Annotated in this window: 89 protein-coding genes, 13 tRNA genes and 3 pseudogenes; 41 read left to right on the forward strand and 64 right to left on the reverse strand. The window is 34.1% G+C overall.

The window, feature by feature from the left end:
• A partial coding sequence (locus CIGNP103_RS02155; RefSeq protein ID WP_180381784.1) for a TFIIB-type zinc ribbon-containing protein occupies nt 1–178 on the reverse strand: 178 nt, incomplete at its 3' end.
• A 175-nt stretch (nt 179–353) separates the two neighbouring features.
• Here CIGNP103_RS02155 and CIGNP103_RS02160 point away from each other — a divergent pair.
• From CIGNP103_RS02160 to CIGNP103_RS02240, 17 genes are all read left to right on the forward strand, one after another.
• A complete protein-coding gene (locus CIGNP103_RS02160; protein WP_086268509.1) occupies nt 354–1,727 on the forward strand; it encodes a sodium-dependent transporter in 1,374 nt (457 codons plus the stop codon).
• A 13-nt stretch (nt 1,728–1,740) separates the two neighbouring features.
• Nucleotides 1,741–3,540, forward strand: a complete 1,800-nt coding sequence (locus CIGNP103_RS02165) for a biotin/lipoyl-containing protein (RefSeq protein ID WP_086268510.1) — start codon at nt 1,741–1,743, stop codon at nt 3,538–3,540.
• A gap of 150 nt (nt 3,541–3,690) precedes the next feature.
• Nucleotides 3,691–5,265, forward strand: coding sequence for a phosphoenolpyruvate carboxykinase (ATP) (gene pckA, locus CIGNP103_RS02170; protein ID WP_086235867.1), 1,575 nt, complete (start codon nt 3,691–3,693; stop codon nt 5,263–5,265).
• Between the two features lie 65 nt (nt 5,266–5,330).
• Nucleotides 5,331–6,722 (forward strand): argininosuccinate lyase, encoded by a 1,392-nt coding sequence (gene argH / locus CIGNP103_RS02175; RefSeq protein ID WP_086243018.1) that lies wholly within the window; start codon nt 5,331–5,333, stop codon nt 6,720–6,722.
• Nucleotides 6,723–6,999: 277 nt separating this feature from the next.
• On the forward strand, nt 7,000–7,341 hold the full coding sequence (locus CIGNP103_RS02180; RefSeq protein WP_179187316.1) for a helix-hairpin-helix domain-containing protein: 342 nt from the start codon (nt 7,000–7,002) through the stop codon (nt 7,339–7,341).
• A gap of 149 nt (nt 7,342–7,490) precedes the next feature.
• Nucleotides 7,491–7,566, forward strand: a tRNA-Lys gene (locus CIGNP103_RS02185).
• A gap of 4 nt (nt 7,567–7,570) precedes the next feature.
• Nucleotides 7,571–7,646: transfer RNA gene (locus CIGNP103_RS02190), tRNA-Val, on the forward strand.
• Nucleotides 7,647–7,665: 19 nt separating this feature from the next.
• Nucleotides 7,666–7,742, forward strand: a tRNA-Asp gene (locus CIGNP103_RS02195).
• A gap of 5 nt (nt 7,743–7,747) precedes the next feature.
• Nucleotides 7,748–7,823 (forward strand) — tRNA-Lys (locus tag CIGNP103_RS02200).
• 10 nt (nt 7,824–7,833) lie between these two features.
• A tRNA-Glu gene (locus CIGNP103_RS02205) sits at nt 7,834–7,910 on the forward strand.
• A gap of 6 nt (nt 7,911–7,916) precedes the next feature.
• Nucleotides 7,917–7,992: transfer RNA gene (locus tag CIGNP103_RS02210), tRNA-Val, on the forward strand.
• A gap of 19 nt (nt 7,993–8,011) precedes the next feature.
• A tRNA-Asp gene (locus tag CIGNP103_RS02215) sits at nt 8,012–8,088 on the forward strand.
• A 469-nt stretch (nt 8,089–8,557) separates the two neighbouring features.
• Complete coding sequence (gene der, locus CIGNP103_RS02220) at nt 8,558–9,943, forward strand: ribosome biogenesis GTPase Der (protein ID WP_086226508.1); 1,386 nt, start codon at nt 8,558–8,560, stop codon at nt 9,941–9,943.
• On the forward strand, nt 9,927–10,463 hold the full coding sequence (locus CIGNP103_RS02225; RefSeq protein ID WP_086251366.1) for a shikimate kinase: 537 nt from the start codon (nt 9,927–9,929) through the stop codon (nt 10,461–10,463). The genes der and CIGNP103_RS02225 overlap by 17 nt, the downstream gene beginning before the upstream one ends.
• Nucleotides 10,464–10,467: 4 nt before the next feature.
• The gene (gene trpS, locus CIGNP103_RS02230; RefSeq protein WP_086224083.1) at nt 10,468–11,436 is read left to right on the forward strand and encodes a tryptophan--tRNA ligase; all 969 of its coding nucleotides are present in this window, start codon (nt 10,468–10,470) and stop codon (nt 11,434–11,436) included.
• Between the two features lie 9 nt (nt 11,437–11,445).
• The gene (gene serS, locus CIGNP103_RS02235) at nt 11,446–12,690 is read left to right on the forward strand and encodes a serine--tRNA ligase (RefSeq protein ID WP_086268511.1); all 1,245 of its coding nucleotides are present in this window, start codon (nt 11,446–11,448) and stop codon (nt 12,688–12,690) included.
• An 11-nt stretch (nt 12,691–12,701) separates the two neighbouring features.
• Complete coding sequence (locus tag CIGNP103_RS02240) at nt 12,702–15,068, forward strand: tetratricopeptide repeat protein (RefSeq protein ID WP_086268512.1); 2,367 nt, start codon at nt 12,702–12,704, stop codon at nt 15,066–15,068.
• Here CIGNP103_RS02240 and CIGNP103_RS02245 read toward each other — a convergent pair whose 3' ends face one another.
• The 12 genes from CIGNP103_RS02245 to CIGNP103_RS02300 all read right to left on the reverse strand — a co-directional run bounded on the left by CIGNP103_RS02245 (nt 15,069) and on the right by CIGNP103_RS02300 (nt 25,816).
• Nucleotides 15,069–16,283 (reverse strand): glutamate-5-semialdehyde dehydrogenase, encoded by a 1,215-nt coding sequence (locus CIGNP103_RS02245; RefSeq protein ID WP_086226512.1) that lies wholly within the window; start codon nt 16,281–16,283, stop codon nt 15,069–15,071. It lies immediately after the preceding gene.
• A gap of 50 nt (nt 16,284–16,333) precedes the next feature.
• Entirely contained in the window at nt 16,334–17,107 is a 774-nt protein-coding gene (locus CIGNP103_RS02250; protein ID WP_086252559.1) for a TIGR02757 family protein, read from the reverse strand.
• Complete coding sequence (gene flgK, locus CIGNP103_RS02255) at nt 17,107–18,963, reverse strand: flagellar hook-associated protein FlgK (RefSeq protein ID WP_086224078.1); 1,857 nt, start codon at nt 18,961–18,963, stop codon at nt 17,107–17,109. The genes CIGNP103_RS02250 and flgK overlap by 1 nt, the downstream gene beginning before the upstream one ends.
• Before the next feature lies 1 nt (nt 18,964).
• Nucleotides 18,965–19,408, reverse strand: coding sequence for a flagellar export chaperone FlgN (gene flgN, locus CIGNP103_RS02260; RefSeq protein ID WP_086233937.1), 444 nt, complete (start codon nt 19,406–19,408; stop codon nt 18,965–18,967).
• Between the two features lie 37 nt (nt 19,409–19,445).
• Nucleotides 19,446–19,646, reverse strand: coding sequence for a flagellar biosynthesis anti-sigma factor FlgM (locus tag CIGNP103_RS02265; RefSeq protein ID WP_086226514.1), 201 nt, complete (start codon nt 19,644–19,646; stop codon nt 19,446–19,448).
• Nucleotides 19,647–19,706: 60 nt separating this feature from the next.
• Complete coding sequence (locus CIGNP103_RS02270) at nt 19,707–20,000, reverse strand: rod-binding protein (RefSeq protein ID WP_179186957.1); 294 nt, start codon at nt 19,998–20,000, stop codon at nt 19,707–19,709.
• Nucleotides 20,000–21,049, reverse strand: a complete 1,050-nt coding sequence (locus CIGNP103_RS02275; RefSeq protein ID WP_086224074.1) for a flagellar basal body P-ring protein FlgI — start codon at nt 21,047–21,049, stop codon at nt 20,000–20,002. Before CIGNP103_RS02275 ends, CIGNP103_RS02270 begins: the two co-directional genes overlap by 1 nt.
• Before the next feature lie 196 nt (nt 21,050–21,245).
• On the reverse strand, nt 21,246–22,364 hold the full coding sequence (locus tag CIGNP103_RS02280; RefSeq protein ID WP_086268513.1) for an ABC transporter substrate-binding protein: 1,119 nt from the start codon (nt 22,362–22,364) through the stop codon (nt 21,246–21,248).
• Nucleotides 22,365–22,415: 51 nt separating this feature from the next.
• Entirely contained in the window at nt 22,416–22,631 is a 216-nt protein-coding gene (locus CIGNP103_RS08355) for a major outer membrane protein (protein ID WP_086235869.1), read from the reverse strand.
• Nucleotides 22,632–22,650: 19 nt separating this feature from the next.
• Nucleotides 22,651–23,223: a c-type cytochrome gene (locus CIGNP103_RS02290; RefSeq protein ID WP_086224072.1), complete on the reverse strand. Its 573-nt coding sequence runs from the start codon at nt 23,221–23,223 to the stop codon at nt 22,651–22,653.
• 211 nt (nt 23,224–23,434) lie between these two features.
• The gene (locus tag CIGNP103_RS02295; protein ID WP_086252558.1) at nt 23,435–24,691 is read right to left on the reverse strand and encodes a major outer membrane protein; all 1,257 of its coding nucleotides are present in this window, start codon (nt 24,689–24,691) and stop codon (nt 23,435–23,437) included.
• Nucleotides 24,692–24,892: 201 nt separating this feature from the next.
• The gene (locus CIGNP103_RS02300; RefSeq protein ID WP_086234290.1) at nt 24,893–25,816 is read right to left on the reverse strand and encodes a hypothetical protein; all 924 of its coding nucleotides are present in this window, start codon (nt 25,814–25,816) and stop codon (nt 24,893–24,895) included.
• Nucleotides 25,817–26,058: 242 nt separating this feature from the next.
• Here CIGNP103_RS02300 and CIGNP103_RS02305 point away from each other — a divergent pair.
• The 13 genes and pseudogenes from CIGNP103_RS02305 to CIGNP103_RS02365 all read left to right on the forward strand — a co-directional run.
• Nucleotides 26,059–27,965: pseudogene (locus CIGNP103_RS02305) on the forward strand (propionyl-CoA synthetase); the annotation flags it as partial.
• Complete coding sequence (gene prpB, locus CIGNP103_RS02310) at nt 27,966–28,850, forward strand: methylisocitrate lyase (RefSeq protein ID WP_086227768.1); 885 nt, start codon at nt 27,966–27,968, stop codon at nt 28,848–28,850.
• Nucleotides 28,847–29,974 carry a citrate/2-methylcitrate synthase gene (locus CIGNP103_RS02315; protein ID WP_086226519.1) on the forward strand — a complete coding sequence of 376 codons (1,128 nt, stop codon included), beginning with the start codon at nt 28,847–28,849 and terminating at the stop codon, nt 29,972–29,974. The genes prpB and CIGNP103_RS02315 overlap by 4 nt, the downstream gene beginning before the upstream one ends.
• Nucleotides 29,975–29,983: 9 nt before the next feature.
• Entirely contained in the window at nt 29,984–31,438 is a 1,455-nt protein-coding gene (prpD, locus tag CIGNP103_RS02320; RefSeq protein WP_086226520.1) for a 2-methylcitrate dehydratase, read from the forward strand.
• Nucleotides 31,439–31,596: 158 nt separating this feature from the next.
• On the forward strand, nt 31,597–33,459 hold the full coding sequence (gene rpoD, locus CIGNP103_RS02325) for an RNA polymerase sigma factor RpoD (protein WP_086229523.1): 1,863 nt from the start codon (nt 31,597–31,599) through the stop codon (nt 33,457–33,459).
• A gap of 101 nt (nt 33,460–33,560) precedes the next feature.
• Nucleotides 33,561–35,032: pseudogene (locus CIGNP103_RS08435) on the forward strand (amino acid adenylation domain-containing protein).
• The gene (locus tag CIGNP103_RS02335) at nt 35,025–35,252 is read left to right on the forward strand and encodes a phosphopantetheine-binding protein (protein ID WP_086224063.1); all 228 of its coding nucleotides are present in this window, start codon (nt 35,025–35,027) and stop codon (nt 35,250–35,252) included. The pseudogene CIGNP103_RS08435 and the gene CIGNP103_RS02335 overlap by 8 nt, the downstream one beginning before the upstream one ends.
• Nucleotides 35,242–35,979: a hypothetical protein gene (locus tag CIGNP103_RS02340; RefSeq protein ID WP_086241116.1), complete on the forward strand. Its 738-nt coding sequence runs from the start codon at nt 35,242–35,244 to the stop codon at nt 35,977–35,979. The genes CIGNP103_RS02335 and CIGNP103_RS02340 overlap by 11 nt, the downstream gene beginning before the upstream one ends.
• Entirely contained in the window at nt 35,976–36,653 is a 678-nt protein-coding gene (locus CIGNP103_RS02345; RefSeq protein WP_086252555.1) for a CDP-alcohol phosphatidyltransferase family protein, read from the forward strand. Before CIGNP103_RS02340 ends, CIGNP103_RS02345 begins: the two co-directional genes overlap by 4 nt.
• A gap of 11 nt (nt 36,654–36,664) precedes the next feature.
• The gene (locus CIGNP103_RS02350; RefSeq protein WP_086252554.1) at nt 36,665–37,453 is read left to right on the forward strand and encodes an SDR family NAD(P)-dependent oxidoreductase; all 789 of its coding nucleotides are present in this window, start codon (nt 36,665–36,667) and stop codon (nt 37,451–37,453) included.
• 15 nt (nt 37,454–37,468) lie between these two features.
• Nucleotides 37,469–38,434 carry a ketoacyl-ACP synthase III gene (locus CIGNP103_RS02355; protein ID WP_086240191.1) on the forward strand — a complete coding sequence of 322 codons (966 nt, stop codon included), beginning with the start codon at nt 37,469–37,471 and terminating at the stop codon, nt 38,432–38,434.
• Nucleotides 38,435–38,444: 10 nt separating this feature from the next.
• Nucleotides 38,445–38,657: a hypothetical protein gene (locus tag CIGNP103_RS02360; protein WP_086232378.1), complete on the forward strand. Its 213-nt coding sequence runs from the start codon at nt 38,445–38,447 to the stop codon at nt 38,655–38,657.
• Nucleotides 38,650–39,183, forward strand: coding sequence for a GNAT family N-acetyltransferase (locus tag CIGNP103_RS02365; RefSeq protein ID WP_086241113.1), 534 nt, complete (start codon nt 38,650–38,652; stop codon nt 39,181–39,183). Before CIGNP103_RS02360 ends, CIGNP103_RS02365 begins: the two co-directional genes overlap by 8 nt.
• A gap of 419 nt (nt 39,184–39,602) precedes the next feature.
• On the opposite strand, the gene CIGNP103_RS02370 is transcribed toward CIGNP103_RS02365, so the two are convergent.
• From CIGNP103_RS02370 to groES, 4 genes are all read right to left on the reverse strand, one after another.
• Nucleotides 39,603–40,502 carry a HipA domain-containing protein gene (locus CIGNP103_RS02370; protein WP_086241112.1) on the reverse strand — a complete coding sequence of 300 codons (900 nt, stop codon included), beginning with the start codon at nt 40,500–40,502 and terminating at the stop codon, nt 39,603–39,605.
• A gap of 1 nt (nt 40,503) precedes the next feature.
• A complete protein-coding gene (locus CIGNP103_RS02375; RefSeq protein ID WP_086241111.1) occupies nt 40,504–40,857 on the reverse strand; it encodes a hypothetical protein in 354 nt (117 codons plus the stop codon).
• An 883-nt stretch (nt 40,858–41,740) separates the two neighbouring features.
• On the reverse strand, nt 41,741–43,378 hold the full coding sequence (gene groL, locus CIGNP103_RS02385) for a chaperonin GroEL (RefSeq protein ID WP_086226528.1): 1,638 nt from the start codon (nt 43,376–43,378) through the stop codon (nt 41,741–41,743).
• 15 nt (nt 43,379–43,393) lie between these two features.
• The gene (groES, locus tag CIGNP103_RS02390) at nt 43,394–43,657 is read right to left on the reverse strand and encodes a co-chaperone GroES (protein ID WP_086224054.1); all 264 of its coding nucleotides are present in this window, start codon (nt 43,655–43,657) and stop codon (nt 43,394–43,396) included.
• A 239-nt stretch (nt 43,658–43,896) separates the two neighbouring features.
• Between groES and CIGNP103_RS02395 the strand changes: the two genes are divergently transcribed.
• A complete protein-coding gene (locus CIGNP103_RS02395; RefSeq protein ID WP_086268515.1) occupies nt 43,897–46,461 on the forward strand; it encodes a hypothetical protein in 2,565 nt (854 codons plus the stop codon).
• A gap of 48 nt (nt 46,462–46,509) precedes the next feature.
• On the opposite strand, the gene CIGNP103_RS02400 is transcribed toward CIGNP103_RS02395, so the two are convergent.
• From CIGNP103_RS02400 to CIGNP103_RS02435, 8 genes are all read right to left on the reverse strand, one after another.
• Nucleotides 46,510–47,784 carry an aminotransferase class V-fold PLP-dependent enzyme gene (locus tag CIGNP103_RS02400; RefSeq protein ID WP_086268516.1) on the reverse strand — a complete coding sequence of 425 codons (1,275 nt, stop codon included), beginning with the start codon at nt 47,782–47,784 and terminating at the stop codon, nt 46,510–46,512.
• A gap of 55 nt (nt 47,785–47,839) precedes the next feature.
• Complete coding sequence (gene recG, locus CIGNP103_RS02405) at nt 47,840–49,639, reverse strand: ATP-dependent DNA helicase RecG (RefSeq protein WP_236846975.1); 1,800 nt, start codon at nt 49,637–49,639, stop codon at nt 47,840–47,842.
• A complete protein-coding gene (locus CIGNP103_RS02410; protein WP_086224050.1) occupies nt 49,639–50,877 on the reverse strand; it encodes a M16 family metallopeptidase in 1,239 nt (412 codons plus the stop codon). Before CIGNP103_RS02410 ends, recG begins: the two co-directional genes overlap by 1 nt.
• A complete protein-coding gene (gene pyk / locus CIGNP103_RS02415) occupies nt 50,877–52,319 on the reverse strand; it encodes a pyruvate kinase (protein WP_086268518.1) in 1,443 nt (480 codons plus the stop codon). Before pyk ends, CIGNP103_RS02410 begins: the two co-directional genes overlap by 1 nt.
• Before the next feature lie 89 nt (nt 52,320–52,408).
• The gene (locus CIGNP103_RS02420; RefSeq protein WP_086234277.1) at nt 52,409–53,755 is read right to left on the reverse strand and encodes an FAD-dependent oxidoreductase; all 1,347 of its coding nucleotides are present in this window, start codon (nt 53,753–53,755) and stop codon (nt 52,409–52,411) included.
• 123 nt (nt 53,756–53,878) lie between these two features.
• On the reverse strand, nt 53,879–54,880 hold the full coding sequence (locus CIGNP103_RS02425) for an asparaginase (RefSeq protein ID WP_086268519.1): 1,002 nt from the start codon (nt 54,878–54,880) through the stop codon (nt 53,879–53,881).
• A complete protein-coding gene (gene rmuC / locus CIGNP103_RS02430; RefSeq protein ID WP_180381785.1) occupies nt 54,877–56,175 on the reverse strand; it encodes a DNA recombination protein RmuC in 1,299 nt (432 codons plus the stop codon). The genes CIGNP103_RS02425 and rmuC overlap by 4 nt, the downstream gene beginning before the upstream one ends.
• Before the next feature lie 45 nt (nt 56,176–56,220).
• On the reverse strand, nt 56,221–56,430 hold the full coding sequence (locus tag CIGNP103_RS02435) for an alkylphosphonate utilization protein (protein ID WP_086224045.1): 210 nt from the start codon (nt 56,428–56,430) through the stop codon (nt 56,221–56,223).
• 160 nt (nt 56,431–56,590) lie between these two features.
• On the opposite strand from CIGNP103_RS02435, the gene alaS reads away from it, so the two are divergent.
• The 4 genes from alaS to CIGNP103_RS02455 are packed head-to-tail and all read left to right on the forward strand — an operon-like array spanning nt 56,591 to nt 62,098.
• A complete protein-coding gene (gene alaS, locus CIGNP103_RS02440) occupies nt 56,591–59,125 on the forward strand; it encodes an alanine--tRNA ligase (protein WP_086268521.1) in 2,535 nt (844 codons plus the stop codon).
• Entirely contained in the window at nt 59,122–59,619 is a 498-nt protein-coding gene (locus CIGNP103_RS02445; protein WP_086224043.1) for a hypothetical protein, read from the forward strand. The genes alaS and CIGNP103_RS02445 overlap by 4 nt, the downstream gene beginning before the upstream one ends.
• Nucleotides 59,616–60,161, forward strand: a complete 546-nt coding sequence (gene maf / locus CIGNP103_RS02450) for a septum formation inhibitor Maf (protein WP_086234274.1) — start codon at nt 59,616–59,618, stop codon at nt 60,159–60,161. Before CIGNP103_RS02445 ends, maf begins: the two co-directional genes overlap by 4 nt.
• Nucleotides 60,158–62,098 carry a transglycosylase domain-containing protein gene (locus CIGNP103_RS02455; RefSeq protein WP_086268522.1) on the forward strand — a complete coding sequence of 647 codons (1,941 nt, stop codon included), beginning with the start codon at nt 60,158–60,160 and terminating at the stop codon, nt 62,096–62,098. The genes maf and CIGNP103_RS02455 overlap by 4 nt, the downstream gene beginning before the upstream one ends.
• Before the next feature lie 121 nt (nt 62,099–62,219).
• Here CIGNP103_RS02455 and CIGNP103_RS02460 read toward each other — a convergent pair whose 3' ends face one another.
• From CIGNP103_RS02460 to CIGNP103_RS02620, 33 genes and pseudogenes are all read right to left on the reverse strand, one after another.
• The gene (locus tag CIGNP103_RS02460; protein WP_086268535.1) at nt 62,220–62,507 is read right to left on the reverse strand and encodes a hypothetical protein; all 288 of its coding nucleotides are present in this window, start codon (nt 62,505–62,507) and stop codon (nt 62,220–62,222) included.
• 126 nt (nt 62,508–62,633) lie between these two features.
• On the reverse strand, nt 62,634–62,990 hold the full coding sequence (rplS, locus tag CIGNP103_RS02465; RefSeq protein ID WP_086224039.1) for a 50S ribosomal protein L19: 357 nt from the start codon (nt 62,988–62,990) through the stop codon (nt 62,634–62,636).
• The gene (trmD, locus tag CIGNP103_RS02470) at nt 62,987–63,682 is read right to left on the reverse strand and encodes a tRNA (guanosine(37)-N1)-methyltransferase TrmD (RefSeq protein WP_086268523.1); all 696 of its coding nucleotides are present in this window, start codon (nt 63,680–63,682) and stop codon (nt 62,987–62,989) included. The genes rplS and trmD overlap by 4 nt, the downstream gene beginning before the upstream one ends.
• Nucleotides 63,683–63,685: 3 nt before the next feature.
• Nucleotides 63,686–64,216: a ribosome maturation factor RimM gene (rimM, locus tag CIGNP103_RS02475; protein ID WP_086268524.1), complete on the reverse strand. Its 531-nt coding sequence runs from the start codon at nt 64,214–64,216 to the stop codon at nt 63,686–63,688.
• Nucleotides 64,206–64,451 (reverse strand): KH domain-containing protein, encoded by a 246-nt coding sequence (locus CIGNP103_RS02480; RefSeq protein ID WP_086226545.1) that lies wholly within the window; start codon nt 64,449–64,451, stop codon nt 64,206–64,208. The genes rimM and CIGNP103_RS02480 overlap by 11 nt, the downstream gene beginning before the upstream one ends.
• A complete protein-coding gene (gene rpsP / locus CIGNP103_RS02485; protein ID WP_063998335.1) occupies nt 64,451–64,678 on the reverse strand; it encodes a 30S ribosomal protein S16 in 228 nt (75 codons plus the stop codon). The genes CIGNP103_RS02480 and rpsP overlap by 1 nt, the downstream gene beginning before the upstream one ends.
• Nucleotides 64,679–64,748: 70 nt before the next feature.
• On the reverse strand, nt 64,749–66,095 hold the full coding sequence (ffh, locus tag CIGNP103_RS02490) for a signal recognition particle protein (RefSeq protein ID WP_086268525.1): 1,347 nt from the start codon (nt 66,093–66,095) through the stop codon (nt 64,749–64,751).
• A gap of 326 nt (nt 66,096–66,421) precedes the next feature.
• Nucleotides 66,422–67,435: a peptide-methionine (R)-S-oxide reductase MsrB gene (gene msrB, locus CIGNP103_RS02495; RefSeq protein WP_086268526.1), complete on the reverse strand. Its 1,014-nt coding sequence runs from the start codon at nt 67,433–67,435 to the stop codon at nt 66,422–66,424.
• A gap of 114 nt (nt 67,436–67,549) precedes the next feature.
• On the reverse strand, nt 67,550–69,661 hold the full coding sequence (gene feoB / locus CIGNP103_RS02500) for a ferrous iron transport protein B (protein WP_086268527.1): 2,112 nt from the start codon (nt 69,659–69,661) through the stop codon (nt 67,550–67,552).
• Nucleotides 69,661–69,885 (reverse strand): FeoA family protein, encoded by a 225-nt coding sequence (locus tag CIGNP103_RS02505; protein WP_086226548.1) that lies wholly within the window; start codon nt 69,883–69,885, stop codon nt 69,661–69,663. The genes feoB and CIGNP103_RS02505 overlap by 1 nt, the downstream gene beginning before the upstream one ends.
• 483 nt (nt 69,886–70,368) lie before the next feature.
• Nucleotides 70,369–70,445, reverse strand: a tRNA-Arg gene (locus tag CIGNP103_RS02510).
• A 34-nt stretch (nt 70,446–70,479) separates the two neighbouring features.
• Nucleotides 70,480–72,555 carry an elongation factor G gene (gene fusA, locus CIGNP103_RS02515; protein WP_086226549.1) on the reverse strand — a complete coding sequence of 692 codons (2,076 nt, stop codon included), beginning with the start codon at nt 72,553–72,555 and terminating at the stop codon, nt 70,480–70,482.
• Between the two features lie 12 nt (nt 72,556–72,567).
• Entirely contained in the window at nt 72,568–73,038 is a 471-nt protein-coding gene (rpsG, locus tag CIGNP103_RS02520; RefSeq protein ID WP_086232363.1) for a 30S ribosomal protein S7, read from the reverse strand.
• Between the two features lie 69 nt (nt 73,039–73,107).
• On the reverse strand, nt 73,108–73,491 hold the full coding sequence (gene rpsL, locus CIGNP103_RS02525; protein WP_063998572.1) for a 30S ribosomal protein S12: 384 nt from the start codon (nt 73,489–73,491) through the stop codon (nt 73,108–73,110).
• 77 nt (nt 73,492–73,568) lie between these two features.
• A complete protein-coding gene (locus CIGNP103_RS02530) occupies nt 73,569–74,219 on the reverse strand; it encodes a GmrSD restriction endonuclease domain-containing protein (RefSeq protein WP_236847406.1) in 651 nt (216 codons plus the stop codon).
• A gap of 158 nt (nt 74,220–74,377) precedes the next feature.
• Nucleotides 74,378–78,901 carry a DNA-directed RNA polymerase subunit beta' gene (gene rpoC, locus CIGNP103_RS02535; protein WP_086268528.1) on the reverse strand — a complete coding sequence of 1,508 codons (4,524 nt, stop codon included), beginning with the start codon at nt 78,899–78,901 and terminating at the stop codon, nt 74,378–74,380.
• The gene (rpoB, locus tag CIGNP103_RS02540; protein ID WP_086252543.1) at nt 78,894–83,033 is read right to left on the reverse strand and encodes a DNA-directed RNA polymerase subunit beta; all 4,140 of its coding nucleotides are present in this window, start codon (nt 83,031–83,033) and stop codon (nt 78,894–78,896) included. The genes rpoC and rpoB overlap by 8 nt, the downstream gene beginning before the upstream one ends.
• 94 nt (nt 83,034–83,127) lie before the next feature.
• Entirely contained in the window at nt 83,128–83,502 is a 375-nt protein-coding gene (gene rplL / locus CIGNP103_RS02545) for a 50S ribosomal protein L7/L12 (protein WP_086224027.1), read from the reverse strand.
• A 29-nt stretch (nt 83,503–83,531) separates the two neighbouring features.
• Complete coding sequence (rplJ, locus tag CIGNP103_RS02550) at nt 83,532–84,017, reverse strand: 50S ribosomal protein L10 (protein WP_086241091.1); 486 nt, start codon at nt 84,015–84,017, stop codon at nt 83,532–83,534.
• A 102-nt stretch (nt 84,018–84,119) separates the two neighbouring features.
• Nucleotides 84,120–84,824 (reverse strand): 50S ribosomal protein L1, encoded by a 705-nt coding sequence (gene rplA, locus CIGNP103_RS02555; RefSeq protein WP_086252542.1) that lies wholly within the window; start codon nt 84,822–84,824, stop codon nt 84,120–84,122.
• Nucleotides 84,825–84,880: 56 nt separating this feature from the next.
• On the reverse strand, nt 84,881–85,306 hold the full coding sequence (gene rplK / locus CIGNP103_RS02560; RefSeq protein WP_086224024.1) for a 50S ribosomal protein L11: 426 nt from the start codon (nt 85,304–85,306) through the stop codon (nt 84,881–84,883).
• A gap of 11 nt (nt 85,307–85,317) precedes the next feature.
• Nucleotides 85,318–85,851 carry a transcription termination/antitermination protein NusG gene (gene nusG, locus CIGNP103_RS02565; protein WP_180381787.1) on the reverse strand — a complete coding sequence of 178 codons (534 nt, stop codon included), beginning with the start codon at nt 85,849–85,851 and terminating at the stop codon, nt 85,318–85,320.
• A 6-nt stretch (nt 85,852–85,857) separates the two neighbouring features.
• Entirely contained in the window at nt 85,858–86,037 is a 180-nt protein-coding gene (gene secE, locus CIGNP103_RS02570; RefSeq protein ID WP_086224022.1) for a preprotein translocase subunit SecE, read from the reverse strand.
• A gap of 13 nt (nt 86,038–86,050) precedes the next feature.
• Nucleotides 86,051–86,126: transfer RNA gene (locus CIGNP103_RS02575), tRNA-Trp, on the reverse strand.
• A gap of 25 nt (nt 86,127–86,151) precedes the next feature.
• Entirely contained in the window at nt 86,152–86,319 is a 168-nt protein-coding gene (rpmG, locus tag CIGNP103_RS02580) for a 50S ribosomal protein L33 (protein ID WP_086226555.1), read from the reverse strand.
• A gap of 49 nt (nt 86,320–86,368) precedes the next feature.
• On the reverse strand, nt 86,369–87,568 hold the full coding sequence (gene tuf, locus CIGNP103_RS02585; protein WP_086224020.1) for an elongation factor Tu: 1,200 nt from the start codon (nt 87,566–87,568) through the stop codon (nt 86,369–86,371).
• A 73-nt stretch (nt 87,569–87,641) separates the two neighbouring features.
• Nucleotides 87,642–87,716, reverse strand: a tRNA-Thr gene (locus CIGNP103_RS02590).
• A 139-nt stretch (nt 87,717–87,855) separates the two neighbouring features.
• Nucleotides 87,856–87,932: transfer RNA gene (locus CIGNP103_RS02595), tRNA-Gly, on the reverse strand.
• Between the two features lie 9 nt (nt 87,933–87,941).
• Nucleotides 87,942–88,026: transfer RNA gene (locus CIGNP103_RS02600), tRNA-Tyr, on the reverse strand.
• Between the two features lie 57 nt (nt 88,027–88,083).
• Nucleotides 88,084–88,159 (reverse strand) — tRNA-Thr (locus CIGNP103_RS02605).
• 113 nt (nt 88,160–88,272) lie between these two features.
• Nucleotides 88,273–88,659 (reverse strand): annotated as a pseudogene (locus CIGNP103_RS08440) (methyl-accepting chemotaxis protein); the annotation flags it as partial.
• Nucleotides 88,660–90,215: 1,556 nt separating this feature from the next.
• On the reverse strand, nt 90,216–90,704 hold the full coding sequence (locus CIGNP103_RS02615) for a peptidylprolyl isomerase (RefSeq protein WP_086241088.1): 489 nt from the start codon (nt 90,702–90,704) through the stop codon (nt 90,216–90,218).
• Between the two features lie 9 nt (nt 90,705–90,713).
• Nucleotides 90,714–91,421 carry a YebC/PmpR family DNA-binding transcriptional regulator gene (locus CIGNP103_RS02620; protein WP_086224017.1) on the reverse strand — a complete coding sequence of 236 codons (708 nt, stop codon included), beginning with the start codon at nt 91,419–91,421 and terminating at the stop codon, nt 90,714–90,716.
• A gap of 111 nt (nt 91,422–91,532) precedes the next feature.
• Between CIGNP103_RS02620 and CIGNP103_RS02625 the strand changes: the two genes are divergently transcribed.
• The 5 genes from CIGNP103_RS02625 to lgt are packed head-to-tail and all read left to right on the forward strand — an operon-like array spanning nt 91,533 to nt 96,430.
• On the forward strand, nt 91,533–91,736 hold the full coding sequence (locus tag CIGNP103_RS02625) for a heavy metal transport/detoxification protein (protein ID WP_086226559.1): 204 nt from the start codon (nt 91,533–91,535) through the stop codon (nt 91,734–91,736).
• 8 nt (nt 91,737–91,744) lie between these two features.
• Nucleotides 91,745–93,889, forward strand: coding sequence for a heavy metal translocating P-type ATPase (locus CIGNP103_RS02630; RefSeq protein WP_236847407.1), 2,145 nt, complete (start codon nt 91,745–91,747; stop codon nt 93,887–93,889).
• A 3-nt stretch (nt 93,890–93,892) separates the two neighbouring features.
• Nucleotides 93,893–95,035 carry a Y-family DNA polymerase gene (locus CIGNP103_RS02635; RefSeq protein ID WP_086268530.1) on the forward strand — a complete coding sequence of 381 codons (1,143 nt, stop codon included), beginning with the start codon at nt 93,893–93,895 and terminating at the stop codon, nt 95,033–95,035.
• 41 nt (nt 95,036–95,076) lie between these two features.
• On the forward strand, nt 95,077–95,628 hold the full coding sequence (locus CIGNP103_RS02640; RefSeq protein ID WP_086224014.1) for a hypothetical protein: 552 nt from the start codon (nt 95,077–95,079) through the stop codon (nt 95,626–95,628).
• 22 nt (nt 95,629–95,650) lie between these two features.
• On the forward strand, nt 95,651–96,430 hold the full coding sequence (lgt, locus tag CIGNP103_RS02645; RefSeq protein WP_086252606.1) for a prolipoprotein diacylglyceryl transferase: 780 nt from the start codon (nt 95,651–95,653) through the stop codon (nt 96,428–96,430).
• Nucleotides 96,431–96,552: 122 nt separating this feature from the next.
• Here the strand turns inward: lgt and CIGNP103_RS08370 are convergent, their stop codons facing one another.
• The 5 genes from CIGNP103_RS08370 to CIGNP103_RS02665 all read right to left on the reverse strand — a co-directional run bounded on the left by CIGNP103_RS08370 (nt 96,553) and on the right by CIGNP103_RS02665 (nt 99,641).
• Nucleotides 96,553–96,681 (reverse strand): hypothetical protein, encoded by a 129-nt coding sequence (locus CIGNP103_RS08370; protein WP_272888202.1) that lies wholly within the window; start codon nt 96,679–96,681, stop codon nt 96,553–96,555.
• Nucleotides 96,682–96,999: 318 nt separating this feature from the next.
• Nucleotides 97,000–98,832, reverse strand: coding sequence for a primosomal protein N' (locus CIGNP103_RS02650; protein ID WP_086252538.1), 1,833 nt, complete (start codon nt 98,830–98,832; stop codon nt 97,000–97,002).
• On the reverse strand, nt 98,829–99,188 hold the full coding sequence (locus tag CIGNP103_RS02655; protein ID WP_086224012.1) for a type II secretion system protein: 360 nt from the start codon (nt 99,186–99,188) through the stop codon (nt 98,829–98,831). Before CIGNP103_RS02655 ends, CIGNP103_RS02650 begins: the two co-directional genes overlap by 4 nt.
• The gene (locus CIGNP103_RS02660) at nt 99,172–99,411 is read right to left on the reverse strand and encodes a hypothetical protein (RefSeq protein ID WP_086224011.1); all 240 of its coding nucleotides are present in this window, start codon (nt 99,409–99,411) and stop codon (nt 99,172–99,174) included. The genes CIGNP103_RS02655 and CIGNP103_RS02660 overlap by 17 nt, the downstream gene beginning before the upstream one ends.
• The gene (locus tag CIGNP103_RS02665) at nt 99,408–99,641 is read right to left on the reverse strand and encodes a hypothetical protein (protein WP_086224010.1); all 234 of its coding nucleotides are present in this window, start codon (nt 99,639–99,641) and stop codon (nt 99,408–99,410) included. Before CIGNP103_RS02665 ends, CIGNP103_RS02660 begins: the two co-directional genes overlap by 4 nt.
• Before the next feature lie 159 nt (nt 99,642–99,800).
• Between CIGNP103_RS02665 and uvrB the strand changes: the two genes are divergently transcribed.
• Nucleotides 99,801–101,777 carry an excinuclease ABC subunit UvrB gene (uvrB, locus tag CIGNP103_RS02670; RefSeq protein ID WP_086268531.1) on the forward strand — a complete coding sequence of 659 codons (1,977 nt, stop codon included), beginning with the start codon at nt 99,801–99,803 and terminating at the stop codon, nt 101,775–101,777.
• 108 nt (nt 101,778–101,885) lie between these two features.
• Here the strand turns inward: uvrB and CIGNP103_RS02675 are convergent.
• The coding region (locus tag CIGNP103_RS02675) for a flagellin (protein ID WP_272888203.1) at nt 101,886–102,521 on the reverse strand (636 nt) is incomplete at its 5' end.

Raw genomic sequence — 102,521 nt, forward strand, 5'->3', positions numbered from 1 at the left:
ACTCTCTTTTGCTACCAAAATACTCATTTTGTCTTGAATTTGATGCCGATCTTTCTATAATTTTATCAAGCTCTCCACGATCTAGCCAAACACCACGACAACTAGGACAGTAATCTATCTCAACTCCGCTTCTTTCACTCATTACCAAATCTACATCTTTACACACTGGACATCTCATATTGCACCTCTTTTTAATTAAATTTGACAAAATTCTAACCAAAAAAAATTAATACTAAATTTCAAAAAGTTACACAAACTAAAAAAAATCTAAGTTATTAAAAAAAATTATAAAATAAAAGTATAGAAAAAGAAAAAATTTGATAAACTTAGCGTATTTTGTATTTAGGTGGAATATGGTAGAAAAATTTTCAAAAATTGGATTTATTCTAGCAATGGCTGGATGTGCTGTAGGTCTAGGCAATGCATGGAAATTTCCTACAATGGTCGGCAATAACGGCGGTTCAGCCTTTATCTTATTATATATTATACTTACTCTTGGAGTAGCTGTAGTGGTCTTTTTAGCAGAGCTTGCAATTGGTAGGCTTGGCGGAACTGACATTGTAAATTCACTCAAAAATCTAGCACCAAAAAATAAACGCGCTTGGGGATTTGCTGGATTTTTTATGCTTACAGCAATTTTAATAGTCTCATTTTATATGATTGTTATTGGTTGGATTTTAAAATATATATTCCTATCATTTGGCACCCTACCAAGCACGGCACAAGAAGCTGGAGCTATGTTTGGCGGTCTTGTTGAAGGGGATTTTTCAAGTGTATTTATCTGTTTTAGTATAGTCTTTTTAACTGTGTTTTATGTAGTTTCTAAAGGAATTAAAAGTGGAATTGAAAGACTAAATATATGGATGATGCCATCGCTTTTTATCTTGCTTATAGGGCTTTTAGTATATGCCATTTTGGCTAGTGGTAACTTTACTCAAGCTTTAAGCTTTATATTTATCCCTGATTTTAGCAAACTTTTAAATGCTGAGCTAATATTACAAGCCCTAGGCTTGGCATTTTTCTCTATGTCAATGGGTGTTGGGAATGTAGCTACTTATGCTGCTAGTTTATCAGATGATACAAATTTGGTTAAATCTACACTATCAATTGTCTTTATCAATGTATTAATAGGCATTATGATGGGACTTGTGGTATTCTCATTTATACCTATAATTGATAATCAACCCGTTAGTGATGGGCCTGGGCTTATATTTGTATCACTTACATCTTTATTTGCTCAAATGGGAGCAGCTGGAAATATTCTTGCAATTGCATTTTTTACTTCACTGCTTTTTGCGGGGATTACCTCAGCTGTTTCAATGATAGAACCTTTTACTTTATATTTGATAAATAAATTTAAATTAAGTAGAAATAAAGCTATATTTATAATTGGAATATTTGTATATATTTTAGGTATATTTTGTATTTTATCACACTATGAGGTTACAAGTAGCTATTTTAGCATTCCAGCATTAGCTATAAGCAATGAAAAGCCAATAGCGTTTTTTGATATATTAGACTTGCTAACTTCAAATATCTTAATGCCACTTGGTGCTTTGACATTTAGCATTTTTGCTGGATATATTATTAAAAAGGAAGGATTATTCACTATATTTTCAAGTTTTATGTCTAGGAGATGGTTTGAAATTTGGTATTTTACACTCCGTTATGTTGCCCCGTTCGCAATTTTGTCTACTGGGGCTTATAAAATTATAAGTAAAATTTAATAAAAGGAAAAATATGGCAAAGAAATTTATAGATATAATGGATACCACTTTTAGAGATGGTTTCCAGTCTGTATTTGGTGCAAGAGTTTTGATGAATGATTTTTTACCTGCTGTAAGTGCAGCTAAAGAAGCTGGAATTAATCACTTTGAATTTGGCGGTGGGGCAAGATTTCAAAGCTTATACTTCTACTTAAACGAAGATGCATTTACAATGATGGATAAATTCAGAGAAGCTGCTGGTAAAGATGCAAACTTACAAACTCTATCTCGTGGCGTAAATACTGTAACTTTAGATACTGGTAGTAGAGAATTAATAGATATGCACGCAAAGTTATTTGCAAAACATGGAACTACAACAATTCGCAACTTTGATGCTTTAAATGATGTTAAAAATTTAGAATATAGCGCCCAAAGAATCAAACATCACGGATTAAAACATGAAGTAGTAGTAACTATGATGGATTTACCGCCAAACTGCGTTGGCGCTCACGATGCTGAATTTTATGAAAAATGTTTAAGAGAAATTCTAGATAGTGGAATTGAATTTGATAGCGTTTGTTTTAAAGATGCAAGCGGTACAAGTAGCCCAGAAAAAGTCTATCAAACAATCAAAATGGCAAGACGCTTACTAGGTGATAATGTGCATCTAAGACTACATACTCACGAAACAGCTGGTGTTAGCATAGCTTGTTATTTAGCGGCTCTTGAAGCGGGCGTTGATGGTATAGATCTAGCTGCTAGTCCAGTAAGTGGTGGAACTAGTCAGCCAGATATTCTTACAATGCTTCACGCTGTAAAAGGTAAAGATTACGATCTAGGTGGATTAGAAGTTGATAAAATTTTAAAATATGAAGATGTATTGCACGATTGCTTAAAAGACTATTTTATGCCACCTGAAGCTACTCAAGTAAGCCCATTAATTCCATTTTCACCAATGCCAGGTGGTGCATTAACAGCTAATACACAAATGATGAGAGATAATAATATCTTAGATAAATTCCCAGCCGTTATCAAAGCTATGAGAGAAGTAGTAGAAAAAGGTGGATATGGAACAAGTGTAACTCCAGTTAGTCAATTCTACTTCCAACAAGCATTTAATAATGTAATGTTTGGCCCATGGAAAAAGATAGCTGAAGGTTATGGTAAAATGGTTTTGGGCTACTTTGGCAAAACTCCTGTAACTCCAAGTGCTGATATTGTAGAACTTGCTGCTAAACAGCTAAATTTAGAGCCTACTACTGCACCAGCTATAGATATTGCAGACCAAGATGAGACAAAATCAATCGCCTATACTAAAGCTATATTAGAAAAAGAAGGTATTGAAGCAACAGAAGAAAATATCTTTATCGCAGCAGCTTGTAAAGAAAAAGGTATCGCATATCTAAAAGGCGAAGGTAAAGTAATGGTACGCAAAAATAGCGATATTATAAAACCAGCTACAAAATCTGGTTCAAATCAATTTAGTGTTACAGTAAATGGCCATAATTATAATGTTGAAGTTGCAGATGGATTTGATAATTTTACTTTAAAATCTATTACTCCTGCTAAAGAATCTAGTCAACCAAAAGATGAGCCAAAAGCAGTAAGCTCTACTGGAGCATCAAATGAAATTACAGCTACAATGTCAGCTGGAGTATTTAAAATCCTAGTAAATATTGGCGATAGCGTAAAAGCAGGTCAAACAGTTGTAATTTTAGAAGCAATGAAAATGGAAATTCCAATTGAGGCTGGATGCGATGGAGAGGTTGAGGAAATTCTAATTTCACAAGGCCAAACCGTAGAAGATGGCCAGCTATTAGTCAAGCTAAAATAATCCAAAAGTCGCCAAAATTTGGCGACTTTTACTAAATTATAAAATTTATTATTAAAATTTACAAATCTTTTACAAAATCAAACCAAAGATTAAGCTAAAAAATACTAAAATTGAACATCAAATTTAATTCTATAAAAAGGTAAAAATATGATAAAGGATTTAGATAAGCTAGGCTTAAGTGATATCAAAGAGATTTATCATAATCTAAGCTATGATGAGCTTTTTGCTCATGAGAAAGCAAACAATGAAGGTTATGTCACAGATAATGGAACCTTTAGTGTGGATACTGGAATTTTCACAGGTCGCAGTCCTAAAGATAAGTATTTTGTAAATCAAGATCCAAGTAATAAATATCTAGCATGGGGTAAAGTTAATCAACCTATGACAAAAGAGACATTTGATAAACTCCTTGCTAAAGCAAAATCCCAACTAAGTGGTAAAAATATCTATATCCAAGATGCATATTGTGGCTCTAGCCTAGCAAGTCGCAAAAGCGTAAGATTTGTAACTGAAGTTGCGTGGCAGGCGCACTTTGTCAAAAATATGTTTATCCGTCCAACTCAAACTGAACTAGCTGACTTTACTCCTGATTTTGTGGTATATAACGCTTGCAAATGCGTAAATGATGAGTATAAAAAAGATGGATTAAATTCAGAAGTTTTCGTAATATTTAATATAGAAGATAATATCGCAGTAATAGGTGGCACATGGTATGGTGGCGAGATGAAAAAGGGTATATTTTCTATGATGAATTACTGGCTACCACTAGAAAATAAACTATCTATGCACTGTAGTGCAAATGTAGGCAAAGATGGTGATACTGCTCTATTTTTTGGATTAAGCGGAACAGGTAAAACAACTCTATCAACTGACCCAAATAGAGCCTTAATAGGCGATGATGAGCATGGCTGGGATGATGAAGGGGTATTTAACTTTGAAGGTGGTTGCTACGCTAAATGTATCAACCTAGATCCTAAAAGCGAACCTGAAATTTATGCTGCTATCAAACGCAATGCACTATTAGAAAATGTATGTATAGATGAAAATGGCATAGTAGATTATAGTGATGACTCAAAAACAGAAAATACTCGTGTAAGCTATCCAATAGAACACATTCCAAATCACGAACCAAGCCTAAAAGCTGGTCATCCAAGAAATATTATATTCCTTACAGCTGATGCTTTTGGGATACTTCCTCCAGTATCAAAACTCACAAAAGAACAAGCAATGTATTATTTCTTAAGTGGTTATACAGCAAAAGTTGCTGGTACTGAACGTGGAATTACTGAACCTCAAGCAACATTTTCAGCATGCTTTGGAGAACCATTTATGCCTCTTCATCCAACCGTTTATGCAAGACTATTGGGCGAAAAAATTGACAAACACGAAGTAAATGTATATCTAGTAAATACTGGCTGGAGTGGCGGTGCGTATGGCGTAGGCAAAAGAATGAGTATAAAAGCCACTAGGGCTTGTATCAACGCAATTTTAGATGGTAGCATACAAAAATGCGAATTTGAAAACTTTGAAAAATTCAATCTAGCTATACCAAAATCACTTGATGGTGTTGAAACTAATCTGCTAAATCCTATCAACACATGGGCTGATAAAAATGAATATATCGCTGCAAGGGATAATCTAGCTAATATGTTTATTAGTAACTTTAAACGTTATGAGGATGTAGCTGAAGGTGTACAATTTGCTAAGGCTGGCCCTATAAACTAACCTACTCCGCCCTATTTTGGGCGGATTCTTCTACTATTTTTATTATTTTATTAAGGATTCTTTTCATGCAAAAAATGTGGCAAGGTAGATTTAGCGAGGCTAGTAGTGAGCTATTAGAAGCTTTTAACGCATCGATTGAATTTGATAAAGAGCTGTATGCTCAAGATATTGCTGGTTCAAAAGCTCACGCAAAGATGCTAGGTAAATGCAAAATCATTGAAGATGAGGCTGTAAATAAAATCTTAGAAGGATTAGATCAAGTAAAATCTGAGATAGAAAATGGAGAATTTAAATTCAACATAGCCGATGAAGATATACATATGGCAGTTGAAAAAAGACTTAGCCAAATTATTGGAGCTGAATTTGGCGGTAAATTACATACTGCAAGAAGTAGAAACGATCAAGTAGCTCTTGATTTTAGACTCTTTGTTTTAGAAGCAAATTTAGATCTAGCTAAACTACTTTTAAATCTTATTAAAGCTATAAATAGTATCGCTAAAGAACACAAATCTACCCTAATGCCAGGCTTTACGCATCTCCAACACGCTCAACCCGTTAGTCTAGCATATCATTTACTAGCCTATGCGTTTATGTTTAGTAGGGATTATGATAGGCTTATTAGTAGCCACAAACGCAACAATCTAAGCCCACTTGGATCATGTGCAATGGCTGGAACACCACACCCAATTGACCGTGAGATGGTTGCTAATGAATTAGGCTTTAATGGTATTACGCCAAATGCGATGGATAGTGTAAGTGATAGAGATTTTGCATTAGAGTTATTATTTAATCTTAGCGTAGTATTTACTCACACCTCTAGATTGTGCGAAGAATTAATCTTATGGAGTAGCAGTGAGTTTGGATATATTACAATTAGCGATAAATTTAGCACTGGATCAAGCATAATGCCACAGAAAAAAAACCCAGATGTGGCTGAGTTAATTAGAGGTAAGACTGGTAGAATTTATGGTAATTTAATATCTTTACTCACTACTATGAAATCTCTACCACTAGCTTATAATAAAGATATGCAAGAGGATAAAGAGTGTGTATTTGATAGCGTAAAAAATGCCAAGAACTCACTAATTATACTAAATGCGATGATAGAAGAAATTAAATTTAATAAAGAAAATATGTTAAAAGCAACTAAAATTGGACACCTAAGCGCTACTGATTTAGCTGATTATTTGGTCAAGAAAAAGTTTATTCCATTCCGTCAAGCACACTTTATAACTGGTAAATGTGTTGCCTTAGCTGAAAGTCTTGGCAAAGATTTAAGTGAGTTAAGTCTAAATGAGTTACAAAGTATAGAGCCTAATATTAGTACCGATGTTTTAGAACTTTTAACGCTAGAGAGTTCTAAAGAGGCTAGAAAAAGCCTTGGAGGAACAAGTGATTATAGTGTAGATATCCAGCTTGAGCTAATTGATAAATTTATAAAATCACAAGAAATATAACAACTTTGCTACGCCCTATTTTGCTACAAAATATCTTTTTATCAAATTTTATCATCATGGGCGTAGCATAATAATCTTTTAATTTGCAATATTATGACGTTAAATTATAATTTCAACTAAAGCTTTTTATTAAAAATTTAATAATTTAAAATATAAACTTAAACCAAAAAATAAATATGGTAAAAAATTAGTTAAATTTTATCTAATTTTAATTAATTTTTCAACAAAAATACTAAAAATTTGATATAATAAAGTTATTTTACTTTAAGGAGAGTTAATGAAAGCGTTAGCTATAGTTGCAATTAGTGCAAGTATGATGTGGGCAGCCATAAATATTAATACAGCTAGTAAAAATGAGCTAATGGAGCTTCCAGGTATTGGCGAAAGCAAGGCCGAAGCGATTATATTATACAGACAAAAAAGCAAATTTAATAGTATTGATGAGATTAAAAATGTCTCTGGAATAGGTGATAAAATTTACGAAAATATCAAAATAGATCTAATTACAAGTGGTGCAACTGATACAACAAATCTAAAAAGTCTAAACAAAGAAAATAAAAAACCAACTAAAAAAGACAACAACAAAGTCAACAAAGATAATAATTTAACAAAAAAATAGTTAAATTTAACATAGTTGTAGTGATTTTGACTACTTTTGTATCCAAATTTTAGCTAAAATAAAAAAATTAACAAATTTTAGCTAAAATTTGCTTTTATGCCTTGACAAATAGAAATATTTTTTGTATAATTCAACTTCATTTTTTAAGTGTCTTGTTAGCTCAGCCGGTAGAGCATCTCCCTTTTAAGGAGGTGGCCGTTGGTTCGAATCCAACACAGGACACCACTTTGGTCGCTTAGCTCAGTTGGTAGAGCGCCACCCTTACAAGGTGGATGTCATAAGTTCGAGTCTTATAGCGACCACCATTTATTCTTAAATTTAGGTGCGGCGGTAGTTCAGCTGGTTAGAATATCGGCCTGTCACGCCGGAGGTCGCGGGTTCGAGCCCCGTCCGCCGCGCCATTCGTGTCTTGTTAGCTCAGCCGGTAGAGCATCTCCCTTTTAAGGAGGTGGCCGTTGGTTCGAATCCAACACAGGACACCACTTTTTATTAGACCCTTTCGTCTAGTCGGCCCAGGACATTGCATTCTCTGTGCAAAAACGCCAGTTCAAATCTTGCAAGGGTCGCCATTGCAAGGTCGCTTAGCTCAGTTGGTAGAGCGCCACCCTTACAAGGTGGATGTCATAAGTTCGAGTCTTATAGCGACCACCATTTATTCTTAAATTTAGGTGCGGCGGTAGTTCAGCTGGTTAGAATATCGGCCTGTCACGCCGGAGGTCGCGGGTTCGAGCCCCGTCCGCCGCGCCATCTTTTTCATTCAAAATTTAAAATGTCTTGGTTGTTTTAGTAAGTTAGTTGTTATATAAATTTTAAATAATAATCTTTTTTAATCTATCAAATTAATCATTACTACAAAAAATATTATTGATTTAACAATTATAGTGATCTTTAATAAATATTAATTTACAAAATTTAAGCTCTATTCATTTAATCAGTATTTTATAGTATTAAATTTGCAATTACTGTTGATTTAAAAAGTAAATTAATATAAATTGCCATACTTATTACAGTTACTAATAATACTTATATAAAGCCTATTTTGTAACAACTAAATTTGTTATAATGTACAATATTTTAAAATCTATTATATGAAATTTATAAAAATCATTTTAATTTTCTGCATAAATGTCTAAAAATTGCATTCTCAAATTCCAATTTTATAAATGCTTAATACGCTTTTAGATATAATCTATCCCAATAATTTTCAAGGAAACTCATGAAGGAAGTGATACTAGTAGGCCGTCCAAATGTCGGCAAAAGCTCGCTTTTTAATCGTCTAGCAAAGCAAAGAATTGCCATAACTAGCGATGTTAGCGGCACTACCAGAGATACAAATAAAACTCAAATTCAAATCGATGATAAAAGCTGTATACTCATAGATAGCGGTGGAATAGATGATAGTAATGAGCTTTTTATCAATGTCAAAAACAATACTCTAAATGCTGCAAAATGTGCTGATATAATAATATTTATGGTAGATGGAAAGATGCTACCAGATGATGCAGATAAAAAATTATTTTATAGTTTATTAAAGCTAAATAAGCCAATAGCGCTAGTAATAAATAAAGTAGATAGCAAAAAAGATGAAGAGCGTAGTTGGGAATTTAATGAATTTGGTGCTAGTGTAGTATTTAATATCTCTGTAAGCCACGCTAGTGGAGTTGATGAGCTGTGCGAGTGGATTTACAAGCAGCTACCACAAGCAAATTTAAAATCCGATACTGATGATTTTGATGAGTTTTTAGAAGATTTTAATGAACAAGGTGAACTAGACCTTGATAATAAAGCCATAGATTATGAAAATAAAAACATCAAAGTCGGTATCGTAGGTCGTGTAAATGTAGGCAAATCAAGCCTATTAAACGCACTTGTCAAAGATGATCGCTCAGTAGTTAGTAGTATTGCTGGCACAACAATTGATCCAGTAAATGAGAGCTTTGTGTATAATGATAGAGTTTTTGAGTTTGTCGATACTGCTGGCATTAGAAAGCGCGGAAAGATAGAAGGTATAGAAAAATACGCTCTAAATCGTACTCAAAATATTTTAGAAGTAGCAGATATAGCGCTATTAGTTTTAGATGCTAGTGAGCCATTTACTGAGCTTGATGAGAGAATAGCTGGATTAGTTGGCAAATTTGAGCTTGGCGTAATCATTGTACTAAATAAATGGGATAAGGATCATGGTGAGTTTGATAAGGTAGCCTTTGAGATTAGAGATAGATTTAAATTCCTAGCTTACGCTCCAATTATAAGCGTTTCAGCCCTTGGTGGCAAAAGAATCCACAAGCTCTACCCTTTAATCCAAGAGATATATCAAAACTACACACAAAGGATTAAAACCTCTGAACTAAACGCATTAATAGAAGAGGCTGTGCGAACTCACCCGATTCCTAGAGATCATGGTAAGATTGTCAAGATTTTTTATGCGGCTCAATTTGGGTTTGCGCCTCCTAAAATTGCATTGGTAATGAATAAACCAAGATCTTTACACTTTAGTTATAAGCGATACTTGTTAAATAAGCTTAGAGAGAGATTTAATCTAAATGGGACTCCAGTAGTTCTAATACCAAAAAACAAGGGTAAAAGTGAGACAGACATATAAAAATATAATATTAATAGGATTTATGGGTGTTGGCAAAGGTAGCGTAGCTAGAGTTTTAGCACGCAAAATGGGAGTTTTTGCTATTGATGGAGATGATTTAATAGAGAGCTTTGCTAATAAAAAAATTAAAAAAATTTTTGAAGAAGATGGTGAGGCTGAGTTTAGAAAGATAGAGAAAAATTTAGCTAAATTTCTAGAAAAATCGGTAAATGGAGTAGTAATTTCTACTGGTGGTGGATTTTATAAGGTTAAAAATTTAAACAAAATAGGCACGGTAATCTACCTAAAATCAAGTTTTGATAAGATAATGGAGCGTATTTTAAATGCTCCAAATGCAGATAAAAAACTAGCCAAAAGACCACTTCTAAGCGACTTAAATAGAGCCAAAGCCTTGCATAAAGAGCGCGATGAAGCATATGCTAAAAAAGCTGATCTTATCATAAATGTAGAGGATAAAACTCCACAGCAAGTAGCTGCTAAAATCGTTAAACTACTAAATCGCAAACATCTAAAAGGATAAAAATTTGAGAACTCTAACAGGACTTCAGCCCTCTGGCAAACTTCATCTAGGCAACTACTTTGCTAGCATTAAACCTATGATTGAAAAACAAAATAATAGCGATGATGAGATGTTTATATTTGTAGCTAATTACCACGCAATGACATCTCTAAGCGATGCAAAAAGCCTAAAAGCCAATACATTAGAAGCTGCGGCTGCCTTTTTATCTTTAGGGATAGATCCGCAGCGTTCTACATTTTGGGTGCAAAGTGATATCAAAGATGTATTAGAGCTTTACTGGATACTATCTCAGCTTACTCCAATGGGATTATTAGAGAGAGCACACGCATATAAAGATAAGGTTGCCAAAGGATTAGAGGCTCATCACGGGCTGTTTAGTTATCCAGTGTTAATGGCTGCTGATATATTATTATTTAATGCTCAAAAAGTTCCAGTAGGCAAAGATCAAATTCAGCATGTAGAGATAGCTAGAGATTTAGCACTTAAATTCAATAACGCTTATGGGGAAATTTTTACTCTACCTGAAGCACAAGTTGCTCAAAATGTAGCTACCGTACCAGGTACAGATGGAGCTAAAATGAGTAAAAGCTATAAAAATACAATTGATATATTTAGCGATGCTAAAACGCTTAAAAAACAGTGTAGCTCAATTGTAACTGATAGTACTCCTTTAGAAGAACCAAAAGATTGGCAAAACTGCAATATTTACGCAATTGCCAAACTATTTTTAAATGAACAAGAACAAGCAAATTTACAAGATAGATATAGTAAAGGCGGCGAAGGTTATGGCCATTTTAAAATGTATTTAAATGAGCTTACATGGAACTATTTTGCCCCTGCTAGAGAGAAATTTCAATACTATATGAATAATCAAAATGAGATTATAGATATACTACATCACGGTGCTAAAAAGGCCAAAAAAACCTCTGATGAGATTATGGCAAAAGTTAGAGATGCTGTGGGAATTTACTAAGGGAAAAATATGATAAATTTAAGATTAATCGAGACAAATTATGATGAATTAAATGCCAAATTAAAAGCCAAAAAAGTAGATGATGGGGTGCTAGCTAAGCTTTTAGAAGCTTACAATAACCTTAAATCCAAAAGGCTTGAGCTAGAAAATATCCAAGCCATACAAAACGCAAAAAGCAAGGAACTTGGCATAAAAGCTAAAAATAAAGAGGATATAAGCGAGTTAAAATCAGAGCTAGATGCTAACAAAAAAGAGCTTCAATCGCTCTTAGGCATAGTAAGTGAGCTAGAATTAAATTTAGAAAAAATAGCCAAAAGTGTGCCAAATATCATTGATGATGATGTCCCATTAGGTAAGGATGAAGATGATAATGTCTGTATATTGAGCGTTTTGAGTCCTAGGGAATTTGACTTTAAGCCAAAAGAGCATCATGAGCTAGGCGAAGCGCTTGGTTGGCTAGATTTTGCTACTGGGGCTAAGATATCAGGGAGTAGATTTACAATTCTTAGGGGTGATGGAGCTAGGTTATCAAGGGCTCTTGTGAATTTCATGATTGATTTTAATATGAGTCGTGGATTTGAGCTTGTTAATGTGCCATTTTTGGTGAGTTCTAATACCCTTTATGGCACAGGTCAACTACCTAAATTTGCTGATGATCTATATAAGGTAGATGGAGAGGATCTATATCTTATCCCTACTAGTGAGGTACCAGTAACTAATATATATAATGATGAGATTATCCCTGCTGAAAAATTGCCTATTAAAATGACTTGCTACTCATCTTGCTTTAGACAAGAGGCCGGAAGTGCGGGTCGTGATACTAGGGGGATGATAAGACAGCATCAATTTGAAAAAGTAGAACTAGTAGCAATCACCAAAGCTGATAGTAGCGAAGCTATGCTAGATGAGATGGTAAGTTGTGCTAGCGATATGCTAAGTGCTCTTGGTTTGCCACACCGTCATATGATGTTGTGTAGCGGGGATTTGGGATTTAGTGCGGCTAAGACAATTGATTTAGAAGTTTGGCTACCAGGTCAGGGCAAATATAGAGAGATTAGTTCTATTTCAAATACTCGTGATTTTCAAGCTAGACGAGCCAAAATCAGATACAAAGATGATAAGAAAAATATCTTAGCACATACGCTAAATGGCTCTAGCCTAGCAGTTGGTAGGACGCTAATTGCTATAATGGAGAATTATCAAAATAGCGATGGTAGCATAACAATTCCAGAAGTGCTCAAAAAATATTTCTAATAGGAATTTAAATGGCAGATGAGTTAAAAGAACAACAAGAAGTAGTAATCCAAGAAAAAGACCCAAATGAAGATATAATTCCAATAGAGTCTTCTGATGAGAGAGCCAAGGAGCAAAAGCAAGAGACAAAGGAGGAGACATCTCAAGAGTCTGAGGGGGCTAAATCTAAATTTAAACCAACTAAAAAGCTTTTAATGCTAATTGGCGCTAGCATTTTAATTTTTATTCTACTCATTACTGCTTTAATTGCGGCATTTTCTGGCTCAGATGAACCAGAATCGCAAGTTATAAAGTTAGAAGAGCCAAAACTTATCACACCGCCAACCATAACTCAAAAATTCCAAAGCTCAAAAATAGATAGTATGTTAATTAAAGCTAACAAACTCTACGAGAGCGGGAACAAAGCCGAAGCTCTAAAAATATATGAAAATATTGCTGTTTATAACGAATCTCTATCAAACTACAACTTAGGCGTATCAAAGATGAATCAAGGGCTATTTAAAGATGCGATTAATTCATTTAAAGATGCTATTGCTAATAATGAAAATATAGCCGTAAGTGCTATAAATTTAGCCGTTTGCGCACTAGAAATTAATGATGAAAGGCTTTTTGAATACTATATTGATTTAGCTAATGCCTTTATAAATAGAGATAGTGATGTCAATTTATATGAGTTTTATAATGCCCTTGTAAACTACTATAGAGGCTACTATATAGAAGCTTTACATGCTTTAGATTTATCAAATTCAAAATACTATACCAGCCAAAAAGAGTATCTTAGATCAAAAATCCTAAGCTACCTTCACGAAGATCAAGAGGCTATTCAAGCTATTAAAGCAGTTGAAGATTATGATATTAGCCTGCCTCTTGGACTTCTTCATGCACGACTTGGAGAGTATAAAGAGGCTAAAAAGTATCTAAATAAAGCGCTAGTTGATGAAAAAAATGCTCCATCAACATATCTAGCCATATCGCTAATTGATCTAAAAACAGGAGAATTTGGCTCAGCAGCTAAAACTTTAAAAATGTTAAATGATTTTAACTCCACTTTTGTACGTGATACATATCCTATTAAGACAGTTTTAAATCCAGAGCTTTTTGATATAAATTTAGCCCAAAATAACTATGATTTAACTAAATTTTTTGACCGAAATAGCCTTTATCAAATTCTATTTTATTTCACTCCATACAAGGCCTTTAATCCTAAGCAAACAATCGAATATATAAGAAAAGGTGGCTTGAGCCTATTTGTTGATGAAAGTAGTATAGCTGATGAGTATCTAGAGACTAGTGGTATAGTATCTAAAGCTAATGTAATGCTATCTCAAGCAATTTTTAAAGCGCTAAATAATAAACTAAGAGAAGCTAATAGCGACTTTTTAGAGATTACAAAACTATATCCAAATCACTCAATTGTTCAGTTTAATCTAGCTCTTACATTTGCTCAGTTAGGTGATTTTGCCCAAGCATATAAGCACTTTGTAACTAGCTATCACCTAGATCCATCTAACTACATAGCTGGCGCATACGCTATAATGGCTGCTAAAATGATAGGCAGAGATGCTAAGCGCCTTACAAAAGAAGTAATGGATACAATGGATACAGATACAAATCTAGACCAAGATAATATCTATAAAGCAATGATTCAGCTAACCCAAGGAAATCAAGGCGCACTAAATGATTGGCTAGATAAAAACTATAATGAAAGCGTGTTAAATATCGTATTTAATATTATATGTGCCTATATTACAGATAGAAATGATATCGTAATCTTAGCTACTGATAAGTTAAACCAAAAGCTACCAAACGATGTACTAACTAATATAATCTACTCAGTTACTCGTTTTGATGTAAAAAATATCAAAAACTACGCTAAAGATATCCAGGTTAAATTTCTAACAACCAAACTAGATAAAGGTACTCTCTATGGCGGTGCAACCATTATCAAAACTGAATATATTAAACTTTTACAAATCGCAGGATTGCTAAATATAGAGCGTGAAAGTATTATTAAAGACTTAAAAATCTCATCTGATAATACTAAGGATATTTTACACACATTAGCATATTTAAGCCTATTTACAGGACACTATGAAGAGGCCTATACTATCTATAATGAGCTAGTAAATACTGAAAAAGAAGATGATGCAAACACGCTATTTTTAGCCAGTGTTGCAAGTATTGGGGCAAATCATCCTGATAGTGCCATCGCTTATCTTGAACTTGCTAAACTTACTAACCCAACCTATAGCGAGGCTAGGCTAGCACTTGGATTTTTATATCAAGAAGTTGGAAATATTGATGCAGCCATCACACAGTATAGTGGATTAGGTGATAGCAAATATCACAGCCAATTTTTCACCTTTAGGCTAGAGTAGTTATCTAATCTGGCCTTGACCTCTAATAATATATTTGTAAGTTGTTAGTTCATCTACGCCTACAGGACCACGAGCATGCATTTTACAAGTGCTAATACCAACCTCTGCGCCAAAGCCAAACTCTCCCCCATCGCTAAATCTAGTTGAGGCATTTGCATAGACGCACGCACTATCAACACGACTTAAAAATTCCTCACAAGCAGCATAATCATCGCTTATAATCGCTTCACTATGTCCGCTACTATATTCATCAATATGATCTAGCGCCTCATACAAACTACCTACAATTTTTAAATTCAGCTCAAAATCTAAATACTCATTATAATAGCTTTTGTCTGTAGCTTCAAAGCAATTTATTATATTAACACTCTTTTGACAGCCGTGAATTTTTACACTAAATTTATCAAGTCTAGCTTTTAATAGTGGCAAGAAATCAGCAGCAATACTCTCATCAACTAGCACACACTCAGCAGCATTGCAAACACCTGGACGAGAGCATTTGGCATTTACGCAGATATCTAATGCTTTTTGAATATTTGCAGCCTTATGAACATAGATATGACAGACTCCCTTATCATGCTTTAATACAGGTATAGAGGAGTTAGCACTTACAAATTTTACCAGCCCCTCCCCTCCTCTAGGAACTACTAAATCTATATATCTATCCATTCTAATAAACTCTAGCACCTCATCTCTGCTAATATCAAAATACTCTATACAGCCACCATACTCACCTAGGCTATTTTTGATTATACTTGCAAGGGCTAAATTTGAGTTTATAGCCTCTTTGCCACCCTTTAATGCACAGCCATTAGCACTTTTAATAGCAAGAGCAGCTACTTCGGCTGTGACATTTGGTCTAGATTCGTATATCATAGCAATCACGCCAAGTGGAACGCTAATCTTTTCTATCTTTAATCCGCTTTTAGCACTCCAGCCATCGTGAATTTTACCAATTGGATCTTTTAACATTGCTATATCTCTAATCCCATCTGCAAGAGACTTTATACGCACTTCATCTAGTTTTAATCTATCTTGCAAAGCTGGACTTAAATCCTTAGCATTTTGTAAATCTATTGCGTTAGCCTCTATAATTTTAGCTATATTATTCTCTATTGCATCAGCTATTTTTTGTATTAAATTTGCTCTTTGGTTTTGATTTAAAATTTGTAATTTTTTAGTAGCTTTTTTTAACTCTTTTAGTCTATTTTCCATATTTTACTCGCTTAATTTTTAGCTATTATATTAGCAAGTTTTTATTAAATTTACCCTTTTATGCGTTCTAAAAATTTTTGTAAATTACCGCTTTGACCTATGCGATATAAAGCAAAATCATATTTAATTGGATCATTTGGATCAAATAGAGTTAAATTATCAGTAATCTGCTTAGCTGCTTTATAATCATAGCTTTTGCGGCTACATAGACCAATTGCTTGAGCTACTTTGTGAGTGTGTGTATCAAGCGGTAAGATTAAATTTGATTTACTAATATTTTTAAATAATCCAAGATCAATATCACTATCTCTTACCATCCATCTAAGCCACATATTATAGCGTTTATATGGGCTTTTAGGTTCAGTTTTAAACTCTTTACCAAAGAAAAACTCATACCCACTTGAGCGGTACTCATTAAGCCTATAAATTTCATTAATAAGCATATTTATACCATAAATAATAGCACTATCTTGAGAACCTTTTTGTATTATATTTTCTAAATCTAACTCCCTTTTAGCTTTTGCCATCGTTACAAAAATTTGCGCCACATCTAAGCTATTTTGAAATCTATAGATATATTTTTTCTCCAAAGTAATATCTAAAATATCCTTATCGCTTAAGCTTAAAATATTAAAATCCAATCCACTTAAAAACTTCACAATTGCTCTAGCATTACCATAAGCAAAAAGCGCACAAATAAGCGTTATTACTGGATCGGTTTTAAATTTAGTAGCGATTTGAAGTGGATCAGCAGCACTATAAAGGCCATTTGTAGTATTTGCCCTAGAGAGTTCATCATCTAGGGCGAGTTTTAGTCTATTCATTATTGTTTTGTAGATAGGAGCGTATTTAACATCTGATCGACTGTAGTTATAATCTTTGCTGCTGCGCCATAGCTACTTTGAAAACGAATTAAATTTGATAACTCTTCATCAATATTTACCCCGCTAATGCTTTGATGCTCGGCATATACACTAGCATATAGAGATTGATTAGTTGAGTTTAGTGCTATTACTGATTCAGTTCTACCAGCGATATCTGATGTTAAGTAACGATAATATCCGCTGATTGTTTCATTTTTTATACTGCCATCTTTATTGATAAAATCTACTTGTTTAGTTTGTAGCAATACCATCTCATTTGCCATAGTATTATCGCCATCTATTGGAGCTTTGCTACCTTGTATTTTAGAACTATCAGCTCTTAGACTTTGTTCAACTTGCATATTTGATGCTTTAGTTCCTTCAAAAAACTGACTCATACCAAAAACACCAGCAAAATTTGTCCCATTATCTTCAATTGAGATTGTATATTCGCCCTCAGCACCTTTTGGAATAAAGCCTAGTTTTCCCATTCCTATTTTTGGGTCAAATGTATAAATTGCCTCAAAATAATCATCTAAATCATCATTTGTATTATTATTGCCATTACCATCGACATTTGAATTAAACTGCGAAACGATTGATGTTCCTTGTGTTGTATCATTCATAGTAGTTGATGCATCGATATTTATAGATTTTCTAGCGACCTCTTTCCCTGAAGCATTATAGACAACTACATCAAAGCTCCCACTTTGTATATATGAGCTATAGTTTTGTAGCGTCATATCCTTATCCATATCTTTTAAATCTATACTATGCATCTTATCTTGAGCTGATAACGCATAGATATTGTTAGTATGAACAATCATAGTTTGAGCAAATGTATCAAGGTTATTTCTAAAATCAGTAATAGTTCCATCCATAAATTCACCATGCTCATCTACATTTCTACCACGCAAATCAAGCATAGCACCTAGTTTGCCATTAGTGATTTTATTACTCATTTCTACTCTAGTTTCATCATTTAACTCATAGTATATAGTAGCAAATCCATCTTTAGAAGCCTGCGTATCTAGCTTTAATGGGTGAAAATTTACCCCTTCAACAAGCGTTATACCATCAATTGCTAGAGTATAATCTTTGCCTTGGTCAGTCATTGCACCACCATATCTACTATCAGACATAATATCATTTTTAAATGTTGAGATATTAACTAAATTTGCCATTGTAGATTCTAGCTGGTCTCTTTTATCTCTTAGATCATTAGCATTAACTGAGCCACTTTTACCCTCAACTGATTGAATTTGCCTATTTATATCTGCTATTTGCTGACCTAAGCGATTTATCTCCTCTACTGCTATTACGATATCATCATTTATACTTTTATGTATAGTCTGTAGCTGAAGCGCAGTATCATTTACTCTATGAGTTAGCGTATTTGTAATATTTAACAAATTTTCTTTTTGACTAGATTCATATGAGTGGGAAGCAAAATTATTCCACGCTTGATAGTAGTTTTGGATATCATTTAGCAACCCTGTATCTTGCAAATCTGGAAATCTTTGAGTAATCTCTTTTAAAATATCCTCTTTATAAGATGTACACTCTTTATTTGATGATGCAGTTTTTAGTTTAGTAAAGGTAAATTCATCATGAATCCTTACAATCGTATCAACTCTAGTTCCAAGCCCAATATCGCCAGGAGTTGCATGAAGCGGATTAGCAGCTGATTGGACCACCCTTTGGCGAGTATAGTAATCACTATTTACATTGGTGATATTTTGCCCTGTTACTTGAATTTGAATTTGAGCTGCATTTAGACCGCTCACGCCTGTGTATAAAGAATCAAAAATTCCCATATCAAATCCTTAATTTTAGTAGTTTTTCAGCATCTGCTAGGCTAGATTTTGTCCCATCTCCATATGAGCTTGGATTTTGTGCGCCTAGCATTGTCTTTAGTAGTGAGTCATAGAATTCTTTGACCACAACTACTGATTTAGCATACTCTTTATTAAATTTTTGGAGAGTTTCTAATGAGTCTCTTAATTGAGCTAATCTATCTTTTATCTCATCAGATAATATACTAGCTAAATCTGTGCCAACATTAGCTTGAGCTAGTTTGACTAATTCATTATCAAGCTGAGATTTAGTTTTTTCAAATTTTCGGACTAATTCGGTTTTTTTCTTGCTGTGGTCATCTACATGTGAGTGGTCAGCTTTTTGAATATTTTCTATATCTTGCTTAGTGATTGCTATTAATTCACCAAGCTCCGATATAGCCTCGTCTAGATAGTGTTTTACCATATTTTGCTCCTTTGATTACTCAAAGAAGCAGTTAAATTTAGATCAAAGAATCTGCGATTTTTTTAGAAAGGGCGTCTATATCTACTTTATACTCGCCTTTTTGTATCATCGCAGTTAGCTCTTTTATCTTAGAGTTACCACTACTTTGAGTTTGTGTTAATTGTTCGTTTTTTTTCTCTTCGTTTTTTGGTGTTACAATGCTATTATAGATAGCACCTGCTTTTATAGAACCTATCATTATAAATCCTTTTTAGCTAATTATTTTATTTAAGCTAAATCGGAAAAATTCAACTTTTATTTAGGCTCTCTCTTTTAAAAAATTATATAACAACTCAGAAAATCCAAATCCACCACTTAGCGCCTTACTCATTGCATCATTATACATAGAGTTATAAATCTTATCGCCTGGATCTTCTGGAAATAGCGGATTTTCATTTTTTAATGCAATATCTAAAACCTCCTTAACCAAAAATGCCTCAAAAGCATCAGTTTGCTCTCTAAGCGCTACATCATCAACAGGTTTTGTATTGCCTATATTTTGCGTACTTGCAGCATTATACGCACTAAGTGCTGCGCTAGTATCTACTCTCATCATATCACCTCCACGCCAGCTTGGATCGCTCCAGCTCGTTTTAAATTCTCAATAATTGCTATAATCTCTTTTGGTGTTGCACCTAGCTTATTTAAAGCCCTTGTGATATTAGCTACTGTGACATTTCCTTGATTCATTTTAATTGTGTTTGTATTAGTATTAATCGCTACATTACCGATATCTACATCACCAGCAGCAGGTGCAGCCGGATCAAATCCGCTTCCATCAATCTGAATTGTAATAGCGCCATGAGAGATTATAACAGGCTCAACCTTGATATTTATGCCGCTTATTACCGTACCTGTACGCTCATCGATTATAATCTTATCTTCAGCCTTATAGTTCATATCAGTCTCTAGCACACTAGCTAAAAACTCCACCATACTAATACCAGATGGCTTAGTTAAAGTAATGGTTCTAGGATCAAGCGCCATTGCCGAACCAGCACCAAATTTAGATATGATAGTATTTTGCATATCTATTGCAGTTTGAAAGCTTGAGTTTTTTAGACTTAAATTTGCATTTGGTTTATTATAGATATCATATACTACCTCTTTTTCAACCAAAGCACCATCCATTATAGTTGCAACCGTTGGATGATTTCCGCCTTTTGCAGTTGAGCCACCAAGCGTTAAAGCGCCTTGAGCTAGAGCGTAAATATCACCATCAACACCCTTAAGTGCTGTAAGCAAAAGCGTTCCGCCAATTAAATTTTTAGCATCACCAATGGAACTAACTGTAACATCTAGATTATCACCTTGACGAGCAAAAGGAGGAAGCTTTGCTGTAACCATAACAGCAGCTGTATTTTTAGATTTGATATCATTTGGATCGACTTTGACATTGACCGTTTGAAGCATATTTGATAGCGATTGAATGGTAAATTCGCTACTACTACCATCGCCTGTGCCATTTAAACCAACAACCAATCCATAACCGATTAGTTGGTTATCACGAACACCTACAACACTAGCTAACTCTTTAATCATAGCAGCCTGTGCGCTAAGTGCCATAAATAATGCTAGAAGCAATATTTTAATCGCTTTCATACAAGTCCTTTATTTGTAAATTCAAATAATTTCTTGTATGTAAAGCAATTTTTATTCCAAATTTAATAAGGTTGATTATCTTATATAAAAATTTATTTTAATGTTCTTTTAGCGTGGCAACAAAGTCGCCACTAAAGAACCAAACACTAAAGCCCCACTGGCGTGGGGTACCCCTGTTATGTAAAAGTTCAAAGTATTACTTAGGATTTACAGTATCTTTATACATCGCTTTACCGCCAGCAATCTCTTTGATTACTATTGAGCGTTCTGCGTTGCCTTTTTTATCTATATTGATTATACCTGATACGCCTTCAAAGTTTTTGCTATTTTTGATCTCTTTATTTACGCACTCTCTATCAGCCCCATCAGCACATCTATTCATCGCATCTATCATTAAATAGTATGAGTCAGCACCAAGTGCTGTAAATCCAGGGACATTGTTATCTCCATTTTCTTTTGCATATGCTTCTACAAAGGCTTTTGATTTAGCTGTTGGTGGGTTTGAGCTATCAAATGCATCTGTATATAGATATCCATTTGATGCATCACTAGCAAGCTCGATAAATGTGTCATTTGATACACCATCACCACTAGCAAATTGCGATTTTACCCCTATTTGTCTAGCTTGGCGTACTAGCAGTGCAGCTTCTGGATGATAAAATGGCATATACACTAGATCAGGATTTAAGCTATTTATTTGTGATACTATCGCTTTAAAATCCTTATCACCACTACTAATTTTTAACTCTTTTAGTAGCTTGCCACCTTGTTTTTCAAACTCTTTTTTAAAGGCTCCTGCTAGACCGATTGAATATGATGTAGATTGATCTACTACTAACACAGCTGTTTTCATATTTTGACTTACTGCCCATGAAGCAAAACTAGTCCCTTGGAATGAATCCATAAATGTAACTCTAGCACCGTATTTAGCACGATCTAGTAGCTTATCAGCTGTGGCGGCTGGAGCTATCATAGGCACCTTTTTTTCATCTGCGATTTGTAATACTTGTTGAGTGTTACCAGTAACCATTGCACCGATTAGACCGCTTACTTTATCTTCGCTTACTAATCTTGTAGTAGCTGTAGCTGTCTCTACTTTATCGCCTTTATTATCTACTAATACTAGAGTGATAGTATCTCCATTTTTTAGTGTTGGTTCTAGCTTGTTAGCTAATTTAATACCAGCCCATGCTGTTTGACCATATGCTGCTACAGCACCAGTAATAGGTAAAACTACACCGATTTTAATCTCTTTAGCAGCAGCTGAGCTAATAGCCACCGCAGCAGCCAAAGCAATTAATGAAAGCTTTTTCATTTGTATCCTTTATATATTTTACTACAAAATTTCGATTTATGAAGCAAGATTTTATCTAAATTTGACTTTAATAGATTTGAATTTATGATTAGGTTTATCTATATCTTCAAAAGATGCTAGTTTTGCATTTTGACTATCAAATCTATATCTTGCATAACCCGATACATCTACATTTTTAATAGCTTCTTCAAGTGATGTAGCGTTTGCTACGCTTGTTAAAGCACCTGCAGCTACAATAGCAGCTAAGCTTAGTTTAACTAATTTTATTTTATTACCTTTGTGTTATTTACTCTAAATAGCTACCTTGAGTAGTTGGGGTAGTTTTGATATCATCATTTTCATCCTCATCTACGGCAAAGGCATTATCACCTTTTAAATATGCTATTATATGGCCTAAATCTTTTAGACTCATCCTAATTGCAATAGGTCTCATTATATACTTTAATCTACCGCCATACTGAGCATCACCTCTATATCCAGCCATTGAGTCAGCTATATCATCTCCGCTCATATCGCTTAATCTTTCTGAAACTGACATAGCCCTTTTAGTGCCTTTTTCGCCGTGGCAGGATTTGCAGTTTTTCTCATATAGCTCTTTACCTTTATCGCTGTTATAATTAGCATTTTTATTTATACCGATATTTATAAATCTATCATCTTCATCATCATCAAATTTAGATGATTGCTTATTGCTATTTTCATATACTTTTACGCTTAGATTATTATCTTTGGCGTGTTTTTCTACTAGGGCTTTTAACTCCTTGCCAAACTCTCCATCAGCTTCTATTATATAGCTATCATTTGCAGCTATTAGGTTTGAGGCTATTAGTAATGGTATCGCCCATTTTGTTATTTTCATTTTTTTCCTTTTGTTTTAATATGCTATTATCAATTTACTATTACTACAATTATAAGACATTGCAAAATTTTAATTAGCAACTATAAGGTATGATTTTATCTAAATTTGACTTTAAGAAATTTGAATTTGTGATTGAACTTAATGGATAAAAAGTATAAAAAAGGGGAGCCTAGCTATATAGGCTCCCCAAGAGATTTAAACCCTAATTATATTAGAAGTTATATCTAGCTTCAAATCTTAGGTGTTTAGCATCAGCTTCATTGTTGTCTCTATCAATGTATGAATACCAAGTTTTGAAGTTAAGTTTTTTGCTGTATTTATAATCTACTCTAGCTACTGCTTCGTATGCATCTACATAATTACCTCTTTCCTCAGCTCTAGAACCTACATAGTCAGCACCTACTCTTACTTTATCAGCAAATGTATAGCCAGCAGTTACGAAGTAGATACTTTGATCAGCACCGATCAATGTATAGTCTAGTAGATCCTCACCAGCTGTGATGAAGGCACCTTGGTCTTCAAGTGAGATTAGAGAAGCACCACTGCCTTGAGTATTGATATTTACATATCCTACGCTACCATCAAAGCCAAATGCTTTAGCACCAGCTTTAACAGCTAAGAATTGAGCATCATCTAGTTCTACTACAGCGCCTGGTGTCAATGATGGTGTCAAACCTGGTACAGCTTGTGAAGTTCTAACATTATTACTCCATACGCTTGAGCCAGCATATTGAGCTTGTAGGCTTAGGTCAGCGCCACCTAGGTTAGCTCCTAGTGTTACATCAAGAGCGTATAGTTGAGCTACGCTATCTAGAGCTGCATACCATGCTTGGAAGCTTACTGGATCATATGAGCCGATAGCAGCTACACCATATAGGTTTCTATCATATACATGCTCATTAGAGCCATTTGAACCGATAAATAAATTTCTTGTACCCATATCACCATCATTGCCTTGTAGGTTATCAAATGCTATAGCAGCTAGAGTCAGACCGCTGATATCGCTATTAAGAACTTTGATACCAGTACCTATCATATCATCAGTGAAGAATGTACCTAGGACTTGGCGACCAGCTTGGACAGTTGTGTTGCCCGCTGTATATCCTAGGTAGAATTGGCGAACATTGAATGTTTGACCATATTCACCAAAACCATTATCATTAACACCTACATTGGTTTGAGCGCCAGCTCTCTCACCAGACACATCAACGCTATCATATCTAAATCCGATAACACCAAAGAAGTTATCATCTAGTGCAGCTTTGAAATCTATATCAGATGTAAATCTGTGAGCGTTTGCAGTATTTTGTCCTGCAACAGTTGTAGTGTTTCTGCTATCAAATCTATATCTTGCATAACCTGATACATCTACATTTTTAATAGCTTCTTCAAGTGATGCAGCACTCGCTACGCTTGTTAAAGCACCTGCAGCTACGATTGCAGCTAAGCTTAGTTTAAATAATTTCATTTTATCTCCTTATTAAAATATTGGATTGAGAATTGTAATGATTTTTTACTTAATGTTTACTGAATTTTTGCCAAATTATTACCGACTATTTACCAAATTTTACTCTTTTATAGCGATTTAAGCAGTAAGTAGGCTGATTATAAAATATGGGTGTTAGCATATCCCCATAACGCAATTATACTATATATAATCTACTAATTTTTAAACTTTTCTACTAATTGCCTTTTTAAAAATCGCTCCATAAGGGCTAAATTTATCTATCTTATCGCAGGTTTGTTCTAAACTCTCATCATCTTTTAAAGAATTTAAAATCAACTCCATAATCATAACTGCATCTTTTGGATCGATATGAGTGGGGCATTTTTTAGCGTGTGTGTAGTGAGTGTGTATTTTAGTAACAAGATCGCTATTTTTAATCTCAACAATTGCAGTCTCAAGAGGAAGCTTTAAAAACATTCGTTTTTCTTTAGGATTTACCGATAGATAAAACATATCAAGACCATAAATTTTCTTATCATATGAATCAAAAAAATATATAGATTTATTAAGATTGTCACGAAAAGTAACAATCATCAACTCTAGAATTTGAATTTTCTGCTCTTTTGTATAGAAATTTCCAATATTTGCAAAGCAAAATTCCAACAAAGACTTAATACTATACCACTCAGCCGCTCCAAAACTATATGCACGCATCTTTAGGCCACGCTTTTTGCGATATTGTGCAGCTTCATCGCTATCAAAATCTTTATAAACACTACTAGTTACAAAATCTCTATATGCTGGATTTGGAAATGTAGGGTGTAAAATCAGCGAACCTTCATTTTCATTTTCATAAATATACTTTAGTAAATTCTCATAACCATCATCAATAAGGCGTAAATCTCCATCATCAATCCCATCAATATAGCGATAAAATTCGCTCTCATCGCACTCCCAAATATCTTTACTATAACGAAAATGGCTACAAATAAGCGACTTTACCTCATCGCTTGGGGATTTTTTATCGCTATTTTCTATCCATGAGAGTAAAGTTCGGCGATCTTTCCCTAAAATTGTTGCAAATTTACTCATTGATAGCTTAGATTTTTCAAATATTATTATAAATCTCTCCATCGCATTTAGCATTTTAACCTCCACATTTATTAAATGTTACTAATCGTAACACACTAAAAAATTTAATCAAATTTTACGCAAATTTTATCTCAAAATTCTTGCTAAATTATGCAACATTTTAACTAAATTTTGTATAAATTTTGTGCAATTTTCAAATTTTATGAGCATAAATTTACAAATTGTAACAAAATTTAACATTTTAATTTATTTTTTAAACCCTTATAATTGCACTAACAAAACAAGAAAGGATTACTATGAGTTCTAGCCCTTATCAAGAGTCTTATGATCTCTCCATTAATGAGCCAGAAAATTTCTGGGCATTAGCTGCTCAAAAAGTTCATTGGTATAATGAATGGGATAAAGTTTTAGATGATAGTGGGGATCACTATAAATGGTTTGTTGGCGGGTGTATGAATACATGCTATAACGCCCTAGATTTGCATATACACAATAACAGAGGGGATCAACTCGCTTTGATATATGACTCCCCTGTTACTGATACTAAGAAGAAATATACATATAGACAACTTCGAGATAGAGTCGCTAAAGTCGCTGGAATCTTGACAAATAAAGGCGTTGTCAAAGGCGATAGAGTTGTGATATATATGCCGATGATGGCTGAAGCTGTAATAGCGATGCTAGCGTGTGCGAGAATTGGTGCTATCCATAGCGTGGTATTTGGTGGGTTTGCTGCTCATGAGCTTGCTACTAGAATCGAAGATGCTAAGCCTAGAGTTGTGATAAGTGCTAGCTGCGGTATCGAAGTAAGCAACATAATACCATATAAACCAATCTTGGATGAAGCCATCAAGCAGTCATCGCATAAGCCTACAACTTGTCTAATTTGGCAAAGACCACAATATAGAGCAAATATGCTCCCATGGCGTGATATCGATTGGGAGAGCGAAGAAGAGAAAACCAAAGGCGTGGATTGTGTGCCGGTGCTAGCTACTGATCCGCTATATATTTTATACACTTCAGGCACCACAGGCTCACCAAAAGGAGTTATAAGATCAAATGGCGGTCATAGCGTAGCTATGAAGTGGTCAATGGATAATATCTATAATGCCAAACCTGGCGATGTATTCTTCGCTGCTAGTGATGTGGGCTGGGTTGTTGGCCACTCATATATAGTTTATGGACCACTTATGAATGGTTGTACCACTATAGTATATGAGGGCAAACCAGTTCGCACGCCTAATCCGGCTGCGTTTTGGCGAATTGTAGATGAGTATAAGGTAAATGTATTGTTCTCAGCCCCTACTGCATTTCGTGCTATTAGGCGAGAAGATTCTAAGGGCGAACTTATTAAAAAATATAATTTAGATAGCCTTAAAGCAATCTTCGTAGCCGGTGAGAGATGTGATAGTGATACACTAAAGTGGATAATGAAAGTTACTAAAAAAATAGTAGTAGATAACTGGTGGCAAACCGAAACCGGCTGGGCTATTGTCGCTAATCCATTAGGATTAGAAGAGATGCCTATAAAGCCAGGTAGCCCTACAAAGCCAATGCCCGGATTTAATCTAAAAGTCCTTGATGAAAATGGCAAAGAGTTAGGAGCTGGTAAAAAAGGAGCCTTATGCCTTAAATTACCACTTCCGCCGGCTTGTTTAATGGGAATTTGGGAAAATGATGAGAGATATAGAAAAGGATATTTAGATCACTTCAAAGGTTACTATCTCACAGGCGATACAGGCTATATAGATAAAGATGGTTATGTATATGTCTTAGGTAGGATGGATGGGATCATCAATGTAGCAGGTCATAGGCTATCTACTGGCGAGATGGAAGAGATCATATCTAAGCATCCTGATATCGCAGAGTGCGCCGTAATTGGTGTAAATGATGATTTAAAGGGTGAAGTTCCTATGGGATTTATAGTTTTAAAACAAGGAATTGAAAGAGATCATAGAGGAATAGTAGATGGAGCCATAGCTCTAATTCGCCAAGAGATCGGTGCGGTTGCTAGTTTTAAATTAGCTTGCGTGGTTAATGCCTTGCCAAAAACTAGAAGTGGCAAGATTTTGCGCAAAAACTTAAAAGAGTTAGCAGATGGCGTTGAATGTAAAATTCCAGCAACAATAGAAGATCCTAGCGTCTTAGATCATTGTAAAGAGGTGATTGCGACATTAGGTTACCCAATAATAAAGGAGAAAAAATGAGTATAAAAAGTCCAGGAAAAAGCTTTAGAGAAGCTGTAAATTCAAATAACCCACTTGCGGTATTAGGTGTTATAAATGCTTATAGCGCCCTTCAAGCTACAAAGCTTGGAGCAAAAGCTATATATCTATCAGGTAGCGGCGTAGCTAGTGCTAGCTATGGTCTGCCTGATCTTGGGATTGTAGGCCTTGAAGATGTCTTAATCGATGTAAGACGCATAACTTCAAGAGTAGATACTCCGCTTTTGGTGGATGTTGATACTGGATTTGGTGGTGCTTTTAATATAGCTAGGACAATAAAAGAGCTTATAAAAGCCGAAGCGGCCGCTTGCCATATAGAAGATCAAGTAGCTCAAAAGCGTTGTGGCCACAGACCAAATAAAGAGCTTGTAAGTATATCTGAAATGACAGATAGATTAAAAGCTGCCCTAGATGCTAGAACTGATGAAAATTTCGTAATCATGGCTAGAACAGACGCACACGCTATGGAGGGTCAGCAAAAAGCCTTAGAGAGAGCCTTAGCATATGAAGCTACTGGGGCCGATATGATATTTGCTGAGGCTGTCCATACCTTAGAAGAGTATAAAGAATATACAAAGGCTCTTAAAGTGCCTGTTTTAGCCAATATAACTGAATTTGGCAAAACTCCATATTTTACCCAAAGTGAGTTAGCAAGTGTAGGTATAAAACTGGTGCTATATCCACTTTCAGCTAATAGAGCGATGAATAAAGCCGCCGTTGAAGTCTTTAATAGCATTATCAAAAACGGCCATCAAAAAGATGTCTTAGATATCATGCAAACTCGTGAAGAGCTATATCAAATGTTAGATTATTATGAATTTGAAAATAAATTAGACCAACTATTTGCAAAGGATAAAAAATGAGTATCAGCGAAGCATCAAAAAAACAAGGCGGATTAGCTGGAGTTATAGCCGGTGAGAGTGCGATATGTACTTGCGGGACTGGCAATGGGTTGAATTATTATGGTTATGCTATTGAGGATTTAGCAGAGCATTGTGAATTTGAAGAGGTTGCATATTTATTACAATATGCTAAACTTCCAAACGCAAATGAGCTAAAAGATTATAAGAGCAAAATTATAGCATCTCGCCCTCTTAGCGTTGAACTTAAAGCTATGCTAAAGCTCATACCAAAAGGCGTTCATCCGATGAATGTATGCCAAAGTGCGGTTGCTTTGCTTGGGACTTTAGAGGCTGAAAAAGATGATTTTAGCGATCAAGATGATAAGATTATCCGCCTTCTTGGAGTTCTTCCTAGCGTTATTTGCTTTTGGCATAACTATATAAATGGCGGTAAAGAGATAGATTTTGAGAGTAAAGAAGATACAATAGCTGGATATTTCTTAGAAAAATTACACCAAAAAACGCCACCGGCTGAATTTGTAAAAGCTATGCATTGCTCACTAATTTTATATGCTGAGCATGAATTTAACGCATCTACATTTACAGCTAGGATTTGTGCCTCTACAAAAAGCGATATTTTTTCGGCCGTTGCTGGTGCTATAGGTGCTCTTCGTGGGCCACTTCATGGTGGGGCTAATGAGGCGGCATTTGGGCTAATTTCTAGCTTTGATAATGTAGAAGATGCTATAAATGGAGTAAATCAAAAACTAGCTAATAAAGAGCTATTAATGGGATTTGGGCATAGGGTTTATGGAGTTGGCGGTGATCCTAGAAACGCCGTTATCAAAAAATGGTCAAAAGCCCTAAGCAATAATCACAAGCTATTTGCTATTAGTGAAGCCATTGAGGGTGTAATGAAAGAAAAACGCCCTAGTTTGCCGCCAAATGCGGATTTTTATAGTGCGTCAGCATATCACTTTATGGGGATACCAACTGAGTATTTCACCCCTATATTTATAATGAGTAGAGTAAGTGGCTGGTGCGCTCACATAAAAGAACAAAGAGCTAATAACAAGCTCATTCGCCCAAGTAGCAACTACATAGGGCCTGAGCCAATGAAATTTATACAAATACACCAAAGATAAGGAGAGAAAATGAGTAATATGGGAATATTAGAGGCTAAACGCCCTGAATTTGATGAGTTGCTAAGTAAAATCGCAAAATATGCTGATAGCTTTGAGATTACTAGTGAGTTAGCGTATGAAACAGCTAAATATACTATGATTGATGCCTTAGGATGCGGGATTTTGGCCCTTAAATATCCAGCTTGCGCTAAACTGCTTGGCCCAAGTGTTGAAGGGGCGGAATTTCGCCCATTAGGTAGCAAAATTCCAGGCACTTCATATCAACTTGAGCCGATTCGTGCGGCCTTTAATGTAGGAGCTATGGTAAGATGGCTAGACTATAATGATACTTGGCTAGCGGCTGAATGGGGACATCCAAGCGATAATCTAGGTGCTATTTGGGCGGTGGCTGATTATGTAAGTCGCAAAAATTTATCTCAAGGCAAAGCCCCATTAAAGGTCAAAAGCGTCTTAGAAGCTATGATAAAAGCACACGAAATTCAAGGTATCTTAGCACTTGAAAACTGCTTTAATAAAGTTGGACTAGATCATGTTTTATTAGTTCGTATCGCCTCTACTGCGGTTGCGGCTAAGCTTTTAGGATGTAACTATGATGAAATTCGCAATGCAGTATCAAATGCCTTCATAGATGGTGGAGCCTTAAGAACCTATCGCCACGCACCAAATACAGGTAGTCGCAAGAGCTGGGCTGCTGGCGATGCATCTAGTCGTGGGGTGGATCTAGCATTAAAAGCCAAAACAGGTGAAATGGGCTATCCATCAGCTTTGAGTGCGAAATTCTGGGGCTTTGAAGATGTCAAAATGAGAGGCCAAAAGCTAGTAATTCCACAAGAATTTGGCTCGTATGTAATGGAGAATGTGTTATTTAAAATTAGCTTCCCAGCTGAATTCCATGCTCAAACAGCAGTTGAGTGTGCTATGGCACTTCATAATGAGGTCAAAGACCGCCTAGATGAGATAGAAAAAATAGTAATCACCACTCAAGAATCAGGCCATAGAATCATAAATAAAACCGGCGAATTAGCCAATCCAGCCGATCGTGACCATTGTATCCAATATATGGTGGCTGTGCCTTTGATATTTGGCAGATTAGTGGCTGATGATTATGAAGATAGCGTAGCCAAAGATCCACGCATCGATGCCCTAAGAGATAAAATGGTAGTAGAAGTAGATCCAAGATACACAAAAGAGTATCTAGATAGCGATAAAAGAAGTATCGCAAACGCTGTAGAAATCTACTACAAAGATGGCACAAAATCCAAAAAAGTAGAAGTAGAATACCCTATCGGCCACAAAAGAAGAAGAGATGAGGGAATTCCACTATTAAAAGCTAAATTTAAAGCCAATCTAGCTACAAGATTTAGCCCAAAAACTTGCCAAATAATAGAAGATTTAGTAAATAATCAAAAGCTTTTAGAGAGCTATAATTTCAATGAATTTAGCGATCTATTTTGGCTAGGATAATCTAAAGGCCTAGGAGCAATCCTAGGCTAAATTTAAGCCAAATTCGCAAAATCCACTCTATAATCTTATTTATATTTTATTTTATTAATTTCAAATTTATTTAATCAATTTTTGGGTATAATCCTTAATTTTATTTTGCCTATACAAAGGATATTTTGATGAGTGCAGCCAAAGAGATGTTTGCGCAAATTGAAGAGCTATTTCGTGAAAATGCAAAAAGCTATGTAACATTTGAGCAGTTAGTAAGACTATTTGACAAAGCCCCAACCGCAGGACTGATCAAAAAGATAGAATCCCTAGCTGAATTACACAAAATTCAGCTTATAAGCGCTGTAGAAGCTGCTAAGCAAAAGACCATTCAAGAAGCAAAAAAATCCGCTATAACCGACCCGCAAAAAGCTAGCGAAGCTAATTTAGAGGATGAATTTGACCTAAGTAGCGAGAGCGATCTACTTGAGTGGAGTCGCTCAGATAGCCCTGTTCGTATGTATCTGCGTGAGATGGGACAGATCCCACTTCTTAGCAAAGAAGAGGAAATTGAAATTAGTAAAAAAATCGAACTAGGCGAAGATATTATCATTGATGCATTTTGCTCTGTGCCATATCTAATTGATTTTATATTAGATTATAAAGAGCCATTAATCAATAGAGAGCGCCGAGTTAAAGAGCTATTTAGAAGCTTTGATGAGGAAGAAACTGATGAAGAAAATGACGATGATATCGAAGAGGATTACATAGAAGATGATGAGTCAAATGAGACACAAAAACAGCCTAAAAAGCTTGATAAAAGAGCTGAAAAGGTAATAGAAAGTTTCAAAGCATTAGAAAAAGCTAAAAAAGATTGGCTAAAAATCGCTTCAAAACAAAATATCTCTATAGAAAACGAAGTTGATCTAAGTGCAAAACTAAATTTAACATTCAAAAAAAAGGTCTTAAAAGATAAATTAATGGATTTAGGTCCAACTAGCAAATTAATCAATGAGATTGTAAAATCTATTGAAACTGCTTTAAAAAGTGATACTGACTTTGATAAAGAGCTTAAAAGGCTTGAGTATAGACTTCCGATGTTTAGCGCTGAATTAAGAAAAAATCACCAACAAATCTTAAAAGATATCACCAAACTAAGCAAAGAAGATATAATAACTAGAGTCCCAGAAGCCACAATGGTATCTACATATATGGAGATTAAAAAGCTATTTCAAACCAAAGAAGCGAGCAAAACCGGCTTTAACCTAGATCCAAAAGATTTAAAAAATATCTTAAATCAGATCAAAAAAGGCAAAAATATCAGCGATGATGCTAAAGCCAAAATGGCAAAATCAAATTTACGCCTAGTTGTCAGCATAGCCAAAAAATATACTAATCGTGGGTTGCCGTTTTTAGACCTTATCCAAGAGGGTAATATAGGCCTTATGAAAGCTGTGGATAAATTTGAGTATAAAAAGGGATTTAAATTCTCCACATACGCCACATGGTGGATAAGACAAGCTATCAGCAGAGCTATCGCTGATCAAGCTAGGACTATTAGAATTCCAATCCATATGATTGAAACTATTAACCGAATTAATAAGATAAATAGAAAATATGTCCAAGAAGAAGGCAAAGAACCAGATGTTTCAATTATTGCTAAAGAGGTTGGCCTAAGTGTAGATAAGGTTAAGCAAGTTATCAAAATCACCAAAGAGCCAATAAGCCTAGAAGCTCCAATAGGTAGCGAAGATGATGGTAAATATGGTGACTTTGTAGAGGATAGAAGCGCATTAAGCCCGATGGAAGCAATATTAAAAGCTGATTTAAAAGAGCAAATTGATGAAGTTTTAGACCAGTTAAATGATAGAGAAAAAGCTGTAATTAGAATGAGATTTGGTCTATTAGATGATGAGAGCGATAGAACTCTTGAAGAGATTGGCAAGGAATTAAATGTAACTAGAGAGCGTGTCAGACAGATTGAAAGCTCAGCAATCAAAAAGCTAAAACACCCAAAAGTTGGTCGCAAACTAAAAAACTATATTGAGGGGTAAATTTGCAAGGGTTATGTGCTTTGAAATTTAAATCACTATGCCAAAAAATTAAATTTAAAGGCTCTACCCCCCCCCTATTTTCTGAATTTTAAGGGGAAAATATGCTAAACTCAGCTCACAAAATACTAAGCCAAAGCGCTAAGGCCATGCCGCAAAAACTAGCATTTATCACCCCTAGTGACTCTATAACTTATATTAGCCTAGATGAGAAAAGTAGCGCCCTAGCTACACAAATTTTAAATTTAAATATCAATAAATCACCAATTTTAATAATCCTACCAAAGGGAATTGAGGCTATTATTAGCTTTTTTGGAGTGTTAAAAAGTGGTAATTTTTATACTATAATAGATGAAAATATGCCACTTGAGAGAATTGATAAAATAATTCGCACACTCTGCCCTGCTTTGCTTATTACTAGCAAGGATTTAGCGCTAAATTTGGATTTATTAACCATTTTTATTGATGACTTACCAGGTTTTAAACCTGATCAAACCATTCTAAATAGTGTTAAAATTATTGATACAGATTTAGCCTATACGCTATTTACTAGCGGAAGCACTGGCGAGCCAAAGGGCGTTAGTATCAGCCATAAAAGCCTAATAGATTTTACCATTGCTTGTGTGAATGATTTAGCAATCGATGATAGTCATGTAATCGCCAATCAAGCGCCATTTTATTTTGATTTAAGCGTTTTTGATATCTATGTTAATACCTTTGTTGGTGCTACTACTCATATTTTACCAAGCTCTATTTTTGCTTTTCCGCTTAAAGTAGTTGAGTATCTAATCACAAATAGCGTTACTACCATTCTTTGGGTGCCAAGTGTGTTAGTATATTTTGCTAATTCTAATGCCCTAAATGGAGCAAATTTATCCCTTAAAATGATAATATCTTGTGGCGAGATGATGCCTACAAAACAGCTAAATTACTGGATAAAATCCATTAAAAATGCTAAATTTATAATATGTATGGCCCTACTGAAACAACTCTAGCAAGCTCATACTATATGGTTAATAGAGAGCTTAGAGATGATGAAATTTTACCAATTGGCAAGGCTTTTAGTAATACTGAACTTTTAGTCTTTGATGAAGATATGAAACTTATTACTAAACCAAATATAAAAGGTGAACTATACATTAGAGGTTCAGGGCTAAGCTATGGCTACTATAACGACCCAGTTAAGACAGCTAAGGCTTTTATCCAAAATCCTTTACAAAGTAGCTACGCTGAGCCAATCTATAAAACTGGCGATATCGTAGCATATGATGAACATGGTGATTTGATATATTATGGTAGACAAGATTCGCAAATTAAACTTAACGGCTTTAGAATTGAACTTGGCGAGATTGAGACAGTACTTGGAACACATCCTGATATTTATAGAGTTGCGTGCATTTTTAAAGATTATCAAATCATTGCATTTTATGAGAGTGCTAATGTGATTACAAATTTAAAAGAATTTTTAAAATCAAAACTCCAAGAGTATATGATTCCACGCAAATTTATCTATAAAAATAAATTCAAACTAAATCAAAATGGAAAAATTGACAAGGAAGCGCTAAAAAATGAGTGAAGCTAAAATTTTATTAAATGAGATTGGTAGAGATGATATTAATGATGATAGCTCAAATTTATTAGATTGTGGGCTAATTGATAGCATTGATATTATATCCTTAGTTGCTGCTATGGCGGCACGATATGGGAAGGATTTAGATGCAAAGTTTTTAAGTGCAGAGAATTTCCAAAGTATCGCTGCATTAGATAAGATGATAAAAGAGGCATATGGAGTATAAAATGGATTATGAAAAAGAGTATATTTACGCCCCAAAGTGCTATGAGAGTTGCGCTGGGTATTGCTGTGCTGGGTTTACTAATCCAAATTTTAAGCTAATTCGCTCAAATTTCATCGCTTTACCACTTTTTGATATAGAGTATAAGGAGTATCTAAAAGCAGGTGCTATAAATGGCATGGAAATAGCCAAAAAGAGTGAAAAATTTAAATTAAAAGGCGGACAAACAATAATCCTACACTGGCTTCACTGCGATAAAAAGGGGCTTTGTAATCCTCACGCCAATCGTCCATTAGTTTGCAAGTTATATCCGATCTTACCTAAAGTTAGCCCAAATGGTGAGATTTTAGGATTTTTTAATGGTACGATTTTTGATCTATTCTTTAGTGATAAATCTCATCCTTGTACTCTTATAAGAGAAAATAGACAAGAAACTCAAGATATGCTAAAAGCCAATTTAAAAGATCTTTTAAAAGATCCAAATTATATATTTATATTTATGGTAGCAAATATCGCAGTAGAGCATTTGCAAAACTATATAAAAGCTAAATTTGGCACATATATCATTGATGATATAGCACCTAATAAGTTATCTGAGTTTTGGAATGAAGTAGAGATGGCAATGATGCTTAGACGTGCGTGGAATACGCATGAATTTGCCTTTGATATAGAAAAAACATATAAAAGCGTAGCCCAAATTTGGGGTGAGTTTTTACCAATTGAACCATGAATTTAGATGAAAAACTAAAAAAATCTGAGCGCCTAGAGAGTCGTCCGACTTACTATATAACTGAGTATATTTGGCGAGTTTTGATAATCCAAAGATTTATCTTGCCTACACTCTTGCATACGGCTATTACGCCAAATTTAATTACAATCTTTGGTATGGCTTGCACTTTGCTAAGCTTTGCTTTGCTTTATAATGGATATAATGTTCTTAGTGGGATTTTTTATATTATTTATAGCTTAGCTGATCATACAGATGGAATGCTTGCTAGGCTTAGGGGACAAAGTAGCACTTTGGGTCATTATATGGACTATGCTAGTGATTATATAGCGTGGTTTGGTTTAATAGTTTTGGCTGGATATTTATATGATATTAATGTTTTTTTAGTGAGCTTTATATGTGTTATTTTACTTTTTCATCAGCAATTTTGTAAGCATTTTATCCATCCTCGTCTAAAAAAGCTTAAAAATATCCACCGATTTGGGTTAAAAAAGTGGCTTTTAGAGCGTGGGTTTTTACTTGGGATTGATGCGAGTTTATTAGCGTGGATTTTAGCCTTTGGGATATTTAGTGGTGAGTTTGAAATTTGCTTTTATATCCTTGGGATGATATATATTTCAGATATCATTTATAGACTTTTTGAGTTAAATTTGAATTTAAAAATACAAAAAAATTAGGGGGGGGGTAGATGGACTTTAAAGACAAAACCTATATCATAACTGGTGCCACATCAGGTATAGGTAGATGTATAGCTCGTACTCTAGCTAAAAAGGGCGCTAGACTCTTATTGCTTGGTAGGGATATTAAAAGATTAAATTCACTCAAAAATGAACTAAGCTTAATAAGTCAAACCAGTCATAGTGTAGCAGTCTTTGACTCTAATAATTTAGATAGTATTGAGAGCGCTGTGGCTGAATTTGCTAGCAAATTTAAACTAAATGGCTTTATTCATAGTGCTGGAGCTCTCAATCCAATGCTACTGCGTGATCTAAATTTAGCCAAAATGCATGAGTTAATAAATATAAATCTATTAACATTTTTCGCGCTTGCAAAATCTGCACTAAAGCATGGTAGATACGCCAAGAGCGACACTAGTATAGTAGCTATTAGCTCTATGGCTGCATTTGGTGCTGAGCCTGGTCTAAGCGTATATAGCGCTAGTAAGGCTGCGCTAAATTCAGCTGTACGAAGTCTAGCTAAAGAGTATTCTAAAAAAGGAGTTCGCATAAATGCTGTAGCGCCATTATTTGTCAATACACCGATGTATGAGAGCTTTACTAGCGAATTTATATCTCAAGAAACTCAAAATGAACGATTAAAAGAGATAATGCCACTTGGGTTGATTGAGCCTAAAGAGGTGGCTGATTCGGTTTTGTTTTTGCTTAGTTCTAAAGCTAGTAGAATTACTGGAGAGTGTCTTAAAATCAGCTCAGGGGGGGGGGATTTAGGCTTTGGTAATTCTAAATTTGAGTGTTAAAAAGGAAAGCAATATATGAAAATTGCATACTATCTACCAAATGAGCGTGTAGATAATGAATATTTTGCAACCTTAGCTAATAGCGATGAGTGGAGCTGCGAACAAATTTATAAAAAATCTGGTATCTTAAGCCGCCAAAAATCTGCTAATGATGAGCTAACTAGCGACCTAGCTGCTAAAGCTGCTTTGAATTTAAGTAAAGAGTATGATATAGACCTTAGCGATATAGATACGCTATTGCTTTGCACTCAATCTCCTGAGTATCTACAGCCAGCAACTGTCTATCTGCTTCATCATAAGCTAAATTTACCTAAAACAACAAACGCTATGGAGATAAATATAGCGTGTAGTGGCTACATTCATGGTCTATTAGTGGCTAAATCATTAATACTATCTAATAGCGCTAAAAAAGTACTACTATGTACAGCTGATATGTGTTTTAAAATGTTTGAGCATAGCGATATGGCTCAAAGGATACTCTTTGGTGATGGAGCTAGTGCTACGATAATTGATGAGAGTAACGCTCATAAAATTGCTCAGGTGATTAGCGGTACAGATGGGAGTGGATTTTTTAGTATGTATAAACACCATGGAGGTTATGCTAGTCCATTTAATGGACAAGATCCAAAAGATATAGCCCTAACAATGAATGGCCCTGAGGTTTTTTTATTCACTATTAGAGAGGTACCAAATTTAGTTAGGCAAACTCTAAAAGCCAATAATCTAAATTTAGATGATATAGACTATTTTGTCTTTCATCAAGCAAATTTATTAATTTTAGAAGCCATTACTAAATCGCTTAAACTTGAGCGCTCAAAGGTAATTTTTGATATAGAAAATATAGGTAACACATCATCATCAAGTGTGCCAATTGCCCTAAAAAGAGCCATAGAAAATGGCACTATAAAACCAGGTTTTAAGGTATTAATAGCTGGTTTTGGCATTGGGCTTGCATGGAGTGCTACAGTAATAGAGATCTAAAAGGATAAAAATGGATACAAAAATAGCAAAATTTAAAGATGTAATAGAATGTGATGAGACTCTAACACCGCAAACCCCGCTAGACTCCATAGCCGAGTGGGACTCAATGGGTAAGATTAGTACAATTGTAATGTTGGCTGATGATTATGGTTATACACTTACATTTGATGAGTTAAAAAAACTAAGTATTGTTGGTGATATTTTGGATTTGATGAATGAGTGAATTTAATAGATATGGCATCAAAATCGAAAAATTAAAGTTAAAAGATATTGAAATTCTTAGAAAGTGGCGAAATAATCCTAAAATCTCTAGCTTAATGCTTAGTCAAAATGGAGAATACATCACAAAAGAGCAGCAACTAAAGTGGTATGACTCTATCAAAGATAAAACCGATGCGCTCTACTATATGGTCTTTGTGGATGAAATTGCCGTGGGATATTTTTGCTTTCAACAAATAGCTAATAAATGCGCAGTACCTGGAGAAATTTTAGTTATACCATCACAAATGGATCAAGCTAGAATCACATTTGGAGCATATTGCGCAGTTTATGATATGGCATTTGAGATACTAGGACTTGAGCAGCTTAAAGCTTACTCAAAACTAGAAAACAAACGGGCCATCCGTATGGCAAGATTGCTAAATTTCCAAACCACTCACACAGATAATCAATGCATATATTTTGAGCTTGACAAAGATGATTACTACCAAATGCGAGATAGCCTGATAGCTAAACTTGGCTTATCATGATTGGGAATGGCGTGGTGATTAATCTTATAATTTTTGCGCTTTTAAATGCTATATATTTTGATTAAAAATCTTATGGCAATCATCCATATATCCAAAAATATAAAAAGACGAAGTTTTGTATAAAGCCATAGGGGGTTGTATTTCCCCACTTTCGTGGGGCAAGGCTAATAAGCCTTGACAACAATTATACAAAGTAGTATAATTACCATAAATACATTAAGCATTTATTCTACTCTCCTTTCTATGGAGACAGAATTTGCCGTAGGGGAGCCAACCCTATGGCATATCCCCATAACAAAATTATATCATTATAAACTTCTAATTTATCTTAAATTTAGCGTTGTCTGTGCATATCTCTTTTCTTATTAGAGCTATTAGGCTTCCCAGCCAGATATATACTCTTTCATTTTAGCTTCTTACTAAAATATACCTTTTTCAAATTTATTGTTTTTACTCTCATAGGAATGAATATTTTTATTTAACACCTCATTCATAAAATTGCTTCTATAGTTCAATATTTTTTTATAAAAATTCTTTCTTTCATTGCTTATTATATGGATATCATCTATAATTTTATATATATTGTCTAAGTTAATCCTATTAGTTATCCTTTGTAGAGCATTAATAACATCTTCATCTTGTGCATCTTTTAAGAAATTTTGCGGATTTATCTTTTTTGAGTTTATGGTGATGGCTGAAGTTGTTTGATTTAACATCAAATCATTAAAGCTACCTTGATGATTTAGGTATTTTTCTATATCATCATTACTTAATTTTGGATATAGACTTGAGCCATTATCATATATAGGTGCGATAGTAGCAATATCATCATCTTTAACCAGTATCCCCCAGTTACCATTATGTCTATCAAAATTTGCTATGAGTGTATCAGCAATAAACATATCCCAAAAGAAATTTTTTAAAGTTTGAATATCTATAATCTTTTGGTTTTTGATTATTTCTATTGTGTTATGTAAATCCGTATCAGCAAAACCGCTATTAACACTTAATACAGAATTTCTTACTTTTCCAAAGTTAAACAGCCTATTGCCATCAGTTTCAAAATCTTTACAAGCCACTACTACCTTATCTCCATAATAGCCTAGTAATGTCTTTTGTGTATTAAAACCAATGCTTTCAAATATTTTAGAAGATATATGTTCGTTAATTGAACTACTTGCATATCCACTAGTTATGTGTGTATCTTTTGGAAATTTCAGCATATAAAGCTCATCGTTAAAATATATGGCTAACTTTTCTCCATTCAAGCCATCATAAAATTTGGTATGCTTTACTTTGCAATTTGTAAAATCAATCATTCTAAAATATACCTTTTCCGAGTTTAATTGCACCAAGACAAATCGATGTTATCCAAAGAGACAAAACAAAAAACGCCCAAAATTTTGCGTATCCATAAATATAATCAACAAGGTCGTCTCCAAGCCATTTCTTTACTTTACGAGTAATACCAATCTTATGAAATATCCAAAGCGGAAGAAGAAAAAATAGAACGATAAACACAGGTATTGTCAATATAAAAGTTATAATATTTTTATGAACAACTCCATATTTGACAAGAATTGTTAATAGTATAAAAATCGCAAATGGGGCAATCATCCAAAATATTTTAGGTTTAAAGCCACTTTTCCAAAATTCTTGTCTAGCCTTTCTCAAAATTCGCTATGTTGAACTCCAAATTCTGCTATCTTCATAACTCTTCTCTGTTTATCGTGCATATCTTCCATTCCAATACTCCTTTAATTTATTAACATAATTACAACTAAAATATCCTTAATAAAAGATTAAATAATATAAAATATTATGAATAATTTATAATAAAATATATTATTCTGAATAATTAATTATATAAATATAGAATACTATGAATATTTTATATTTTTCATTCAGATAGCAAATAGAAATTACTTTATCAAGGTTAGCTCTTGATAAATAAAATTGCTACCCCATATATAAGAACATATAATAATATTATAAAAATATAAAGATATTAATATATATAAATTGAATTTTTAGAAAGAAAAAAGCTTAAACAAAATTCTTATGAAAATAAGAGTTGTAATACATTAAAGATAATATATTTTTATATGAATTAAAAAGAACAAAAGATTAAAGTCATATTTATGAATTATAACTTTAATCAATACTCTGCTAAATCCGTTATCTAAAAGACAAGATATAAAGTATAAATATAACCATAAATAGCAACAAGAGTATAAAAAACAACTATATAATATGTAATTTCTACAATCTTATTTTTCATTTTAAGAAATTTACCATAATTATAATCAGTATTTTTTATAGTTTCAGAACTCTCATATTCCAAAACAAAAAATGTATTATATATATATAATAAATAGCAAGAGGAGCAACCAAAATACCCAAAATACTAAAAATAAGAAAAAATACAAAAAAAGCTGCCATATCCCAATCCTCCTTTAATTTATTAGAATAATTATAACCAAAAATATCCTTAGCTTGGAAATTCAAAATTCCCAAGCTTTGAGATTAGAATTATAAAATTCTAGATTTTAAGGGCTTACATCATACCGCCCATTCCACCCATACCGCCCATATCAGGCATTGCTGGCATAGCTGGTTTATCCTCTTTGATTTCGCTCACTGTAGCTTCTGTAGTAAGTAGCAAGCTAGCTACGCTAACAGCATTTTGAAGTGCTATGCGCTCTACCTTAACAGGGTCTATAATACCAGCTTCAAACATATCTACATACTCTCCGCTAGCAGCGTTAAATCCGTAATTTGCCTTATCAGCACTGCTTACTGCGTGAGCTACCACACCAGCATCAAATCCAGCATTTTCAGCTATTTGGCGAAGTGGGGCAAATAAAGCACGCTTGACGATATCAGCACCGATTAACTCATCGCCTTTTAAATTCAAATCTACTTTATTTCCAGCCTTAATCAAAGCAGCACCGCCGCCTATCACGATGCCCTCTTCTACTGCTGCTTTAGTAGCGTTTAGAGCGTCATCTACTCTATCTTTTTTCTCTTTCATTTCAGTTTCAGTAGCGGCTCCGACTTTGATAACTGCTACACCACCGCTTAATTTAGCCAATCTTTCTTGAAGTTTTTCTTTGTCATAGTCGCTTGTAGTTTCAGCTATTTGAGCTTTGATTTGGCTGATTCTAGCATCTATCGCCTCTTTTGAGCCGGCGCCATTTACGATTGTAGTGTTGTCTTTGTCGATTACTACTCTATCAGCTTGACCTAGATCATTTATACTAGCACTCTCCAAAGTTCTACCTAGCTCTTCGCTAATTACTTCGCCACCTGTTAAAATAGCGATATCTTCTAGCATAGCTTTTCTTCTATCACCAAAGCCAGGGGCTTTAACTGCTGAGATATTTAGCACGCCACGAAGTTTATTGACAACTAAAGTTGCTAAAGCCTCACCCTCTATATCTTCGGCGATGATTAGTAGAGGTTTGCCTGTTTTTTGGATTTGCTCTAAAACTGGTAAAAGATCTTTTAAATTTGATATTTTTTTATCAAATAATAGTATAAATGGGCTGCTTAGCTCAACTTGCATTTTCTCTGCATTTGTGATGAAATATGGGCTTAGATAGCCTCTATCAAACTGCATACCCTCAACTACATTTAACTCATCATTGATTGATTTAGCCTCTTCAACTGTGATAACTCCATCTTTACCTACTTTTTCCATAGCTTCAGCTATTAGATCACCAACGCTTGTGTCGCTATTAGCTGAGATTGTAGCTACTTGGGCGATCTCTTTTTTGCCTTCTACTTTTTTAGATGCGTTTTTAAGCTCGTTTATCACCGCAGTAGCGAATTTATCCATACCTCTTTTTACTTCGATTGGATTTGCTCCAGCTGTGATATTTCTTAAACCTTCTTTAAATATAGCATGAGCCAAAACAGTAGCTGTAGTAGTGCCATCGCCGGCTTCATCGTTGGTTTTGCTAGCTACTTCTCTTACTAGGCCTGCGCCCATATTTTCTATAGTATCAGCTAGTTCAATCTCTTTAGCCACGCTAACGCCATCTTTTGTTATTGTTGGCGCACCAAAACTTTTTTGTAAAAGCACATTGCGGCCTCTTGGACCCATTGTTACTTTAACCGCATCGCTTAATTTTTTAACGCCATTATATAATCTATTTCTAGCATCATCTGCAAATATAATCTCTTTTGCCATTTTCTATCCTTTTTATTATTTTATGATACCTAAGATATCATCTGTATTTAATACTAAATATTTTTTGTTATCAAGCGTAATTTCGCTACCGCTATATTTCGCAAATACAACTCTATCGCCTTGGCTAATTCCTTCTACTTCTTTGCTAACAGCGATAACTTTGCCTTCGCTTGGTTTTTCTTTGGACGCATTATCTGGGATGATAATACCTGAAGCTGTAGTTTTAAGCTCCTCCTCTCTTTCTATAAGCACACGCTTACCTAATGGTAAAAAATTCATTTTGATCCTTTCATGTAATCTGATTTAAAAATTAGCACTCTATATATTTGAGTGATGAAAATATATCATAATTTTATATATATGTCAATAAATTTTGAGCAAATTTAAATAGAATTTATCAAAAACATTTAGTCTAAGCCACTAAAGTTTAAATTAATTTCGCATAAAAATAGATTTGTGATTTTGATTTTATTAAATTAAATTTTAGTATAATAAACAAAAATTTATAAGGAATTTAAATGAGAGTTGTATATTGGATTTTAGGTATTTTGGTGGTGGTTTTAGCTACTATTTATACACTGCTTTTTAGCAGTGTTGGAAATAGTATTTTAAAGCCATATATAGAAAAAATCGCTTCTGAAAAAAGTGGAATGGATATTAGACTTGACGAATTTAAGCTTGGTATTAGCAATCTTGATATAACTGCTAGTGTCAATAACGCCTTAAAAGCTAGAGTTTATGGGAATTATAGCCTATTTAGTCAAGCACTTGACCTTAATTATACCACAGCTACAAGCGATTTGAGCAACCTTGGAATAGCTATAAAAGATGATATTAACCTAAAAGGTAAGGTCATTGGTAAACTTAGCAACTTCATCGCCGATGGTAGCGGCAAGATTGTTGGATCAAATTTACGTTTTGCAGCTAGAATCAAGGACTTTGCTCCACTTGAGATAAAGCTAGATGCTAAATCATTAAATTTAGCTCAAATCACAGCTATTGCTCTAGGCAAACCATACATAACAGGCAATATGAATATCCAAGCTGATATCACTAGCAAGGACACACTATATAGTGGAACAGCTAGCCTAAATATACCAAAAGCTATAACAAATAATGAGTTAATTGCAACTGATTATGGAATTAATTTACCAAATAATTTTACTATAAAGGCTGATTCAAATCTAAATCTAGAAGGTCGCACAGCTAAAGCTAAAAGTATAATTACCACACCAATTGCCGTTGCAGCAGCTCTAAATTCTATATACAATATAGATGAAAATGTATTAAATAGTGATCTGAATTTAAATATCCCAAACTTAGCCAAGCTAGAACCAATAATTGGCCAAAAACTAAGCGGAGAAATTACAGCCAAAGCCAATACAAAAATATCTAATGGAAATTTAGAGTTTTTAGATACTGATATAAACGGATTAGGTGGGGTTATAACTGCTAAAATGGCAGATAATAAAATAAACGCTGATATTAAAAAAATAAAACTAAACGAGCTTTTAAAGCTAGTTTCAATGCCAGCAATTTTAAATGGCAATATTAATGGGGCTGCTTTAATTACCGCACTAAATGATCCAAACAAAAGAGCTGGAAATGTAAGTATAAATATAAATGGTGGAATAATTAATGCTAATGAATTAAATAAAATGATAGGTGCAAGCCTACCTAAAAATGTAAGCTTTAATTCAGATATTCAAGCCGCACTAAAAGGTGATAATGCAGAACTTAAAGCAAATTTAATATCTGAGATTTTAAACCTAAACAATCTAGATGCTAGCTACAATCTAGCCCAAAATACTGCCAAAGCAAATGCCCAAGCACTAGTACCAGATTTAGCTAAGTTTGGCAATATCTCAGGCACAAAACTATCTGGCCAAATCGCTCTAAATGCAGATATAGATGCCAATTTAAATAATCAAAAATCACCACTAAAAAGCGCCAATGTAGATATTAAAGCAATGGATGGCATAATCACAGCAAATCTTGATAATGGAAAACTAAAGGCTAAAATTCAAAATATCCTAGTTCAAAATATATTCTTGATGATTGGACAAAAACCACTTTTAAATGGTGAACTAAATGGTGAACTAAATTTAGATAGCATTGATATAGCAAATCTAAATGGAAAAGGCGATATAAAACTTGAAAATGGTGTATTAAATGCAGCTAATTTAAAAGAACTAACTAATAAAGAATTTCCACAAAATACAACACTAAACGCACATATCAAACCAACATTTACCAACTCAACCGTGCATTTTGCCTCCATAATTAATTCAAATTTAGCTACAATAAATAAATTTGATGGAAGCTATGATATTAATAAAAATAGCCTAGAAGCACTATATAGCGCAGATATACCAAGCCTTGCAAAACTTGAGTTTTTAACTGGAATGAAGTTAAATGGCGCACTAAATCCAAGCGGAAAAATATCAATCAATGAGAGTGTAAACGCCACATTAAATAGCGATTTTATAGGCTCAAAACTAAAAATTGATATCAAAGATAATAAAGCAAATTTAAATCTATCAACATTTGAGATTGCAAAATTGCTTGAATTTTTAGATTTTATGCCATTTTACGAGGGTCAAGCTACGCTAAATGCTAACTATAATCTAGATAGCGCCAAAGGAGATTTTAATGCCGATATAGCCAAAGGTCAATTAGCAAGAAGTGGGTTAACTACGCTAATAAGCACAGCAATTCAAAAAGATATCACAAAAGAAGTATTTAAAGATGGCTATTTAAAAGGAACAATTGATCTAAATTTAATAAATTTTATAACTCAGCTTAACTCGCAAAAGGCAAATATCAGTATAGCTAATGGTAGTTTAGATACTGCTACAAAAGCTATCAATATTCCAATAACAGCCAATATAGAAAAAACAGATATCGATATAAAGATAACTGGCACAAGCGATGAACCAAAATATTCTATCAGCTCAAACTATATCAAAGAGAAAATAAATGAAGAAATTAGCAAAGGAATAGATAAACTTTTTGACAACGATAAGGAAAAAAGTCAAGGCGCTAAAGAGCTGATAAATGGCTTGCAAAATCTATTTAATTAAAATCATTAATTTGAGACTTAAATACAAGTCTCAAATTAATACTAAATTTTAAATCAAATCCTTTCTAGCTTGCCCAATAGCATTAAGCAAATAATCCACATCATCTAAACTATGAGACCAATGCAAACTCACACGCAACCAGCCTGGCTTAAAGCTTAAAGGTTCATCATCTTTTAATCCCAATAAATCATGACCATATGGCCCAGCACATGAACATCCAGCACGACTTTGAATTCCAAATTTTTTACTTAAAACCCGAGCTAAATCAAAAGGTGAAATACCTTTAATATTAAAAGCAAAAATAGCTAGCCTTTCTAAATTTTTAGGCACATAATCTATCACACCTTTTATATTAGAAAGCCCTAGCTCAAATTTATCCATAAGCAAAGTCTTTTGCTCATTTATAAACTCTAAACCAACCCTATTTCTAAGCTCAAATGCTAAATATGCTCTAACTAACTGAGTGATCGCTGGGGTTCCAGCATCTTCAATTTTCTCTATATCTTCTAGATAATGAATACTTTTTTTACTGACATAGCCTACTGTTCCACCAGCTGAAAATGTCGGTAAATTTGAGCTAAATAGCGACTTTCTAATTGCTAAAATACCACAACTCCCAACACCGCCAAGCAGCTTATGTGGCGAGATAAATATCGCATCGCAAAGCGAGCTATCTACATTTTCATAAGCAATAAGGCTTGAGGCATCTACAGCAATTATAGCGCCATATCGCTTAGCAGCTGCATTTAGCATAGCCAAATTTGTCTTTATACCAGTTACATTTGAAGCAGCACTTATGCTAATTATGATTTTTCTATTGGCATTGATTTTTAAAATTTTATCAAGCTCACCCCAGTGAAGTCCACCATCTCTAGCCAATGGAATACGAACTACCTCACACATCCCAGTTCTATAACTAATCTCATTGCTATGATGTTCATAAGGTCCTACAATTACAAGCGGTAAAGATTTTTTAATAGTATCAAAATCAATATTTAAAGCCATTTTAGTTGCTGGTGGGATATAAATTCCCATTATCTCTTGAAATTTTTTAATCGCAGCACTACTACCTTGCCCACATGGTAAAAGCAAAAAATCACTTTGTAATCTTAGTAATCTTTTTATTCCAGTACGTGCATTTTCATAGTAGTTTGTAGTAATATTAGAACATTCGCTGCACTCGCTATGTGTATTAGCATAGGTTTGAAGCATTCGCCTAATTTCATCTTCAATTGGTATATACCCAAGCCCACTAGCTGTCCAGTCAAAATAATAAATCCCATCTTTTAATATGATATTTTGGCGAATTTTATCGATATTCAATGGCTTTTTCCTAGATTTTTTATCTTATTATACTAAATTTTTACCAAATATAAATTTATACTACATTTTTAGCTTTAAAATCTGCTAGTCGTTTTTTAGCTCGTTGAGTTATTAACTCGTCCATGTCATAGTATTCAAATGTAGCTCCATGCTGCATTGTTCCATCTAAAATATCACCAGCTTGACGGTTTTTTAAATCAATTTTAGCTACAACAAATCCATCAAGCGTCTGAGCAAATTCATTTAATCTACTTGGAATACTTGCAAGCTTAGTATATAAATAACACCAACCTCGCCCACCATTTCTACCAACCCTACCACGCAGCTGATGAAGTGAAGCAAGTCCTAGCTTTTCAGGACCTACAATTACGATAGTTGAAAGCCGTGGAAGAGAGATCCCAACCTCAACAATAGTCGTAGCTAATAAAATATTTCCATCATTTGCAAACTGTTCTAAGATATCATCTTTTTGCTTATCTTTACCATGTGTTACATAGACTTTTTGAAATTTATTTAACCAAAATGGCGCAGCTACACTTAGACTTTGATAATTGCTTACCTCGCTCTCTTCTACTAGCGGATAAACAATGATCGTCTGTTTATTTTGTGAAATTTGCTCTTTGATATGTTCTAAAAGTGCGCCAAATCCACTATTTTGAATAATATGTGTGCTAATTTGCTTAGCAAATGGAATCTCTTTTAAAAAGCTAAAGCTTACTAATTCAGACTCAATGAGTGAAAGCGTTCTAGGAATTGGTGTGGCGCTAAACTGTAAAAAATGCGCCCTTAAGCTCTCATCGCGCGTTAATTCATCTATTTTTTGTCTTTGAATAGAACCAAATCTATGCTGCTCATCAATCATTATAAGAGTACTTTTTGGAAGTTCTTGATATAGTAAAGCATGAGTACCAATGATCAAATCTGCGTCATTTAAATTTACATTTTTTGCCCCCTTTTGTAGATATTTTACTCTCACAAAATCAGGCAAAAGCCTCATAGCCTCGCTATAAAGCTGTGTGGCTAAAATAGTTGTAGGCGCCATCAAAATCGAGCGGTTTGGATAATTAAGTAGTGCTGCGCCCAAGATTACCAAAGTCTTACCGCTTCCTACATCACCCATTACTACACGCTTTGCTGCTATACTTTTACCTAAATCTTCCTTAATATCTTCTAATGCTTTTATCTGATCGCTTGTAGGAATGAAAGGCAATGAGCTAAGCCAATGTGTGATATTATAGGGCTTAATAGCAGTGGCCTTAAAAAGTACCTTTTTAGCACTAAGCTTTTTTAGATAATTATAAATTTCAATAAATTTAAGTGTATCTAGCTGTTTATTATTTAAATTCATAACCGAATTTAAAGCCTCATCGCTAAGTTCATGTAAGGCTAAAATTTGCCTAGCCTCATCACCATTTAATCCTTGAGATTTTAAGGATTCTAAATTTATATATTTTTTGATTAAATTTTGAATTTGGTTGTCTTTTAATGCTCTTTTATAATGTGGAATAATCTGGCCAACTTTTGTAATAATTTTAGGATTACTAAACTGCCAAAGCCCATTATATAATACGGATTTACCATGGATATAGAGTCTTTTGCCACGCTTAAAAGAGGCGTAATGCCATGGCCTAGCATTAAATATCACAATAGAAACATCACACTCCCATGAGATACAATAGGCCAAAATACTAAGCATCGTAGGACGAGTTATAGATGATTTAATCTCAATTTCTACACTATTTTCACCGATACTTGGCTCATTTTTAACACGCAAATCATCAAAGCTTTTAGGCAAAATCAAAGCTAGATCAAGTAAACTTGCGATACCTAGCTCTTTTAACTCCTTGTACTCCACTATTTTGGCTCGCTATATAGACAACTATACAAGCACGCAATACTAAGCCAATTAAGCTCTTCAAGGCTAGCTATAAACTCGTTTAACTCCTTTTGCTTTAGTGATTTAATACGCTCTAAATTTAGATCAAATTCGCCCAAATCATAGCCTTGATAATACTCTTTTTGAGCTATTGCAAGACGCTTAAACATCGTCTCTTTTCTAAGTGGCTCACTACCAAGCAAGAAATTTCTAGCTGCATTTAACTCTTTTTGAGTTACACCCTTTTTGACAAATTTGGCAATCTGACTTTTTATTAGATGTATAGCTTTATCTTTGTTCTCATTTTTAGTCTGCAAATATCCACTCATTGAATTATAGCTAAGATTTAAATTAGCCGAACAATATACGCTATATGCTAGTCCTCGCTTTACACGAATCTCTTCCATAAGCCTAGATCCAAATCCACTACTACCTAGAATAAACATTGCTACACTCAGCTTATATCTATCTTCTAAAGCAAATTTAAGCGGTGAGCCAAAATATATATAAGCCTGCTGGCTTGGTCTAGAAATTATCTCTTCTCTTTGTTCAATACTAACTTCTACAGGACTTAACTCTCTAACCTCTCCAACTTTTAATACATCAGCTAATCTATCAAATTTAACTCTCTCAAGCGCTATATCACCGCCTAAAACTATAAACATATTTTCTAAATTTAAACTATTTTCTATAAACTCTTTAATATCGCCAAGCTCAATTTGAGCGATACTTTCAGGTGTGCCGATACTAGGCGCAGCTAAGCGTGAGTTTGGATATAAAATTGCTTTTAATGCATTGCTTGCTTGATAATCAAAATCACTGTTATTTGAAGCAATTATGCCAAGTGTCTGGGTTTTTAGTTTTTTTAGGATATTTTTATCATAATTTGGCTGAGCTAGTAATTCTAACAGCATATCAAAACCATATTCAAAATGTTCACTTAAACACTCTAAGCTAATTTCAAAAGTCTCATATCCAGCGCTAGCACTAAGTAAAATCGCACGCATATCAAGCGCCCTATTAAACTCATTACTACCTAGTCTTTTACTACCTTCACTTAGCAATTCAGCAGCCATTGTAGCTATGCCATGTTTTTTTTCATTGCAACTTCCAGCCACCTTAAAGACAAGTTTAATTCCAACAAGTGGCAATTCGCTACTATGTTCATAGATTAGAGCAATATCACTATTAGCGATTTTTAAATTTAATCTTTCCACTATTTTACCTCATTTAGATAGTATTTTATTTGCTCTTTTCTTAAAATTCTTATATAATTTGTACTACCAATTTTGCCAGCTGGATAGCCTGCTGTAAGCGTATAGGTGGCTTCATCGCTTATTAAATTTGCATCTTTTAATCCTTTTATGGTGTTGGCTAAAAGCAGATTTAACTGATTTTGTGGCACAACTAAACTTGGAGTTACACCCCAAACAATAGTCAAACTTCTAGCCACGCTCTCATCATGAGTTACAGCAATTATTGGCATAGTTGGACGATTACGAGCCATCTTAATAGCGCTTGAACCACTACTAGTAATTGAAATAATAGCATTTGCACCTATTCTTTGAGCCAAATGCGAACTAGCACTTGCTACCATATCAGTTTCATCAGCAAATTCAAACTCATCAAATTTGCCATATGGATATATAAGCTCACTTTGGACTATTGTTGCACTCATAGCTTTTACTACTGCGGCTGGATTTATTCCTACAGCGCTCTCTTCGCTTAGCATAACAGCATCAGTCCCATCTAATACAGCGTTTGCTACATCGCTTATTTCAGCTCTTGTTGCACTTTGACTCTTTGCCATTGAGAGCATCATTTGTGTAGCAGTAATTACTGGGCGGTTTGCGGCATTAGCCTTTTTAATAATTAGCTTTTGAATGGTTGGAACTTTATAGTATGGCACCTCAATACCAAGATCTCCACGAGCAACCATAATTCCATCACTAGCTTCTATTATGCTATCAATATTTTCTACTGCATCGAATTTCTCTATTTTAGCAAATACCTTAGCACTTGAGCTAAACTCTTTTAATATAGCTTTAGCATTTATAATATCATTTGCATTTTGCACAAAACTGATAGCAACAAAATCTACTCCATTTTGCGCTCCAAATAACATATCAGCTCTATCTTTTTGAGTAATAACATCGATATTTAGTTTAGTATTTGGGAAATTTACCCCTTTATTTGAGCTTAGTATGCCATCATTTTCTATTACAGTTTCAATCATATCTGGCAGACATTTTACTACCTTAGCCTTTATCATTCCATCATATAAATATATATATTCACCCTCTTTTAACAAGGATAAAATTTGAGGCTGATTTATGCTAAGTTCATAAATTTCTCCATTTTTGCGGCCAATTATACTCTCTTTTAATACATTTAATCTATCACCTGCTTTTAACTCAAATGGTTCATTTAATGTACCAATTCTAATTTTTGGTCCGCAGATATCTTGAAGTATTCCAACCCTGATTCCTAAGGCATTTGAAGCCTCTTTTATCTTAGTAATTGTAGATTGATGATATTCATGTGTTCCATGTGAGAAGTTTAGTCTAAATACATTTACTCCCTCTATAATTAAAGATTTAATAACCTCAATAGAATCACTAGATGGGCCAATTGTTGCTACGATTTTTGTTTTTTTCATATTTACTCCTAAGTTTTGGTAATTATACCAAATTTAAGGATAAATGATGAGAATTTTGGCAGAATTTAGGCGGATTTCTCCGCCTGATATTAGTCAAATAGCTCTTCGTTTAGCTTAGCTTCGTTGAAGTTCCTACCTAGATATTCACAAACTTCACGAACATCCCTTAATGCATTGCCAAGACAGCTAGTAGCCCCTGGACTTGGTGTCATATTAAAAATTATACCAGTTTTTGGATTAATACTTGCCTCACCTAGCATTAGCTTTTTCTCAGTTTTATTTAAAACTTGTGGGCGAACGCCGCCAAAACCTTTAGCATAATAGATATCATTTGTAGTTAGGCTTGGGACAATTTTTCTAGCATCTTTTACAAATAGCTTTTTATTAAGATATGGTACTTCAAATAAGAAATTACGTAAGATATAGTTGCGAATTTCACTATCTTTAAATAGATCAAACAAGATACCGGCAATAGCTGTGTCAAAATTTAAAGTCTTACAAAAGTCAAGGAAGCTACCCCAATTCTCATGATATCTCTCAAGTTTAGGCAATGCAAGTGCTGTTGGTCCAAATCTTGTACAACCATCAGCTAAGATATCAGGGTCACCATGAAGCGCAGCAAATGGAAGTTTTGGATTTTGTACCATATAAACTTTACCATTTAGAAGTTTTTGCTTAGTTAAATAAAAGCTACCAGCTACTGGCAAGCAACCAAAGTCTAGACCATAGCCCATTTTATGTGCTAAATATAATGAATGAGCACCTGCATTTACTACAACAAAATCAGCACTAATTGATAAGCCATTTGCGGTTTGGATATAGTATTTATCACCATTGCGGTAAATTTCATCTACTCTTGAATTTAAATATACATCGCATTCGCTTTTATCTTTTTTAGCATTTTCTATAAATGTAGTTGTAAATGCACCATAATCAACTGTAGTATATTCTCCACTTTTTACACCCATACCAACTACATTTTCAGCTCTATGAGTGCCATCACTATTTAAAATAATTTTTGGCTCAATTTTAGCTAATTCAGCCTTATCATAAAACTCTAAATATGGATAAAGCTCTTTAAATTCCTCATATCTATTTTTAATATAATCTACCTCGACATCGCCTACGCCAATTGCCATTTTTTGACCATCAAACATATATTTACCTTGATAGCCGTGCTGCAAACCGTATTTTACTACCATTCTAGCAGTTTTGCTTACCTTTTGAGCTTTTTCAAATGTATAGTTTGTCTCTATATCACCACAATGTACAGTCTGAGAATTAGCTGTTCCTTTTGAATTTAACGTAGCAAGACCGCCGTACTTTTCTACCAATGCAATATTTTTAACATCTGTATATCTTGCTAATTCATATAGTAGCGCACCACCACTGATACCACCACCGACTATCACCACCTCGTAGTGTTTTTCTTTCATCCTTAACTCCTAAGACAATTTTTGAATTCTGTAGTATATATTAATAAAACTTAAAGATAACAAAATAAAAATAGTAAATTACAATATTTATAAATTTATCAGTTTATATGTTACAAATTTACTCTAATAAATATTAAATTTTTCTTTTATTATCTCTTTATCAAATCCGCTAGCAATACAAAGCATTAAAAGCACTCTAGCCTTTTGTGCATTAAGCGAATCACTAAGGATAAAATTTAACTTATTAAAATCTAACTCATCTCCACTAATTATGCCACTATTTGTACGGCTTGAGATTACTACTATCGCTCCTTTAGAATTTGCAAATTTCAGCGCATGAAGCATATTTGGACTTAGGTTGCCATTGCCAAGAGCTGCGCAGATTATACCCTTTGCACCTAAATTTAAAGCGCTATAGACAGCCTCACCGCTAGCCCCTGCGTAATCATAGACTATCTCTACGCATGGCAAATTTTGTAAGCTTGATAGATCTTTACAAAATTTAGCACTAAACTCGCTTTGCATCGTATGGCGTCTAAGACTTTTGGTATAAAATACCGCCTTGCCATAATGTACAATTCCGCATTTACCGCAATTTGGTGAAGCAAAGGCATTTAATGCTGTTGTATTTGTTTTTATAATCTCACGAGCTAGGTGAATCTCATCATTTATCACCACCAGCACACCCATATTAGCACTATTTTTACAAGCTGCAACACTTATAGCATTATATAAATTCATCGCTCCATCGCTACTTAAGGAGTTTGCACTTCGCATAGCTGCAGTTATTACTACTGGTTTTTGGCTTTTTATTGTTAAAGTTAAAAAATACCCGCTCTCTTCAAGCGTATCAGTTCCATGAGTTATAACTAACGCATCTATTTTATCATTAGCCAATAACTCATTTGCCCTATGTGAGAGTTTAAGCCAAATTTTTTCATTCATATCTTGAGAACCGATATTACAAATCTGCTCTGCACTAATATCGGCTATACTTTTTAACTCATTAAATTCGCTTAAAATCTCATTAATACCAAATTTGGCACTCTCATATACTGAATTTATCGGCCCAGTACTAGCACCAGCGATTGTTCCACCAGTAGCTAAGATTGCTATCTTTTTCACTGCGTATCTATCTCATCATAGCTTTGAGTATATGGCAAGGTTTTTGAAGTTTTTGCCCCAAGCTTTTTGAGCATTTCAAATTTACTTATTAAATTTCCACGCCCTTGATAAAGCGTAATTTTACCATCTTCAATAACCTTACTCATAGCAATTATTTGATTTTCTAATCTCTCATAATTTTTAATAAATACGTCAAATTTATCATATATTTTTCCAGCTTCAGCAAAGATTTTCATTGCATTTTCATCGCTTTTTAAATTTCGCCAACATATATAGACGGTTTTTAGCGCCATAAGAAGTGTAAGTGGAGTAGTTATAAATACACCTTTTTCATAGGCATATTCATATAAGCTACTATCAGCACCAAGTCCTACAAACAGCATATTATCATTAGGAATAAACATAAATACATACTCATAATTTTTACTATCTAAAAATGTGTAATTTTTAGAACTTAAATTATCAATATGATTTTTTATATCCTTTGCTAATGCTTTAGCATAAGCCTCCTTGGTGCTATCATCTGTAGCATTATGGTATTCATTATAATTAACCAATGAGCATTTAGCGTCTATTATCGCATGCTTGCTTTCATCAAATTTCACTACCACATCTAGATATTTTTGATTTCCATTTTCATCTTTGCAAGCTACTTGCCTATCATAGTTTTGACCCAAAATCAACCCACTACTTTGTAATACACTATCAAGCTGAATTTCTCCCCAGTTACCAAGTAGTTTTTTATTACTCTTTAATGCATCGGCTAAATTTTGCGCTTGCGTCATTACCCCTTTTGTTTCACTTTTTAAATTTTCAAAATTTACTTTGAAGGCGCTATTTATCTCTATATTTGACTTTTGATATTTACTTATCTCATCTTTTAAAGGAGTGATTAAACTCTCTAAAATCTTAGCTGAACTCTCAGTCATCTCTTTGCTACTTAAATTTAGCAAATTCTCGCTCATCTGTTTAGTTTTTAGATCAAAATACTCCCTAGTTTTATTATCTAACTCATCTTGACGAGCCTTTAGTTGAGCATTTGTCTCATTTGCATTTTCTAATTTTGTTGTTAATTCTGTAATCTTTTGTATATTTTGTATATTTTTCTCTTGAAGCTCTTTATTTTCATCTTTTGCGCTATTTAACTCTTGCTCTTTTATATTTAAATTTGCATTTAAATCACTCAATCTTTGACCTAAAGCACTTAATTGACCGCTCTTTTTAAATAGCATAAATCCCAACCAAAAGCTTGCGCTAACAATTACTGCAATCACTCCACTTAAAATCTCAACCATCGTATTCTCCATATAAGAAAAAACCTAAGCCTTTTCTTATTAAATTTAGATTTTTTTAAGGAATTCGCATTTTAGAACTACTGTCCCAACGCCATTTATTTTGCACTCTACCTCACCATCCTTGCTAGTTAGCTTGATATTTTTAATTGTTGTGCCACGTTTAATAGTACTGCTTGCGCCTTTGACTTTTAAATCTTTAATAACTGTAACACTATCGCCTGCGTTTAACTCTGTACCATTTGAATCTTTTGCCATATTCTCTCCCTTAGTTGAATTAAGAACAAATTATAGCTAGTTAATGCTTAAATTTCGCAACCTAAAAATGATAAATTTGGATATAAAATTTATCTTAAATTTAATAAATTTAGTAAATTTATGATACAATCTAGCCATTTTTTTAAATAGGATAGAATCTATGGATATTAGAAAAGAGTATTTAGAGTTTTTTAAAAGCAAAGGACACGAAGTAGTTGCTTCTTCAGCCTTGGTTCCTGATGATGCAACCTTGCTTTTTACAAACGCTGGAATGGTTCCATTTAAGAGTATATTTACTGGGGATGTACCACGCCCTAATCCACCAATTCGTACTAGTTGTCAAACTTGTATTAGAGCTGGAGGCAAACACAACGATTTAGATAATGTAGGCTATACAGCCAGACATCATACATTTTTTGAAATGTTAGGAAATTTTAGCTTTGGTGAATATTTTAAAACTGAAGCAATTGCCTATGCATGGGAGTTTGTAACTGAAATTTTAAAACTACCAAAAGATAGATTATATGTAACTGTACATGAAAACGATGATGAGGCTTATGAAATTTGGCAAAAACATATAGAGAAAGAGAGAATTTATAAATTTGGTGATAAGGATAACTTCTGGGCAATGGGGGATACTGGACCTTGTGGGCCATGTAGCGAGATATTTTATGACCAAGGCGCTGAACACTTTAATAGTGATGAAGATTATATGGGTGGCGATGGTGATAGATTTTTAGAAATTTGGAATCTTGTATTTATGCAGTTTGAAAGAAGTAGCGATGGAACTATGACTCCTTTGCCAAAACCTAGCATCGATACTGGAATGGGGCTTGAGAGAGTTACAGCTATTAAAGAGGGCAAATTTAGCAACTATGATAGTTCACTATTTATGCCACTTATCAACGAAGTAGCCAAAATTGCAAATGTAGCTTATGAATATGAAAGTGGTGCAAGCTTTAGAGTTATTAGCGATCATATCAGATCGGTTGTATTTTTGCTAGCTCAAGGCGTAAATTTTGATAAAGAAGGTCGTGGATATGTCTTAAGAAGAATTCTAAGACGAGCCCTAAGGCATGGATATCTTCTTGGCATAAAAGAGCCATTTATGTATAGACTTGTAGATAAAGTAGTAGAATTAATGGGTGGTCACTATGAATATCTAAACGAGAAAAAAGAGTATGTAAAAGAGCTAATTAAGCTTGAAGAAGAGAGATTTTTAGCTACTATTGCTGCTGGATTAGATCTATTTAATGAAGAACTTGCTAAAACTAAAGATATTTTTAGTGGCGAAGTAGCGTTTAAGCTTTATGATACTTATGGTTTTCCGCTAGATCTAACTGCAGATATGTTAAGAGAAAAAGGCTTAAGTGTAGATGCCACTAAATTTGATACTTTAATGAGTGAACAAAAAGCAAGAGCAAAAGCTAGCTGGAAAGGGAGTGGCGATGCGGCTAAGGAGAGTGGGGATTTTAAAGAACTACTTGAAAAATTTGGCAAAAATGAATTTATCGGATATGACAGCTTAAGCTCAACTAGCCGTGTTCTAGCTCTGCTTAATAACGAATTTAAAATCACCAATAAATTAAGCACTGGCGAGAGCGGATATATAATGCTTGATAAAACTCCATTTTATGCTCAAAGCGGTGGACAATGTGGAGATAGTGGCAAAATAAATGATAACAAAGTTTTAGATACTAAAAAATATTTTGAACTAAATTTAAGCCAAATTCAAGTAAGTTCTACTATTAGCGTAGGTGACGAAGTAGAGTGCAAAGTAAGCCCAAATAGATTAGAAATCCGTCGTCACCACTCAGCCACACACCTACTTCACGCAGCACTTAGAAGCGTTTTAGGCTCACATATATCTCAAGCTGGAAGTAGCGTAGAGGCTGATAAATTAAGATTTGACTTTAGTCATCCAAAACCTGTAAGTAGCGATGAGTTAGCCCAAATTGAAAAATTTGTAAATGACCAAATCCAAGCAGGCGCTAAAGCAAAAGTAGAAATAATGGATATAAACTCAGCTAAAAATAGTGGAGCTATAGCACTCTTTGGTGAAAAATATGGCGATGAAGTGCGTGTTTTAACTTTGGGCTGTTCTAAGGAGCTATGTGGTGGCACTCATGTTGAAAATATCAATGAAATAGGTAGTTTTTTTATTACCAAAGAGAGCGGTGTAAGTGCTGGAGTTAGGCGTATTGAGGCGGTTTGTTCTCGTGCTGCACTAAACTACGCAAATGAGCTAAGAAACGAGCTTGAAGAGATTAAAGCTAGTTTAAAAGGCGCTAGTCCAATTGCTGCTATTGCTAAGTTAAAAGATGAGATAAAATCTCTTCAAAATGAGATAAAAAATGCCACTTCATCAGTAGAGCTAAGCTCTAAGCTTATAAATGGCATTAATGTAGTTGTTGATGAATTTAATGGTGATATCAAGGCAAAAATTGATGAAATAAAAAATAAATTTGATAGTGTTGTAATATTTTTAGCTAGTGCCAAAGATGGCAAGGTAATGCTAGCAGCTGGATCTAAAAATTGCAATATAAAAGCTGGAGAATTAGTAAAAGCAATTGCCCCAATTGTAGGCGGAGGCGGAGGCGGAAGAGATGACTTTGCCACTGCTGGAGGCAAAGATATAAACAAAATATCAAATGCCTTAGAAGAAGCTAACAAATTAATTAAGAGTAAACTTTGAACGCTTTAAATAGTTCATTTGCTAGACTTGACCAGATTGCGCCATTTATGCATATTAGTGTTGCAGCGCTTTTTATTGCTTTACAAATTACGGTAGTAGTTTGTGGTCATTACTGCTTTAAGGATATTGAGCAAAATCCACATCGCTATAAGCTAATTTTAAAGGAATTTAATAAATTTCTTTTTAGCGCCTTAGCGATAGTGGCATTTTTAGGCTTTGGCGGAATGTTTATGTCTTATGGAGAACGATTTCCAATTGGCGATCCAATGGTCGAAGCAATTGTTAAAACTAAGCTAGCAATTTTAGCATTTATTGGGGCAAATTTAGCGTATATTTGGTATAAATTTCGTCAAGCCAAAGAGGCGTTTTTAAAAGATGATATGCTTATGAGTCATGAAAATTTAGTTTTGATAATATATTATTTTACCCCTTTAAATATCGTTTTATCATTTATTAATATCTATCTTGGTGTTACTTTTAGAGGATTTTTATGATAGTTTTAGCATCTAGCTCAGCCAGTAGAGCGATGATTTTGCGTGAATATGGTGTTGAGTTTATTCAAGTTAGCCTAGATTATAATGAAGAATTTGACACAAATTTACCACCAGCAAAATATGCTATGAGTATCGTAAATAACAAAGCCAAGCAATTTTTTGATAAATTTAAAAACCAGTATGAGCGTGTTCTTTTTGCTGATAGTAGCGTAACAGCTTGCGGAAAAATTCTTGGTAAGGCCACAGATGAAGCGCACGCTAGATATATGCTAGAGTTGCAAAGCGGAAATTTGACTAGCGTCTATACTGCTATGAAGTTTATTAGCCCAAATATCTCTATTGATATGCTAAGTATTGCAAGCTATAAATTTGCTAAATTTAATTCATCTCATTTAGATGAATACATAGCTAGTGGATTATGGAAAGATAAAGCTGGAGCGATGATGATAGAAGGATTTAATAAAATATATATAGAACAAGAAAGCGGCAACAAACCCACAGCCATGGGGCTAGATATTATAAATTTAAAGGCATTTTTATGAAATATATTTTCAACCTAATTATAATTTTAGCATTAGCTAGCGTGGCTGGAATTATATATTTTTACTCTCAAATTAAGATTGATATATCTAAAATTGTAGATTACAATCCAAAATTAACGACTCATATTTATGATAAAAATGGTGATTTAGTAGCCTATATTTTTGATGAAGAAAATAGACAATACGCTAAATTTAGCGAAATTTCGCCACGCATTATAGAAGCACTCATTGCTATAGAAGATACAGCATTTTTTGAACATGGCGGGATAAATTATGAAGCGATTTTTAGAGCAGCAATTAAAGATATTCAAGCAATGTCTTTAGTTGAAGGAGCCTCAACTCTAACTCAACAACTAGTCAAAAATATGCTCTTAACACGTGAGAAAAAATTTACTCGTAAACTAAAAGAGCTAGTAATCTCTTACGAAGTTGAGTACACTCTAACTAAAGAACAGATAATTGAGCGATATTTAAACCAGGTATATTTTGGTCACGGATATTATGGGATTAAGACTGCTGCGCTTGGATATTTTAAAAAAAATCTTGATGAACTAAGCTTAAAAGAGATATCTATGCTAGTGGGCCTACCAAAAGCACCTAGCAGCTATGATCCTACAAGACATTTAGATCTATCTCTCTCAAGAGCAAATAATGTACTGCTAAGAATGCACAATATCGGCTGGATAACCACCAAAGAGTATCAAGCTGCTATAAAAGAGACGCCAAAAATTTATGATCAAACCCTAACCCAAAACAAAGCTCCATATCTAGTAGATGAGACTATAAAGCAGCTAGCCCCTCTATATCCTGATATACGATATGGTGGATATAAAATCACTTTAAATGCTGATTTAAAAGTACAAGAGATAGCACAAAATGCACTTAAATTTGGCTATAACGAAATCCTAAAACGCAATAAAGACGCAAATACCACAGTATTAAATGGCGCAATGATCGTCACCAATCCTACTAATGGAGATATACTAGCTTTAGTAGGCGGTGTAGATTATGCCAAAAGCAACTTTAACCGTGCTACACAAAGCTCTCGCCAGCCTGGTTCTAGTTTTAAACCATTTATATATCAAATTGCTTTAAACCAAGGATTATCCCCACAAAGCAAAATAGCTGATATATCTAGAATTTATGAAGGAGTAAATAAAAATAACAAAGAAGATCAAGACTGGAAGCCTAAAAACTTTAGTGGCAATTTTAAAGGCTTAATCACTTTAAATGATGCATTAAAACAATCGCGTAATCTTGCTACAATAAATCTTTTAAATTCTATTGGCCTTGATGTAGTTCAAAGGGATTTAGAGGATTTTGGTTTTAAAGATATTCCTAATAATCTATCAATTGCACTTGGAAGCTTTGGGGTTAGTCTTATGGATTATAGCGAACAATACTCGATATTCCCAGGACTTGGTACTAGACATGAGACTAGACTAATTAAGTTTGTAGAGAACAAAAATGGTGAGATATTTAAATTCGAGCCAAAAAGCAGCGAGATTATCAAACCAGAACAAGCATATCTAATGATTAAAATGCTTCAAGATGTTGTAAATAATGGAACTGGTCGCTCAGCAAAAGTTGATGGAATTGAACTAGCAGGAAAAACCGGAACTACAAATGAGAGCGTAGATGCATGGTTTTGCGGTTTTGGCCCTGAGATTCAAGTATTAATATGGTATGGAAATGACAATAACACTCCGATGCGCTATGTAGAGGGTGGTTCTAGAACAGCCGCACCAGTATTTAAGCAGTTTATGCAAGAGTATATAAATGAATATCCACAAACTAAACGCAAATTTGATATGCCTCCTGGTGTGTATCGTAGAGTTTATAACGGAGTAGATGCATTATATACTACTACTTCTCCGCTACCAAAAGAACAAAATAATATCCTAGAAAAGCAAGATAGAGAAGGGATAATTTTTTAGTTTTTTAGAGTATAAATTTGATAACTTCAAATTTATACTCTAATTATTTATAGCATAAGTAATTAAAGCTAATTTTTATAAAAATTTAAATGATAGTAGTATAATAAGGCAAATTTAAAAATTACTTTTTCCTATTTGCTACCTTAAAAACTCTTGTATGACTATCTGATTTTGATAAACTTAGTCTTATTATAGAATTTTCTAATGCCTTTAACGAATGAGGTATAAATGCAGGCAATGTAATCATATCAAATTCATTCATAACCAAAATCTTTCCACTCATTTCAAATTCAATCTGACCACGAAGCACTTGAACTATAATCGCATTTGGAGCCATATGCTCTTTCATAACCGCATCTTTAGCCATAGTTATGCGAATTTCCTTGCTAAATTCACTCTCACAAAGCATAGCAGTCTTAACACCATCAAAAATATTAAAATTAAAAATAATTTTTTCCACAGTAAGTCCAAAATAATGATTAAAAATCGAGATAAAGAAGAAGCCCCAAAAAAAGGGGCGAAATTGCAATAGAAATTATTTTTTAAGCTCTTTAATTCTAGCAGCTTTACCACGTCTATCACGTAGATAGAATAGTTTAGAACGTCTTACACGACCTCTACGTAGTACTGTAATACTCTCTAAGCTATCGCTATAAATAGGGAAAATTCTCTCTACACCAACGCTATTAGCACCAATTTTGCGAATGATAAAAGTCTCACCAGTACCACTACCACGGCGAGCTATACAAACGCCTTCAAAGTTTTGAATTCTGCTTTTGTCGCCTTCTTTGATGTGGATAGCAATTCTCAAAGTATCACCAGCACGAAAGTCAGGCACAGACTTAGTCGCGATTTGAGCATTTTCAAATGCTTCAATATATTTATTTCTCATCTTTTTTCCTTAAAGTTTGGCGATTTAAGAGTTTGATACAAATCAGGGCGAAAAAACCGAGTTTTGCAAAGCGCCATATGATTTTTTAAAGCGTTGATTATACTATGATTACCCTTTAAAAAAGCTGAAGGCACAGGTGAGCCATTAAAAATATTTGGCTTTGTAAAGCTTGGAGCCTCTAAAATTCCATCTTCAAAACTCTCAATATCTAATGAATTTGCATTACCTAAAACCCCGGCAATATTGCGGCTAATAGCATCACAAAGACTCATAGCAGCAAGCTCACCACCAGTTAAAATAAAATCCCCTATGCAAAAAACCTCATTTACTCTAATCTCGATAACACGTTCATCTATACCCTCGTATCTACCACAAATAAAACTAATATTTTCTAGCTTCGCAAGTCTCTTAGCGTCATTTTGATTAAATTTTTTACCGGCTGGAGTAAGATAAATTACATGCGTCTGCCCTATACTATCAATCGCATCACAAAGCGGTTGCGCACTCATCAAAAGCCCAGCCCCACCACCAACCATATACTCATCAACTTTTTTATGTTTATTTTGAGTAAAATCTCGTGGGTTTATACAATTGATCTCTATTAGTCCACTTGTCTGAGCTCTGCCAAGTATAGAATCGCTAAAATATGGCGTAACTAAATTTGGAAATAAGGTTATAAAGTTAAATTTCATAAGCTAAGAATTAAGCAATATATCCATAGAGTTTTTTACATCTACTCTTTTGCTGTTAATATCAATCTGAATAATAAAATTATCTTGATATGGTATATAAAACTGCTTTGCAAGTCCTTTGCTAATAAGTTCTGTGCTAGTCTTAATATCAAATAAAAATCCAGCCCCAACTTCTAAAATATCGTCAATTTTACCAAGCAAAATCTCGCCCTCATAAACCATAGAATCTATGATATCAAAATAAAAATACTCATCTTTTTTAAGCTTACAACTCTTTTTAGTATCTTCTACAGTACGGTATAAAACTCGATTTACAAGCTCTTTTGCTGCTTCAATACTCTCAAATCCATCAAATATTACGAGCGAATTAGAAGGTTCATAGCTCTTAATGGATAAAAGATTACCAAACTTATCATAAAATTTAGCGCCTTTTTTATACTGCTCTATAAAATCACTACGGTTATGAAGCTTTAAAGCTCCCTTTAATCCTACGGTTTTACCAAGTATGCAAACCTCTACTAAATCACTCTTCAATAGCTTTTACCGTAATTCTATATGAAGTTGGATCTTTGGCTTTATAGCCTATAACTACGGTTTTGATAGCATTTATCATTTTGCCATCTTTACCGATTAATTTTCCGGTATCGACCCTACTAGCATAGATAATAATCTCATCGAAGTTCTCACCTAAATTTATCCGCTCTGTGCGGATAATATCAGGTGAATCACTTATAAGTTTAGCATACTCTTTTAAAAAATCTTCAACCATTATTTTGTAATTTGAGCGACTCTATCGCTTAGTTTAGCGCCAACACTTTTCCAATATGCAAGTCTCTGGGCATCAAATTTAATCACTTCTGGCTCTACCATTGGATTGTAATAACCAATACTTTCAATCCAACCACTATCACGTCTTTTTCTACTATCAGTTACTACGATACGATAAAATGGTCTTTTTTTACGTCCCATTCTTGTTAATCTAACTACTGTTGCCATCTTTTTCTCCTAAAATATTTTTTATAAGGCTTAGTTATAGCTAAATTCATAGCCATAAATAAACCCTAAATTATTTAGGGCGGTTAGCGTTTGCCAACATATTTGCAAAGCCTTTCATACTATCTTTATTAGAGAATTTTTTAGCCAACTTTGCAGCACTACTAAACTGCTTTAAAAATCTATTTACAGTCATTTGGTCAAGTCCAGCACCAGCAGCAATTCTACGCTTTCTAGCATTATTTAATAGATTTGGATTCTCTCTTTCTTTTGGAGTCATTGAGCTTATCATCGCTTTTATATGTTTAATCTGCTCTGAATTATCTAAATCAATATCTTTTAACTGATTTGCCATAGAACTCATACCAGGAATCATTCCTAAGATTCCTTTCATGCTTCCAAGTTTTTTAACACTCTCAAGCTGAGCTATAAAATCATTAAAATTAAACTCACCTTTTTTAATCTTTTTATTGAGCTTTTTGGCCTCTTTTTCATCTATGATTGTAGAAGCTTTCTCAGCTAAAGTTGCCAAATCGCCCTCGCCTAAAATTCTGCCAACGATTCTATCAGGGATAAAACTCTCGAGATCGGCCACTTTTTCACCCACACCGACGAATCTCAGCGGAATTCCTACTTGGTGTGCTATACCTATAGCTACACCGCCTTTTGTATCTGCATCAAATTTACTTAAAATAACCCCAGTAATACCAAGAGCCTCATTAAAACTAGTAGCAGTGCGTACGCCATCTTGCCCACTCATCGCATCCGCAACATAAAAAATTTCATCTGGATTTAATACAGATTTTACCTCTTTTAATTCACTCATTAATGCTTCATCTATTGCCAAGCGACCAGCAGTATCAACTAAAAGTACATCATAAAGACCATCTTTTGCTTTTTTTAATGCTTCCTTAGCTACATTTACTGGATTATTTTCACCATCGATACTAAAAAGCTCGATCTCATTTGCGCTACAAAGCTGTCTAAGCTGTTCTACTGCTGCTAAACGCTGCAAGTCGGCTGCAGCTACTAAAACACGTTTTTTACGTGCTTTTAGGTAGCTTGCTAATTTTATAGTTGTTGTGGTTTTACCACCACCTTGTAAGCCGGCCATTAACACAACTGTTGGAGGGTTTGAAGCAAACACAAATCCGCTACCTTTATTACCATCATTTGGAGCGGTTAAAATATTCGTTAAATTAGTTTTTATACTATCTAAAAACTGCTTTTGGCCTATAGTGCCCTTTTTCATATCAGCTTCTACAAGACTTACAAGTTCTTTTGTCACCTTGTGATAAACATCAGCCTTTAACAGCGACTTTTTCAGCGTCTCAAGCGCATTTTTTAATGCCTTTTCATCATCAACAAATTTAAGTTTATTTACAGCTGATTTTAGCGATTCGCCAATAAGTTCAAACACTATATACCTTTTAAATTTGATTAAAATTGCTAATTATACCCTAAATTTCTTTAACTTTCTTTAATTGCTTAACTATACTTATACCTTTATGACAGATATTTTATGTAATACATAGATGCAAACTAGTACTAAAACAAATATGTAAAGCATAAAATTGGCTATAAAATATTAAATTAATTTTTTAAAAGCACTTCATTATAGATTACTTTATAAACTTAGCGGTTCTTTAACAGTTACCGCCAAGCAAAAAATAATTAATAATTATATCTCTTGCTAAGTTTAAAACCTAGATAGACATTTAATAAAACATACTTTCAAAATAACAATTATTTTACATAGACTTTATATTCAGAATATCCTCTAATATCCATCTGATCATATGGGATAAACTCTAATGAAGCACCATTAATACAATATCTAAGCCCTCCTTTATCAATTGGCCCATCATCAAATACATGACCTAAATGGCTGCCGCTCTGTCTTGATGTGACCTCTATTCGTTCCATTCCATGACTTAAATCCCTATGATAACTAGCCGCATCAGTTGTAATTGGCCTTGTAAAGCTAGGCCACCCACATCCAGCATCATATTTATCGCTAGAGCTAAAAAGCGGTTTTTTACTTACAATATCTACATATATCCCACGCTCATCAAATTTATCATACTGACTACTATATGGTCGCTCAGTGGCCTTTTCTTGTGTTACTTTAAATGCTAAATCGCTTAACTTTTCTTTTAATTCAGATAGGCTTGGAATTTTAAATTTGCTTTCATCATATAGTGGTTTGCTAGCCAAATTTAAATCAATATGGCAATAACCATTTGGATTTTTATCTAAATATTTTTGGTGATATTCTTCTGCTTTTATATAATTCTTAAGTGGCTCTATCTCAACTACAATTGGTTTAGTAAATTTAGCCTGTTTGCGACTGATAAAATTCTCTATAACACTCTTTAGCTTATCATCACTATAATATATACCAGTGCGATACTGTCTGCCTATATCATTGCCTTGTTTATTGATAGAAAATGGATCAATAATACGAAAATAATGCTCTAAAATTTCATTAATATCAACCCTATTAGCATCAAATTTAAGCCTAACAACTTCTGCGTGATCTGTACGAGCAATCTGATTATAGCTAGTTTGGTCACTTATGCCATTAGCATAACCTACTTCGCTATATACCACTCCATTAATAAGATCAAAATATCCCTGAGTCCCCCAAAAGCACCCACAACCTAGATATATCTCTGTTAAATTTTCCATACTATTGCCTTTTGGATTAGCCATTAAAGCAGTAATGGCAAGAATTATTGTAGTTATGTATTTTATCATTATACAACCTTGAAATCTAAATTTAGACAATTTTAGCAAAACCAAAAAAATAAAATCTAAATATATTATTAAGATTTAAATTTAATCAAAAGCCCATTTAAAGGGGTAAAACTCTCAAAAGAGCTTTGCTATATGTAACCCTATAAACGAAGCCAAATAAGCAACAAATGTAGTAAAAATGAATAGATAAGCTATATATTTATATCCGCCAGCCTCTTTGCCAAAGACAATTGTAGCTGCTAAACAAGGATTATAAATCATAACAAATAGTATAAACGCTATAGCTACATCAACTGGTATAGCCTCTTTAATTTTACTCATTAGACCTTGACTTGTCTCATCAACTTCTGAACCTAAAGAGTATAATACACCCATTGTAGAGATGGCAACCTCTTTGGCTGCTAGACCACTAATAAGCGATACGCTTAGCCTCCAGTCAAATCCAAGCGGAGCAAAAACTGGCTCTATAATCTTACCAGTCATTCCTAGATAGCTATTTTCTATCAAATATTTTTCTAATTCAAATGATAATTCATCTTTTTGTTCATCACTTGTAGCAAGCTCTATCTTTTGTTCATAATCTGCTACTACATCTTTATGCAACGGAAAAGTGCTAGCTATCCATATAAGCACAGTAGCAGCAAGAATAAAAGTGCCAGCCTTTTTAATATACATTTTAGCTTTATTATAAACCATAAACCAAACTAGCTTCCAATTAGGTATTCTATACTTTGGCATCTCCATAACAAATGGCTCATCAGGCCCTTTAAATGCCGTCATTCTAAGAATCTTAGCAGCAATAAGCCCCAAAATCGCCCCTAAAATATATATAGCAAATAGCCAGTTGCCTGCTTGAGACTCTAGAGCAAACGCTCCTACAAATAGCACATAAACAGGAAGTCTAGCCCCACAACTCATAAAATTGATAATAAATAGAGTTAGTAAGCGATCTTTTTGGTTTTTAAGTGTGCGAGTAGCCATAAAAGCCGGCACCGAACAACCAAAACCAGTAACTAGCGGAATAAAGCTCTTACCATGTAAGCCAAATTTATGAAAGAATCCATCAAGCAAAAATGACACACGAGCCATATATCCAGTAGTCTCTAAAAGTGCTATTCCAAAAAACAAAATTATAATATTTGGCAAAAATAATATAACGGCACCAACTCCACCAATAATCCCATCAGCTAGAAGTGAAGCGAGCATCTCATTGGCTATATTTTCTTTAATTACATCACCAAGCGCAGAAAACCCAGCCTCTATATAATCCATCGGTATAGACCCAAGCGTAAAAGTAAGCCAAAACAACAACCACATAAAAAATAAAAATATAGGAATTCCAATATATTTATTAATTAGCACCTTATCTACAATCTTAGTATAATTAATTTCTTTAGGCTTATTATATTTAACACTCTCAGTTATTGCACCATTTACAAAATCGCTATACTCTTGCATAAAAATTTGATTTACGGACTCTGTTTTATATTGTATGTATAAATTTTTATGACTATCGCTAATAATGCGTGAAAGCTCAGTAAAAATTGGCTTATCATGTAGGTTTTTATAAATTTCATTATCTTGTTTAAGCAAAGCAATAGCAATATCTTTAATATCTTGATTCATCGATTTAATATTTGGATCATTTTTAGCAATTAAAAACTCATAAATTCTTTGTATCTCATTCTCAATCGCATCACTAAATATACGCTTATTTTGTCTATACTCAGTCTCATAAGTTTTAATAATGCAATCAAGCAATTTATCTAAATTTAATTTTGTACTAGCTGAAACCAGCACACACGGCACTCCTAAAAGCTCCTCTAAGGTATCAACATTAATATTAATACCCTCCTTTATAGCTTCATCACCCATATTTAGTACCAAAATCATCTTTTTATTCTTTTCCATTATCTGTGTCGTAAGGATTAAATTACGCTCTAGATTAGTAGAATCAGCAACATTTATAATAAGGTCATAATCATTTTGCAATATATAATTCCTAGTTACTTTCTCCTCTTGAGAGTAACCATAGATGGAGTAAGTGCCAGGCAAATCAATTATATTGATAATATAATTTTTATAATTTAATTTAGCTTCCGATTTTTCAACTGTTACACCAGCAAAATTACCAACTTTTAAATGCGAGCCACTTATAGCATTAATTAAAAGCGTTTTACCAACATTAGGCTGTCCAACTAGTGCTATTTTAATAATCTTTTTCATTAAATTTTTTCCACCTCGATACTTTTAGCTTCATCGCTTCTAAGCATTAAGCACATCCTATCACACTCTATTAAGATTGTTGAGTCACCTAAAGTACTATAAACTTTTTTGACCATTTTAGCCCTAGAAAGTCCTAGACTAAAAAATCGCTCAAGCAACTGCTCTGTTACGTTAAAATTTGAAATTTTAGCTACTTCACCGTTTTCTAATAGATCTAGAGTCATATTTATAACCTTTAATAATGAAATGCATTATCAATTATAGTGAAATATACATTAAAGTTTTATTAAAAATAGTGGTTATGTTACAGAATGAAATTTTTGAATTACTAATACATATGCACAACTACAAGATAGCTTAATACTAATATAAATAAGATTTTAAACTAAAAATATTTAACAATATTTATTAAATAAAATTAATCTATTATTGTCTAGAACAGCTTAAATTTTATTCCTATAATAATTGTATTTGACGCAATCTTGTGTTATCTGGCGTATAATAGAATATTTTGTAATGCTACAATTTAGGTATTATAAATAAAATATAATTAAAAGAAAAATTTATTTAATTTTTACAAAAGGATAATTTTACTGATTAAGCTTAAAAGGTTAAATTTGGTTTCTAACAGCTATGATTTTTTAAAATCTAAGAAAGAAACTTGGATAAAAGTAAATAAAGAGTATTAATCCTATTTAATTACAAAATGGCCTCCCCAATAGGATTCGAACCTATGGCCTCAGAATTAGGAATTCTGCGCTCTATCCTGCTGAGCTATGAGGAGCAAACTCCGCCGAAGCGGAGAAAATCAAAATGTATTAACCATTTCTCTTTTTGATAATTTCATCAGATACATTTTTAGGAACTTCTTCATAGTGATCAAATTCCATTGAGTATGATGCACGGCCTTGAGTTTGACTTCTTAAATCTGTAGAGTAGCCAAACATCTCAGCAAGTGGACAGAATGCAGTAACGATTTTATTACCACCTCTTTCATCCATTGAGCTAATTTGACCACGGCGTCTATTTAAGTCACCAATTACATCACCCATATACTCTTCTGGAGTCTCTACTTCGACTTTCATCATAGGCTCAAGGATAACAGCACCGGCCTTTCTAGCACCCTCTTTAAAGCCCATAGAAGCAGCAAGTTTAAACGCCATTTCAGAAGAGTCAACTTCATGGTAGCTACCATCAAATAGCGTAACTTTAACATCTTCTACTGGATAACCAGCTAAAACACCGCTTTGAAGTGCTTCATTACAGCCTTTTTCAACAGCTGGGATATACTCTTTTGGCACAACCCCGCCTTTAATATCATTAACAAATTCAAATCCGCTACCTGGTTCAAGTGGCTCAAGGCGTAAAAATACATGACCATATTGACCACGACCACCTGATTGTTTAGCGTATTTATACTCTTGCTCAACTGTCTTTTTGATAGTTTCACGATAAGCAACTTGAGGTTGACCAACTTCAGCTTCAACCTTAAATTCTCTTAACATCCTATCAACAATAATTTCAAGGTGTAATTCACCCATACCAGCGATGATTGTTTGGCCGCTTTCTTCATCAGTGCTAACTCTAAAGCTTGGATCTTCTTGAGCTAATTTGCCTAGAGCTATACCCATTTTTTCTTGATCAGCCTTAGTTTTTGGCTCTACTGCAACGCTAATAACTGGTTCTGGGAAATCCATTCTCTCAAGGATAACTTTATCTTTTTCACTAGCTAAAGTATCACCTGTTAAAGTATCTTTAAGACCAACTACAGCACCAATCTCACCAGCGTAAAGAACTTTAATCTCCTCACGTTTATTTGAATGCATTTTTAATAGACGGCCGATTCTTTCTTTTTTATCTTTCGTTGAGTTATAAGCATAACTACCGCTCTCAAGTTGGCCTCTATAAACCCTTACAAATGTAAGCTGTCCAACAAATGGGTCAGTCATAATCTTAAATGCAAGACCAGCAAATTCGCCATCATCTGTGCTATCTACAACTACTTCAGTACCATCTTCAAGCTCACCTCTAATAGCTTCAACTTCATCTGGAGCTGGTAAGTAATCAACAACTGCATCTAGAAGTGGTTGAACGCCTTTATTTTTAAATGAAGTACCACAAACCATAGGAATTATGCTCATAGATAGACAACCAGCTTTGATACCTTTTTTAATCTCTTCAATAGTTAACTCTTCGCCACCAAAGAATTTTTCCATTAGAGCATCATCAGTCTCAGCTACAGCTTCAATCATTTTATTGCGATACTCTTCAGCTTTTTCTACAAGATCAGCTGGAATATCTTTGACTACAAAATCAGTTGGTTTTGTATCATCTTCCCAAACAAGTGCTTTCATAGTAATTAGATCTACAACACCCTTAAACTCATCTTCAGCACCAATTGGAATTTGGATAGGCACTGGATTTGCTTTTAAGCGGTTTTTGATCTGCTCTTCAACATTATAGAAGTTAGCACCGATTCTATCCATTTTATTTACATAAACCATTCTTGGAACACGGTATTTATTAGCTTGTCTCCATACTGTTTCACTTTGAGGTTGAACCCCACCAACAGCACAAAATACAGCTACAGCACCATCTAAAACACGCATAGATCTTTCAACCTCGATAGTAAAATCAACGTGTCCTGGAGTGTCTATAAGGTTGATTTGGTGGTTTTTCCAAAAACAAGTAGTCGCAGCAGAGGTAATAGTAATACCACGCTCTTTTTCTTGCTCCATCCAGTCCATAGTAGCAGCACCATCATGAACCTCGCCGATCTTATGGCTCATACCTGTAAAAAATAGAATTCTCTCACTAGTTGTAGTTTTACCAGCATCGATATGCGCAGCGATACCGATATTTCTAACCATATTTAATGGAGTTTTTCTTGACATAAGCTCTCCTTATTACCAGCGATAGTGAGCAAATGCTTTATTAGCTTCTGCCATTTTATAAGTATCTTCTTTTTTCTTAAATGAAGCACCTTTTGAATTTGATGCATCTAGCAACTCAGCGGCTAATTTTTCTATCATTGTTCTCTCACTTCTTTTGCGAGCAAAACTGATAATCCAACGGATTGCTAGGGCTTGTTGGCGAGCTGGGCGGACTTCTACTGGCACTTGATATGTAGCACCACCTACACGGCGAGATTTAACCTCCATAATAGGTTTTACATTATCGATAGCGCTATTAAACACATCTATGCCTTTTAGCTCTCCACCTTTAGAATCAATAGCTTTTAAAGCGCCATACATAATCTGTGTAGCTACACTTTTTTTGCCATCATACATAAGTGAATTAATAAATTTAGTTATAACTTTATTGCCATAAATTGGATCAGGCATTACTTCCCTAACAGGGGCTTTTCTTCTTCTCATAACTTTCCTTCAAATTTAAATTTTACTCAAACTAAGCCATATCTAAGGGCTAGTCTGCGTCCTAAAAGATTACTTTTTAGCTTCTTTTGGGCGTTTAGCACCATATTTAGATCTAGATACAGTTCTTTTAGCCACGCCCGCTGTATCAAGCGCACCACGGACAATATGATATTTAACACCTGGTAAGTCTTTTACCCTACCGCCACGCACTAGCACGATGCTGTGCTCTTGTAGATTGTGACCTTCACCGCCTATATAGCTGATAACTTCAAATCCACTTGTTAGCCTTACTTTGGCAACTTTTCTCAAAGCTGAGTTTGGTTTTTTAGGAGTTGTTGTATAAACTCTGGTGCAAACTCCTCTTCTTTGAGGACACTCTTTTAACGCTGGTGATTTAGACTTTACGATCACTTTTTTGCGTTCTTTTCTGACCAATTGATTAATAGTTGGCACAATTTTTCCTTTCAACTAAATTTATTAAAAAGTTGCTATTTTATCCAAATTTTACTTAATTTAAAATGAAATATATTCTATTCATTTATAAAATTTTTTAAAGCCTGTTCTATTGCTTTATTTCTAGATTCTATATCAGCTTTTGACCAAATTTTATCTTCTCTATTGCCAAGCTCTTTTACCTCTTGTGAGTTATGATTCTCTTTATATTTTTCTTGTTTTAAAGAAAAAAAGTTATTAGCGCATTTAATATTTGTTAGTTTGTTAAGCAAAATTTTATTACTTATTTGTTCTAAATATTGTGAGTGACTTGTCTCGTTCCACTCATCAAAATTCATATTTTGCCAAGTTTTAGGTAAAATATGCTCTACTTCTAATTTATGGCTTTGTATATCACTAGAAAAATCATCATAAAGATGAGCATATAAATATAAAAGATATTTTACTTTTCTAGCATCTGGCTTGATATTCTTATCACTACTAGAAAAATTATTTAAAAATCTCTCTGGCAATAATTTACTATAAGAAAAATTTATATTTTGATTTAGCTCTGCATTCATTTTAAAAACTAAATCTTTAATTTCATTTGCATTTGTCTTATTATTTAGAATTTTAACAGTCATTGCTTTTAACAGTTCAAGTAGATAAATTTCGAATTCTTTATTAAAATTCTCATTAAATTTATCTTTTATAAAATTATTCTTGTTTCTCCAAACCAAAAAAGCCACAAAAAATCTCCACATATCATTTTGATACAAACAAAGAATTTTAAAATATCTATAAGCTTTTTGGCTTAAATATACTTCAAGTGCTCCACAAAAATAAACTAGAATTTAAGTAAAATTCAGATCAATGATCCGAATTTTACTTAATTTTTTGTAGTTTATTAATCTTTATACTTCATCTTGATTTTTTTATCTTGATAAAGACCAGTACCCACAGGTATCATACGACCTAAAATAACATTTTCTTTTAAGTCTTCAAGGTAGTCAAATTTAGCCGCTATACTAGCTTCTGTAAGCACTTTTGTAGTCTCTTGGAAAGAGGCCGCAGAGATGACGCTATCACTACCGATAGCTGCTCTAGTAACGCCTAAAAGCACAGGCTCTGCGATCGCTGGCTCGCCACCCATTTTAATGATTTTCTCATTTTCTTCACGGAATTTACGACGGCTAACCATATCGCCTACGATGAAATTCGTATCGCCACTATCTACAATTTTAATCTGTCTTAACATTTGAGATACAATAATCTCAATATGTTTATCACTAATAGCAACGCCTTGAGAGCGATAAACTTGCTGAATTTCGCTAATTAGATATCCATGAAGTGCCTTCTCTCCAAGAATTCTTAGCACATCGTGACTACTTACTAAACCATCAGTTAATTTCTCACCAGCATGAACAAACTCGCCATCACGGACTTGAATTTGTCTTGATTTATCGATTAGATACTCAGCCGTTGTGCCATCTTCGGCTACTATTACTACTCTTTCTTTAGAGCGTAAAGGCTTTTCAAATCTAATAACGCCATCGATTTCAGCAATTATTGCTGTATTTTTAGGACGACGAGCTTCAAATAGCTCTGAAACTCTAGGAAGACCTCCGGTGATATCTTTTGATTTTGCTACAGCTTTTGGTGTTTTAGCTATAGTATCAGCTCTTTGAACTGTAGCACCATCTTTGACAAATATCGCAGTTTTTGGCTCTAGTTGATAGCGAATTAATTTGCCATTATCAGTTGTAATAACAATTGTAGGTTTAACTCCACTTGGTAGATACTCATTAATAACTAGCCTGCTCTCGCCTGTTGCTTCATCGTATTGCTCTGTTACACTATATCCTGGCTCGATATCTTCGTATGCCACTATACCAGCTTCTTCAGCGATTACTGGATTTGAGTATGGATCCCACTCAGCTATAACTAGCTTAGAATCAACCTGTGGTTTAGCTAAGATATCAGTAGCTACTACATCAGAGCTATCATCAAATTCAATTACGCTATTTCGTGGGATATAATGACGCACAGCCTCTCTATCTTCTTCATCCGCTACTACGACAAATAGACCTTTTTCTGCTACTATATCGCCTTTTTTAATCTCTCTAATTCTCTCTAGATAATCACCTTTTAAGATATAGTATTTTAGCACACCATGCGCACTAGCTACAATCTCTTGAGTTACTGGATCGCCATCAGCTACCTTAACTTCACTTGCAAATGGAATACGATTTGGAATATTCCATCCATCTTTAATCATCTCTACGATACTTTCATTCTCTTTTACTTCATCACCTTTTGAGTAAGGAATATAGAATTTACCATCTATTTTACCGCTTACACCAGCTAGCTCATTTGGTTTAGCAAGGTCGTGCTTTCTTAAGACATATTTAACTTCGTCTTTTTTGCCTTTTACGATAATATTTACATCCTCATGAGCAACTTCAATATCTATAACACCATCAAATGGGGCTTTAATCTTTGGTTCAACCAACAATATAGCAGCGTTGCGTCTATTTATCACTATAGATTTGCCATTGTTTTCATAGGTTTTTAGGTTATAATATCTTATAAAGCCCTCTTTTTGTGCTACGATTTGTCTATCTTGTTGTTCAGTAGAGGCAGTACCACCGATGTGGAAAGTTCTTAGCGTTAGCTGAGTTCCTGGCTCGCCGATTGATTGAGCTGAGATAATACCTACGGCTTCACCTGGTTTAACTAGTTTGCCCTCACCTAGATTTATGCCATAGCACTTCGCACATACGCCTTTTGGCGCTTTACAAGTGATTGGTGTTCTAATGCTAATTGATTTTATACCAGCTTCGATAATTACTCTAGCCTTAGCTTCATCGATTAATGTGCCTTCTGTGTATAAAATTTCATTAGTAATAGGATCGATAACATCATCGCTTAATACTCTACCTAAAACTCTCTCTTCTAAACTCTCGATTAACTCACCACTCTCAGTGATTTCAGTAATTTCAACACCTTCGTGAGTGCCACAATCATCCATTGTAATCTTAACATTTTGAGCAACATCAATTAATTTTCTTGTTAGATATCCAGCATTTGCTGTCTTAAGCGCAGTATCAGCTAGACCTTTTCTAGCGCCGTGTGTTGAGATGAAATACTCAAGGACATTTAGACCCTCACGGAAATTTGAAGTAATTGGTGTCTCAATAATACTACCATCAGGCTTAGCCATAAGACCACGCATACCAGCAAGTTGGCGAATTTGAGCCGCACTACCCCTAGCACCGCTATCAGCCATCATATAAATAGAGTTAAATCCGCTCTTATCATTTTTGATGAGTTTCATCATATCACTAGCTACTTTGTTGTTTGTATCTGTCCATATATCAACAATTTTATTGTATCTTTCTGAATCAGTTAGCAAACCTGAGCCATATTGATTTTGGATTTCACGAACTCTTTTTTTAGCTTCATCTACATATGAATATTTGCTATCAGATACTATTATATCAGCTATTGATATGCTAACTCCAGCTTTTGTAGCGTATCTAAACCCAAGATTTTTAAGCTTATCTAAAAATCCCGCTGTGGATTCTAAGCCTCCGTTTTTATAGACATAATCAACTAAATTTGCTATGTCTTTTTTCTTCATTACCTTATTCCACATACTCTCTGGAACTGAATTCTCTCCCAAATCAGGTAGAATTGATTTGATAATCAATCTTCCCGCAGTTGTAAATACAGTCCTACCATCTACCATTGTCTTAATCTTAGCATGTAGATCAAGGAAGTGAGTCTCAACTGCTATCATAACTTCATCAACGCTAGCAAAAATTTTATTTGAACCTATTACATCTACTTTTTCAAGGCTTAAATAATAGATCCCCAAAACCATATCTTGGCTAGGAACTGTCACAGCCTTACCACTTGCTGGAAGCAAGATATTCATAGAGCTAAGCATTAAAATTTTACACTCAGCAATTGCCTCTTGAGATAAAGGGACATGAACAGCCATTTGGTCACCATCGAAGTCAGCGTTGAAAGCTGAACAAACAAGTGGGTGAAGTTGAATAGCCTTACCTTCTATTAGTACTGGGTGAAATGCTTGGATAGACATTTTATGTAGAGTTGGCGCCCTATTTAGTAGTACTGGATGATCAGCAACAACCTCTTCAAGGCACTCCCAAACCTCATTTGTCTTATCTTCTATCATTTTTTTGGCTAATTTAACATTTGTCGCATAGCCTTTTTCTTCCAAGCGAGCTAAAAGATGTGGCTTAAATAGCTCTAAAGCCATCTTCTTAGGCAATCCACACTGATCCATCCTAAGTCTAGGGCCAACAACGATAACGCTACGACCAGAGAAATCCACCCTTTTACCAAGCAAATTTTGTCTAAAGCGCCCTTGCTTACCTTTGATAATCTCGCTTAGAGATTTTAGTGGGCGTTTATTCGCACCTTTTACAGCATTTGCTCTTCTGCCATTGTCAAATAGAGCATCAACTGACTCTTGTAACATTCTCTTTTCGTTACGGATAATAATCTCGGGCGCATCAAGCTCCATAAGGCGTTTTAGCCTTGCATTACGATTGATAACTCTTCTATATAGATCATTGACATCACTAACTGCGAATTTACCACCATCAAGGCTAACAAGAGGTCTTAAATCAGGCGGTAAAACAGGTAAATTTGTTATCATCATCCACTCAGGGCGGTTACCTGAATTTAAAAAGCTCTCAACTACTTTTAGTCTTTTTACAATACTCTTCTTCTTAGCTTCACTATTTGTGTTATCTATCTCAACTTTTAACTGCTCTAAAATAGCTACTAAATCTAAATTTTCAAGCATATCACGGATGACTTCACCACCCATTCTAGCACTAAATCCACTATCGGCAAATCTTTGTTCTAAAAGTATATATTGCTCTTCATTTAAGACATCATAAATTTCAACTTTTTTGCTATTTTCGTTATCATAGTATGCTTCGCCTGGATTTTCTACTATATATGCTTCATAGTATAATACACGCTCTAAGTCTTTCATTTTAATACCAAGAAGCGTACCTATACGACTAGGAAGTGAATTTACATACCAAATATGCGCCACTGGGGTAACTAGCTCGATATGCGCCATTCTAGAACGGCGAACTTTAGAGCTTGTAACTTCAACTCCACATTTTTCACATTTGATACCCTTATAGCGCATCTTTTTATATTTGCCACATAAGCACTCATAATCCCTAATAGGCCCAAATATTTTAGCACAAAATAGACCATCTCTTTCTGGTTTTAGAGTTCTATAGTTGATGGTTTCAGGCTTTTTAACTTCGCCATAACTCCATGCTTTTATACGTTCAGGACTTGCTAATCTTAATTTAAATGCTTCAAAATCCCTTGGTCTTGCATCTTCTTTAATCTCTATAGGTTTTAACTCACTCATTATCATTATCCTCATCGTAAATCTCAACATCTAGTGCTAGAGATTTTAGCTCGTTTGTTAAAACAAAAAATGTCTCTGGAATACCAGTACTTGGGACATTTTCACCTCTAGTTAATGCTTTATAAGCTAGCCATCTTCCTTCAACATCATCAGATTTTACAGTTAGCATCTCGCGAAGTGTATGGGCAGCACCATAAGCCTCTAAAGCCCAAACCTCCATCTCACCAAATCTTTGACCACCGCTTAATGCTTTACCGCCAACTGGTTGCTGCGTAACTAAGCTATATGGGCCAGTACTTCTAGCATGGACTTTTTCATCTACTAGATGGTGAAGTTTTAGCATATACATACAACCGACATTTACACGCTCAGCCATCTTAGATCCGGTTCTACCATCGTATAATTCAGTTTTACCATCCATATCGATCTTTGCCATCTCAAACAATTTGCTAAATTCTTCAGCCTTAACCCCTTCAAATATAGGAGTAGCAAATCTTACACCGCTTGCCCAATCTCTTGCATATTCTATTAGCTTCTCATCATCGATTTTTTCTAATATTGCTTTGGCATCCATTAGTCTTGATACATCAGCTATTTCAATCATTTTAGCTCTTAATTCTGTTATCCACTCTTTTGACTTTCTATCAAATATCTCTTGAATTTGCTCGCCAAGCTTCATACCTACAAGACCTAAGTGGCTTTCTAAAATTTGACCAATATTCATACGACTAGGAACGCCTAGTGGATTTAAAACAATATCTACTGATCTACCATCTGGAAGATATGGCATATCTACATCTGGAACGATATTTGATACAATACCTTTATTACCATGGCGACCAGCCATTTTATCTCCAACTTTTAGATTACGCTTAGTAGCTACATATACTTTGACAAGTTTGACTACTCCGCTTGGCAAAATATCATCTTTTTCTAAAATTTCAAGCTTAGCATCATGCTCATCTTTTAATTTTTTCTTCTCATTTTGGAAGTAAGCTTTCATATCTTCATAGCTTTTTTGTACATCTTTACTAAAGCTTTTTACATATGAATTTAGAGTAAATCTATTTATATTGGCAAGATACTCTTTTTGTATCTTTTGACCTTTTACATATGTAGTTTTACCAACTTCTAAATCGCTTTGGAGTTCGTTATTAGCTAGTAAAGCAGTTACTCTTAACATCTCTTCTCGGTCAAGCATTAAAAGTCTATCGTGATGCTCTTTTTCTAAGATATTTTTCTCATCTTCATAGGCTTTAAATGATCTTGAGTCTTTTTCATAGCCTTTTTTAGTAAAGATTTTAACATCGATTACCACGCCTTCCATGCTTGCTGGAGCGTATAGGGATTTATTTACTACATGGCCAGCCTTTTCGCCAAAGATTGCTCTTAGAAGTCTTTCTTCTGGAGTTGGCTTAACTTCACCTTTTGGAGATACTTTACCTACTAAAATCATACCTGGTTTTATATGAGTTCCGATTCTTACGATACCACTTTCATCTAGATGCTCGATCTCTTCTTCTTTCATATTAGGAATATCTCTAGTAATCTCTTCTACGCCATCTTTTAGCTCTCTAGCTTCAATCTCTTTTTCATAGATATGAACACTAGTAAATGCATCTGTGCGAATCATTCTCTCGCTCATCACAATAGCATCTTCATAGTTATATCCATTCCACGGCATAAAGGCAATTAAGGCATTTTTACCAATTGCTAGCTCACCTTGATCCATACTAGAACCATCGGCAATTATCTGACCAGCTTCTACTTTTTGTCCTTTTTTTACGATTGGGTGTTGGCTAAATGTCGTATTTTGGTTGGTACGCATATTTTTTTCCATGGTGTATTGATCTATATATGGACCATTTTCATCTTCGCCTAGAATAAATATATTTTTATTATCAACTTTTTCTATTACACCGCCACGTCTTGCTTTAATAGCTTCCCAAGCATCACGTGCTACAATAGCTTCCATACCTGTACCTACAATAGGTGCAGTTGATTTTAAAAGAGGCACAGCTTGGCGTTGCATATTTGAACCCATAAGCGCACGGTTAGCATCATCATGCTCTAAAAATGGAATCAATGAAGCAGCAACACCCATTACCATACCGCTACAAAGGTCAATTAGTGTTACATCATCTCTTTTGGCAAGTATCATCTCACCATCTTGTCTAACCTCTATTAAATCCTCGCTAATCATACCATTCTCATCTAAGATTGTAGATGCTGGAGCAATAATATGACCCTCTTCTTGAGTTGCTGTAAGATAGACGATTTCATTTGTTACTCTACCATTTTCTACTTTACGATATGGAGATTCAACAAAGCCTAAATCATTTACTTTAGCATATGTAGAAAGAGTATTTATAAGACCGATATTTTGACCTTCTGGGGTCTCAACTGGACAAATTCTACCATAGTGAGTTGGATGGACATCACGAACTTCAAATCCGGCTCTCTCTTTTACCAACCCACCCTCGCCAAGTGCTGATAATCTACGCTTATGAGTAACTTCACTAAGTGGATTAGTTTGATCCATAAACTGACTTAGCTGACCACCGGTAAAGAATTCCATAATAGTAGTGGTAATCATTTTAGGATTTACAAGATCATATGGCATAATCTCATCGATATTGTTGCTTAGGCTTGTAAATTTATCCCTAATAGCCTTTTGCATTTTTACAAAACCTAAATGAAGCTCATTAGCTAAAAGCTCACCAATAGAACGAATACGGCGATTACCTAAATGGTCTCTATCGTCTATATGACCTTGACCATTTTTTACCTTAATTAGATATTTAGCAGTTTTAATGATATCTTCATTTGTCAAAACTGTGACATATTCAGGAGCATTTAGGCCTAATTTATGATTCATCTTCATACGACCGACTTTGGTCAAATCATATCTTTCAGGATTAAAAAATAGATCATTAACAAAACTTCTAGCCGCTTCTTTAACTACAGGCTCACCTGGACGCATAACTTTATAAATTCTAATTGCAGCTAGATCATTTTCATCTTCTACGCCTTCTGTTTGTTTAAGAAGTTTAAGAGTCTCATAATCTTGCAAAAATGAGTTAATAATAGCATCATCGACTCCATTTGCTAAATCATTTGCTATCTCTATACTATCTTGCTCATTAGCGATTTTAGCTATCTTATTCTCATCAAGTTGTGTAAGAGTATCATATAAAACCTCACCACTATCTTTATCGATAACAGGACTAGCAAGATATCTATTTACCAATGTTTCAAGCGGATATTCTATAAATTTAACGCCATCTTCTATTAATTTATCAGCTTTTTTTCTAGTTAATCTCTTACCAGCTTGATGTAAGATATTGCCATCTTCATCTTTAATATCATAATCAACCCTACCAGTAAAGTCATCTGGATTAAACTCTACTAAGAATTTATTATTTTGAATTTTTAGAGTTTGCATAGGGTAAAATAACTTCACAATATCTTGTTTTTTGTATCCCAACGCTCTAAATAAAATAGTAATAGGAACTTTACGACGCTTATTAATACGGACATATAATACATCTTTTGTATCATACTCAAAGTATAACCAAGATCCACGATCTGGGATAATTTGAGCTGTATAAATAAGTTTATTTACAACAGTAGGACTCTCTTCTTCTTTAAAAATCACACCTGGGCTTCTATGCAGCTGATTAACAACAACTCTCTCAACACCATTAATAATAAATGAAATTCTATCGGTCATTAAAGGAATTTCACGAACAAATATCTCTTGTTCTTTGATATCCTTTACTCCAATTTTTTCACCTGTTTTTTCATCTCTATCATGAACTATTAATCTAATTTTTATTTTTAAATTTACAGAATATGTCAAGCCTCTTTCCATACACTCTCTAATTGTGTATCTAGGCTTACCTATTTCACTACTGACATATTCAAGTGAAAGTCTATTTTGCGGATCGTGAATAGGAAAAATAGATTTAAATACTTTTTCGATTCCGCTTTCGGTTTGTGAATTATCAAGATTTAAAAAATGATCAAAACTCTTTTTTTGTAATTGTAATAAATTTGGAACATCAATCTCTTTAGCAACATTAGAAAAATCTACCCTAAGACGATTTCCAGAATAAAGGCTATTTAGCATTTTATTACCTCTATAGAATAGTTAATTGAAAGAACGTCGTAAAAACGACAATGGAGTTGGAAGCGAGAAAATCTCGCTTCTACAAAATTGTAAATTATTTAAGTTCGACTTTGGCGCCAGCTTCTTCAAGTTGTTTTTTAGCTGCTTCAGCTTCTTCTTTGCTCGCACCTTCTTTAAGAACTGATGGAGTACCTTCAACAGCATCTTTAGCCTCTTTAAGACCAAGACCAGTTAAAGCACGAACAACTTTAATTACTTCTATTTTTTTAGCACCACTATCAACTAAAACGATATTGAAATCAGTTTTTTCTTCAGCAGCTTCAGCAGCACCTCCAGCAACAGCACCAGCTACCATAACAGGAGCAGCACTTACACCAAATTTTTCTTCAAATTCTTTTACTAATTCACTTAGTTCAAGAACTGATAAATTTGAAATAAACTCTAATACATCTTCTTTAGTTATTGCCATTTTAATTCTCCTAAATTTTATTTTTTAAATTAAGCAGATTGCTCTTTTTTCTCTTTAAGCGCATTTAAACCAATAGTGAAATTTTGAATTGGCGCATTCCAAACTTGTAGTAGCATAGCAATAAGCTCGTTGCGAGACGGCATTTTTGACAATGCAACAACTTTAGATACAGGAGCAACCTCACCATCAATATAAGCTGTCTTGATTTTAAATAGATCTTTATTAGCTTCTTCAAATTTAGCTACAACTTTAGTAACCGCTAGTTGGTCTTCGCCCCATACAAAGATATTTGTATCTTTAAGCTCCATACCATCTTTAGCAGAGTTATTCAAAGCTATTTTTGCTAAAGTGTTTTTAATAACTTGAACTTTTACATTTTGCTCTTTAGCAGCAATTCTTAACGCCTCAAGTTTTTTAACACTTAAACCTCTATAGTCACATACTACTATAGCTTCGCTAGCTTTAAATTCAGCCTCAAGGTTTGAAATAATTTCAGCTTTTTCGTTTCTAGTCACTTTCATTCTCCTTTCCGACCGGTGATTTCAAGCAGAGAGAGCGAAAATACGCTCAATTAAGCTTACGCCTCGGCTATCTCCAATCTAAGATAAAAATATTAATTATTTAAGATCCATAAGCTCTTGAGTTTCAAGAGATATAGATGGACTCATTGTTAAAGATAGTGCTGCCGATTTAATATATTTACCTTTTGCAGCTGCAGGTTTATGTTTATTTATCATCTTAATAAAGGCAGAGATATTATCATTTAGCTGCTCTTTTGTAAAGCTAACTTTACCTAGACCAGCATGAATATTTCCTTGTTTATCAACACGGAAGTTAACTTGACCACCTTTAGCATTTTTAACAGCCTGAGCAACATCCATAGTTACTGTACCAGTTTTAGGATTTGGCATTAAGCCTTTTGGTCCTAAAAGACGACCAATTTTACCAACTAAGCCCATCAAATTTGGAGTAGCAATAAGCACATCAAAATTGATAACTCCCTTAGCAATTTCATCAACAAAATCCTCAGCGCCAACTATATCAGCACCAGATGCTTTAGCTTCATCAGCCTTAGCATCTTTAGCAATTACTGCTACTCTTACAGTTTTACCAGTACCAGCAGGTAAAACTACTGAACCACGAACCATTTGATCAGCATGTCTAGGATCAACATTTAATTTAAGTGCTATTTCAACTGTTTCATCAAATTTAGCTGAAGCAAGTGTTTTAACTGTCGATATAGCTTCATCTAAATTATAAATTTTATTTGAATCTACTTTCTTAAGTAGTTCTGCAAATCTCTTTGTAGTTTTTTTTGACATTAATTTCTCCGCATTTTTAAAGTGCTACCACTAATTTTAAATCCTAGTGGTAAGGATTAATCTACTACAGTTATACCCATAGAACGAGCTGAACCAGCTATAATTTTAGCAGCTTGCTCTCTATCTTTTGTATTCATATCAACTATTTTTTTATCAACAATCTCAAGAATTTGAGCTTTTGTTAACTTGCCAACTTTATTTTTAAGCGGATTATCCGCACCTTTAGTGATGCCAGCAGCTTTTTTGATTAGATCAGTCGCTGGTGGTTGTTTTGTGATAAATGTAAAGCTTTTATCTGCATAAACAGTGATAACAACTGGAATATTATAACCAGCCATATCTTTTGTTCTTTCGTTAAATGCTTTACAAAATTCCATAATATTTACACCTTTTTGACCTAGAGCAGGACCAACTGGTGGACTTGGATTTGCTTTTGTAGCTGCAATTTGCAATTTAATTTCACCTACAACTTTTTTAGCCATAAACTATCTCCTTAGACTATCTTTTCAACTTGTGAATACATAATTTCAACAGGTGTACTTCTACCAAATATTGATACATTTAAGCGAAGTTTACCATGAACCATATCATACTCTTCTACAGTTGCGTTAAAGTTTGCAAATGAGCCTTCTGTAACACGAACAATTTCGCCAGTTTCAAATGAAATTTTTGGTTTAGGCGCTGCTCTTTTACTAACCTTTTCTAAAATAAGATTTATATCTTTATCACTCAAAGGTGTAGGTTTCTTTGCTTCACCAATAAATCTGCCAACCTTAGGAAGAGACTGAATTTTGTGCCAAAGTGCAGTATCAAGATCCAAATAAGCGAAAGCATAACCTGGATATAGGCTTCTTTCATTAATCTTTTGCTTTCCATTTTTAATCTCAATTACATCTTCAGTAGGAACGATAACTTCTAAAAGTTTCTCTTCAATACCATGATCTTTTACTAGATTTTCAATGGCTCTTTTGACACTCATCTCACTACCTGCATAAGTTTGAATAGCATACCACTTATGTGCCATAATATGTCCTTATACAAGCTTAGAAACAGAAAATGACATAATTAAATCAACCAAAGCCAAAAATAAAGAAACTATAGTCACAACAGCAAAAACTGTTATAAAAGCATTTCTAATCTGCTCTTTGGTAGGAAATATAACCTTGCCAACTTCTGCACGTGATAATTTTAAATAACTTATAAACTTTTCCATATCTAACCTTTTGTGGCAGGGCAAGAGGGATTCGAACCCCCAACCATCGGATTTGGAATCCGGCGCTCTACCGTTGGAGCTATTGCCCTATATAAATACAGCTAAGAAGTTAGCTTATTTTAGCTTAACTTCTTTATGAACTGTATGTTTTTTTAATCTTGGACAATATTTTTTAAGCTCTAACTTTTCAGTTTTTGTTTTGCTATTTTTGGTTGTTGTGTAATTAATATCATTACATTCAGAACACTTTAAACCAATTTTAACTCTATTTGCACTTGCCATATTTTTTCCTTAAAAAGGGTGCAAATTAATTTCGCACCCATAAGTTAAATTACTTAATAATTTTAGACACAACGCCAGAACCAACAGTTCTACCACCCTCACGGATAGCAAATCTTGTACCCTCTTCTAGCGCAACTGGAGCAATAAGTTCAACAGTTATTTTTAGGTTATCGCCAGGCATAACCATCTCTGTACCTTCTGGTAGAGTGATTGAACCAGTAACATCTGTTGTTCTTACATAAAATTGTGGTCTATAGTTATTAAAGAATGGAGTATGACGACCGCCTTCTTCTTTAGTTAAGATATATACTTCACCTTCAAATTGTGTATGTGGAGTGATAGATTTTGGCTTACATAGAACCATACCTCTTTCAACATCTTCTTTTTTAGTACCACGTAATAGAACGCCTACATTATCGCCAGCTTCACCTTGATCCATCTCTTTTCTAAACATTTCAACACCAGTAACTGTTGTTGTTTGAGTATCACGGATACCAACGATTTCAATAGTATCACCAACTTTCACAACACCTTTTTCAATTCTACCTGTAACAACTGTACCACGACCAGAAATTGAGAATACATCTTCAATTGGCATTAAGAAATCTTTATCAGTTGCACGAACTGGAGTTGGAATATAGCTATCAACTGCATCCATAAGAGCCATAATTTTAGCTGACCACTCACCATCTATACCAGCTTTAGCTTCTTCAAGCGCTTGAAGAGCAGAACCGCTAACAATTGGAGTGTCATCACCTGGGAAATCATATTCACTTAGAAGTTCACGAATTTCCATTTCAACTAACTCTAAAAGTTCAGCATCATCAACCATATCAGCTTTGTTCATGAAAACAACGATATATGGAACACCAACTTGGCGAGATAATAGTATATGTTCACGAGTTTGTGGCATTGGGCCATCAGCTGCAGAAACAACTAGGATAGCGCCGTCCATTTGAGCAGCACCAGTAATCATATTTTTAACATAGTCGGCGTGACCTGGACAGTCAACATGTGCATAGTGGCGATTTGTTGTTTCATATTCAATATGAGAAGTAGCAATTGTAATACCTCTCTCTTTTTCTTCTGGAGCATTATCGATATTATCGTAATCTTTAAGCTCTGCAAGACCTTTTCTTGATAAAACAGCAGAAATAGCAGCTGTTAGTGTAGTTTTACCATGGTCAACGTGACCGATAGTACCAATATTTACGTGTGGCTTATTTCTTGAAAACTTCTCTTTAGCCATTGTATCCTCCGTTATAAAATTCAACTTTTATACTTAAAGTTTGTATTTTTTGTATTTCTTATTTCTACTTTTATGGAGCTCATAGCGGGACTTGAACCCGCGACCTCTTCCTTACCAAGGAAGTGCTCTACCTCTGAGCCATATGAGCGTTTCTAGATATGGAAACTTCAGCTTGGCAAAACAGAGTTATACTAAAATTATACAAACACCGAAAAACTAAAAAATGACTAAGATTAACTGCAGAATAGAATATAAATTCAAAAAAACAGCTCCCAGTCAAATTTAAATGGAGCGGGAAACGGGACTCGAACCCGCGACCCTCAGCTTGGAAGGCTGATGCTCTAGCCAACTGAGCTACTCCCGCGTATAGCAATGGTGGTGAGACGTGGATTCGAACCACGGAAGACATAGTCAGCAGATTTACAGTCTGCCCTCGTTGGCCACTTGAGTATCTCACCCTAAGTAATTAAAATAATGATTGCTATATGTATCTGGTCAAACACTGTAAAGATAAATGGAGCTGGTGAACGGAATCGAACCGCCGACCTACTGCTTACAAGGCAGTTGCTCTACCGGCTGAGCTACACCAGCACCTTTAACTTGTGAGCTGGAATTATAGCTAATTTTATTTTATTTGTCAAGGGTTTTTTGAATAATTATAAAAAATTTCGCCAATTTTTTTTATAATCGGCGAAATTTAGTATTTAGAATTTATTTTTATTTATATTAGCAAGCATCCCTTCACTCATCTCTTCAACATTATTTGAGATACTAGCTATTTTAGTAGTTTCTTCATAATTGCGTTCTGTACCATTCTCTATAGCGCTCATAGCTTCGTTTATTTGATTGATTGCTGCAGTTTGTTCGTTAATGCTAGCACTCATATCAGTAATACTTTGAGTTAAAATATTTACATTAGCTTCAATTTCAGTTAGAGATTTGCCAGTTTTTTCAGCTAATGTTCTAACTTCATCGGCCACAACTGAAAATCCTCTACCATGTTCACCAGCACGAGCAGCTTCTATAGCAGCATTTAGAGCAAGTAAATTTGTTTGTTCAGCTATATCTTTAATGATAATAATAATATTTTTAATATCATCACTTTGCTTTATAACCTCATTTGCTCTTTCATTTATAGAATTCATTGAGCTGCTTAACTCCTCTACGGCTGCGGCACTCTCTTGTAAAGATGCTGCTTGAAGTTTTGATGATTCATTTAATTTATCAATTCCATCTTTCATATTGTGTGATGCTTCATATAGTGTTTGACTGGATTTTTGTGATAGGCGTAGCATCGCTACAGTAGCATCACCTAACTCATTTACACCATCAGCCATTTTAAGAAGATAGTGTTTTAAATTCTCATTTGAAGCTCTTTGAGTATAGTCATGCTCTGAGTATTTGGCTATAATTTTAACTATCTCATTTATATTTTTTTCAAGTGCTAAGGCCATGTTGTTTAGCGTCTCTTGTAGTTGTTTCATTAGTGGAGAGTCGCAATTGCTATTTAAACGCACATTAAAACTACCTTGAGATAGCTCTTTTAGAGTTTTTACTGTTTCATTAATAAATTTACGCTCAGAGCCGATTTGAATGCGTAAATTTGATATATTTTGGTTAATCATCTTAGCTATTACGCCAAATTCATCTTTTGAGTTAATATCTATAGTCTTGCAATCATCTTTTTCATGTCCAAGGAAAGCAAAAAATCCTCTAAGTCCATCACTAACTGGCTCAATTTGAGCTATCTTTTTACGAAGAACAATAGAACCAAGCACAATCACGATAATGTTAATAATGAATAATCCTAAAACAGCATCAAAATATAGTGTAGTTTTATCGATTTTAGATTGCACTTCTTGATCTGTTCTGTTCTTAAGCATCACAAAAAACTCATCAATTGGCTCCATAATTTTAGCTTTTTCAATGTGATATTCTTTAGAATGAGTTAAATCAATTGCTAGGCCTACATCTGGCTGACCTATGATGGTGTATTGACCATTACTATCCATAAATTTACCCATTACCGCATTCATAGCTCTAGTTTCGATATCTACTAAGTAATTTGAGCGAGCCTCAGACTCTTTTAATTTATCTAGCTCGGCTCTACTAAAGCCTAACGCTTCCATTTTTTTAGTCAAAGCAATTGTCTCGTTACTATCTGGGCGAGGCTTTTGGCCTGTTGCTGCTACAAAATCCCAATAAATTCTTTCATAATTCATAGGTCTTGGAACTTTACCATTTCTAATATCTAATATAGTATTATACTGGTCAATATAGCGACTATCACCTGTAACGCTATAAGTACGAGCTAATCTAGTTAAATCATCAGAACTTTGGCGAAGTTCATCAGCTAGTATATATGACTGATATCTTCTCTCAGATGCCTCTATAAGCTCATCTTGTACACCAATCACTCCAAGTAGAGCGACTAAATTTAAAACGACTATAGTAATAATCGCACCAAAAATAGCATAAAACAAGGTAGTGAATTTCATGAAAATCCTTAAAAATAGTAAAATTGCGATTTTGTTATAATACAAACATTGTAGTTAAATATTGCTTAAGTTTATGGGTAAATATTAATAATTTATTTAAAGAATTTTAACTTAGCGTGAGAAAACTCACGCAATAAATATAATTGAGTTTATAAACTCTCTTTGATCTCTATAGTAGTGATTTTATCCCCTTGTCTAATCGCATCTAAAACACTCTTGCTCTCATCATCTATCAACTCGCCAAATATAGTATGGACGCCATTTAGATGTGGCTGAGCGCTATGGCATACGAAAAATTGGCTACCTCCTGTATCTCTGCCAGCGTGCGCCATGCTTAGGCTACCTCTATTATGTTTGCGTTTTTGACCGACACATTCGCATTTGATTCTCCAACCTGGGCCACCAACTCCATTGCCATACGGGCAACCACCTTGGATAACGAAATTTGGTATAACCCTATGAAAATTTAATCCATCATAAAATCCAGATTTAGCTAATTCTACAAAGTTAGCTACGGTTTGCGGGGTCTCATCTGGATATAGCTCGGCTATCATATCGCCTTTATCTGTTTTGATAACTGCGAATTTACATTTAGATAATTCATTGGCATCTATATCATATATTTTTAACTCTTCCATTAATTCTCCTTATTCTATATTTGTATATACTGCTTGGATATCATCGTCATCATCAAGCTTATCTAAAAGCTTTTCAATCTCGCTAAGCTCCTCATCATTGAGCGAAATTGTGGAATTTGGAATGTATTGTAAGCTACCTTTTTTAAGCGTTAAATTACACTTCTCAATCCCATCGCTAAGCGTGCCAAAGCTCTTATAATCACCATATATCATCAAGCTATTTTCACCTTGTTCTAATAGCTCAAGACCATAATCTATAAGCTCTAATTCTAACTCTTCTAGATCGCCACTTGGTAACTCTACTTCAAATACCGCCTTACGACTAAACATAAAGCTAAGGCTACCACTTGGCAAAATCTCTCCACCATTTTTGTTAAATATAGCCTTTACATTTGCTACTGTCCTAGTGGCATTATCAGTAGCTGCTTCTACGATGATTTGAACGCCGTGAGCAGCCTTACCATCATAAAATATAGTTTTGATATCGCTACTATCTTTGCCACTTGCCCTTTTGATTGCTGCGTCAATATTATCTTTTGGCATATTTTGAGCTTTGGCTGTAGCTATGGCTGAGCGGAGTTTTGGGTTCATATCTGGATCGCTTCCACCCTCTTTGGCCGCTACTGTGATCGCTTTAGCTAATTTTGGGAATAACTTGCTCATCTTATCCCATCTAGCCTCTTTACTAGCTCTTCTATACTCAAATGCTCGTCCCATTTTTGTCCTTTTGGATTTTCTAAGGCGGTAATTATATCAAAAAATCGTTAAATTTTAATTAGCTATATAATTATATAATTTTTAAAATCTCAATTAAATTTAGGATAAATCGTGAAATTTGAAGTTAAAAATATCAATTGCCAAAGTTGTGTAAATTTGATTAAGAATTCTCTTGAAGATGAATTTGGCACTATTATCATTGATTTAACAAGTGAGCCAAAAATTCTTACTATAGATATAAATAGTGATGAGATTAAGGCTAAATTTATAGATGAGCTAAATGAGCTTGGCTTTGAAGTTATTAAAGAAATTTAGGAATTTACTTGAATAAGATTGAGTTAAAAATCAGCGGAATGAGCTGTGTAAATTGTGCAAATTCTATTAAAAAATCAGCACTAAAAATCCCGGGAATAAAGTCTGCAAATGTAGATTTTAACACTCATTGTGCTGTATTTGAATATGATCAAAATGCTGATATAGAAGCATTAAAAAATAAAATTATTAAACTTGGTTTTGGTATTGCAAACAATCAAGATGAGCTTGAAAATGCTCAAAATAAAGAATTAAAAAATTACCAAAATAAATTTATAATCTGTTCTATAATTAGCGCAGCTCTTATGTGGGCAGAGATGAGTAAATCCAATCCTATACCTATGCCATTTATGATTGCTTTGGCTTGTATTGGGATATTTTATTGCGGATCTAGTTTTTACTCTCATGCATTAAAGAGCTTAAAAGAGCATAATTATGATATGAATGTACTTATATTTTTGGGTACTTTTTGCGCATTTTGCTACTCTATTTTTGCTACAATTTTTCATAATCAAATTCCAACAAATCTAAACTATCTATATTTTAGCGGTGCGACAATGATTATAACCTTTGTCTTGCTTGGCAAATATTTAGAAAATAAAGCCAAAGCCACTGCTTCATCTTACCTAAAATCTTTAATAAATCTAAGCCCAACCAAGGCTTTTATCATCTCTAGCGATGGGAGTACCAAAGAGACTTTAGCTAGTAGTCTCAAAATCGGAGATATAGTTTTAGTCAAAACTGGCTCTATAATTCCATGTGATGGCATTATAGAAAATGGAGGTGCTGAGATAGATACAAGTGCAATAAATGGCGAAAGTATGCCAGTTTATAAAAGCACTGGTCAGATGGTATATAGTGGTACTCTAAACTGCAATGGCCATATATTAATAAAAGTTACTAAAAGTCCAAATGATACCTTACTGGCTCAAATTTTAAATCTTATTCAAAACGCAGCTAGTAAAAAGCTATCTATCTCACGCATAGCTGATAAAGTAGCAAATATTTTCATCCCTTTAGTAATAGCTGCTTCTGTGGCTACATTTTGTATCTGGGCTAGTTTTGGTATGGAATTTAATGGAATTTTAAGTGCTATTTGCGTGCTTATTATCTCATGTCCTTGTGCCTTAGGACTTGCTACGCCAATTGCTATAGTTTGTGCTATATCACTGGCTTTGAAGCATTCAATTTTGATTAAAAATCCAGTTGCCCTAGAGCAATTCAATGATATTAAATTTGCCGTATTTGATAAAACTGGAACCATCACAGCAGCAGATATAAGCGTAATAGAAACCAGTCTTAATAAAAATGATTTATCCATAGTAGCCAATATCTCAGCACTAAACTCGCACCCAGTTTCAAATGCGATTACAAACTACGCCAAAGAGCTAATCAATGTCAAATTTCAAAGTAAATTTGAGTATATTAGCGGGCTTGGAATTAAAAGCGATAATGTTTTAATAGGCAATGAAAGATTACTAAATTTAAATTTAATATCCATAGACAAAAATCAAAAAGCCATAATAGAGCAAAAAATGGATATTGGCTATGGGGTTATCTTAGTAGCGATTAATGGCAAATTTAGCGGATATATCGCAATTAGCGATACTATAAAGCCTGAGGCAAAAGAGGTTATAAAGAGCCTAAAATCACAAAATATAACCCCAGTAATTTTAAGCGGAGATAGTCATAAAATCAGTAATCTAGTAGCCAAAGAGCTTGATATAGATATGGTTTATAGTGAGGTTTTACCACATCAAAAATATGAGATAATAGAAGATTTAAAAAAATCAGGAAAAGTCGCATTTATAGCAGATGGGATCAACGATGCTGCTGCTTTAAGGGCTGCTGATATCTCTATAGCGATGAACTCTGGAAGCGATCTAGCTAAAAATAGCGCCGATATAATCTTAATGCAAAATAGTCTAAATGGAGTTATAAAAAGCATAAATCTAGCCAAAAAAAGCAACACTACTATAAAACAGAATTTAACTTGGGCGTTTGGATATAATACGATTTGTATTCCAATTGCTGCTGGAATTTTAGAGCCATCTTTTGGAATTCATCTTACACCGATGTGGGCAGCACTTGCTATGAGTCTAAGCTCTATTAGCGTAGTTTTAAACTCTTTAAGATTAAAACTAGCTAGAATTTAGATTATGTTTATTCACATAGATCTTGATGCATTTTTTATCAGTGCAGCTGCAACAATAGATAAAAGCTTAATTGGTAAAAAAGCCGCCGTAGCAAGTGGAAGTAAATTTGATATATTTGGCGACTATCATGAGTATGGCATAATTTTAAGCGCTACTTATGAAGCTCGTGCTATAGGAATTAACTGCACTATGCACTCAAGTTTAGCTAAAAAACTCTGTCCTGATTTAATCATAGTTCCAACAGATTTTGAGCTATATCATAAATTATCAAATTCTCTTTATAATTTATTGCTTAATTATACTGATGAAATTGAGAAGTATAGTATTGATGAGTATTTTATAGATCTTGCTGGAACAAAATATGATATTAATCCTTTAGTATTTGCTAATAAGCTTAAATTTGAGATAAATAATAAACTAAATTTACCTTGTAGTATAGGAATTGCGCCAAATAAACTACTAGCTAAGCTTGCAACCAATCTAGCAAAACCTAGCAAAATATATCAAATAAATAGTCCCCAAGAGATAGAAAATCTACAAATTTCCAAGCTTCCAGGAGTAGGTAAATCTCTTTATAAAAGCTTACAAAAATATGGAGTTACTACTATTAAAGATGCTCTAAATGCCAAGCATATATTTGACAAACTTGGCAAATATGCCATAAATCTTTATAGCTCTTTAAATTTACTCCATCAAGACAAAATTATTAAAAATCAGCCACGAAAATCTCTAGCTATAGCTAGAAGCTTTGCCCCAATTAAAAATAGAGATGATATCAATAAAAGATTAATGACTCTATGTAGGCATCTATATTTTGAAGTAGCCTCACTTGCTTTAACCCCAAGCAGGATCGAGCTAAAACTTCGCTATAAAGGACAAGAGCAAATAAGCATAAGCACTACTATTAATACTAACTTTACTCACAAATTTTTAGAACAGATTACTAAAGAGCTATTTATAAACTTAGATAAATTTAAAGAGTATGAGATAAACTATCTAAGTCTTTGTGCGGCTGGATTTGATAAGCAGCAACAGCGATCTTTATTTGATACTCAAAGTCCAAAAAATAGCAAAATTAGTACTGCCATAATGCAAATTCAAAAAAAATATGGTGTAGATGCTATTAAAAGCCTATCTGAGTTTTAAGCAAAATTTAGCTAAAATCAGCAAAAAATTTAAGGAAAATTATGAAAGTAGCCGATGCGTACTCTATGATTTGTATGGTTTTTGCTAGTAATTTTGCTAATGCAATCACTGATGAAGCAATCAAAAAACTACAGCCAACTTGGATGATAAAAACCCAAAATCTAGAAAATGAAAAGGGTAACGCCCTGCTAGCTAGAGCTTTAATGCACTGCAAAGCTGAGGAGATTGCTGCAGATTTGGATAATTTTAAAGTTGCGTGCTCACTAAAATTTTTTAGGCAAGTTAGCGATGAAGAGATAGAGCATTTATATAAACAGCTTAACTTTGATAAGCCATTTACTAACTTACGCGCTACCCATGTTTCAAATATGTTTGCTTTACTTGGCGTTATATTTAAAAATAATACAAATGAAAAAACTCATACAATTCTTGGAATGTATTTGGTTGATTTTTTCCTACCTAGTTTGGTGTTATTTGCTAAATTTCTGCGTTATAATGCCAAAACTCCATATTATCAAGCTATGGGCGAATTTATAATGGATTTTATAAAAACTCTTAAGACAAATTTGGGGTTAAAAATTGACGTTAAATAGTTGGAATTTAATCTATTTAAATATGGATCCAGTGGCATTTAGCCTATTTGGATTAAATATACACTGGTATGGAATTATGTATGTTTTAGCCTTGCTAGTAGCGCTTTGGATGGCTAAATTTTTTGTTAAAAAAGACAAACTACCAATCTCAAATTCGCTTTTAGATAGCTACTTTTTCTGGGTTGAAATAGGTGTGATTTTAGGCGCTAGGCTAGGCTATATCATCATTTATGACCCAAATACCCTATACTATCTTACTCAACCTTGGCAGATATTTAATCCGTTTATAAATGGCGAATTTGTAGGTATTCGTGGAATGAGCTATCATGGTGCTGTTGTTGGATTTATTATTGCGACTCTTCTGTTTTGCTATAAATTTAAGCAAAATATCCTTTTATATCTTGACCTTGTAGCAATTAGTGTGCCATTAGGTTATATCTTTGGTAGAATTGGAAATTTCTTAAATCAAGAGTTAATTGGTCGTACTACTGATGTGAGCTGGGGTGTAGTAAGTGCAGGCGTATTACGCCATCCTAGCCAACTTTATGAAGCTGTGCTTGAAGGACTAGTGATATTTATTATTTTATATTTTTACCGTATTTATAAACGATTTAACGGTGAATTAATTGCCCTTTATGCAATGCTTTATCCAATTATGCGATTTATTTGCGAGTTTTACCGTGAGCCTGATTTTGGTATTGGGTTTGTCGCATTTGGGCTAAGTATGGGGCAAATTCTCTCTATCATTATGTTTGGCTTTGGTCTTTGGCTATATATTTGGCTTAAGTGGGTAAAAAAGTAGCTTAGAGATATTCTGTATTTATCCACTTTAAGCTCTTTAAGTTGTCATTAAAAGTAAATATAATTAAATTATCTATTTTTTAGTGATTCTTTTAATATATTTTTAATATCTTTAGTTATCTCTTATTCACTCTCAATCATCTCATAAAGTTTAAATCCAGCCTCGATAATTGCATGTAGCTCAGGCTTTGTTGTTCGCCATCTTTGTAGTGTTCTAGTAGTTGTGCGTAGTATTCGCGCTTTATCTTGCATTGTGTATTTTATCAAAATAAATTAATAACTTTGTATCCAAACAAAAATTTAAATATTACTTAATAATTTTTATTATAAATTTAAACTCAATGTCTTATAATTCATACTGCTGACTTTACAAAAATGATTAAAATGTTTAAGGCATGGGGGTTGTCATTGGTCGTCCTACTTTAGAACAAGTTGATATGGAAACTTGTCAAAAAGAAATTGTAGACACCGTAAAACCAGAATAATCTTTTCGAACCTAGATTTCTAGGCTTGGTTTTATCCAATTTTATTTCAATGCCTTTCAATTTCGTTTTATAATAATAGCTAAATTTAACTAAAATTCACCGGATCGATATCAGGTAAGGCGACATAATCTCTAGCAATTTTACTAGCCTTTAATAGCGGAGTATGAGTAGCAGATCGTAAAAGTATCTGATAGCGGTGCTTAGATGCTATCAACTCTATGATGCACTTACCATACCCTACTATCTCTAGATCGGCCATACTCTTTAGCTTGCCTAAAATTTGCTGCATTTTACTCACGGCCTTAGATTCATCTTTATCTTCAATTTTAATACGCAAAAGCCTCATAAATGGTGGATATAGCCCCTCTCGCACAGCCATCTCATCAGCAATAAAACGATCAAATTCATCCATATATTCAGCAAAAAACTCACACTTTAATCCTTGGATAATCACCCTGCCATAGTTAGCACGCCCCGCACGCCCCGCTACTTGCATAGCTAGAGCCAGACTCTTGCTTCTAGCTTGATAATCACTATAATCTAAATGCTCATCAAGCCCCATAATGATAGCAAGGCTAACATTATGATAATCATGCCCTTTGCTTAACATCTGAGTACCGACAATTATATCAATTTTATATTCATTAAAATTTTTAAGAAGAGTTGTTAGTTTTTTTTGTGTAGTAATCTCATCACGGTCAAATTTTGCCACATTTGCAAGCGGAAAATACTCTTTAATCTGAGCGACTAACTCACTAGTTCCAATTTTACGAGACTCTAGCATATCGCTACTACACTGAGCGCAAACACTAGGAATCATACAAGCAAATCCACAGTAATGACATCTCATTGCCCTATTTTTTTTATGTAAGCTTAGGGCAATAGAACAGTATGGACACTGCATACTTTGGCCACACTTTTGACAAATTAGAAATTTAAAATTCGCTCTAGTTGGTAAAAATATTATTACCTGTTTTTTAGCCTGCAAGGCTTGTGAAATCTCACCTAAAATTAACTCATTTAATCCTGTTGGACTATGATCATAGATATAGTCTTTTTGTGATGCGTAAAATCTTCCTTTTAGCCTAAAATTCGGAAATTTAGCATAGCTATTTAGACTTGGTGTAGCACTTCCTAAAATACATTTTATCCCCATTTTATTTGCAATATAAATAGCTAAATCTTTAGCATTATAGTATGGGTCGCTGTTGCTTTTATAACTCTCATCATGTTCTTCATCAACTACAATTAACCCCAAATCACTAAAAGGCAAAAATAGCGCTGAGCGTGCACCTGCGATTAGGCGAATTTTGCCTTGACTAAACTCACTTAGCAAATTTTGCTTTTTTTTAGGTGTGATTTTAGAGTGCCACACACCTACGCTATCTCCAAAATATGCTTCTAAGCGCTCTTGCATCTGCGGTGTAAGAGAAATTTCAGGCATTAAAAATAATGCTTGTTTACCTAGGTTTAAATACTCACGAATTAAGCTAATATATATCTCGCTTTTACCGCTTCCTGTATCGCCAAAAAGCAAACTAATAGGATTTTTTTTAATAAATTTAGCAGCTTCAAGCTGTAGAGGGCTTAAATTTGGCGCTTTGATAAAACTACACTTTGATTTGCCATAATGGCTAAAAGGTTCAAATAATCCTAATGAAACACCAATTTCGCAGGTATAGTAATAACTAATAAATTTAGCCAGTGTAATTTGTAGCTGTGTAAAGGTTAAATTTAACCGCTCAATAACTGGCAATGTTTTAAAATCTGGCTTTGGTACTGCTTTTATTATACAACCATTTTGAGTTTTATTTCTTAGCTTTATAGTAACTATTTCAAATTCATTTAGCGCGCACTGACTCTCATATGTAAGCGGAGCTAAATTTGCACCTATTATGGCAATCTCATAGTAGTTCATAGTTTTAGTTTATCGCAAATTTCTTGTGGGCTTAGGCAATTTATAGTAGCATTGCTATCATAGCTAAATCTCACGCTATTATCAAAAACTAAATTTTGATTATCAATACTCCACTTGTGCAAATTTAACTCAGTTAAAATTTGCGAATTTAAAACTGGTTCTTGCACTTTAGCACTAAGCAAAAGAGCGGTTTTTTGGTGGAGAATATTTGCTTGAATTGTAGCTATATCGGTTTTGATTTTGAGTAAATTTGCATCATCTTTACTAAAAAATAGCCTTGGCACTGCTATTGCTAACAAAACACCAAGGATAATAATAACAAATGTTAATTCAATTAAGCTAAATGCTTTTATCATGAGTTAGGGCTTTGTCTATATTGCCAAGAATCGAGCTTAGCTCATTTTTTTGCTCATAATTTTCATAGCACTTTTGAATAAAGGCAGTAAGCAAAGCCTTGATAGTAAGGAGATTTTTATCATCCAAATAGTGTCGTAACTCTTCCTCAAAATAGTCAGCAAATTCATCATCAAGAGTAATATTAAAATCTTTACTAGCTATATTTAAAGAGATTTGTCTCATCGACCAAGCACAGCCTCAACTTGCTTTAATAAATCATCGCTAGCTAGGTCTTGATTTTTTAGCTCCTCTTCAAGCCTCATTATTTGATTTGATTTAGCTTCGTTTTGTGCTTTAACGCTAATTAATTCATTTCTTAAAGCCTCATTAGCTTCGCATACTTCTTCATATTTTAGCATCAGCTCAGTTACTTTTGAAGCTAGATTATTTAAAACCTTTCCGTTTTCTAACATTACAAATCCTTATTTTATGGTGATTAAAGTAGATAATTTTATCATATTTTTTGTAAATATGGGCTAAATTTTAGCTATTTTTTAGCAATTTTAGTGTAAGAAATTTAAAATTTTGGTTAAATAAAAAATGGTAAAATCGCCAAAAATTAAGGCAAGAATATGGACAAATTCGATTTAAATAGTAAATTTTCACCTAGTAAAGACCAGCAAAACGCCATTAACAATATTGTAAACGCATTTAAAAATGGTGCAAAGTATAGTGTATTACTAGGCGTAACAGGTAGTGGCAAGACATTTACCATGGCAAATGTAATAAAGCAGTTAAATATCCCAACACTAATTATGACACACAATAAATCCCTAGCCGCTCAGCTATATAGTGAATTTAAAGGCTTTTTCCCACACAATCATGTGGAGTATTTTATAAGTTACTATGACTACTATCAGCCTGAGGCATATATCCCAAGACAAGATTTATTTATAGAAAAAGATAGCGCTATAAACGATGAACTAGAGCGCCTAAGACTATCAGCTACAGCAAATTTACTCGAACACGATGATACTATCGTGATAGCTAGCGTATCAGCAAATTATGGTCTAGGTAATCCAGCCGAATACAAAGGTATGGTTATTACTTTAGAGCGTGATATGCGAATTAGCCAAAAAGAACTGCTTTTAAAGCTAGTTGATATGGGTTATAAAAGAAATGATAGCTACTTTGATAGGGCTGATTTTCGTGTAAATGGTGATGTAGTAGATATCTATCCGGCATATTTTTGCGATGAAGCTATTAGACTAGAGTTTTTTGGTGATGAAATTGAAGAGATTTATCACTTTAACGCATTAGAGAATAAAAAAACTAAAAATTTAAATAAATTTATTCTATACGCAACAAGTCAATTTGTAGTCGGAGAAAATCGCTTAAAAGAAGCGATTAAGGGGATTGAGGCTGAACTAGATGAAAGACTTAAATTTTATGAAAATCAGGGGCGAATGGTTGAATATCAACGACTTAAGCAACGGGTTGAATTTGATCTAGAAATGCTAGCTACCACTGGAAGCACAAAGGGCGTAGAAAACTATGCTAGATATCTTACCGGTCAAAAAGCAGGAGAAACGCCATACTCGATGTTTGATTATTTTGAAATGAATGGACAAGATTATCTAATTATAGTTGATGAAAGCCATGTTAGCTTGCCACAATTTCGTGGAATGTACGCAGGCGATAGAAGTAGAAAAGAGATCTTAGTAGAGTATGGATTTAGACTACCTAGCGCACTAGATAATAGACCGCTGAAATTTGATGAGTTTATAGCCAAAAAAGGGAAATTTCTCTTTGTCTCTGCTACGCCAAATGAGTATGAAATTCAGCTAGCAAACAATCATATATATGAGCAAATTTTACGCCCAACTGGCCTGCTAGATCCTGAAATTGAGGTAATTAGTAGTGATAATCAAGTTGAAGTTCTTTATGATAGAGCAAAAGCTGTAATAGAACGAGGCGAAAGAGTGCTAATAACTACTTTAACAAAAAAGATGGCCGAAGAGTTAACAAGATACTATCTAGAGCTTGGATTAAAAATCAAATATATGCACTCAGATATTGATGCTGTGGAGCGAAATGAGCTAATACGCGGTCTAAGGCGTGGGGATTATGATATTTTAGTTGGGATAAATTTACTTCGTGAGGGATTAGATCTTCCTGAGGTGAGTCTAGTAGCAGTAATGGATGCAGATAAGGAAGGATTCTTGCGTTCTAAAACTAGCTTAATCCAGACAATGGGGCGAGCTGCTAGAAATGTAAATGGCAAGGTGATTTTATTTGCTAATAAAATTACTAGTTCAATGCGTGAAGCTATTGATATTACCTCTGCACGCCGCAAATACCAAGATGAATATAATAAAGCAAATGGCATCACACCAAAAAGTGCAAGTCGCAATATCGAAGATAGTTTAAAAGAGGATGATACTATAGAGCTTTACACTAAGGCTAAAAAGCTTGAAAAGATGCCAGCTAATGAGCGTGCTAAGATAATCAAGGAGCTAAGAACTATGATGATAGAAGCTGCTAAAAATCTTGAGTTTGAAAAGGCAGCCGCACTGCGTGATGAGATTGCTAAGTTACGACAAATTTAATCATTATAATGTTTATTATTACTAGAAAATAAATAATTTTTAATAATAAACCCTCGCAATGGCTAAGCATTGCGAGTAAATTTAAGATATTAAAGATTTAAATTTAAGTTACTGTAGTAGTCTTAATATATTTTGTTGTACAGCATTTGCCTGACTCATAGCATAGCTTCCACTTTGGGCTAGTATGTTAAATTTAGAGAAGTTTGCGCTCTCACTAGCAAAGTCTACATCTCTTATTTGAGATTCAGCTGATTTTACATTTACTTGGGTAACTGTAATATTATTTATAGTAGCTACTAATTGATTTTGTACTGAACCTAGGTCAGCTCTTAGCTTGTCTAGAGTCTTTCTAGCTGCTTCAGCTACATCCACCATAGCCTGGGCACCACCATAAGTATTTACGCCACCGGCTTGAGCTGTTCCAGTAGATGCTTCGCCACCTCTAAAAAAGCCCATTGCGTTAGCCGTATCTGAAACAATTGTTCCTGCGTTCATATATTTTAAATTTACTGAAGCTTGAGCATAACCAGTTGATGCATTAGCAGCGGTTATCATAGCGTCACCAGCAGTAAAACCAGATACTAAGGATATACCACCTAAACCAACTTTAATATCTCTAGCATCTTGGCGAATAAATGTGATTTGACCCAAATAAACCGTACCAGCCGAATGCGCATCTCCAGCTAATGAAGCACCCGTTTTAGCACCAAATACAGTAGTAGCACCAGTAGATGTTGAACCAAG

It is taken from the genome of Campylobacter sp. P0103, from assembly GCF_002139545.1.
Taxonomy (GTDB): domain Bacteria; phylum Campylobacterota; class Campylobacteria; order Campylobacterales; family Campylobacteraceae; genus Campylobacter; species Campylobacter devanensis.

Excerpts from the sequence above, each read along its gene's own strand:
- tuf (WP_086224020.1), bottom strand. The coding sequence starts at position 87,568 with ATGGCTAAAGAGAAGTTTTCAAGAAATAAGCCACACGTAAATATTGGT.
- CIGNP103_RS02265 (WP_086226514.1), bottom strand. The coding sequence starts at position 19,646 with ATGATAGGTTCTATAAAAGCAGGTGCTATCTATAATAGCATTGTAACA.
- der (WP_086226508.1), top strand. The coding sequence starts at position 8,558 with ATGAAGGAAGTGATACTAGTAGGCCGTCCAAATGTCGGCAAAAGCTCG.
- rmuC (WP_180381785.1), bottom strand. The coding sequence starts at position 56,175 with ATGGTTGAGATTTTAAGTGGAGTGATTGCAGTAATTGTTAGCGCAAGC.
- groES (WP_086224054.1), bottom strand. The coding sequence starts at position 43,657 with ATGAATTTTTTACCATTAGGTAAGCGTGTGCTTATAGAAAGAGAGGAG.
- CIGNP103_RS02245 (WP_086226512.1), bottom strand. The coding sequence starts at position 16,283 with ATGGAAAATAGACTAAAAGAGTTAAAAAAAGCTACTAAAAAATTACAA.
- CIGNP103_RS02395 (WP_086268515.1), top strand. The coding sequence starts at position 43,897 with ATGAGAGTTGTATATTGGATTTTAGGTATTTTGGTGGTGGTTTTAGCT.
- rpoD (WP_086229523.1), top strand. The coding sequence starts at position 31,597 with ATGAGTGCAGCCAAAGAGATGTTTGCGCAAATTGAAGAGCTATTTCGT.
- msrB (WP_086268526.1), bottom strand. The coding sequence starts at position 67,435 with ATGATAAAATACATAACTACAATAATTCTTGCCATTACTGCTTTAATG.
- trmD (WP_086268523.1), bottom strand. The coding sequence starts at position 63,682 with ATGAAATTTAACTTTATAACCTTATTTCCAAATTTAGTTACGCCATAT.
- CIGNP103_RS02455 (WP_086268522.1), top strand. The coding sequence starts at position 60,158 with ATGAAATATATTTTCAACCTAATTATAATTTTAGCATTAGCTAGCGTG.
- CIGNP103_RS02370 (WP_086241112.1), bottom strand. The coding sequence starts at position 40,502 with ATGATTGATTTTACAAATTGCAAAGTAAAGCATACCAAATTTTATGAT.
- CIGNP103_RS02300 (WP_086234290.1), bottom strand. The coding sequence starts at position 25,816 with ATGCTAAATGCGATGGAGAGATTTATAATAATATTTGAAAAATCTAAG.
- uvrB (WP_086268531.1), top strand. The coding sequence starts at position 99,801 with ATGGACAAATTCGATTTAAATAGTAAATTTTCACCTAGTAAAGACCAG.
- CIGNP103_RS02365 (WP_086241113.1), top strand. The coding sequence starts at position 38,650 with ATGAGTGAATTTAATAGATATGGCATCAAAATCGAAAAATTAAAGTTA.
- argH (WP_086243018.1), top strand. The coding sequence starts at position 5,331 with ATGCAAAAAATGTGGCAAGGTAGATTTAGCGAGGCTAGTAGTGAGCTA.
- CIGNP103_RS02165 (WP_086268510.1), top strand. The coding sequence starts at position 1,741 with ATGGCAAAGAAATTTATAGATATAATGGATACCACTTTTAGAGATGGT.
- flgK (WP_086224078.1), bottom strand. The coding sequence starts at position 18,963 with ATGGGAATTTTTGATTCTTTATACACAGGCGTGAGCGGTCTAAATGCA.
- CIGNP103_RS02335 (WP_086224063.1), top strand. The coding sequence starts at position 35,025 with ATGAGTGAAGCTAAAATTTTATTAAATGAGATTGGTAGAGATGATATT.
- lgt (WP_086252606.1), top strand. The coding sequence starts at position 95,651 with ATGGATCCAGTGGCATTTAGCCTATTTGGATTAAATATACACTGGTAT.
- CIGNP103_RS02620 (WP_086224017.1), bottom strand. The coding sequence starts at position 91,421 with ATGGGACGAGCATTTGAGTATAGAAGAGCTAGTAAAGAGGCTAGATGG.
- groL (WP_086226528.1), bottom strand. The coding sequence starts at position 43,378 with ATGGCAAAAGAGATTATATTTGCAGATGATGCTAGAAATAGATTATAT.
- CIGNP103_RS02350 (WP_086252554.1), top strand. The coding sequence starts at position 36,665 with ATGGACTTTAAAGACAAAACCTATATCATAACTGGTGCCACATCAGGT.
- CIGNP103_RS02160 (WP_086268509.1), top strand. The coding sequence starts at position 354 with ATGGTAGAAAAATTTTCAAAAATTGGATTTATTCTAGCAATGGCTGGA.
- rpsG (WP_086232363.1), bottom strand. The coding sequence starts at position 73,038 with ATGAGAAGAAGAAAAGCCCCTGTTAGGGAAGTAATGCCTGATCCAATT.
- rpoB (WP_086252543.1), bottom strand. The coding sequence starts at position 83,033 with ATGCTAAATAGCCTTTATTCTGGAAATCGTCTTAGGGTAGATTTTTCT.
- CIGNP103_RS02180 (WP_179187316.1), top strand. The coding sequence starts at position 7,000 with ATGAAAGCGTTAGCTATAGTTGCAATTAGTGCAAGTATGATGTGGGCA.
- prpD (WP_086226520.1), top strand. The coding sequence starts at position 29,984 with ATGAGTAATATGGGAATATTAGAGGCTAAACGCCCTGAATTTGATGAG.
- CIGNP103_RS02640 (WP_086224014.1), top strand. The coding sequence starts at position 95,077 with ATGAAAGTAGCCGATGCGTACTCTATGATTTGTATGGTTTTTGCTAGT.
- CIGNP103_RS08370 (WP_272888202.1), bottom strand. The coding sequence starts at position 96,681 with ATGCAAGATAAAGCGCGAATACTACGCACAACTACTAGAACACTACAA.
- maf (WP_086234274.1), top strand. The coding sequence starts at position 59,616 with ATGATAGTTTTAGCATCTAGCTCAGCCAGTAGAGCGATGATTTTGCGT.
- rplL (WP_086224027.1), bottom strand. The coding sequence starts at position 83,502 with ATGGCAATAACTAAAGAAGATGTATTAGAGTTTATTTCAAATTTATCA.
- serS (WP_086268511.1), top strand. The coding sequence starts at position 11,446 with ATGATAAATTTAAGATTAATCGAGACAAATTATGATGAATTAAATGCC.
- rplK (WP_086224024.1), bottom strand. The coding sequence starts at position 85,306 with ATGGCTAAAAAAGTTGTAGGTGAAATTAAATTGCAAATTGCAGCTACA.
- CIGNP103_RS02615 (WP_086241088.1), bottom strand. The coding sequence starts at position 90,704 with ATGGAAGAGTTAAAAATATATGATATAGATGCCAATGAATTATCTAAA.
- CIGNP103_RS02250 (WP_086252559.1), bottom strand. The coding sequence starts at position 17,107 with ATGAATAGACTAAAACTCGCCCTAGATGATGAACTCTCTAGGGCAAAT.
- rpoC (WP_086268528.1), bottom strand. The coding sequence starts at position 78,901 with ATGAGTGAGTTAAAACCTATAGAGATTAAAGAAGATGCAAGACCAAGG.
- flgN (WP_086233937.1), bottom strand. The coding sequence starts at position 19,408 with ATGGTAAAACACTATCTAGACGAGGCTATATCGGAGCTTGGTGAATTA.
- CIGNP103_RS02505 (WP_086226548.1), bottom strand. The coding sequence starts at position 69,885 with ATGACTCTAGATCTATTAGAAAACGGTGAAGTAGCTAAAATTTCAAAT.
- CIGNP103_RS02280 (WP_086268513.1), bottom strand. The coding sequence starts at position 22,364 with ATGAAAAAGCTTTCATTAATTGCTTTGGCTGCTGCGGTGGCTATTAGC.
- CIGNP103_RS02295 (WP_086252558.1), bottom strand. The coding sequence starts at position 24,691 with ATGAAATTATTTAAACTAAGCTTAGCTGCAATCGTAGCTGCAGGTGCT.
- CIGNP103_RS02340 (WP_086241116.1), top strand. The coding sequence starts at position 35,242 with ATGGAGTATAAAATGGATTATGAAAAAGAGTATATTTACGCCCCAAAG.
- CIGNP103_RS02355 (WP_086240191.1), top strand. The coding sequence starts at position 37,469 with ATGAAAATTGCATACTATCTACCAAATGAGCGTGTAGATAATGAATAT.
- CIGNP103_RS02275 (WP_086224074.1), bottom strand. The coding sequence starts at position 21,049 with ATGAAAGCGATTAAAATATTGCTTCTAGCATTATTTATGGCACTTAGC.
- CIGNP103_RS02660 (WP_086224011.1), bottom strand. The coding sequence starts at position 99,411 with ATGAGACAAATCTCTTTAAATATAGCTAGTAAAGATTTTAATATTACT.
- CIGNP103_RS02270 (WP_179186957.1), bottom strand. The coding sequence starts at position 20,000 with ATGAGAGTAGATACTAGCGCAGCACTTAGTGCGTATAATGCTGCAAGT.
- alaS (WP_086268521.1), top strand. The coding sequence starts at position 56,591 with ATGGATATTAGAAAAGAGTATTTAGAGTTTTTTAAAAGCAAAGGACAC.
- CIGNP103_RS02635 (WP_086268530.1), top strand. The coding sequence starts at position 93,893 with ATGTTTATTCACATAGATCTTGATGCATTTTTTATCAGTGCAGCTGCA.
- pyk (WP_086268518.1), bottom strand. The coding sequence starts at position 52,319 with ATGAAAAAAACAAAAATCGTAGCAACAATTGGCCCATCTAGTGATTCT.
- rpsP (WP_063998335.1), bottom strand. The coding sequence starts at position 64,678 with ATGGCAACAGTAGTTAGATTAACAAGAATGGGACGTAAAAAAAGACCA.
- CIGNP103_RS02240 (WP_086268512.1), top strand. The coding sequence starts at position 12,702 with ATGGCAGATGAGTTAAAAGAACAACAAGAAGTAGTAATCCAAGAAAAA.
- secE (WP_086224022.1), bottom strand. The coding sequence starts at position 86,037 with ATGGAAAAGTTTATAAGTTATTTAAAATTATCACGTGCAGAAGTTGGC.
- CIGNP103_RS02315 (WP_086226519.1), top strand. The coding sequence starts at position 28,847 with ATGAGTATCAGCGAAGCATCAAAAAAACAAGGCGGATTAGCTGGAGTT.
- CIGNP103_RS02420 (WP_086234277.1), bottom strand. The coding sequence starts at position 53,755 with ATGAAAGAAAAACACTACGAGGTGGTGATAGTCGGTGGTGGTATCAGT.
- CIGNP103_RS02650 (WP_086252538.1), bottom strand. The coding sequence starts at position 98,832 with ATGAACTACTATGAGATTGCCATAATAGGTGCAAATTTAGCTCCGCTT.
- CIGNP103_RS02345 (WP_086252555.1), top strand. The coding sequence starts at position 35,976 with ATGAATTTAGATGAAAAACTAAAAAAATCTGAGCGCCTAGAGAGTCGT.
- fusA (WP_086226549.1), bottom strand. The coding sequence starts at position 72,555 with ATGTCAAGAAAAACTCCATTAAATATGGTTAGAAATATCGGTATCGCT.
- CIGNP103_RS02290 (WP_086224072.1), bottom strand. The coding sequence starts at position 23,223 with ATGAAAATAACAAAATGGGCGATACCATTACTAATAGCCTCAAACCTA.
- CIGNP103_RS02480 (WP_086226545.1), bottom strand. The coding sequence starts at position 64,451 with ATGGTTGAAGATTTTTTAAAAGAGTATGCTAAACTTATAAGTGATTCA.
- rplA (WP_086252542.1), bottom strand. The coding sequence starts at position 84,824 with ATGTCAAAAAAAACTACAAAGAGATTTGCAGAACTACTTAAGAAAGTA.
- CIGNP103_RS02655 (WP_086224012.1), bottom strand. The coding sequence starts at position 99,188 with ATGATAAAAGCATTTAGCTTAATTGAATTAACATTTGTTATTATTATC.
- rplS (WP_086224039.1), bottom strand. The coding sequence starts at position 62,990 with ATGAGAAATAAATATATTGAAGCATTTGAAAATGCTCAAATCGCGACT.
- feoB (WP_086268527.1), bottom strand. The coding sequence starts at position 69,661 with ATGAAAAAGATTATTAAAATAGCACTAGTTGGACAGCCTAATGTTGGT.
- prpB (WP_086227768.1), top strand. The coding sequence starts at position 27,966 with ATGAGTATAAAAAGTCCAGGAAAAAGCTTTAGAGAAGCTGTAAATTCA.
- CIGNP103_RS02460 (WP_086268535.1), bottom strand. The coding sequence starts at position 62,507 with ATGCTTTGTGAGAGTGAATTTAGCAAGGAAATTCGCATAACTATGGCT.
- CIGNP103_RS02360 (WP_086232378.1), top strand. The coding sequence starts at position 38,445 with ATGGATACAAAAATAGCAAAATTTAAAGATGTAATAGAATGTGATGAG.
- CIGNP103_RS02435 (WP_086224045.1), bottom strand. The coding sequence starts at position 56,430 with ATGGCAAAAGATTCAAATGGTACAGAGTTAAACGCAGGCGATAGTGTT.
- CIGNP103_RS02665 (WP_086224010.1), bottom strand. The coding sequence starts at position 99,641 with ATGTTAGAAAACGGAAAGGTTTTAAATAATCTAGCTTCAAAAGTAACT.
- rpmG (WP_086226555.1), bottom strand. The coding sequence starts at position 86,319 with ATGGCAAGTGCAAATAGAGTTAAAATTGGTTTAAAGTGTTCTGAATGT.